We start from the raw sequence: 112,931 nt of genomic DNA on the forward strand, positions 1-112,931 counted from the left end.
TATGGCGACATGGTCAACCATCGCCTGATCAAGCGGGTACTCAAGGGGGAGCAGGCACCGGCCGAGGCGAGCCTCGAGCTCACCGAGCAGCTCACCGAGCGGCGCCGTCTCAACCGGATGGCCGAGCGTGACGTCAAGGACTGGCTCTACGTGCGCTACCTGACACCGGCCGCCGAGTCCCAGGAGACCTTTGACGCCGAGATCATCCAGATCAACCGCGGCGGCATGCGCGTGCGCCTGACGGCCAACGGCGCCACCGCCTTCGTGCCGGCACCGATGATGCACAGTGAGCGCACCAAGGTCGCCATCGACGACAAGGAAGGACGTATCCAGATCGAGAGCGAGGAGCGCTACAAGCTAGGCGATCACGTTCGCGTGGCGCTGATCGAGGCCCGCGAGGAGACCCGCTCGCTGGTGGCGCGCCCGGCCGAGTAATCTCGCCTCTCCCCAAGAAGCACGCAAGCTCGCAGGCGATTGCCATGCCGATTGCTCCATGGCGATCGCCCTGCTCCCTCCCGCGTCGAGGGTCGTCGAACGACGGCAATTGTGGCATTGTTTATCCAACAATGAAGAACAAGGGTTCCGAATAAGCCGGTCATGCCTGGCCGCTTCGGGATCGACGCAAGGGAAACCCCATGGCCTATCGCTGGGGACTGCGCGGACAGTCCACCCTGAGCCTGCTGCTGGCCTGCCTGCTGGCCCTGATTCCAGCCCTTCTGATCGGCTGGCTGGCTCTCGACAATGTCCGCCACCACTTCGCCACACGCTACGCCGAGCAGTACACCCTTCTGCACATGCAGAAGATTCTGACCCCCGTTTCCCGTGAGCTGGCTCTCTCCCGACGCTTCGCCGACTCGGTAGTGACCCGAGAATGGCTCAGCGAGCCGGACCATGCGGCACGCCGTGACCGCTTCTTCCGCGAGGCCAGAGGGTTTCGCCAGCAGTTCAGTGGTGACGCCTACTTCATCGTCAACCACGAGACCGGCAACTATTACTACAATGACGGCCTTGCCCCTCAGAGCCGCCTTCCTCGCTACCGGGTCGTTCCCGACGATCCCGACAACGCCTGGTACTTCGCGACCATGGCCGGCGGCGACAGCTACAACATCAATGTCAACCTCGACGCCAAGCTAGGGCTGGCCAAGGTCTGGTTCAACGTCAAGATCATGGATGGCGACCGGCCGCTGGGTCTGGCCGGCGGCGGCCTCGACCTGAGCCGCTTCCTCGACGAGTTCATGCGCAGCAGCGCCCCCGGCCTGACGCCGCTTATCATCGATGCCCGGGGCGCCATTCAGGCCCACCCCGACCGCAGCCAGCTGGCGCTGAGCTCCGGCGCACTGACCGACCTCAACGATGACGCCCCCCACCTGCAGGCGATGCTCGGCAACGACGCCCAGCGCAACCGGCTGGAGGCGTCAATCGCCGATGTGCAGCGATATCCCGGCACGGTAGCCACCCTGGAAGCCGAGCTCGAGGGTGCACCGCGCCTGATCACGCTAGGCTATATCCCAGAGCTCAAGTGGCTGGTAGTGACGGCCCTGGATCTGAAGAGCGCCCCGCTTATCGACAGCCGCTGGTTTCTGCCCCTGGCGAGTGCCCTGCTGCTGGTTTTCCTGATCCTGCTGGCGGGATTCGCCTATGGCATCGAACGCCTTGTTCTCGCTCCCCTGCGCCGGCTACAGCATTCGGCCCAGGCCATCGCCAGCGGCGACTACGACAGCCGCCTGCCAACCGAGCGCAGCGACGAAATCGGCGAGCTGTCGAGGGCCTTCTCGCATATGGCAGGTCAGATACAGCGTCACACTCGCGAACTGGAGGAGAAGGTTCGCCAGCGAACCCAGGCCCTGGAGTCCAGCAATGCGCGGATGACCGCGGCCCGCCGCCAGATCGACGCCTCTCTTGAGTATGCCAGCATCATCCAGCGCGCCATCCTTCCCGACCGACAACTGGCACGCCACCTGGCCGACCGCCATGCGCTTCTGTGGCGACCGCGAGACCAGGTCGGCGGTGACTTCTATATCTTTCATGCCACCGATGGGGGCTATCTGATGGGGGTAGTCGACTGTGCCGGGCATGGTGTGCCGGGGTCGCTGATGACCATGCTGGCTCGAGCGATCATCGACCACGCCATCCTCAAGGTGGGAGCCGACGACCCGGCGGCTATCCTCAACGAGACTCACCGCCAGAATCGCGAGACGCTGCATCACGAGAGCCTGCCCGCCTCCATCGCCACCAACATGGATATCGGCCTGGTCTGGATCGAGCGCGACGGCGGACAGCTGACGTTCGCCGGCGCCAAGATGTCTCTCTATGCCAGCGACGGTGAGGAGCTGGCGATCTACCCCGGCGGCCGCCGCGCCCTGGGTCAGAGGCGCGCGATGACCTACGAGAATCGCATTATGCCGCTGCATGATCACTGGACCTACTCCCTCTGCTCAGATGGCTTCCTCGACCAGGCGGGGGGCGAGCATGGCTTCGGTTTTGGCAATGCCCGCTTCGAGCAGATGCTCAAGCGCCATGCCACCGCCCCGCTTGACCAGCAGATCGCCCGCTACGAAGCGGAGCTCGATGCCTATCGTGGCCAGCATCCCCAGCGCGACGACATTACCCTGCTATGCTTTCGCTTCATGCCGGCCGAGCCAGCGGATACCTGATCACAGCATTACCACCAACCTCATACGCGGAGAGGCCATGGACCTTCTGACCTTGCGTAACAACTATCTTCAGCAGCGCATCATGCTGTGCTTCAACGGCCCCATCTCACGCAGCCTGATCGAGGAGATCGGGCACGCGCTGCGCAACTACCTGAACCATCAGTCTGCGGCACCATCGGCGGCCATGGATGTCTTCGCCGTCTATATCGAGATGACCCAGAATATCCGTCACTATGCCACCCGCCGCGAATATGGCGAAGAGGAGGCAACCGCGACCATCGCCGTGGCGAGAGACAGCGAAGGCCGCTATCAGGTATCGGCAGGCAACCTGGTGGAAGACGCCGACGGCCAACACCTGGTCGAGGCCGTGGAGAGCCTGGCCCCACTGGATGCGGCGGCTCTCAAGCGTGCCTACAAGCAGCAGCTGCGACGCCCCCGCGACGAGTCGGCCGACAGCGGTGCGGGCCTGGGGCTGATCGACATGGCACGCAAGTCGACCCGCCCGCTGGTCGCGTCTCTGCAGCCACTATCCTCAGGCCGAAGCTTCTTCAGCCTGACGGCGACCATCTAAAGGGAGAGAGATCATGAACCAGGACCTGAACCTGGCGGGTAGCGTGTCCACCCCCGCCATCCAGAGTGACTGGCAGGAGGGACGCCTCTGCATGCAGGGAGACTCCTATCCGGAGAACTCCTATGAACTGTTCGGCCCGGTGATCGGCTGGGTCGAGGCCTATCTCGCCCAGGAGTCACGCCCTCTCGAACTCTGCCTCGAGCTGGTCTATCTCAACACCAGTTCGGTAAAGGTCATGATGGATATCTTCGACCTTCTCGAGGAGGCCTACCAGGAGGGGCGTCGGGTCGAGGTCGTGTGGCACTACGATGCCCGTAACGACCGCATCGCCGAGCTCGCCGAGGAGTTCAAGGAGGATTGCAGCTATCCCTTCGCCATTCGTGCCCTGGAAGTCTCCACGTGAGCCAACGCGAGCGGGAGCTGCTTGAGGAGGTGGCAGACCTGTTGGCGACGGAGGAGTACCGGGGCCACAGGCTGCATTCGGCGCTCCAGCGCCTCTATCGGCGCCACCTGGCACAACAGGAGCGGCTGGAACGGCTGGTCACCATCGCCGACGGTTTCCAGAAGGGGGCCCAGCAGGACCTTCAGGAGACGCGAGAGCAGCTGGAGCGCCAGCGCCGACGTCAGCACAAGCTGTCGTATATCGCCGACCGCTTCCAGGACCTGTTGCACGAGCGCAACCAGGCACTCAAGGATGTCTCGCGCCTGGACCCCCTGACCGGCCTGGCCAACCGACGCTGCCTGCATGAACGGCTGGAAGGTATGACCGCCGATGTGGCCCGCCAGCGCCGCACCGCCAGCCTGGTGATGCTGGACATCGATCACTTCAAGGTCATCAACGACCGCCATGGGCACGCCACCGGCGACCGGGTCCTTGTCACCCTGGCCAAGTATCTGGAGAGCTCGCTACGGCAACATGACCTCTGCGGGCGCTGGGGCGGCGAGGAGTTCCTGCTGGTGCTGCCGGATACGCCGAGTGACCATGCCCACCCCCTGGTGAGACGACTCACCGAGCAGCTGCGACGCCTCGGGCTGACAGCCGATGACGGGAACACCCCGGTCCTTATCACCGCCAGCGCCGGCATCGCCGAATGGCAGCCCGGCGAGGGGTATCAGACCGCCATCGAGCGTGCTGACCGGGCCCTACTGGCCGCCAAGCGCCAGGGGCGCGACCGCTGCTGCCTCGCCGAGGCATAGACTCCCCAGCCCCTCGCCATGAAAAGTGCCACAAAAAAAGGGCGCCCGAAGGCGCCCTTTTTACATCGCTTGCTGACGAGCCCGACTTACCAGCCGGTCACTTCCTTCAGCGCGTCGCCGATCTGAGCCAGGGAGCGCACGGTCTTGACACCGGCATCTTCCAGGGCGGCGAACTTCTCGTCCGCGGTACCCGTGCCACCGGAGATGATGGCACCGGCGTGGCCCATGCGCTTGCCGGGAGGCGCGGTGACGCCGGCAATGTAGGAGACCACCGGCTTGGAGACGTTGGCCTTGATGTAGGCGGCCGCCTCTTCCTCGGCGGTACCGCCGATCTCGCCGATCATCACGATCGCCTCGGTGGCCGGGTCCTTCTCGAACATCTCGAGGATGTCGATGAAGCTGGAGCCCGGGATCGGGTCGCCGCCGATGCCCACGCAGGTGGACTGGCCGAAGCCGTGATCGGTGGTCTGCTTGACCGCCTCGTAGGTCAGGGTGCCGGAACGCGACACGATGCCGACCCGACCGGGCTTGTGGATATGGCCCGGCATGATGCCGATCTTGGTCTCGCCGGGAGTAATAACGCCCGGGCAGTTGGGGCCGATCAGGCGCACGCCCAGCTCGTCACACTTGACCTTGACATCGAGCATGTCGAGGGTCGGGATGCCTTCGGTGATGCACACGATCAGCTTGATGCCGGCGTTGGCAGCCTCGAGGATCGAATCCTTGCAGAACGGGGCCGGCACGTAGATCACGCTGGCCTCGGCGCCGGTCTTCTCCACGGCTTCCTTGACGGTGTTGAACACCGGCAGACCGAGGTGCTCCTGGCCGCCCTTGCCCGGGGTCACGCCGCCGACCATCTGGGTACCGTAGGCGATGGCCTGCTCGGAGTGGAAGGTCCCCTGGCCACCGGTGAAGCCCTGGCAGATGACCTTGGTGCTCTTGTCGATCAGGATGCTCATTACTTGCCCTCCGCTGCCTTGACTACCTGCTGAGCCGCATCGGTGAGGCTCTCGGCAGCGATGATGTTGAGTCCGCTGGATGCCAGCTTCTCGGCGCCCAGTTCGGCGTTGGTACCTTCCAGACGCACCACGACCGGCACATTGACACCGACCTGCTCGACGGCACCGATGATGCCCTCGGCGATCATGTCGCAGCGCACGATACCGCCGAAGATGTTGACCAGCACGGCCTTGACGTTGTCGTCGGAGAGGATCAGCTTGAAGGCCTCGGCCACGCGCTCCTTGGTGGCGCCGCCGCCAACGTCAAGGAAGTTGGCCGGGCTGCCGCCGTGCAGGTTGACGATGTCCATGGTACCCATCGCCAGGCCGGCACCGTTGACCATGCAGCCGATATTGCCGTCGAGGGCCACGTAGTTGAGTTCCCACGCCGCGGCCTCGGCCTCACGCTCGTCCTCCTGGGAGGGGTCACGCATGGCCTGCAGGTCCGGATGGCGGTAGAGGGCGTTGCCGTCCAGGCCGATCTTGGCGTCGAGACAGTGCAGGTTGCCCTCGTCGGTGATCACCAGCGGGTTGATCTCGAGCAGCGCCAGATCCTTGTCGTGGAACATCTTGGAGAGGCCCAGGAAGATCTTGGTGAACTGCTTGACCTGGTCACCCTTCAGGCCCAGGGCAAAGGCCAGCTCACGCGCCTGGTAGGGCTGTGCACCCACCAGCGGATCGATCTCGGCCTTGAGAATCTTCTCGGGGGTCTCCTCGGCGACCTTCTCGATCTCGACACCGCCCTCGGTGGAGGCCATGAAGACCACGCGGCGGGTGCCACGGTCGACCACGGCGCCCAGATAGAGCTCGTCGGCGATATCGGTACAGGTCTCGACCAGGATCTTGGCGACCGGCTGACCATTGGCGTCGGTCTGGAAGGTCACCAGGTTCTTGCCCAGCCACTGCTCGGCGAAGGCCTTGGCCTCCTCCGCGCTCTTGACCAGCTTGACACCACCGGCCTTTCCGCGGCCGCCAGCGTGGACCTGGGCCTTGACAACCCACATGTCGCCGCCGATCTTCTTGCAGGCTTCCGCGGCTTCTTCGGGGGTATCCACGGCAAAGCCCTTGGACACCGGCAGACCATAGTCGGCAAACAGCTGCTTGCCTTGATACTCGTGAAGGTTCATCGATTCATGCCATTGGTTGCATGTGACTCGAACGGCGCCCCGGCTCGACCTCGGCGGTCTGACTCAGGAGGCACCACCGTCCCCTCCGATGCATCGCCGGAAGGGGCACGCCGCCCGGTGGGCGGCGCTTGTTATCCTTACTTCTTTTTCTTCTTGCGATTGGCCATGTGGATGGCATGGCCTTCCACGGCCAACGCGGCCTCATGCACCGCCTCCGACATGGTCGGGTGGGCATAGCAGGTCAGCGCCAGATCCTCGGCACTTGAACCGAACTCCAGGGCGATGACCCCCTGGGCAATCATCTCGCCGGCATGCTGGCCAACGATATGCACACCCAGCACACGGTCGGTCTCGGCATCGGCGATGATCTTGGCCTGGCCCTCGGTGGCATTGTTGGCCATGGCGCGCCCGCTGGCGGCAAACGGGAAGGCGCCCGTCTTGACCTCGATGCCCTTGGCCTTGGCATCCTGCTCGGTCATGCCGACCCAGGCCACCTCGGGGAAGGTGTAGATGACGTTGGGGATGGCGTCGTAGTTCATCTCGGCCTTATGGCCGGCGATGATGTCGGCCACCATGATGCCCTCTTCGGAGGCCTTGTGAGCCAGCATCGGGCCGCGCACGCAGTCACCGATGGCGTAGACGCTCGGCACGCTGGTGCGGCACTGGTCGTCGACCTGGATAAAGCCGCGCTCGTCGGTCTCCACGCCAACGCCGTCGCCAACCACGCCCTTGGTGTAGGGCTTGCGGCCGACGCAGACGATCAGCTTGTCGAAGGTCATCTCCTGGTCGTTGTCACCGTCGCTGTACTTGACGGTAACCTCGCCATCCTTGACCTCGGAGCCGGTGACGCGGGCGCCCAGCTTGATATCCAGCCCCTGCTTCTTGAGCAGCTTCTGGGTCTCCTTGGCGATGGCACCGTCGACCATCGGCAGGAAGCTGTCCATGGCCTCGAGCACGGTGACCTCGGAGCCCAGGCGGTTCCAGACGCTGCCCAGCTCGAGACCGATCACGCCGGCGCCGATCACACCCAGACGCTTTGGCGTCTCGGTGAACTCCAGGGCACCGGTGGAGTCGACGATGATGTCGTCGGTGAGCGGAGTCGGCGGGATCTCCACCGGCACGGAGCCAGCGGCGATGATGATGTTATCGGCCTCGTAGGTGGTGGCCTTGCCATCCTGGTCGGTCACCTCGACCTGCTTGCCACCGGTCACCTTGCCGGTTCCCTCGATACCGGTCACGCCATTGGCCTTGAACAGGCCGGCGATGCCACCGGTGAGGTTCTTCACGATCTTGTCCTTGCGGGCGATCATCTTCTCGACGTCCATCTGGACGTCGCTGGCCTGGATACCCAGATCATCGAAGTCGTGCTTGGCTTCGACGTACTTGTGGGAAGCCTCGAGCAGCGCCTTGGACGGGATGCAGCCCACGTTCAGGCAGGTGCCACCGAACACGACCTTGCCTTCCTTGCCGATCCACTTCTCGACACAGGCTGTCTTGAGGCCCATCTGGGCGGCACGAATGGCGGCCACGTAGCCACCGGGGCCCGCACCGATCACGATCACATCAAACTTGTCGGCCATATTGGCTCCTGTTGCATGTCTTGGGTTCAGGCGCCGCCGGGATCAGCCGGCGGCTCGTGCCGCTCAGATATCCAGCAGCAGGCGTGCCGGATCTTCCAGCAGCTCCTTGATGGTGACGAGGAACTGCACCGCGTCCTTGCCGTCGATCATGCGGTGATCGTAGGAGACCGCAAGGTACATCATCGGACGGATCTCGACCTTGCCGTTCACCGCCATGGGGCGTTCCTGGATCTTGTGCATGCCCAGAATCGCCGTCTGCGGGGGGTTGATGATCGGCGTGGACATCAGCGACCCGAAGATGCCGCCGTTGGTGATGGTGAAGGTACCACCCTGCATCTCGTCGATGCCGAGCTTGCCGTCACGCGCCCGCTTGCCGAAGTCGACGATACCCTTCTCGACATCGGCGATCTTCATGCTGTCGGTATCACGCAGTACCGGCACCACCAGGCCACGATCGGTGGAGACTGCCACGCCGATGTCCTGGTAGCCGTGATAGACGATGTCGGTACCGTCGATGGAGGCATTGACGTCAGGGAAGCGCTTGAGAGCCTCGCTGGCCGCCTTGACGAAGAAGCCCATGAAACCGAGCTTGACGTCGTGGGTCTTGACGAAGGTGTCCTTGTACTGGGCGCGCAGTTCCATCACCGCGCCCATGTCCACCTCGTTGTAGGTGGTCAGCATGGCGGCGGTCTGCTGGGCCTGAACCAGACGCTTGGCGATGGTCTGGCGCAGGCGGCTCATCGGCACACGCTTCTCGGGGCGCTCACCCTCGACGGCGGGCGCCGGAGCGGTAGCCTTGGTGGAACCGGTGGACGCCTTGGCGCTCTTGGCGGCAGAGCCCTCCTTGACGGCGCGCTGCACATCCTCCTTGAGGATGCGACCGCCCTTGCCGGTCCCCTCGATCTTGCTGACATCGAGGTCATGCTCGGCCACCAGCTTGCGCGCGGCCGGGGCCAGGATCTTGTCCCCCACCTGCTCGTCGCTGGCGCCATCATCGGCGGAGGCAGCCGGCTCGACATCGGCGGCCGTGTCCGCCTCACCGCCGGCGCCCTCGGCGAAGATGCCCAGCACCGCCTCGGACTCGACCTGACTGCCCTCCTCGGCCTTGATCTCGACGAGCGCGCCGTCGGCGGGCGCCACCACTTCCAGCACCACCTTGTCGGTCTCGATCTCGGCCAGCACCTCATCACGCTTGACCGCTTCACCGACCTGCTTGTTCCAGCTGGCCACGGTGCCTTCCTGGATCGACTCGGGGAAGGTCGGCGCCTTCACTTCATGCTTCTCGCCGCCGCCGGCAGCCGGCTTGTCGGCCTTGGCATCAGACGATTTCTCGGCCTTGGCGTCTTGCTTGTCACCGCTCTCTGCCGACGCCTTGCCGCCCTTGGCCTCGCCTTCACCGATGCGTCCCAGCACCTGCTCGGACTCCACGGTGTCACCCTCCTCGACCAGCGTCTCGGAGAGAACGCCCGCCTCGGGGGCCAGCACTTCGAGCACGACCTTGTCGGTCTCGATCTCGACGATCAGCTCGTCACGCTCGACGCTGTCACCCGGCTTCTTGTGCCAGGCAGCGACGCTGCCTTCGGCAACGGATTCCGGAAAGGTTGGGGCCTTGATCTCGGTAGCCATGTCGTATCCCTTGTAAGTTCTCTCTCGTCCCGGTGGGCGCCATTACAGATTGAAGGCGTCTTCCACCAGCTGGCGCTGCTGTTCGGTGTGCACGGACATGTAACCGGCCGCGGGTGCCGCCGATGCCGGACGACCGGCAAACTTGAGCTTGCCACCCAGACCGTCCTTGAGCATCTCCGCGACGGCACGCATATGGTGCTGACTCGGGTACCAGGCGCCCTGGTTGAGCGGCTCTTCCTGGCACCACACGATGTCGGTGACGTTGGTGTACGCCTTGATCGCCTCGAAGAGCTCCTCCTTGGGGAAGGGGTAGAGCTGCTCGACACGCAGGATGGCGACATCATCACGGGCATTCTCCTCCCGCCAGGCGGCCAGGTCATAGTAGACCTTGCCGGCACACAGGATGATGCGCTCGACCTTCTCGGCCTCCAGCTTGGCCTGGTCGGCCAGCACCATCTGGAACCCGCCATCGGCCAGCTCATCCAGGCTCGATGTCGCATCCTTGTGGCGCAGCAGGCTCTTGGGCGACATCACCACCAGCGGCTTCCTGACCTTGCGAATCACCTGACGGCGCAGCAGATGGAAGATCTGCGCCGGGGTGGTCGGCACACAGACCTGCATGTTGTGCTCTGCGCACAGCTGCAGAAAGCGCTCCAGGCGTGCCGAGGAGTGCTCGGGGCCCTGCCCCTCATAGCCATGGGGCAGCAGCATGGTCAGCCCGCACAGGCGGCCCCACTTGGTCTCGCCGGAGGAGATGAACTGGTCGACCACGACCTGGGCGCCGTTGAAGAAATCGCCGAACTGCGCCTCCCAGATCACCAGGTCGTTGGGCGCAGTGGTGGCATAGCCGTACTCGAAGGCCAGCACCGCCTCCTCGGAGAGGAAGGAGTCGTGGATGGTGAAGCGCGGCTGACCATCGGCCATGTACTGCAGCGGCACATAGGCGCTGCCATCCTTCTGGTTATGCACCACCGCATGGCGGTGAGAAAAGGTACCGCGTCCCACGTCCTGGCCGGTGATGCGTACCGGATGCCCCTGGTCGATCAGCGTGGCGTAGGCCAGGGTCTCGGCGAAGCCCCAGTTGAGGGCCAGGCCACCGGCCTGCATCTTGCGCCGGTCGGCGTAGATCTTGGCCACCTGGCGCTGTACCTCGATCCCATCGGGAATCTCGCACATCTTCGCCGCCAGGCGCTGCAGCTTCTTCATCGGGACCGAGGTGTCGGCGTAGCCCGTCCACTCGTGTCCCAGATAGGGCTTCCAGTCGACGAACAGTGATGTGTTGGGCTGTTGCACCAGAGCGTTGGCCACATGGTTGCCGGCGATCAAGTCCTCGCGATAGGTCTCGATCATGGCCTTGGCTTCTTCCTCGGTGAGGACGCCCTGGGCCACCAGTCGCTCTGCATAGATCGCCCGCGAGGAGGGGTGATCCTTGATCTTGCGATACATCATCGGCTGGGTGCCGCTGGGCTCGTCGGCCTCGTTGTGGCCACGGCGGCGGTAGCACACCAGATCGATCACGACGTCCTTCTTGAACTGCTGGCGATAATCCAGGGCCACCTGGGTCGCGTGCAGCACGGCGTCGGGGTCATCACCATTGACATGGAAGACCGGCGCCTGAACCATCTTGGCGATATCCGTGCAGTACTCCGTGGAACGCGAGTCCTCGGGATGCGAAGTGGTAAAGCCAATCTGGTTGTTGATGACGATATGTACCGTGCCGCCAGTCTTGTAGGCACGGGTCTGGGACATCTGGAAGGTCTCCATGACCACGCCCTGACCGGCGAACGAGGCATCACCATGGATGTTGATCGGCAGTACCTTGTTGCCATCGCTGTCGTCGCGTCGATCCTGACGGGCACGCACCGAGCCCACGACCACGGGAGCGACGATCTCGAGATGAGAGGGGTTGAAGCCCAGTGCCAGATGCACCTCGCCACCCGGCGTCATGACGTTTGAGCTGAACCCCTGGTGGTACTTGACGTCACCGGAGCCACGCTCGATCACCTTCTTGCCGTCGAACTCGTCGATCAGGTCGCCAGGGTTCTTGCCAAGGATGTTGACCAGCAGGTTGAGGCGCCCGCGGTGGGCCATGCCGATCACCACCTCCTTGATGCCATAGCCACCGCCACGCTGGATCAGCTCATCCATCATCGGAATGAAGGACTCCCCCCCCTCCAGACCGAAGCGCTTGGTCCCCGGATACTTGGAGGCCAGGTAGTTCTCCAGGCCTTCTGCGGCGGTCAACCTCTCCAGCACGTGCTGACGTACGTCGTTGCTGAAGGCGGGCGCACTGCGCACCGACTCGAAGCGCTGCTGCAGCCAACGCTTCTCCTCGGTATCGACGATGTGCATGATCTCGCAACCGATGGAGCGACAGTAGGTCTTCTCCAGGGCGTCGACGATCTCCTTGAGCGGTGCCTTGTCCATGCCCAGGAAGAACGAGCCGGTCTGGAACTCGGTATCGAGATCGGCCTTGGTCAGCTGGTGGAAGGAGAGGTCGAGGTCGGGGACCGGCTTCTCGCTGCGCAGCTTGAGGGGGTCGATATCAGCCTTCTGGTGACCGCGGAAGCGATAGGCGTTAATCAGCTGCAGAACCCTGACTTGCTTGCGGTTTTCCTCGCCATCGGCGGCAGCGGGCGCGAGTGCCGTACGGCGCTGCCTGGCCAGCTGATGGAACTGTTCGCGGACGGGGGTCAGGGGAACATCATGGTGGGGGCCGTCATCGGGGCGCGGCAGCTCGTCAAAGTACTGACGCCACTCGTCGGGAACGGCGGAGGGATCATCGAGGTACTGCTCGTATAGCGCTTCCACGTAGTGGACATTGCTGCCACTGACGTGCGAGGAGCGCCACATCAACTCCATTATGCCTTGTTGCATCTCTCGGTCACCCTGCACTGATGGGGTGTGATCGGCGTCACCGCGACGCGGCCACGGCGACATCGGTGGTGCCCTGCCGGCTGGGGCCCATGCGTTTCCGGCATCTCCGGCCACCATGGGCCGGAAACCTTGAATCTGTGGTTAGGGAACCTGTGGTTACTGAACCTATGGTCACTCGAACCTATGGTCACCCGAACCCATGGTCAAAAGCCGGCGCCCAGGGCACCGGCTTCCGACACTATGTCATCACCCGCTGCGACACAGGGTCACAGGGGGTGAGCTGCGGCATATGATAACAAGCCACGGAGCTCGATTTAAGTGCCATCGGCTCAGGTACTGTCGGCCAGCAGCATCTCGCGGATCTTGCCGATCGCGCGAGTGGGGTTGAGCCCCTTGGGACACACCGCCACACAGTTCATGATGCCGCGGCAGCGGAACACGCTGAACGGATCCTCGAGCTCGGACAGACGCTCGCGGGTGGCCGTGTCACGGGAGTCCACCAGGAAGCGATAGGACTGCAGCAGCCCCGCCGGCCCCACGAACTTGTCCGGGTTCCACCAGAACGACGGGCAGGAAGTGGAGCAGCAGGCGCACAGGATACACTCGTAGAGGCCGTCGAGCTTGTCGCGATCTTCCGGCGACTGCAGGCGCTCGATGGCCGGCGCCGGCTCATCGTTCTGGAGGTAAGGCTGGATGCGCTCGTACTGCTGATAGAACAGCCCCATGTCGACCACCAGGTCACGGATGACCGGCAGGCCCGGCAGCGGGCGCAGCACCAGCTTGTTGCCCTTCACCACCTCCGAGATCGGGGTAATGCAGGCCAGGCCGTTCTTGCCGTTCATGTTCATGCCATCGGAGCCACACACGCCTTCGCGGCAGCTGCGACGGTAGGCCAGGCCATTGTCCTGCTCCTTCATCATGTGCAGGACATCGAGCACCATGATGTCGCGGCCCTGGGTGTCGACCTGAAACTCCTGCATGTACGGCGCGGAGTCGGTCTCCGGGTTATAGCGGTAGATGGATACCTGAAGCATCGTGACTCACCCTCGTGTTAGCTGAATTAGTAGGTACGGACTTTCGGCTCGAAGGTGTCGACGGTCTTCGGCGCGAAGTTGACGTCGCGCTTGCCAATCGTCTTGTCGGCCGGGAAGTAGAGCGAGTGCTTCAGCCAGTTGACATCGTCACGATCCGGGTAGTCGTAGCGGGAGTGCGCGCCACGGCTCTCCTTGCGCTCCAGTGCCGCGATGGCGGTCGCCTCGGCAACTTCCATCAGGTTGTCGAGCTCGAGGGCCTCGACACGAGCGGTGTTGAAGGCGTTGGACTTGTCGGGCAGGTAGGCATTGTCGATACGCCCACGCAGCTCGGCCAGCTGCTTGACGCCCTTCTGCATGTTCTCCTCTTCGCGGAACACGCCGAAGGAGTTCTGCATGATGGCCTGCAGCTCACGCTTGAGCTCCGGCACGGTCTCGCCGCTCTCGGACTCGTTCCAGCGGGTGATGCGCTTCATCGCCGTCTCGATATCGGACTCGGAGGCATCGAGGTAGTCGATACCCTCGTTGAGCGCCCCTTCGATGAACATGCCGGCAGCGCGACCGAACACCACCAGGTCGAGCAGCGAGTTGCCACCCAGGCGGTTGGCCCCATGGACCGACACACAGGCCACTTCGCCGCAGGCGAACAGGCCGTTGACGATCTGGTCCTTGCCATCCTCACCACGCATGATGGCCTGGCCATGCACGTTGGTCGGCACGCCACCCATCATGTAGTGACAGGTCGGCACCACCGGGATCGGCTCCTTGGCCGGATCCACGTGGGCAAAGGTCTTGGAGAGCTCGACGATGCCGGGCAGACGCTTGCCGAGGACCTCCTCGCCCAGGTGATCCAGCTTGAGGTAGACGTGATCGCCGTTCTCGCCGCAGCCACGACCCTCGAGGATCTCCATGACCATGGAGCGGGCCACCACGTCGCGGCCGGCCAGGTCCTTGGCGTTGGGAGCGTAACGCTCCATGAAGCGCTCGCCATCCTTGTTGACCAGGTAGCCACCCTCACCACGGCAGCCTTCGGTCACCAGGGTACCCGCACCGTAGATACCGGTCGGGTGGAACTGCCACATCTCCATGTCCTGCATCGGGAAGCCGGCACGCAGCGCCATGCCGACGCCGTCACCGGTATTGATCAGGGCATTGGTGGTGGAGGCATAGATACGACCGGAACCGCCGGTCGCCAGGACGGTGGCCTTGGACTTGACGTGCACCACTTCGCCGGTCTCGATATCCATGGCGATGCAGCCCACCACGTCCCCATTGGCATTCTTGACCAGATCGACGGCGTACCACTCGTTGAGGAAGGTGGTATTGTTCTTCAGGTTGTTCTGATAAAGCGTGTGCAGCAGGGCGTGTCCGGTACGGTCGGCCGCGGCACAGGTACGCGCGGCCTGGCCGCCGGCACCGAAGTCCTTGGACTGACCGCCGAAGGGGCGCTGATAGATGCGGCCATTGTCGAAACGCGAGAACGGCAGACCCATGTGCTCGAGCTCGAAGACGGCCTTGGGGCCCTCGGAGCACATGTACTCGGCGGCATCCTGGTCGGCGATATAGTCGCCGCCCTTGACGGTGTCATACATGTGCCACCGCCAGTCGTCATTGGGGTCGGCCGATGCGATGGCACAGGTGATGCCGCCCTGGGCGGACACGGTGTGCGAGCGCGTCGGGAAGACCTTGGAGAGCACCGCGGTCTTCTTGCCGGACTTGGCCAGCTCGAGGGCGGCTCGCAGGCCGGCACCACCACCGCCGATGATGATCGCGTCGAAGGACAGGCTACGCATGTTGGACATGAATCAAGCTCCCCACAGAATCTGAATGCCCCAGACCAGGAAGGCGAAGATGGCCAGGATGACAAGAAGTTGAACGGTCAGGCGAGTGGCGGTCGACTTGAGGTAGTCGGTCGTCACGGTCCACAGCCCCACCCAGGCGTGGCCAGCCAGAGAGATGAAGGCCAGCAGCGAGAAGATGCGCATCCAGGTCTGGGCGAACAGGCCGCTCCAGGTCAGGTAGTCGAGATCCGGGTTGAACAGCAGATAGAGAACGATAAAGAGCGTGTAGGCCGCCAGGATAACGGCGGAGACCCGCTGGATCAGCCAGTCGGAGAGGCCACTGCGGCCAAGGTTCGTGATGTTGGTTACCATACCCAGACTCCCGCCAGAATGATCAGTACGGCGCTAGCCACCACGGTGATCTGCGCCTTCTTGTGGCCGCCCTCGAGGGTCACACCGATATCCATATCCATCACCAAATGCTTGATGCCGGCCACGAAGTGAAAGGCCAGAGCCGACAGCAGGCCCCAGGCGATCAGCTTGACCAGGAAGTTGCCGGCCAGCGCATCGCTTACCGCGGCAAAACCTGCCGGCGATGAGAGCGACTCACTCAGTGCCCAGAAGGCAAAGATGGTACCGATGAAGAGGATGACGCCGGTGATGCGGTGAGCGATCGACGTCAGGGCGGGTAGCGGAAACTGTATCGTGGACAGATCCAGATTTACGGGTCGTTTGCTATTCACGGCTCTCTACACACTCTCTATGGCCCACGCGGAAAGCTTCGGGTGGCTCCGGGCGGGCGGTGGTTTCGGGAAGGCATCGGCCGTTGCCGGGGGGCGGCAAGACCGGCTGTACCTGCCAGTCGCGCGGGGTGGATTATAGGGGCCCGTCCGTCCCATGACAAACCGGGAGCTCCCTGACTAGACCATGGTGCAAAGCCTGCTGCCCTCCCTTTTGTTCAGGTTTTATTGCGCCATTGGCGCCCCGCAGCCCATTATGGTGCTACGCACCAATTCCTCGACAACCCCTGGACAGGAGCAGAGCCCTCGCACATGCGGCAGCGCACCATTGACCAATTGACAATCGCTGGGACGCTTCTATAGTGGGCAAACCTTTTTCGCCGGCTCCCCCAGCGAAGATGTCGAAGAATGAATGACTTATCGCCCTAAACGAACTCGAGAGGAGGCCTTCCATGGCTGACAGGAAAGCGACGCTGACGGTTGACGGCCTGGACAAGACGATCGAACTGCCCGTCTATTCGGGTTCTCTAGGCCCCGACGTGATCGATGTCCGCGGACTCGGCGCCGAGGGTCTGTTCACCTATGACCCCGGCTTCATGGCCACCTCCTCGTGCCAGTCTGCCATTACCTACATCGATGGCGGCAAGGGTGTGCTGCTGCACCGTGGCTACCCGATCGACCAGCTGGCCAAGCAGTCCAACTTCGTCGAGCTGTGCTATCTGCTGCTGTTCGGGGAGCTGCCCGATGACGCCAAGTACGCGGACTTCGAGTCCCGCGTGCGCAACCACACCATGGTCCACGACCAGATCATCAATTTCTTCAAGGGCTTCCGCCGCGACGCCCATCCGATGTCGATCCTCTGCGGCGTGGTGGGTGGCCTGGCCGCCTTCTATCATGACCATATGGACATCAACGTCGAGCAGGATCGCACCATCAGCGCCATCCGCCTGATTGCCAAGATGCCGACCATCGCGGCAATGTCCTACAAGTACAACGTCGGCCAGCCGTTCAACTACCCGCGCAACGATCTGAACTATGCAGAGAACTTCCTCTACATGATGTTCAGCACTCCGTGCGAGGAATACAAGATCAACCCGGTCTATGCACGTGCCATGGACCGCATCTTCATGCTTCACGCCGACCACGAGCAGAACGCCTCCACCTCCACGGTGCGCCTGGCGGGCTCCACCGGTGCCAACCCCTTCGCTTGCATAAGCGCCGGTATCGCCGCGCTGTGGGGACCGGCCCACGGTGGCGCCAACGAGGCCGTGCTGAAGATGCTCGACGAGATCGGAGACGACTCCGAGGAGAACATCCAGCGCTTCATCGACAAGGCCAAGGACAAGGATGACCCGTTCAAGCTGATGGGCTTCGGCCACCGGGTCTATCGCAACTTCGACCCGCGCGCCAAGGTCATGAAGGAGACCTGCGACGAGGTTCTGGCGGAACTCGGCATCGACGATCCCCAGCTGAAGATCGCCAAGCGTCTTGAGCAGATCGCCCTGGAGGACGAGTACTTCGTCGAGCGTCAGCTCTACCCCAATGTCGACTTCTACTCCGGCATCATCCTCAAGGCGATGGGCATCCCCACCAACATGTTCACGGTGATCTTTGCGGTCTCCCGGACCATCGGCTGGATCTCCCACTGGAACGAGATGCTCAGCGACAGTTACAAGATCGGTCGCCCCCGCCAGCTCTACACCGGCCACGACCAGCGCGACTACCCTGGCAAGTAAGCCCGGTTACGCGCAACCCGTCGCCGCACACGTTATGCTGCAGAAAGCCGCCTTCGGGCGGCTTTCTGCATCCTGACAGCGTTCGACCACCCACACGAAGAGAGAGCCATGAGCAACACGATCTCGACAGTCGCCTTTATCGGCCTGGGCGTCATGGGCTACCCCATGGCTGGCCACCTGGCCCGTGCCGGCCTCGACGTGCGCGTCTACAACCGCACCCCAGCCAAGGCCAAGGCCTGGAGCGAGGAGTACGGCGGCAGCCACCATGCCACCCCCCGCGACGCCGCCAGCGGGGCCGACCTGGTGCTGGTCTGCGTCGGTAACGATGATGATGTCCGCCAGGTTACCCGAGGTGAGGATGGCGCCCTGCACGGCATGGTCCCAGGCAGCCTGCTGGTGGACCACACCACCGCTTCGGCCGATCTCGCCGAGGAGCTCGACGCCGCCTGCCGTGAACAGGGTATCGGCTTTATCGACGCCCCGGTCTCCGGCGGCCAGCAGGGCGCCGAGAACGGCGCCCTGACCATCATGTGCGGCGCCGACGAAACCGATTTCACTCGCGTCGAGCCACTTCTCGGCCACTACGGCCGCGCGGTGACGCTGATGGGATCTGCCGGCAGCGGCCAGCTGACCAAGATGGTCAACCAGATCTGCATTGCCGGCCTGGTCCAGGGACTCGCGGAGGGACTGCACTTCGCCGAGCAGGCCGGCCTCGACCGTCAACGCGTGGTGGATGTCATCGCCAAGGGCGCGGCCGGTTCATGGCAGATGGAAAACCGCCATGCAACCATGATCGCCGATGAGTACGAACACGGCTTCGCCGTGGACTGGATGCGCAAGGACCTCGGCATCTGCCTGGAGCAGGCACGCCGGCTACAGGCTCGCCTGCCGGTGACCGCCCTGGTCGACCAGTTCTATGCCGACCTTCAGGTGCTGGGCGGCGGTCGCTGGGACACCTCCTCCCTGCTGCGCCGCCTGCGCTCCATGAAGCTCGATTGACCTCTCCGCGGCGGTCCGTCACGGCCGCCGCAACACCACTTTCCCACCGCCCTGGCGTTTTCCACACTTTCTGTGGATAACCCTGTTCAAAACCCCTCCAAAAGGTCGCACAATCGCCATGGGAAGCGGCCCGAGCTTAGATTGATCATTTTTTGACCTAATTTAACTTGTTGTTTTATAAGACTTTTTAGGCAAAGCCCGGCGCCATGGGCATTCCCGGCCGGCTGTGCACAGACAGCCGGCCGGAACGCCACAAAGTGGACAAGTCAAGTGAAAATCGTCGCGGAATCGCGATCGATGGCAGGCAGCCTCGAGGAGTGATTGCCGCCGTGGGTAGACATCGGAGAACAAGAAAGGGCATCCTGTTGGATGCCCTTTCTTGAAGGAAGGTGGCGTCCCATAGGGGGTTCGAACCCCTGTTCCCGCCGTGAAAGGGCGGTGTCCTAGGCCACTAGACGAATGGGACGTTATCTTCACGCATGGCACGGTTGGTGGAGCCTAGCGGGATCGAACCGCTGACCTCAACACTGCCAGTGTTGCGCTCTCCCAGCTGAGCTAAGGCCCCGTGTGCCGTGAAGACGAGACGTATATTACTGATCCGACCCGGGTTCGTCAACCCCTTCGTGCTTCCCACGAGGACTTTAAGCTGTAAGCCTGAAGCTGGAAGAAGGACGTCGCCTATATCGTTGCTTCTGCCAGACCGCGGCAACTCCGTTAGCTGGCCTTGCCGAGACTTTCCAGGCTTACAGCTTACCGCTTACAGCTCCCTGAACTCCTTTTCGAAGCGCTTGGCCTGCTTCTTGGAAACGCCCCCCAGCACCGCGATGGCGTGACGCAGACGCGCCCGGGTCATGTCGGAGCCCAGTATCGCCATGGCGTCCATGACCGAGGTACTGGCGCTGGAACCCGTGATGGCAATGAAGACCGGTGCCAGCAGGTCCTTCATCTTCATCTCGAAGTGCGCCGAGAGCGCCTTCACCTCGCCAAGCAGCGCCTCCTTGTTCCAGGCAGGCAGGACCTCGAAGCGCCACACCAGGAACTGCAGCAGCTTGACCAGGTCCTCGCGGCCCAGCTTGACGGCGTCGAAGCTGGTCTCGCTGATCGCCGGCACACCGGAGAAGAAGTGGCCGGCCAGAGGGGCGACCTCGGAAAATGTTTCGATCCGCGGGCGCACCTGGGGCAGGATCTCCTTCACGTACTGCTCGTTGAAGGCCCACTCCATCAGCGCCTTGAGGAACCCCTCGTCGTCGAGCTCCTCACGAATATAGAGGCCGTTGAGCCAGGTCAGCTTCTCCAGGTCAAAGACCGGCCCGCCCAGCGAGACCCGCTGGATATCGAAGTGGGCCATCATCTCATCGAGGCTGAACTTCTCACGCTCGTCGGGCATCGACCAGCCCATGCGGCCCAGGTAGTTGGTCACCGCCTGGGGCAGATAGCCCATGCGCCGATAGTAGTTGATCGATGTCGGATTCTTGCGCTTGGAGAGCTTCGACTTGTCCGGGTTGCGCAGCAGCGGCATATGGCAAAGCTCCGGCATCTCCCAGCCGAAGTACTCGTAGAGCAGCTGATGCTTGGGCGCCGAGTTGATCCACTCCTCGCCGCGCAGCACATGGGTGATGCCCATCAGGTGGTCGTCGACCACGTTGGCCAGGTGGTAGGTGGGCATGCCGTCGGACTTGAGAAGAATCTGGGCATCGACCTGGGCCCAGTCGACCTCGATGGTGCCGCGCAGCATGTCCCGAATGACACAGGTGCCGGTTGCCGGTACCTGCATGCGCACGACATGGGGCCAGCCCTCGCTCTCTCGACGCGCCTGCTCGTCGGCGGGCAGGGCGAGATCCGCGGGCTTGAGCGCCAGGTGCATGCCGGCGGCCTTGCGCGACTCACGCAGCTCATCGAGCTCCTCGCTGGTGCGGTAGCACTTGAAGGCATGACCCGACTCGATCAGCTGGCGGGCGTACTCGGCATAGATGTCACCACGCTCGCTCTGACGATAGGGCCCATGGGGGCCTCCCACATCGGGCCCCTCATCCCACTCGACGCCCAGCCAGCGCAGCGAGTCGAGGATCATCTGCTCAGACTCCGCGGTGGAGCGCACGCGATCGGTATCCTCGATGCGCAGGATGAACTGTCCGCCGTGCTGGCGAGCGAAGCAGAGATTGAACAGGGCGATATAGGCGGTGCCGACGTGAGGATCGCCGGTCGGTGACGGCGCGATACGCGTGCGTACGGTCATGTCGTTGCGGTGTCCCGGATCCGAGGTGGATGGATGAGTGAGTGACCGCATTATACGCACCTGCCGACGCCTCGGCAGCCGTGGCCCGGGAATCATCGGCGGGATCGGGGGTCAATGTCTGGCAACCCGACCAGGAGCCCCCCATGCTGCCCACACTTCCCCCAGGCTATACTGCCCTGGTCACCGGCGCCTCCGGCGGCATCGGTGGCGCACTGGTCGAGGCGCTGCTGGCAGACCCACGCCTGGGCCGAGTGATCGCCGTCGGCCGCTGCCCGCCCGCCATGGATGACCCTCGCCATGAGGCGCTGGCCATCGACCTCACTCGTGAGAAGGGCTACCAGACACTGGCCGAGCGGATGGGGGAAGGTCCACTGCATCTGCTGTTCAATGCCATCGGCACCCTGCACGATGCCAATCTGGGGATCCACCCGGAAAAGAAGCTGGATGATCTGGACCCTGCAAGCCTGACACATCTGTTTCACATCAACGCCGTGACACCGGCCCTTCTGCTCCAGGCCCTGCAGCCCAACCTGAAGGGGAAGCACACCGCGCTGGTGGCAAGCCTCTCGGCGCGGGTGGGCTCCATCGGCGACAACAGGCTGGGAGGCTGGTACGCCTACCGTGCCAGCAAGGCGGCCCACAATATGCTGATGCGAACCGCCGACATCGAGCTGAGGCGCCTGAACCCTAAGCTGGCGGTAGTCTGCCTGCACCCCGGCACCACCGACACCGGCCTCTCGCGCCCCTTCCAGGCCCGGGTGCCCGCCGAACAGCTACTCTCTCCGCGCTTCGTTGCCTCACGCCTGCTGACGGTGCTGGGCGAGTGCGGCCCGGAGTCCAGCGGCAGTTTTCTCGACTGGGCAGGCAAACCCGTCCCCTGGTAACTACCGACGGGGCTACTCGACCCGGATCACCTCTACCTGATCGTGGGTGCGCCGTGTCTCGCTCCCCACCAGGAAACGCTGACTGTAGCGGGCCACCTGCCCCAGGCCGTGCCGCGACTGCTGAACCAGAGGCCCGCTGAGGTGCTCATTCTCCTCACCCAGGCGCTCACGCACCGAACGCGGCTGGACGCTGCCCTCCTGAACATCGACCGTAACGCGATAGCCACCATCCGGCAGTCCACTGCCGGGGCCGAAGGGGCCTGCCACGAAGCCCCCCTCCGCCACCGACACACGCTCCCGCCAGCGCACCCCGCTGAGCTCGCGCTCCACGATCACCTGCAGGCGGGTCGCCTGGGGCAGGTTGGTCTCGCCCTCCACCGTCAGGCGCCGGTCGCTTCCCAGCCGAGAGCTCAGTTCGAACATCACCGGCTCATCGAAGGGCGGCACCTCGGGCGCCTCCTCGGTGGAGGCCGTCTCACGGCTCTCGCTGGCCGAACTCACCTCAGCGGCCGTCGTCCTGTCGGCGGCCGTCTCGGTAGACTCCGGCGGTGACGTCTCCTCGCCGCCACAGCCGGCCAGCATGACCGCCAGCACCAACGGGACTGTCGCGTATAGCGCCCTTGTCATCCACTATTCTCCAGACAGCATCATCAACCTTCAGGCTACCACCGCTCGGTGTCTGCGTCGTCCACCCCTCGGCCTGACGCCCGCGGGCTGGTAGAATGCGTTCTCCTCCACGCCCGACCTTCGTGATGCCGATGCCTCAGCTTGACCGCACCTTCTCCGTGGCCCCCATGATGGAATGGACGACCCGCGACTACCGCGCGTTCGCCAGGACCCTCACCCGCCACGCCCTGCTCTATACCGAGATGGTCACGACCGGCGCCATCCTCCACGGCAGCCCGCGCGAGCGCTTCCTGGGGTTCGACGAGGTCGAGCACCCGCTCGCCCTGCAGCTTGGCGGCAGCGACCCCGGCGCGCTCGCCGAGTGCGCGGCCATCGCCGAGGCCTGGGGCTACGACGAGGTCAACCTCAACGTCGGCTGCCCCAGCGACCGGGTCCAGAACAACCTGATCGGCGCCTGCCTGATGGGGCACCCCCAGAAGGTCGCCGCGGCGGTCAAGGCGATGCGCGAGGCAGTATCCATTCCGGTCACGGTCAAGTGCCGCATCGGCATCGACGACCAGGACGAGGATGCCGACCTCTCGCGCTTTATCGATACCGTTGCCGACGCCGGCTGTGACACCTTTATCGTGCATGCGCGCAAGGCATGGCTGGAGGGCCTCTCCCCGAAGGAGAATCGTGACGTGCCGCCGCTCAACTACCCCCGGGTGCATCGTCTCAAGGCGAGCCGTCCCGAGCTGCATGTCGGCATCAACGGCGGCCTCAAGACGCTGGACGCCTGCCAGGAGCAGCTCGAGTTCGTCGACAGCGTGATGGTGGGTCGCGAGGCCTACCAGAACCCCTGGCTGCTCGCCGGCGTCGACCAGGCGCTCTATGGCGTCCCCGGGCCGGCAGCCAGCCGCCATGCCGCGGCCCGAGCCCTGCGCCCCTATATCGCTCGCCGCCTCGCTGAGGGGACCAGGCTCAACCACCTGACTCGCCACCTGCTGGGGCTCTTCCAGGGCCAGCCGGGCGGGCGCAAGTTCCGCCGCCACCTGTCGGAGAATGCCCATCGCGAGGGGGCCGGCCTGGCAGTGTTCGATGATGCCCTGGGCCTGGTCGCCGAGCGCGAGACGCCCGCCGTGGCCTGAGGCCGCTCGGCACACTCTTCAGTACAGCGGGTCGGGGGGCGGTTCCAGGCTGGAGTGAAAGCCTTCGATCGCGCTCTGGGCCTCCTCGATGGCATCGAAGCGGGCGATATGAAACAGCGCCCCGCCCTCGTTGGCCAGTGGCAGGCGACTCATGCCGATCACGATACCGTCCGCCATGGCCAGCACCTCCCCTTCCGCGTTGCCGAAGGGGTCGGCCACCCGGCCCAGCACTTCGCCCCTGGCCACCCGCGCCCCCAGGCGTACCCTGGGGCGCAGGATGCCATCGATGGGCGCCCGCGCCCAGCTTGAGCCATTGGCCACCTCGGCGGCCGGGGGCTCACGGCGGCGATGCTGCCCGCTCAGCATGCCCAGGCGACGCATCACCCGGAGCACCCCGCGCACCCCGGGGGTGATCGCCCATTCGTCGAAGCGCAGCGCCTCCCCGGCCTCATAGGTCAGCACCGGTATCCCGCGGTTCTGGGCATAGTGACGCAGGCTCCCCTCGCGCAGCTCGGCATTGAGGATCACCGGCGCCCCGAATGCATTGGCCATGCGCTCGGTCACTCCGCCCGTCACCAGCTGGGCGCGGATCTGGGGCAGGTTGGTACGATGGATCGCACCGGTATGCAGATCGACGATATGTGTCGCCTGATCGACGATCGCCTCGCGAAACAGCGCCGCCATGCGGCCTCCCAGGGAGCCCGACTCACTGCCCGGAAAGCAGCGGTTGAGGTCGCGGCGGTCAGGCAGATAACGGCTGTTCTGCACGAACCCGAAGACATTGACGATCGGCACGGCGATCAGGGTCCCACGCAGGCCCTGCAGCTGCCTGGAGCGCAGCAGACGACGCACGATCTCCACGCCATTGATCTCGTCGCCGTGGATGCCGCCGCATACCAGCAGGGTCGGTCCCGCCTGGCGGCCATGGACCACCTCCACGGGGATGGAGAGCGGGGCGTGGGTGTACAGGCGCGCGGCGGGCACGTCGACCTGGGTACGACTGCCCGGCGCGATGGCGACACCGGCAAGGTCGAAGGGGGCTCGAGGCATGGGAACTCCTGCGGCAGAGGTGCCGATCCTGGCGCCCTTTTATACGGCAGTGCGCGGCGAAAGACGAGCCTTGTGACATACAGGAATGAATGTAAATCTCGGACGCATCGGGTAGAATGAAGGTATCCACTTCTCACGAGACCTGACCATGGCTCGACGCACCAAGGCCGAGGCCGCCGCGACTCGCGAGGCCCTGCTCGACGCTGCCGAAGAGGTCTTCCTCGAAAAGGGTGTCGCACGCACCTCCCTGGAGCAGATTGCCCGTCACGCCGGCATGACCCGGGGCGCCGTCTACTGGCACTTCAAGAACAAGGCGGACCTCTTCCAGGCCATGCTGTGCCGGGTGCGCATGCCCTTCCAGGAGCTGATCGCGGAGATTGCCGAGCCGAGCCTGATGGAGCGTCCCCTGGAGGCCATCCGCCTGGCCATCCAGAACGGCTTCGAACGCCTGGAGCAACCCCGCCATCGGCGCGTACATGCCATCCTGGTCCATCACTGCGAGGTGTTCGGCGATATCGACCCGCTGGCCATGCAGAACGAGATGGCCAATGAGGCCTGCGGGGCCCTGACCGACCACTTCACCTGTGCGGCGCGCCTGGGGCAGTTGCGTGAAGACCTCTCCCCCGAGAACGCCGCCGAACTGATGCAGGCGCTGCTCGGTGGACTCTTCCATGACTGGCTGCGCAACCACGAGCGCTTCTCGATCGCGACCAAGGGCAGCGAGCTGGTGGCTCTCCAGCTCGAGCTGATGCGCCGGCCCTAGGCCGCCGTGGTCGAGCGTCGCCCACCCAGCCGCAGCCGCCTGAGGTGAGCGCGGGCCTCGCGAAACTCTCCATCCTCGACGCTGCGATAGGCGCCCTCCTCCACCAGATACTTCACCAGCACCCGCCGCTCGCCGGCCCGGGGCATGCTGTCAGGCTTGCCCTGCAGGCGCACTTCGCACTGGGGATCATCGAGCAGGATCGCACTGGCCACCCCCTCGGCATCCGGCGCCGAGCGCACCTCGACACGCTCACCCAGCAGACAGCGCCGATGGCTGTGCGAATGGCGGTGAAACCAGCGCCTCATCGCCGCGCAGAGCGTGGCGGCGAGCGGCGAGGCGACCGCGAAGGCCCCCCACAGCACCACGATCCCCAGCGGGACCCGGAACAGGCCAAGTTCCATCCAGCGCAGCGCCACGAGCTCCACCGTCAGGGTGATGGCCGCCGCCAGCCCCAGCAGCACCGAGAGCGAGACGCTGGCCGGCACACCCACAAAGCCAAGGGCGACCAGCGAGCTGGCCAGATAGTCACCCTTCAGGCTGTCATGCTCGAACAGCTCCAGCGGTGCCAGGCGCAGCGCCACCAGCACCCAGTAGAGCAGCAGCAGCGGCATCAGCACACTGAACACCACCACCGGAAAGCTCAGCGCAACCATCATGACGAACTCCATGGCCACCTCCCCGACACTACTTAGCCAACGAATGGGACCCTGAGAATCACTATAGCCTCTCCTTCCGGACGAAGGCCAAGGACCGGCAGCACGGCCAGGTAGCACAGCCAGGAAACTTAGCCAGGAAACTTAGCCGGGAAACTTAGCCAGGAAACTTAGCCAGGAAACACCGTCAGGTGGCCCACAGGTAGCACAGTGAGCCTCGTCGGCGGGAGCGGTTTCCACGGAGAGACAAGGGGCGCCTCATAAGAGGCGCCCCTTGTAACAGCCGGACGAGTCAGGCGATGACTAGCCCTGCTCAGACCCTGCGACCTGGCGCGGCGCCTCCTTGCCGCGCAGCTTGCGTCCCAGCCAGTCGGAGACCGAGGCGATCATGGCGTAGAAGCTGGGAATGAAGAAGCTTCCCAGCACCGCGACAGACGCCATGCCCACCGCCACCGTGGTGCCGATATGGTGGCTGCTGACATCGCTCGCCCCACTGGCCAGGGCCAGCGGCAGGGTACCGAAGATAAAGGCCAGCGAGGTCATCACGATCGGCCGGAAGCGCAGCTCCGCCGCGCTGGTGGCCGCCTCGCGGATCGTCTTGCCCAGCTCCTTGCGCTGCAGCTCGGCAAACTCGACGATCAGGATGGCGTTCTTGGCCGCAAGGCCAACCACCACCAGCATGCCGATCTCCACATAGACACTGGAATCCAGCCCGCGCAGCGCGATGCCGCCGATCCCTCCCAGGAAGGCGAAGGGGGTGGCGGTCAACACCGCCAGCGGCAGCGACCAGCTCTCGTACTGGGCCGCCAGAATCAAGAACACCATCAGCAGGCCGAAGATGATCGCCAGGCTGGCGGCACTGCCCATCTGACTCTCCTGATAGGCGGTACCGGTCCAGCCCATCCCCCAGTTGCTGCCCAGGGTCTCGGCAACGACCTCCTCCATGGCGGTGATCGCCTCGCCGGAACTGTAGCCAGGCGCCGGGCCACCCTGGAACTGCGCCCCCAGATAGACACCGAAGCGCGACACCACCGCGGGCTTGGCCTGGCGCTCCAGGGTCACGAACTCCGACAACGGAATACGCTCCCCATTGCCACCGCGCACATAGACACTGCTGATATCATCGGGTGTCTTGCGGAACTCATCCTCGTTCTGCAGATAGACCTGGAAGTTGCGGTTCTGATAACTGAAGAAGTTGACGAAGCCGGTACCGAAGGTATTGGAGAGCGTCGCGTTGAGCTGCTGCAGCGACACCCCGTAGCTCAGCGCCTTCTGCTGATCGATCTCGGCGCGGTAGCCCGGCACATTGACATTGAAGGTGGTAAAGACACGCTGCAGTGCCGGGTGCTCACCCGCCGCCTGCATTACCTTGAGCGACGCCTGGAACAGCTCCTTGGGCGTGGCTCCCTCGAAGGACTGCAGATAGCCCGTGAAGCCGCCGGTGGTGGAGAGCCCCATGATCGGCGGCATGTTGAAGGCCATCGCCGAGCCCCCCGGAACCTGGGCGCCCAGCTGCATGATCCTGCCGACCAGCTCATCCGCGGTCAGCGTCCGCTCATCCCAGGGCAGCATATTGATGAACATGATGCCGCGGGCCGAGTTGACCGCACTGGAGAGCATGTCATATCCCGCCACGGCGGAGCTGAACTCGACCCCCTCGATCTCCTCGATACGGGCGCTCAGCTCATCCATATAGGCCCGGGTACGGTCCAGGGAGGCGGAGTCGGGTAGCTGTACTGCCGCCAGCACCAGGCCCTGATCGGTCTCGGGCACCAGGGTCGAGGGGGTGATCTGGTAGAGCCACCAGGAGCCGCCGACCACCAGGCCGGTCAGCAGCAGGGCCACTCCCCAGAAACGCACCAGCGACCTGACCACCCACATGTAGGCGGTGGTGATACCGGCAAAGAGGCTGTCGAACAGGCGCAGCGGGGTGTGAAGGGCGCGCGCCAGCTTCGACTGCCCCATCTGCGGCTTGTGCTTGATGAACACGGCCGACAGGGCCGGCGTGAAGGTCAACGCCATCAGCGCCGAGAAGGCCACCGAGATCGCCACGGTCAGGGCAAACTGCTGATAGATCTGGCCGGTGAAGCCCCCCAGGAAGGCCACCGGCAGGAACACCGCGGCCATGATCAGGGAGGTGGCGATGACCGGGCCCCCCACCTCCTTCATGGCCTGGATGGTCGCCTGGGTGACCGTGATCTCCTCATCCTCGCCCAGCACCCGCTCGACGTTTTCCACCACCAGGATGGCGTCGTCCACCACGATGCCGATGGCGAGCACCAGCGCGAACAGCGTCAGCAGGTTGATCGAGAAGCCGAACAGGTAGAAGCCGGCGAAGGTCGCCAGTACCGACACCGGCACCACCGACATGGCGATCAGGGTGAAGCGCCAGTTCTGCAGGAAGACGAACAGGATCACCCCGACGATCAGAAACGCCTCGATAAACACCTTGGTCACGGTATCGACGGAGGCGCCGATAAACAGCGTGGTGTCATAGGGCACCACCTGCTCGAGCCCCGGCGGGAAGCGCGCCTCCAGTTCGGCCATGGTCTCGTGGACCAGTCGGGCGGTCTCGAGGGCATTGGCACCAGGCTGCTGGTTGATGATGATGGGCGTCATGGCGCCACCGTTCAGCTTGGCGTTGACCCCGTAGTAGGAGGCGCCCAGCTCGATGCGTGCCACGTCGCTGAGACGCAGCGACGAGCCATCGGGGTTGGTGCGCAGCAGGATATCGCGGAAATCGTTGACGTTGTTGAGGCGCCCACCGGCGGTGATCGTATAGGAGAAGGCCCTCGGGTCGCTCTGGGGAGTGGCGGCCAGCCCCCCCGCGGGCACCTCGGTGTTCTGGGTGCGAATCGCCGTCGCCACCTCGGTTGGCGTCAGGTCGTACTGGGCCAGCTTGTCCGGGTCCATCCAGATGCGCATGGCAAACTCGCCGCCACCCAGCACCGAGGCATCCCCCACCCCCGGGAGCTGGCGCAGCTCATCGAGAATATTGAGGGTGGCATAGTTCTGCATGAAGACGTTGTCGTAGTCGCCCTGTGGCGAGATCAGCGAGACCAGCATCAGAATCGAGCTGGAGCGCAGCTCCACGGTCACGCCCTGGGCCTGCACCGCCTCGGGCAGCTGTGAGAGCGCCCCCTGCACCCGGTTGTTGACGTTGATGGTGTTGATATCGCCTTCGGTGCCGATGTTGAAGGCCACGTTGAGACTCATGGAGCCGTTGTCGCCACTGGTCGAGGTCATGTAGAGCATATCCTCGACACCGTTGATGGCCTCGGCCAGGGGAGCCGCCACCGTCTGCGCCACCGTTTCGGCATCGGCACCGGGGAACTGGGCGCTAACCGAAACGGTGGGCGGCACCACACTGGGATACTGCTCAACGGGCAGCACGCGCAGGCTGACCACCCCGACCAGGGTCAGGATGATCGCCAGTACCGTGGCGAAGATCGGCCGCTTGATAAAGAAGTTGGAGAAGTTCATCAGGCGTCGTCCTCACCGGCCTCGGCCGGCCCCGACTCGCTCTCGGCCGTCGCCTCCTGGGTCGCCTGGCCCTCCTGGCCGGGCTGGGCAGCCGAGCCACCCGCTGCCGCCGCACCCTGCTGCTGGCCACCCGGCTGCATGGAGCGCTCGACCAGCGCCTGGGCATCGCCATCGAAGGGCAACGGCTTGATGGTCACGCCCGGCTCGATGCCGGCGAGGTCACCGACCACCACACGCTCACCCGGCTCGACCCCGTCACGCAGGATGTTCCAGGACCCCGCCACCTCGCCCAGGCCAACCGGCCGAGCGCGGGCGACGTTATCCTCATCGAGCACGAATACCTGGGGCCCCATCAGGCCCTGGCCGATGGCGATCTCGGGGACTGCCAGCACATCGAAGCGCTTGAGGCCCTCGAGTTCGACACGCACGAACTGTCCGGGCAACACACGGTGCTCGGGATTGGCGAAGGTGGCACTAGCCTGCACCGTGCTGGTGCCCTCCTCCACGCGAGAGCCAAGGAAGGTCAAGCGTCCCACGAGACGCTCACTTCCCAACCCGGGCAGCTGCAGGACCGCACGAATCTTCTCGGTGCCGTCACGCTCCTGCATCTGGCGACGCAGCTCGAAGGCGTCCCGCTGGGGCAGCTGAAAACGCACCTCGAGCGGATCCAGCGGCGTGATGGTGGCAAGTTCGGTGCCATTGCTCACCACATTGCCGACGTTGACCCGACTGAGGCTGATCATGCCCGATACCGGGGCGGTGACTTCGGCATAGTCGAGATCGATCCGTGCGGTGGCCAGTGCCGCCTCGGCCTGGACCACCGACGCGCGTGCCACGCTCAGCTCCGAGCGTGCCTGGTCGACCTGCTGGCGGCTCACCGAGTTCTGACTCAACAGCCGTTCGAAACGATTGGCATCGCGCTGGGCACGCTCCAACTGGGCGCGGGCACTCTGCAGGTCGGCCTCACGCTGCCTGACCGCCGCCTGATACACATCCGGCTCGATGGAGTAGAGCACCTGTCCCTTCTCGACCATCTCACCCGGCTCGAAGTGACGCTTTTCGAGGGTGCCAGTGACGCGGGCCACCAGCATCACCTCATCATCGCTGCGCAGCAACGAGGGATAGGAGCGCTCCAGGTCGAGATCCTGTCGGGCTAGCTCGGCGACCTCCACCGGGTGTGGGGGACGCTCCTGGGCGCCGCCCTGCTGGGCCTGCTGAGGCGACTCATCTTGACCACAGGCGGCCAGCATAAGGCCGGCGGCCAGGGCAAGAAGGCCCGCCCGGCCGATTCGGTATGCAGTTTTCATGCGCGTGGGGTTTCCTTGGGAAATAGCGGATGAACGAATTTTACATTCACCAGTGTATGGATGTAAAACTTAGCTGCCTAAGCAAGACTCGAGGCCTCGCTCTGGATGACGGCTATTACTGACCTGCTATTACTGACCTGCCATTGATATGCTGGTCGCGATGGCCACTTACGCATCAATACAACGCATCAGTACAACGCATCAGTACAACGCATCAGTACAACGCATCAGTACAATAGCCTGTACCCAGGTGGCAGTGGCTATCGAGCGACCGCCCAGGGCCCGGCAGACTCACTGAGGCGTAGGGCGCTCACCGATGTTCATTACCGGGTCGTTGCCGGCAGCATCCGGCAGCTGAAGATCGACGCTGCCGCCATCCAGCCAGGCATTGATCTCGGCCAGGGCCTCCTCATCGAGGGTGCCCGCACGCTGACGCAGGGTCAGCAGGTTGATCACATAGTCGTAACGCGCGCTGGCCAGCTCGGCAATGGCGTTGTAGAGGTTCTGCTCGGCATTGAGCACATCGACGATATTGCGGGTACCGACCTCGTAACCGGCGCGGGTCGCATCCAGGGCGCTCTGGTTGGAGACCACCGCCTGGGCGCGGGCCTCTACCGTGGCGACATCGTTGGTCACCCGGGTATAGCTGGAACGCACATCCTGGATGGTGCTGCGACGCTGATCCTCAAAGTCGTACTGAGAGGCCTCCAGCAGGTAGGTGTTCTGGCGTACTGAGGCGCTGGTGCGCCCCCCGGTATAGAGGGGCATGCTGACGCCTACCCCGACCTGGCTGCTGGAGTCATGGCCATCGATGCGATCGGCATCGCTATCGGCGTAGTTGTAGCTGGCGAAGGCATTGACCTGGGGCAGACGCCCGGCGCGAGCGATCTCCACCGCGCTGCGCGACACCTCGACACCGGCCTGACTGGCCAGTACCCGGGGATTGTTCTGCATCGCCAGCTCCACCCAGGCGCTGCGCTTCAGCGGCATGGGCGGCGCGATGGTTAGCTCCTCGCCCAGGGCATCGATACTCTCGTAACGCTGTCCGGTGAGCCGTTCGAGCACCTCGAAGCGCACCTGCAGGTCACTCTCGGCGGCGATACGGACCGCCCTCGCCTGGTCGAAGGCCGCCTTGGCCTCCTCCACCTCGGTAATGGCGATCAGCCCCACCTCGAACTGCTCGCGGGCCTGCTCCAGCTGGCGGTTGATGGCCCGCTCCTGGGCGCGGCGCGCCTCCAGTACCTCATGGGCGCGCAGGATCTCGAAGTAGGCGGTCGATACGCTGATCAATACGCCCTGCTCGGTAGCCGCCAACTGATAGAGCTGTTGATCGACCTGACGTGCGCTGCGCTCTACCTGCCGCGTGGCGATGGCATTGAAGAGGGCCTGAGTGGCCTCGAGGGTGACGCCGACGCGATTGACATTGTCATCCCCTTGGGGCTGACCGGGAATCGACTGCGCCTCATATTGCCGATTATGGGTCAGATTGCCCGAGGCCGTGACCTGGGGCAGCAGATCCGCCCCCTCCACATCACGCCCGGCTTCGGTACTACGGGTCAGGGAACGAGCCGAGGCCAGCTCGGCATTGTTCATCAGGGCATCGTTGGCGATGGTCAGCAGATCCGCCGCCTGGGCGGATGTCGACATGATGGTGGCCACCATCATCGGCAACAGGGCGCGGCGCAGGACGCGCGACGGGCGGGAACAACGCGACGGGCGGGAAGACGTCATCGGCTCATCCTCGATCCATAGGATATTTACATACATTGTCGCATGTTCAGGCCTCGATTCCACCTTACCATCGAGGAACAATATGGCATATCGTGGTCACCCCAGCGACGGAGACGAAGCATGCAACACCTTGATTGGGTCAGCGTAGACGATCTCGACGTGGCAGTGCGGGTATGGCACCCCGATGCCCCTCGCACCCTGATCGCCTGGCACGGCCTGGCTCGCCATGGGGGTGACTTCGCCGAGCTGGCCCATCGCCTGGGACCCGAGTGGCGGGTGCTGGCACCGGACACCCCGGGGCGCGGCCTCTCGACCTGGTCGCTTCATCCCGAGCAGGACTATACCTACGCCGCCTACGCCGGTATCGCCCGGGGCATCCTCGACCACTTCGACCTGGAGCGGGTGCCCTGGCTAGGCACCTCCATGGGCGGCCTGCTGGGCCTGCGTCTGGCCGCTGAGCTCTACACCGCCGGGCGCATCGAGCGCCTGATACTCAACGATATCGGCCCCGAGCTGGCGCCCGGGGGACTGGCCGAGCTGGGCGACTACTTCTCTCGCCCCCACGAGTTCGCGAGCTTCCGCGACCTCGAGGCGGAGCTGCGCCACCACTATGCAGGATTCGGCATCGAGGGCGACGACAGCTGGCGGCGACTGGCGCTGGAGAGTGCACGTCGCCTGCCCGACGGGCGCTGGAGCTTTCACTACGACCCGCAGATCACCGCGCAGTTTGTCCACGACACGCCGCGAGACCTATGGGCCGACTGGAGTACCCTCACCTGCCCACTGATGGTGATCCGCGGCGCTCGCTCGCCCCTGCTCGCCGCCGCCACGCTCGAGCGGATGGCCGAAACACAACCCAAGCTCATCACTCTGGAAGCGGCCGGCTGTGGCCACGCCCCCTATCTCGACCGCGCCAGCCAGGTCGAGCCGATTCGGCGCTTTCTCGATAATCCGGAGCACTGAGATGCCATCGACCCCGGGGGAGCTACTGATCGACCAGGGGCCGCCACGCCCACGCGGTGACTGGACCCTCGAGCATCATGCCACGCTGCGCCGCCGTATCGATGAGGCCCGTCGAGCGGCGGCTGGCACTCCCGAGTCGCTGGCCGAGATCGCCGCCCTCGATACCGCCGGCGCCGCCCTGCTTGCCGAGCTCACCGGCGCCGAGCGCCTCGCCGGAATCGATGACTGGGCGCCACAGCTGCCTGCCGAAAGGCGCGCCCTGCTGCGCTCGGTGGGCGAGGCACTCCTGCTCTGCGAGCCCCCGGCTGCACAACGCTCTCACCCCCTGCGTGGCCCACTCGCCGAAATCGGGCGGCGTGTTGAAGGCATCGGGGACCAGCAGAAACAGCTACTGGGCTTCATCGGACGAGTGCTCGCCACCCTGGCCACCAACGCCTGGCGCCCCAGGCGCTGGCGCCTCACCTCCGTCGTCGCCCAGATTCACCAGACCGGCCTCGACGCCCTGCCCATCGTCGCCCTGCTCACCTTCCTGGTGGGAGCGGTAGTCGCATTTCTCGGTGCCACGGTGCTACGCGACTTCGGTGCCACCCTCTACACGGTACACCTGGTGGCTTACGCCTTCCTGCGCGAGTTCGGCGTGATCCTGGCCGCCATCCTGATGGCCGGCCGAACCGCCAGCGCCTTTACCGCCCAGCTGGGAGCCATGAAGGCCAACGAGGAGCTCGATGCCCTGCGCACCCTGGGTCTCGACCCGGTAGCGTTGCTGGTACTGCCTCGCGTGGTGGCACTGACCATCAGCCTGCCCATCCTCACCTTCGTGGGGATGCTCAGTGGTATCCTGGGCGGCGCCACGGTCTGCCTGGTGGCACTGGATATCTCGGCGGCACAGTTTCTGGCGATCCTTGAGCGCGATATCGCCATTCAGCACTTCCTGGTGGGCATGGGCAAGGCACCGCTGTTCGCCTTCGTGGTCGCCGTGATCGGCTGTCTGGAAGGCTTCAAGGTAAGCGGCAGCGCCCAGTCGGTGGGCGAGCACACGACGTCGAGCGTGGTGCAGTCGATCTTCATGGTGATCCTGCTCGACGCCCTGGCGGCGCTGTTCTGCATGGAGATGGGGTGGTGAGCGAGCAGGTGGATGACAGACCCCGGCCGCTGATTCGTGTTCGCGACCTGGAGAACCGCTTCGGCAGCCATGTGGTGCACCAGCACCTCGACCTGGACTTGCAGCAAGGCGAGATTCTTGGCGTGGTGGGCGGCTCGGGCTCGGGCAAGTCGGTCCTGTTACGCAGCATCGTTGGTCTGTTGCGCCCTAGCGGCGGAAGCATCGAGGTATTTGGCGAGGACCTTCAGCAGCTTTCCGCTTCGGCGCGCTCACGGGTCGAGCGTCGCTTCGGGGTGCTGTTCCAGCGCGGCGCCCTGTTTACCTCACTGACCCTGGCCGAGAATGTCGCCCTGCCCCTGATCGAGCATGCAGGCCTGCCCCGCAGCGAAGCCGAGGCGCTGGCGCGCCTCAAGCTGGCCCTGACAGGGCTGCCTGGCAAGGCTGCCACTCAGTACCCGGCCGAGCTCTCCGGCGGCATGGTCAAGCGCGCCGCCCTGGCCCGTGCCCTGGCGCTGGACCCGGAAGTGCTGTTCCTCGATGAGCCCACCGCAGGACTGGACCCCATCGGGGCCGCCGCCTTCGACCGGCTGCTGCTGACCCTGCGAGATGCCCTGAGTCTCAGCGTGTTTCTGATCACCCACGACCTGGATACTCTCTATACAGCCTGTGACCGAGTGGCGGTACTGGCCCAGCGCCGGGTACTGGTGGCCGGCCACCTCGAGAGCGTGGCAGCCACCGATGAGGCCTGGATTCACGACTACTTTCACGGCCCGCGTGGACGCGCGGCCGACAATGCCGCGCGTACCGCCAAGGAGAGCTGACCATGGAGCCTCGTGCCCATCATGTGCTGATCGGTCTGTTTACCGTGCTCGCCCTCGGCGGCGCCCTGCTGTTCGCGCTGTGGCTGGGCAAGTCGAGCCTGAACCGCGATGATACCTGGTACGAGGTGGTCTTCGATCGTGCCGTCAGCGGCCTCGCCGAGGGTAACGCCGTCCAATACAGCGGCATCGAGGTGGGTAACGTGGCCGAACTGCACCTGGATTCCAGGGACCCACGCCGGGTACGCGCGCTGATCCGCATCGATGCCAGCGTACCGATCAAGGCCGACACCCGCGCCAGTCTGAGCCTGGCCAACATCACCGGCAGCATGAATATCCAGCTCTACGGCGGCAGCCCGGAGAGTGAGCGGCTGATGGGCAGTCGTGACAACCCGCCGGTGATCCGCGCCCGACCTTCGCCGCTTAGCTCGCTGCTGAGCAACAGCGAACGGCTGATGATCCGCTTCAATCGCCTGCTCGACGGCGCCGACCGGCTGCTCTCCGACGACAATGTCGAGCACCTGTCGCGCAGTCTGGCCAACCTGGAACAGGCCACCGCGACACTCGCCGATAATGACCTCGACCTGGCGGCACTGGCCGAGCAACTCGGCACCATCCTGACCCAGGCCGAAACCACTCTGGCGACCTACGCCCGGCTGGGAGAACAGGCTGGGCGGCTGCTCGACGAGGAGGGCCGCCGCACCCTGGCTCGCGCGGAGAACGCCATGGCGGCCCTGGAAGAGGGCGCCGGCCGGGTGGCCCGGCTGACCGCCGACCATGAGCAGGATATCGCCCGCGGCCTGCAGGGAGTCGGCGAACTCGACCCCGCCATGCGCGAGCTCCATGCGGCGCTGCGCGCCCTCAACCGCCTGATACGGCGCCTCGAGGAGAGTCCTGCCGACACCCTGCTGGGACGCGAACTGCTGCCGGAGTACACCCCTTGAGCATTAACCCCATGACCTTTCACACCATAGGGGATATCACATGAGCCCCCGATATCTTGTCTCGATGCTGCTGGCCCTGTTGCTGATGGTTTCCGCCGGCTGCACAATCCTGCCGGAGCGCGAGCCCCAGCGCCTGTTCACTCTGCCGGGAAGCACGGCTCTCGATGCCTCCGGTCCATCCGCCCTCGCCACCCTGCGCGTCGATACATTCAGCGCCAGCGCACCTCACGGCGGCAACCGGCTGCTGGTGATGCCGACACCCGGTGAACTCGAAGCCTGGGCCGGGGTACGCTGGCGTGACGATGCCACGCGACTGTTGCAGGAGCGGCTCCTCGAGGCCTTTCGCCTAGCGGGACGCCTGAACGGGGTGCTCGATGACGCCAGCCGCGCCCGCAGTGATGCTACCCTGACCGGTCATCTGACGGCCTTCCACCTGCGCCTCGATGGGGACCCCCCCCGTGCCGTGGTGCGCCTCGACGCCCAGCTGATCGACGAGTCCCGCCGCGAGTTACTCGCCAGTCGCCGCTTCGAGGCAACATCGGCGGTCAGTGACGCCACACCCGAGGCAGCGGTGCAGGCCCTTGGGCGGGCATCCGATGCCCTCGCCGAGAGCCTGATCGGCTGGGCAGTCGAAACGCTATAGCCCCGCAACATCATCAGGATGGACTCCAGACTTGACATAACTCAGGGAAACTTGAGCACGAATCTGGCACCATGGAGGCCATTCAGGGAAGGAGGTGAATCAGAATGGGCAAGCGCGTCGCCAACCATTGGCCAAAAGCCACCCTTGCCGCGGCCGCTGTCGCATTACTGGCGGGAGTGGCCTGGTGGAGCCTGCAGCCGGAGGCCGAGCACCCCGGCCTGACACTGGGCAACGGCCGCATCGAGGCTACCGAGATCGATGTGGCCACACGCCTGCCCGGCCGCCTGGCCGAGGTAATGGTCGAGGAGGGCGAGATTGTTGACCCCGGCCGCGCGGTCGCCCGCATGGATACCGCGACCCTGGAGGCCGAACTCGCCCAGGCCCGTGCCCAACAGCGACGTGCCGAGAATGTCCTGGAGACCGCTCGCGCCATGGTGGCGCTGCGTGAGAGCGAGCTGACCGCCGCCCAGGCAGTCGTCAGCCAGCGCCAGGCCGAGCTCACCGCGGCCCGCAAGCGCTACGAGCGCGCGGCCAGCCTGGTGGAGCGCAACGCCATCTCGCAACAGCAGTTCGATGATACCCTCGCTGCCTGGCAGAGCCAGCAGGCGGCCCTGGCCTCGGCGAATGCCCAGGTACTCTCGGCCCGGGCCGCCATCCGTGCCACCGAGTCTCAGGTGATCGAGGCCGAGTCCCAGATCGAGGCCAGCGACGCCACCCTGGCCCGTATCCAGGCCGATCTTGACGATAGCGTATTGACGGCGGATCGTCTGGCGCGGGTGCAGTACCGAATCACCGAGCCCGGGGAGGTGCTGGGGGCCGGAGGCAAGGTGCTCAACCTGGTCGATCTCACCAATGTCTACATGACCTTCTTCCTGCCCACACGTGAGGCGGGCCGAGTCGCCATCGGCGACGAGGTCCGCCTGGTCCTGGATGCCGCACCGGAGTACGTGATTCCCGCGCGGGTCAGCTATGTGGCGAGCGTCGCCCAGTTCACTCCCAAAAGCGTGGAGACCGCCAGCGAACGCGAAAAGCTGATGTTCCGCATTCGCGCCAGGATCGAGCCCGAGCTGCTGCGCCGCCATATTGAACAGGTCAAGACAGGGCTTCCGGGGCTGGCCTACGTCAGACTCGATGATACAGCCCCCTGGCCGGACAGCCTCGAACTCCGAGTGACGCCATGACTCGACACTCGGCAGACCGTGTGGCGAGCGTCGAGGCCGTGAGCCTGCGCTACGGCGACACCCTTGCCCTGGACAATATCAGCCTGGATCTGCCGGCTGGCCGGATGGTCGGCCTGATTGGTCCCGACGGCGTGGGCAAGTCGAGTCTGCTGGCGCTGCTCGCCGGCGCCCGGCGCCTGCAGCTGGGACATGTCGAGGTACTCGGTGGTGATATGCACGATACCCACCACCGCCGGCTCACCTGCCCCCGCATCGCCTATATGCCTCAGGGGCTCGGCCGGAACCTCTACCCCACCCTGTCGGTACACGAAAACCTGACCTTCTTCGGTCGCCTCTTCGGTCAGGATGGCCCCGAGCGGGAGAGGCGTATCGCGGCGCTGACCCGTGCCACCGGCCTGGCACCCTTTATCGACCGCCCGGCGGCCAAGCTCTCCGGTGGCATGAAGCAGAAGCTGGGGCTGTGCTGTGCACTGATCCACGACCCCGACCTGCTGATCCTCGACGAGCCCACCACCGGCGTCGACCCGCTCTCGCGCAGCCAGTTCTGGACGCTGATCGCGAGCATCCGCGACGCGCGCCCTGGGATGAGCGTGATCGTGGCCACCGCCTATATGGATGAAGCCCAGAGCTTCGACCACCTGGTGGCGATGGATGCCGGCCACACACTGGCCAGCGGCACGCCCGCAGAGTTGCTGGCACAGACCGGGACAGACGACCTCGAGAGCGCCTTTATCGGCCTGCTGCCCGAGGCGAAGCGCCGCCAGCATCGCGCCGTCACTATCCCGCCTCGCCCCGTCAGCGATACCATCGCCATCGAAGCACGGGAACTGACCAAGCGCTTCGGCGACTTTACCGCCGTCGACCGGGTGGACTTTCGCATCCCCCGGGGAGAGATCTTCGGCTTTCTGGGCTCCAACGGCTGCGGCAAGAGCACCACCATGAAGATCCTGACCGGCCTGCTGCCGGCCAGCGAAGGCGAGGCCGAACTATTCGGCCAACGGGTCGACTCCCAGGATCTCTCGACACGCCGCCGAGTGGGCTACATGTCCCAGGCATTCTCCCTGTATGGCGAACTCAGCGTGCGCCAGAATCTCGCCCTGCATGCGCGACTCTTCCGGTTACCCCAGGCCGAAAGCCAGGCCCGCATCGAGGAGTTGCTCGAGCGCTTCGCCTTGAGAGGCGTCGCCGACAGCCTCTCGGGCGGCCTGCCACTGGGGATTCGCCAACGACTCTCCCTGGCCGTGGCCATACTCCATCGTCCCGAGATCCTGATTCTCGACGAACCCACTTCCGGGGTCGACCCGATAGCCCGAGATGCCTTCTGGCGCGAGCTGGTCAGGCTGTCCCGGGAAGAGGGCGTGACCATCTTTATCTCCACCCACTTCATGAACGAGGCCCAGCGCTGCGACCGGATCTCGCTGATGCATGCCGGGCGGGTACTGGCCTGCGGCACCCCCGAGGCACTGCGCCAGGAGCGCGGCACCGCTACCCTCGAGGAGGCTTTTATCATCTGGCTGGCGGAAGCCGCCGACGACCCGCCTGGCGATCCGGAGGCCACGCCCCGCAAGACCGAAACGGTGGAGCCCCAGCGTGACCCGCCAGCCTTCAGCCTCAAGCGCCTGATGAGCTATACCCGCCGAGAGAGCATGGAGCTGCGCCGCGATCCACTCCGCGGCACCCTGGCCCTGCTGGGCAGCGTGCTGCTGATGTTCATCATCGGCTACGGCATCAGTCTCGATGTCGAGAATCTCGACTATGCGGTCCTCGACCGCGACCAGACCACCACCAGCCAGGCCTATGCCCTCAACCTGGCGGGCTCACGCTACTTCAGCGAACGTGCGCAGCTGACCAGCCAGGACGAAATGGAGGCAAGGATGCGCCGCGGCGACATCAGTCTTGCCGTGGAGATTCCGCCTGGCTTCGGCCGTGACCTCAAGCGCGGCGCCATCCCCGAAGTGGCCTTCTGGATCGACGGTGCCATGCCGACCCGAGCCGATACCATCCGCGGCTACGCGCTGGGGCTGCATGGTGATTTTCTGGCGACCCTTGCTCGTGAATCCGGTGTCGCCACCCCCGACAGCGGTCTGGAGATCGCCCTGCGCTACCGCTACAACCCCGATGTCGAGAGCCTGCCCGCCATGGTACCGGCAGTGATTCCGCTGCTGCTGATGATGATTCCGGCGATGCTCACTGCGCTGGGTGTGGTGCGCGAGAAGGAGATGGGGTCGATCACCAACTTCTATGTCACGCCGGTGACCCGGACCGAGTTCCTGCTCGGCAAGCAGCTGCCCTACGTGGCCATGGGCATGGTCAACTTCGCCACCCTGGTGGCGCTTTCCATCTGGGTCTTTCGCGTCCCGGTCAGCGGTAGCCTGGCAACACTGAGCCTGGCCGCTCTTCTCTACCTGTTGTGCTCCACCGGCATGGGATTGCTGATCTCCTCGCTGCTGCGCAGCCAGATCGCCGCCATCTTCGGCACCGCAGTGATCACCCTGATTCCGGCGGTGCAGTTCTCGGGAATGCTGCATCCGGTCTCGGCCATGGAGGGCATCAGCGCCCTGATAGGCCAGGCCTATCCCACCACGCACTTCCTGATCATCACGCGGGGGGTGTTCTCCAAGGCGCTGGGCTTCAGCGAGCTGTGGCCCTACTTCGTGCCACTGCTGGTGGCGATCCCGCTACTGCTGCTGGTCAGCGTGGCTGGCCTGCGCGACCAGGAGAGATAAGATGCCATCACTGGGCAATATCCTGCAGCTGGGGATCAAGGAGCTGCGCAGCCTGGCTCGGGACCCTGCCATGGTCGTGCTGATCCTCTACGCCTTCAGCCTGAGCATCCATACCAGCGCCACGGCGGTGCCCGAGTCGCCGCACCGCGCCACTGTCGGAGTGGTAAACGAAGATGCCTCGGCGCTCTCCTGGCGGCTGATCGATGCCCTGCAGATGCCCTACTTCCTGCCTCCCGAACCCATTACTCGCGAGCAGATGGACACCGGCATGGACAGCGGGCGTTTCACCTTCACCCTGGACATCCCCCCCGACTTCCAGCGTGACCTGCTCGGCGGACGCGGCGCCGAGATCCAGCTCAATGTGGATGCCACCCAGGTCTCCCAGGCCTTTACCGGTGCCGGCCATATCCAGCAGATAATGGCCAGCGAGGTATCCGAATTCCTGAGTCGCCATCGAGCGGAACCGGTCATGCCGGTGGAAGCCATCGTTCGCACCGCCTACAACCCCAATCTGGACCGTGCCTGGTTCGGGGCCATCAACGCGGTGATCGATCAGATCACCATGCTCTCGATCATTCTTACCGGAGCCGCGCTGATCCGCGAACGCGAGCACGGCACCATCGAGCACCTCCTGGTCATGCCGATCACGCCGCTGGAGATCATGCTGGCCAAGGTATGGTCCATGGCCGCGGTGGTGCTGGTCGCCTCGGCACTGGCCCTGCGCCTGGTGGTCCAGGGCTGGCTGGCAGTGCCCATACCCGGTTCGGTGGAGGTATTCCTGCTGGGTGCCGCCCTGCACCTCTTCGCCACCACCTCCATGGGTATCCTGTTCGGCACCATCGCCCGCTCGATGCCCCAGCTGGGGCTGTTGATCATCCTGGTGCTGCTGCCCATGCAGATCCTCTCCGGCGGCATGACCCCCCGCGAGAGCATGCCCGAGCTGGTGCAGCAGATCATGCTGGCCGCCCCAACCACCCACTTTATTCAGCTGGCCCAGGGCGTGCTATTCCGTGGCGCCGGCATCGCGGTTATCTGGCCCCAGCTACTGGCCCTGGCCGTCATCGGTGGTGCCTTCTTCCTGATCGCCCTCTCGCGTCTGCGCCGCTCGCTGCAGTAGGCTCAAGGCACCCGGGCCTCAGACTGTATCGACCTCCAGCCGCGATACCGCACGCTCCACGGCGTCGCGGTAGCCGCCGCCGAACAGCAGCAGATGGTTGAGCAACGGATAGAGCTGAAACAGCGTCTCGCGACGCGGCCAGTCCGCCGGGGAGGCGCCATCCCAGTAGGCCTCGAAGAAGGCCTCCCCCGGGGAGCCGAACAGGGTCAGCATCGCCAGGTCCACCTCCGGATAGTGGCGATAGACCGCGGGGTCGATCAGCGCGGGGCCCCTCGGCGTGAACAGCACATTGCCCGACCACAGATCGCCGTGTATCAGGCTCGCGGGGGCATCCGGCAGCCAGGACTCCAGGCCATGGGCCAGCGCCTCGAGGCGGCCGCGCAGCCTGGCATCCAGTAGACCACGGGCCTGGCACGCCTCGGCCAGGGGCAGCAGACGCCTCTCGCGCTGGAAGGCACGGCCATCGGCGAGCGGCGCATTGGGCTGGGGGGTGCGCCCGCAGGCGTTGTCGCGATGCCAGCCGTGAGCCTCACCGACCACCCCGTGCAGCCTGCGCAGCCCTTCGCCCAGAGCGACCGGATCGCGGCGGCGAGGCGCCACCTCCAGCGCCTCCATCACCAGCCACTCCTCGCGCCGGGCCAGCACGTCGGGCACCACCAGGCCCGAGCCGGCAGCGGCCAGGGCGGCCAGCCCCTCTGCCTCACCGGCCAGACGCTCGGCGGTGTCCTGCTTGACCACCACCTCGCCTCGGTCGGTGGCCAGGCGATAGACCGCGGCGATATCACCGCCCGACAACGGCACAGGCTCACCTTCTGGCGTCAATCCGGCCGTGGCCAGGCACGCCCGTAACCTTTCATCCATGCCACCCCTCATCCATAGCACTCCTCACGTTATCGGTGAGGTCCCAGGCTTCCCCTCCCAAGGCATGCCGTCAAGGGGGAACGCACGCTAAAAAAAGCCGCCCGGGGCGGGCGGCAAGCAGGGACAGCACACAACGCATAGGACATGGATGCAGGAAACATGCTGATTAAACACCTAGCGCCAGGAACGCAACCTCAGGAAAGATTGGTTCGTTGACACTCATCGGGGCATCAACACGCTGTCGATGACATGAATAACGCCGTTGCTGGCCTCGATATCGGCCGAGATCACGGTGGCACCATCGATCATCACACTGCCATCCATGGTGGTGATGGTGATGTCCTGGCCTTGCACGGTGGTGGCGCTATCGGCGGCCATGGCGTCGGCGGCCATGATCTCGCCGGACACGACATGATAGGTAAGAACATCCTGCAGGGTCTCCTTGTTCTCCGGCTTCAGCAGCTCCTCGACGGTGCCCTCCGGCAGGGCGGCAAATGCCTCGTCGGTGGGGGCGAAGACGGTAAAGGGACCCTCGCCCTTCAGGGTATCGGCCAGGTCCGCCGCCTGCACCGCGGCGACCAGCGTCTCGAACTGTCCTGCCTCGACGGCCGTGTCGACGATGTCCTTCTGCTTCATGCCGTGGTGTTCCGCCTGGGCACAGCCGGCGATGAATAGACCAGCCACACCAGCGGCCATCAGATGAGTCATGGGGAGGGTGAATGTCTTCATGATGGGGTATTCCTCTTGTGGGCTGACTCGGGCGGATGCCCGGCGGTCGTGTCACCGATGAATGGAGTTCCATCGGTCAACCTATACACAACCTATACCGCCATCATAAATTGGACAAGTTTTTTCGGCGCCTTTGTGACACGCCAGGGCACGATAGGGCAAGAGAGTCTTGCTATGGCTGACGCAGCCCCCCGAATATGGCACAACGACAGGCTGGATCACCCCGATAGAGGAGTCACACTCATGTACAAGCTGGCGTTCTTTGTACCGGTGGCGGAGGCCGAGGCCGTCAAGGAGGCAGTATTCGCCACCGGCGCCGGGCGCATCGGTGACTACGAGGCGTGCTGCTTTCAGACCCCGGGTACCGGGCAGTTCCGCCCCCTGGACGGTGCCACCCCGCATATCGGCAGGGTGGGCGACCTGGAGCGGGTGGAAGAGCTGAAGGTGGAACTGGTCTGTGAGGATGCGCTGATTCGCGAGGCGGTGGCAGCGCTACGCCAGGCCCACCCCTATGAGGAGCCGGCCTTTGATGTCTGGCGTCTCGAGGATCTTTGAAGCCGGGGGTGTGCGTCTAGCCGGCGCCGGATTGACGTTCGCGGTCGGGCACGATGTCGCTCATATGCAGCGGAAACTCGCCCAGCTTGCGGTCGGCATAGAAGTGCCACAGCGTACGCTCGATGGTAGGAAAGGCGAGTTCCTCCCAGGGGATTTCATGCTCCTCGAAGAGCCCCACCTCGAGGCTTTCCGGCCCGGGAGCGAAGCTGCCCTCGAGATCGGCCCGAAAGATCATGAACACCTGGTTGATATGCGGCAGGTTGATCAGGGTATAGAGTCCCTGTAGGTGAGTCTCGGCACAGGCCTCCTCGCGGGTCTCCCGGGCGGCGGCCTCTGCCGTGGTTTCGCCGTTCTCCATGAAGCCCGCCGGCAGCGTCCAGTACCCCTTGCGCGGGGCGATGGCACGGCGGCAGAGCAGCACGCGAGTACCGCTTACCGTTAGCGTCCCCGCCACGATACGCGGGTTCTGATAGTGGATGGTCTCGCACTCGTCGCACAGAAAGCGCGGACGATCATCCCCCTGCGGAATCGCGAGGCGCACGGTATGGCCACAGTGGCTACAGAAGTTCATGAGACTCCCAGGCAAGCGAACTGGCTTGACGTTGCGGAAGGCGGCCGGGTAGAAGATACCAAACCCCAATGGAAACCCCATGTTAGAGAAACTTCGCGAACGCCTGCAAGCGCACCGGCCCCGCCGACAGTCACTGCGCCTGCCCGAAGCGGCGGTGCTGATGCCCATCGTCGACCGCCCCGACCCGACGCTGCTGTTTACCCGGCGAGCCACCCACCTCAATACCCACAGCGGCCAGGTCGCCTTTCCCGGCGGCAAGCGTGAGGCCCAGGATGCCGACCTGCTGACCACCGCGCTGCGGGAATCCGAGGAGGAGATCGCCCTGCCGCCGCAGCATGTGGAGCTGCTCGGCCAGCTGTCGGACGTGACCTCGCTGCATGGCTTGAGCGTCACCCCCTATGTGGGAGTGATTCCACCCGATCTGCCGCTGCTGCCCGACCCTGCCGAACTGGACCTGATCTTCGAGGTGCCACTGGCGCTTTTTCTCGAGGACCGTCGCCATCATACCGACGTCATCCCGGTAGACGGCCGGCCCTGGTACGTACCCAACTACCATGTCGATGGCCAGGTCATCTGGGGGCTCTCGGCGATGATGCTGGTGGAGCTTCTCGCCGAGGGGTTCGGCCGTCCGGTCGATCTGCACCGGGAGCCGCCAGGACCGCTATGCTACTTTCCGGAGCGGCTGCTGCGTATCCAGCAGCATGCCACCGGCTGACCCGGGGCCGAGGCCATATGCCCGACAGCACACCCAACACCAGTGCCGCCCTCTCGCCCGAGGAGCAGGCCCGCCTGATCGAGGAGCATGCGGCACTCGCCGCCCGCTGCGACCGACTCGAGGAGAGGCACCGGGCCCTCGAGGCGGAGCGTGACCACTACCGCTGGCTGGCCGAGAGCAGCACCGACCTGATCTCGCGCCATGCCCGAGACGGCACCTTTCTCTACGCCTCGGAGGCGGCACGCGACCTGCTCGGCTATGCCCCCGAGGAGCTGATCGGCGTCTCCGCCTATGACCTGTTTCACCCCGCCGACCTGGCCGCCCTGCTCAACAAGTCACCGCGGATCTACTACCGCGACGGCTTCTACCAGCAGACCTATCGCTTCCGCGCCAAGGATGGCCACTACGTCTGGTTCGAAACCACCAGTCGGACCCGGCGCGACCCGGCCAGCGGCGAGTTGCTCGATATTCTCTGCGTCTCCCGGGATGTCGGGCGCCGCATCCGTGCCGAGGCCAACCGAGAGCGGCTGGCCCGGGTGGTGGAGTCCACCACCGAATTCGTGCTGTTCATGGATGACGATGAGCGCCTCTTCTACGCCAATCAGGCGGCACGCCACCTCCTGCAGCTACCCCGCACGGGCGGCGCCGCGCGACTGGCCGACGCCTATAACGAGGAGTCACTGCGCGACCTGCGCACTATCGTGCTGCCCGCCGTGGCCCGTTACGGCTCATGGAGCGGCGAGCTGGCGATGCGTGGGCCACAGGGCGCGGTGCCGGTGCTCAGCGTGGTGATGGCGCACTCCGGGCCCGGCACGGAACCGGGCCATGTATCGCTGCTCAACCGTGATATCCGTCTGCGCCAGGCGGCCGAGGAGCAGGCCCGTCAGCATCAGGCCCAGATCGCCCACGCCAACCGGCTGGCCACCACCGGCGAACTGGCATCCAATATCGCCCATGAGCTCAATCAGCCGCTGGGCACCATCGGCAACTACGCCAGTGGCGCCCTGCTCAAGCTCGATGCCGGCCAGCCGCCCGAGGCACTGCGCCTGCCCCTCGAGCAGATCCAGCGACAGGTAGAGCGCCTGGGGGAACGACTGCGCCATATTCGCGGCTTCGTGCGCAAGGGCCAGATCCGGCCGCGGGCCACGGTCCTGGCCGAGGTGGTGGACGCCGCCTGCCGGCTCTGCGAGTGGCAGTACCAGCAGGCCGGGATCGACCTCGAGGCGGCCCTCAAGGCGCCACTGCCGAGGGTGATCGCCGACCCGGTGGGACTGGAGCAGGTGCTGGTCAACCTGCTGCTCAACGCCCTGGAGGCGAGCCGCGACCATCCCGGCGCCCAACGGGTCGAGATCAAGGCCCGGCGCAGCGGGCGCCGCGAGGTGGTCCTGACGGTTGCCGACCAGGGCCCCGGCATCCCCGCTGACCAGGCCGACTCCATCTTCGCCCCCTTCCACTCCAGTCGTGACGAGGGGCTGGGCATGGGCCTGGCCATCAGCCGCACCCTGATGGAAGCCATGAGCGGCAACCTGCGCCTGCTGCCACACACCGGTTCCGGCGGTGCCACCTTTGCCGCTACACTGCTCGCCGAACCTGACCACACCGCTGCCTTGAAGCGCCCATGACCGATACCACTTCACCCTGCATCGCCATCGTCGATGACGACCAGGCCCTGCGTGACTCCCTGGCCTGGCTGCTGGACTCCGTCGGCATCGAAAGCCGCCTCTTCGCCGACGGCGAGGCCTTTCTCGCCGGCGACCCGGAAGGCTTCGACACGGTACTGCTGGACGTGCGCATGCCCGGTCTCTCCGGCCTCCAGGTACAGCAGCGCCTGAGTGAGCTGGAGAAGGCCCCGCCGGTCATCTTCATGACCGGCCACGGCGATGTGCCCATGGCCGTCTCCGCGCTCAAGGCCGGCGCACGCGACTTCCTCGAGAAGCCTTTCAATCACCAGCAGCTGATCGATATCGTCCAGCAGTCGCTTCATGCGCACCAGCAGGCGCGTCAGGCCCAGCTCCGCCTCGAGGCGCTACGCGAGCGTTACGCGGCGCTGCGCCCCAAGGAGCGCCAGATCCTGGTGCACGTGGCCCGGGGTCTGACCAGCCGCGAGGTCGCCGACCACCTCGGAATCAGCCCCAAGACCGTGGAGATCTACCGGCTGCGCGCCATGAAGGCGCTGGGTGCCACCAATCTGGCCGAGCTGGTACGCCTGTGCGTGGCGCTGGGGCTGGTGGATACCCTGCCCGAAGAAGCCCCCTGACCTTGACCCAGCACAGCTCTTGACCTGGGTGCTACACATAAGATGTATATTTCAAGACTAGCCTTCCCTCCCTCGGCCGGAGAGGCTGGCCGAGAGACAACCCTGCGTAACCACGCCATCTGGACCAGGAAAAGTGTCATGCTGAATCGCATCCCTTCAAGCGCCACCCTGCTCATGTCTGCCTCCCTGCTGCTGGGTGCCGGTACCGCCCACGCCGCCCTGCCCGCCGAGGCGACCCTCTACAAGAACCCCCAGTGTATTTGCTGTGACAAGTACGCCCGTCATCTAGAGGAGCACGGCGTCGATGTCACCATCGTCGACGACGTGTCGCTCGGTCAGGTCAAGAAGAGTGTCGGCCTACCCTACGGCCTCGGCGCCTGCCACACCATCGAGATGGGCGGTTACGCCATCGAGGGTCATGTGCCCTTCGCGGCCCTCGAGAAGCTCTTCGAGGAGCGCCCCGACACCGATGGCATCGGTCTTGCCGGCATGCCCATCGGCACTCCTGGCATGCCAGGACCCAAGCAGGAAGCGTGGAACGTCTACCAGTTCCGCGATGGCGAGGCCCAGCCATTCATGACCCTCTGAGGGGAACCCGCCAGTCGTGATAGCGCCGCCCCCGGCCAGCTCCTGGCCGGGGGCGGCGTCGTGGGTATCGCCTACACTGTGGGCGTAAGCCCGGCCATGGTGACCGCGGCACCCCGACCCCAGCGAGGGGGGCAACACCATGAACAAGACCGCCGTTTGTACCCTTCAGCAGTTTCTCGCCGATCAGGACACCTACCACGCCAGCATCGACGGAGTACGCGGCCCCATGACTCTGGCGGCCGTGAATGCCGCGTTACAGAAGCATGCCAGCCAGCTACCCGACGGGGCCGACGGCTGGAGCGACCGACGCCGCGCCGTTGCCTGTCTGCAGATCGCCTGCCGGCAGCAGCGGATCGAGGTCGGGCCCATCGACGGACTGTGGGGCCCTCAGACCGAGCATGCGGTGGAGGTGCTGAACACCCTCCAGAAGACCGGTAGCAAGCCCGCCCCCTGGCGCGATCAGCCAACGCTGGAGACCAACCCCAACGGCTGGTACCGGGAGGCCGAGCTGGAGCAGGCGCTGGGCTCTCCGACACGCAAGCCGCCCCTGACGGTCGTGCCCTGCCCCTGGAGGCTTGCGCTGGCCTGGGACCTCGGCACCAGCCCCAGCGGTATCGGCTGCCACGAGCAGGTCGCCGACAGCCTGGCGCGCATCCTGGAGCGGGTACATGACCACTACGGACCGCAGCGCCTCAGGGAGCTGGGCCTGCATCGCTACGGCGGCTGCTACAACAAGCGTCGCAAGCGCGGCGGCACCCGCTGGTCGACCCACGCCTGGGGCCTGGCCATCGACTGGGACCCGAGCCACAACAAGCTCCGGTGGAGACGCGACCGAGCACGCCTGGCTCGGCCGGAGTACGACACCTGGTGGCGCCTCTGGGAAGAGGAAGGCTGGGTCAGCCTGGGGCGCACGCGCAACTTCGATTGGATGCATGTGCAGGCCGTCAAGCTCTGACCCCGGCTCAATCACGCAGGATGGTCATGCGACGCAGCTCGTCCTCGGGGAAGACCCGACCGCTCTCCAAAGCGACGAACAGATGCTGAAACACCACACCGGGCTTGCCGGGCACGATGCCCGACCGAAAATAGGAGTGCCCCTTGGGGAAATCGTAGAGGGTATTGACGTCGTCGCAGTCGACCGCGAAGACATTGCGCGGCAGCCGGATCATGTCTTCGGGGCCGGTGTGACCGAGCCGCCTGGAGGCGATGCGATTCCTCAGGTTGGAGGCCTTGCTGGCACGCAACGCCAGGTCGTCGGAGGCAAAGTAGACGGTCACATTGCGTGAGCTATGGACGATCAGCTCACCACTGCGCCCCTCCTCCAGTGACTCGTTGACGATATCGGCGGCAACCAGGAAGGTATTGCGAAACAGCAGCGGCACCCCGCCCGGCAGCGAGTACTTGTGCCAGACCCTCAGGGTCTCGCGCAGCACGCGATTGCCCATGGAGTGGGCCAGCACGTTGATGCGCTTCAGGCAGGGGGTCGGGTCCAGCTTGAACTGCTCTCCCTCCCGCCAGTCCAGGAAGCGCTGCAACACGCGGGCGAAGGAGAAGCCGCTCAGGTCGGCCGACTCCTGATCATCCCAGTAGTCCTTCACTATCCCCAGGTCATTGTCACAGGGCCACACCAGAGGCACCACCAGCACCTCGCCTGGCTTGGTCTCATCGCACAGCGACTGAAACTCCTGGACCGCAACGAAGACATCTTCCGGCAGATTGGAGAAGCCGTGGATATAGATCAGCACCTGATTGACATCGGCGTCCTTGAGCCGCTGCAGGAAGGCCGAACTGCCGATCTCCAGATACTCCTCCTCCCCCTGCCGCTCGCAGTAGAACACCGAGTTGCTGGCAGCGTTATTGTTGAGGTCGAAGGTGAAGTTACGGTTGACCCGAGTGCGAATGCTCTGGGTAGGAAAACGATTGGTAATGAACAGCATGGCGGCCACCTCGCAGGACGGCGGCAATCACACCGCCTTCCCTTGAAGTTAGCAGCTGCGCGGGAGTTGGCCGCCCTGCACCGTTAACGCTTCTCGGCGCGCAGGCGCGGCTCGAGCATGGCCAGGTACTCGGCAAGTACCACGGCGTTGTTGTGGCGCTCATCCTTGGCGGCGAATACCAGGGTCACCCTTTTCCCGAGGGCTCGCTCGGCCAGGGGCCTGAGCCGTTCGCGATGCTCCTTGAGCTCGCCCAGGTAGCGGCGGCGGAACTCGCCCCACCCCTGATCACCGGCATGGAAGGCCTTGCGCAGGGTGTCGCTGGGAGCGACCTCCTTGGGCCACTCGTCGATTTTCGCCTCCTCCTTGGAGACGCCACGGGGCCATAGACGGTCAACCAGCACACGATAGCCGTCGTTATGGTTCGCGGCGTCGAAGGCACGCTTCAGCTCCAGGCTCATGGGGGACACCTCCATCGAGAATGGTGCCCCCCAGTGTAGTCAATCAACGCCGCAGATTGGGGTCAGGCCTTGAGCACGTAGCGCAGCACCTCGACCACCTGGTCGGTGGTGGTACACCAGGCCTGGGCATCGGCATCGACCTCCTTGAGCGGATGCACGATCTCCTCGCCGTGGAGGGTCACGTAGGGCTTGCCCAAGGCGGCGCAGTAGCCTGCGTCGAAGGCGGCATTCCACTGCTTGTACTTGTCGCCAAAGCGCACCACCACCAGATCACTCTGCTCGATCAGGGTGCGTGTGCGGATGGCATTGACCTTGGAGGACTGATGATCCCGCCAGAACTGGCTCGGGGTCTCGCCCAGATGGTCGCCGGCGGCATCGCTGGCGTCATGGTCGGTCACCGGAGCGGTGAACACCACATCGAGGCCGGCCGCCTCGGCGCCGCGCTGGATCTCGTCGCGCCAATCGGTGTGGATCTCGCCGGAAAGATAGACGTGAAAGCTCATGGCAGGCTCCTTGCGCAAGTGGACAGATGACCCATCATGATACCTCAGATGGACATCTACTGGAAATCAATTCCATTTCATGCAGGCAACCCTGTAATGAGCCCTTGCACGCCGCCAGCACGGTCATGATGCCTGTAAGGTCGGGAGCCGTTGCCCGACAGAACCCTGTGACCCCAGGGTCGAGAGGAGGCAGATCATGAAACGCACGCATGGGTGGAGGGCCGCCATCCTGATGGTAGGTCTAGCCTGGTCGCTGGGGGCTACCGCCGACGGGCGCATCTTCACGCGCGACGGACTGGCCATCGGCGGAACCGACCCGGTGGCCTACTTCACCGAGGGCAGGCCGGTGGCCGGCTCACCGGAGCACCAGCTCGAGTGGCAAGACGCCACCTGGCAGTTCGCTTCCGCCGAGCACCGCGACCGCTTCCAGGCCGCCCCCGAGACCTACGCCCCAGAATATGGCGGCTGGTGCGCCTGGGCCGCGGCACGCGGCGAGGCCGCCTCGACCGTGCCCGAGGCGTGGAAGATCGTCGACGACAAGCTCTATCTGAACTACAGCCGCTTTATCCAGTGGCGCTGGGAGCGTGACATTCCCGGCCATATCGAGGCCGCCGATAGCCACTGGCCGAATATCTTCGCGCCTTGATCACTCATAGCACCGTTGGGCGCTGATCCAGTCGACCAGCGGGCACCAGAGAAGCTAGCGGGCTGGGTATGCGGATACCCTCGAGAGTACGCGGTTATCCTCGAGAGAGTCAGCGCGGCTTCGGCGTCAGGGGCTCGCCGACACTGATCGTCCGCCCCTCCCCTGCCAGCAGGATAGCGTTCTGCCCAAAGTACCCGCCCGGTGCCAGGCGGGCATTCATCTCCACCAGCGTACGCAGAGGCTCGCCCGGCGCCTCGATCTCACCGCTGTGCTGATCCACGGTGGTGATCTTGCAGCGCTGGCAGGGCTTGCGCAGCCCCAGCCGCCAGCCACTCTCGGCGGCGGCCAGCTCTTGCCAGCCATCCTCGACGAAGGGCATTTCGTGGTCGACCACGATGCTGGGCCGAAAACGACTCATCGGCACTGGCTCGAGCCCCTTGGCTGCCAGGCGGCGGTTCAATTCGACAAGCGAGGCCTCGCCCACCACCAGGAAGGGATAGCCATCGGCAAAGCCGGTATGTGCCTGCTCGCCCGGCTCGAGATAGTGCGGCTCGACCCGGCGCCGCTGCTCGGGCGCGAAGCGTACCAGGCGCAGACCACTGCCCCGGAAATCGCCCAGCACCCTACCCAGCCATTCCCTGGCCTCGACGCCCTCATCCAGGGCGGCACAGCGATCCTCCCAGACATAGACCGACAGCCGTTCCTGCCCCTCCGCTGTCAGGGGGACACGCAACGCCTCGGCATCCGGATGGCTCAACACCAGGGCATCGGCCTCGAGACTGACCCGAATGGCGGCCATGACCGGCAATTGGCGCTGGGTAACGAAACGCCCCACATCGTCGACCACCATCCAGCGGCGATCCCAGGCGAGTCCTTCGGGAGTCAGCTCGGCCTCGTTCAGGGCGATGGCGCCCAGTGACTTGACCGGGTAGATAGAAAGCTGGGTGATCCTCATGGGCGGCTCCTGGGGCAAGAAATGCCCAAAGCCTAGCCCAGGCGATCAGAGATTACAGCCGGGTGGTTTCGATCACGAAGCCGATAATGGGATAGCCAGCCTTGCGGGCGGCCTTCTCGGCTTCCAGCTGTGCCTCAATCTTGGAGATACTCGACGACACATGCTCGAACACGGTATCCATCTCGAGCTGCTTGGTCCGTACGGCCAGCTTCACCCGATGGCCTGTCTTCGGCGAACCGCCAGGCTTGCTGCGTGGCGCCTTGGGCTTTGTCTTCGCGTTGCTCTTGTCCTCGATGGGCCACTCGGGAGCGGAGGTCGCCGCCTTGCGTCGAGTCTCCTGGGCCTTGTCCATGAAACTGTCGATATCGCGGCGCATCTGCCGCTCGAATTCGCTAAGTTCCGTTTCCATCGTGTCTCCGTCTGCTTCAATCATCGCGCGATTGTACCAGAGTTCGCGCGCTTACGACTCCCTGCTGCTTCACGAGGGGTGAAGCGGGAAGTGTCGCTTGGTTAAAGGCAACGTGGCAGCTTCCAAAAAAGAGCTGTCAAGTCCTGCTTTTCTGACACAACAGGCATTAAACTGCACGCCTGTTAATTGAACTGAACGAGCACGCGCGTTCAAAAGCGTTATGCCGCTTTCATAAAGAACACCTAAACCATTGGGGCAATGAAACGCGAAGCATGGATCATGCTGCATAACAGTTTTCACCGTGCACGCTGAATAACACTGATAAAAATTCTGACAAACTCTCCTAGTACGGCTGCTGTGATTCTACTGATCACATTTTTTCAACACTCAACAATAGCATAACTAACTGCCACTTTGCACCATCTTGCACTGAGGACATCTTGCCCCCCCCCACAACCTTCCTCCTGCATTATCGACTTCCCTCACAGCCCTAAACTTCAGAAGGATTACTCACTTTTGGCACTTTCTATCTGCAGTATATTCAGAGCGACACTTCAGTCGATAGATATGTTGCCGGTTCGTTTCACGCGAAGGGGAAAAACGGGCCGATTGAATTTTTCTGACGCACTCATTGACTCCCTCTTCCGATAGCACAGGTTGAGTAAATGACTTTATATAACTTATATATCCAACACCCTTCGTGACGTTAGGCGGCATTTTGGTTTTTAAAATTGCTTCACCAACAAAAACCACGACTGAATGAATATGCTCATCAGGAAGGTCAAGCACCCTTTGCAAGGCTTTAGCATGTTTGTAGTTCTGCCGCAAAGGATTCTGGAACTTGAATGACTTTCGATATATTTTCTGAGTCCAATGAGAGTAGCGCTCACTCCCAAATATCCATCCTCGCATATTTTTTGTTTCTACTACAAAAACTCCGAAAGCTGAAACAAAGACATGATCAATTTGAGTAGACCCATCTGTCGTGGGAAGGGTAACATTATGAACAGGCCTATATATTTCAGCCGGCAACCGCCACCTGGCAATTATCTTGACCAATATTTCCCCCCATAGCCCTTTGAACCAAGGTGTCTTGATCAGACTCATCAAAATTACTATGGGAATCACCCACCATGTAGCTTTAACAAAATCAAAAGTCACCCATGAATAATCCAAAACAACACTCCATATAAATCCATTGCAAAATATCTTAACGCAAGAGATAGGACCTATTTTTGAAGACGCTCTAACTCTTCATAACGTGAGCATGCACGATTTCGCTCTACCTCGGTTGATGATCTATTAAGAATCAACCTATTGCATTCTCTTTTCGCCTCCTCAAGTGGAGTAGCATGGCCAGCGGATGAAATAAAAGCAATCGTGGGCTTAAAGGATATTGCTGCAGAGCAATACATATTCTTCACACTATCGTATCTCGCTCCCACTCGCGGATTGCTTTGAAGATAACGGCATGTCTCCACAAAGAGCTCCTTTGCTCCCAGCGTGCAGCTAGAGTATTCATCCACCCTACCCTTCTTATCTGCGCAAACAGACCCATCTCGTATCCTCCACATTTGATGTTCAAATGAAACACGCTGGTCATCGTAATCAACCACAACAGCCTGAACATCTGTATTTAGCGAGCTCTTAAAATGATTACTTACTACGCCTGACGTTCCATCTAAAAAAACTGCCAACATGGCTGAAATTGGATCCATACACCCCTCATATTTCTCATTAACAAAATTATTAAAACCAAGCAACAACTCATCAAGCCAAGACATCCACCCTGGCAATAAAATTTTATATTCCCCTGCTCACATTGTTATGAATCCAGGATCAAATCGACCACCGCCTTCCTTCGAGCTGCTATTCAGCATCTTAACCGATCAGCGAGCCACTTTTTAGGTTAGTGATGAATAATGAAAAAAAATACGCTTTCAGAAAGTAGAGATGTAAGACATTTCCTATATCTCTAGGAAGACATCGCCAAAAAAGACAGGCCGGGCGAGTTGTCGCCCGGCCTGGGAGATGCCATGCGGCCTTACGACACTTCAAGGGCGATCTTGAGCACGCCGTCGCGCTGGTGGCTGAAGAGATCATAGGCATCGACGATCTTCTCCAGAGGGTAGCGGTGGGTAACCATGGGGCCAAGGTCCAGACGACCGCTGTCGATGATCTGCATCAGGCGGCGCATGCGCTCCTTGCCTCCCGGGCACAGCGAGGTAACGATGCGATGGTCGCCCAGGCCCGCACTGAAGGCATCCAGGGGGATGGTGAGGTCCTCGGAGTAGACCCCGAGGCTCGACAGGGTACCGCCAGGCTTGATGACACGCAGCGCCTGCTCGAAGGTCTGCTGCAGCCCCAGCGCCTCGATGGAGGCATCCACTCCTCGCCCACCGGTCAGTTTTAGCACCTCCGAGACCACATCCACCTTGCGAAAGTTGAGGGTCACGTCGGCACCCAGCTTGCGGGCCATTTCCAGTCGCTCGTCTACACCATCCACGGCAATGATCATGCCGGCGCCGCGCAGCCGTGCGCCGGCGGTGGCGCACAGCCCGATGGGACCCTGGGCGAATACCACGACGCTGTCGCCGATCTTGATATTGGCGGCCTCCGCCCCGGCGAAGCCGGTGGACATGATGTCCGGGCACATCAGCACCTGGTCGTCGGTCAGACCATCGGGTACCGGCGAGAGGTTGGCCTGGGCGTCCGGCACGCGCAGGTACTCCGCCTGGGCCCCATCGATGGTGTTGCCGAAGCGCCAGCCGCCCATGGGCTTGTAGCCATGGGCATGGTGGCCGCCATCCTGGGAGCTGCAGCCATCCTGACAGGCGTAGGAGGTGAAGCTCGGGCAGATCGCCCCGGCGATCACCCGCTGCCCCTCACGGTAGCCCTGTACATTGGCGCCCAGCTTCTCGATCACGCCTACCGGCTCATGGCCCACGATCAGACCCTTCTCCACCGGGTACTCCCCCTTGAGGATATGTACGTCGGTGCCGCAGATGGTGGTGGTGGTCACACGGATCAGGGCATCGTTGGGACCGATATTGGGAATGGGGCGGTCGTCGATTTCGATACGTCCGGGCTCGACGAACACGGCAGCTTTCATCATGGTGGGCATCGCGGGCTCCTGGGCCGACAGGAAAATGGCCACTTAAGCTATAAAAGTGACCACTACAGCTATAGCAGCTGGCCAGAGTGATACCTTGATGTATATCAACCAGAACGGCTATAGACCCTGTCAGTTGCGTCAAGCACCAGCCAGACTACCCAACTCGATCACCCCAGGTTTGTCGTAACCCCCTGCCCCGGGGCAGACTGGCAGTGCAATACCCCATCTCAACAAGGGAGACTGACCCATGACGATAACGACCGGCGAGCGCATTCCCGACGTGACCATCAAGACCAACGGCGCGGAAGGCCCCGAGGATATTCGCACCGGCGAACTCTTCAGCGGCAAGAAGGTGGTGCTGTTCGCAGTACCGGGCGCCTTTACCCCCGGCTGCTCCAACACTCACATGCCGGGCTTCGTGGTAAACGCCGACAAGCTGCTGGCCAAGGGGGTCGACACCATCGCCTGCCTCGCGGTGAACGACGCCTTCGTGATGGGCGCCTGGCAGCAGGACCAGAACGCCCAGGCCATCACCATGCTGGCCGACGGCAACGCCGAGCTGACCCGTGCGCTGGGGCTTGAGCTGGACGCCAGCGGTGGCGGCATGGGGATCCGCTGCAAGCGCTTCGCCGCCATCGTCAACGACGGGGTGGTCGAGTATCTGGGTGTCGATGACAAGGGCGTCGACAAGAGCAGCGCCGAAACGGTCATGGCCCAGCTGTAAATGCTGGCATATTTCTGGAGAGTGATATGAGCCTGTCCCCGTTTCACCTGGCGATTCCGGTCCATGACCTGCCGGCGGCCCGCACCTTCTACGGCGAGGTGTTCGGCCTGGAGGAGGGTCGCTCGAGCGAACAGTGGGTCGACTTCGACTTCTTCGGCCACCAATTGGTGATCCACGAACACCCGCAGACGCCTACCCAGGAGCAGGCCCACACCAACCCGGTGGACGGCCACGACGTACCGGTGCCCCACTTCGGTGTGGTGCTGGAGTGGGAGGAGTGGGAGGCGCTGGCCGACCGTCTCAGGGCTCGCGACACGAAATTCGTGATCGAGCCTCATGTGCGCTTCAAGGGCCAGGTCGGCGAGCAGGCCACCATGTTCCTGCTCGACCCCTGTGGCAATGCCCTGGAGTTCAAGGCGTTCAAGGATATGGGGCAGCTGTTCGCCAAGTAGCCTTCAGACTCAACCGGCGGAACCCGTAACACAACGCGGCCGTGGCATAACTGCCACGGCCGCGTTGCATGGCTGCATAGCCAGTGTGGCCTGATCTGGCTTGACCGGAGCAGGCACTCAGGGAACAGGCGACCTGATCGACTCGCGATTCGAGCCTTGCACCGGTTCTCTTACCGACTCTCTGATGACCAGGCTTGGATCGAGCCGCAGTACCGGCTGCAGGGGACTTCCGTGCTCCATGCGCTCGATCAGCTGTGCGCTGGCCATCGCGCCCAGCTCGTAGACCGGCTGGTGCACGGTGGTCAGAGCCGGAGTGAGATATCGGCCCAGCTCGATGTCGTCATAGCCCACCACGGAGAGGTCGTCGGGAAGCGCGAGCCCATGCTCGTGGGCCGCACGCATGGCGCCGATGGCCACCAGGTCGTTGAAGGCGAACAGCGCCTCGGGAGGCGACCCGGCCGCGAGCAACCGGAGCATGGCCTGATGGCCGCCATCGGCCATCAGGTTGGTGGCGACGATGCGCGCCTTGGGCGGACGGATGCCCGCCTCCGCCAGGGTCTCGAGGGCGCCGGCCAGGCGTTCCCGGGAGCGAGGATGCGAGGCGGGCCCGGTCAACAGCGCGATATCGGTGAGGCCCCGCGCCAGCAGGTGCTCGATGGCGAGCCGCGCCCCCAGCCGCGAATCGTCGTTGACCACGGCGATCTCCTCGCCGCCAGTCGGATCGGCATCCATCAGCACGGTGGGCAGCGGCTGGCGCGCCAGCGCCGCCAGGAAGTCGGGACCGCTGTGGGCGGTCATCACGATCAGACCGTCGACGCGCTTGTCGCGCAGGGCCTGCAGGTAGGTGAGCTGCCGGGCGTCGGCGTCGCCGGTGTTGCACAGCATCAGGCCGTAGCCGTGGGCGGAGCAGTGATCCTCGACGCCGCGGATGATCTCCGCGAAGAAGGGATTGTTGGCCGCCGTGACGATCATCCCGATGGTGCGGCTGCGGTTCGACTTCAGGGCCCGGGCGATGCTGTCGGGCCGATAGCCGAGCTCGGCGATGGCACGCTGCACCCGCACCCGGGTGGCGGGCGCCACGCGCCGCGTGCCGTTGACTACGTGGGAGACCGTGGTCACCGACACGCCCGACTGCCGGGCGACGTCCTTGAGACGAATCATGGCGCGACGCCCAGCCCTGCGCTCACCGGCATTCCTCCTGGGTCACCCGGGTTATTCCTGGGTCACCAGCTGCAGCGGCACCGGCACGCTGGCCTCGACGCTCTCGCCCTTGAGCAGGCGATCGGCAGTGGTCACCCCGAGCTCGCCGATGCGCGCCGGCTGCTGGGCGATGGTGGCGCTCATCTTGCCGTCGTTGACGGCCTGGATGCCGTCATCGGTGCCGTCGAAACCGACCAGCACGACGTCGTCCATGCCGCTCGCCTGCAGGGCGCGCTGGGCGCCGAGGGCCATCTCGTCGTTCTGGGCGAACACCGCGTCGATCTGCGAGTGCGCCTGGAGCAGGTTCTCCATGACGTTGAGGCCTTCGCTGCGGTTGAAGTTGGCCGGCTGGGTGGCCACCAGTTCGATGCCGTCCATCATCTCGATGGCGGTCATGAAGCCCTCGCCGCGGTTGCGGGTCGCCGAGGCGCCGGGCACGCCCTCGAGCTGCACCACCTTCCCCTCGCCGCCGAGCCGCTCGATGATGAACTCGCCGGCCAGCTCGCCGCCCGCCACGTTATCGGAGGCGATGTGGGAGACCACGCTGCCGCCGTTGGCACTGCGATCCAGGGTGATCACCGGCACGTCCTTGGCGTTGGCGGTGCGCACGCTGGAGACCACGGCGTCGGAGTCGGTGGGGTTGATCAGCAGCACGTCGACGTCACGCGACAGGGCGTCCTCGACGTTGGAGAGCTCACGCGCGGCGTCGTTGCTCGAGTCGAGCACGATCAGCTCATGGCCGAGCGCCTCGGCCTGGGCCTGGGCGCCCTCCTGCAGGGTCACGAAGAAGGGGTTGTTGAGGGTCGAGATCACCAGGGCGATGCGGTCGGCCATGGCGTTCTGGGCCGTTGTGAGGCCCACTCCGGCGGCCACGGCGGTGGCCAGGATCAGCTTTTTCATGTAGCAAGGCTCCTGCGGTCGAGTGTCGAGGGTCCGGGCTCGGGGCGAGCTCAGGACGAGGACTGCGAGCGGCTGTCGATCAGCACCGCCAGCAGGATGACCGCGCCCTTGGCGATCATCTGGAAATAGGACGAGACGCCGAGGATGTTCAGGGCGTTGTTGAGCACCCCGATCACCAGCGCCCCGACCAGGGTGCCGAAGATGCGCCCGCGCCCGCCCATCAGGCTGGTGCCGCCGATCACCACCGCGGCGATGGCGTCCAGTTCATAGGTCATGCCGGCGGTGGGCTGGGCGGAGCCCAGGCGCGCGGTCAGCACCACGCCGGCCAGAGCCGCGCAGGCCCCGGCGATGGCGTAGACGCTGACCTTGATGCGGTTGACGTTGATGCCCGACAGCCGCGCGACCTGCTCGTTGCCGCCCACGGCGTAGACGTGACGACCGAAGCGGGTGTGGTGCAGCACGGCCCAGCAGAGCACGAAGACGAAGAACATCAGGTAGATGGGAATCGGGATGCCCATCCAGTAGCCGCCGCCGAGCTGCCAGAAGGCGTCGGCGACGTCACCGCCGCCGATCGAGATCGGCCGGCCGTCGGTGTAGACCAGGGTCGCCCCGCGCACCACGGTCATGGCGACCAGGGTGACCACGAAGGCCTGGATGCGGCCATAGGCCACGAACAGCCCCGACACCATGCCCATCGCCGCGCCCGCGGCGATGGAGCCGGGCACGCTCAGCCAGGGGGCGAGCCCCGAGGCGGTCATCGAGGCGGCGAAGGCGCCGCTCAGCGCCAGCACGGCGCCCACCGAGAGGTCGATGCCGGCGGTCAGGATGACGAAGGTCACGCCCATCGCGATGATGGCATTGATGCTGGTCTGGCGCAGGACGTTGAGCAGGTTGTCGCCGGTCAGGAAGCTGTCGCTCATGGCGGCACTCACCACGACCAGCAGCACGAGGGCCAGGAAGGCCTTGTTGTCGATCAGCAGGCGCACCGCCGATCGCTTCATGGGGGTAGCAGTCATGGTCTCTCAGGTCTCCATCGGCGTGGCGACGTGTGCCGCCGCGGTCATGATCTTTTCCTGGGTGGCCTCGTCGCGGGTGAACTCGCCGCTGATGTGGCCGTTCGCCAGCACGAGGATGCGATCGGACAGGCCGATCAGCTCGGGCATCTCCGAGGAGATCAGCAGCACGCACTTGCCCTGGCGCTTGAGGCGGTTGATCAGCAGGTAGATCTCGCGCTTGGCGCCAACGTCGACCCCGCGGGTGGGCTCGTCGAGGATCACGATCTCGGGCTCGGGCATCAGCGCCTTGGCCAGCGAGACCTTCTGCTGGTTGCCGCCGGAGAGGGTCTTCACCGGCTGGCGGGCGTCGCTCAGCTTGATGCGGAAGGCCTCGACGTAGTGCTCGATGGCGCGGCGCTCGCGGCCATGGCGGACGACGCCCAGCGGGCCACAGAAGGCCGGCAGCGCGGTCAGCGACATGTTGTCGGCTACCGAGTGGTCGAGCACCAGGCCCGACTGCTTGCGATCCTCGGGCACATAGACCAGCCCCGCCTCCAGGCCCTGCTGGGGCGAGGCGAAGCGCACCTCGCGCCCCTTGACCCGGACCCGGCCGGCACGGCGCGCCACGTCGCCGCACAGCGCTCGGCACATCTCGGTACGCCCGGCACCCATCAGGCCGCCGAAGCCCAGCACCTCGCCGGCGCGGGCGGTGAAGGAGACGTCCTCGACCCCCGGCGCCACCAGATGCTCGACCTCGAGCACCACGTCGCCGGCCTGGGGCCGCTCGTAGGGGTAGCGGTCGGCGAGCTCGCGGCCGACCATCTGCTGGATCAGCCGATCCTCGTTGGACTCCGCCGTGGGGCCCTGATGCACCAGGCGACCGTCGCGCAGCACGGCGACGTCGTCGCACATGCGGAATATCTCGGCCAGCCGATGGGTGATCAGCACCAGCGACTTGCCGGCGGCGCGCAGGCTGGCGACCACCCGCTCGAGCACCGCCGTCTCGACGTCGGTGAGCGCGTCGGTAGGCTCGTCCATGACGATGATCTCGGCGTCCAGCGACAGCGCCCGGGCGATCTCGACCATCTGCTGCTGGCCGATGCTCAGCGCGGAGACCGGCGCGCGCGGGTCGATGGGCTGCTCGAGCTCCTCGAGCAGCGCGGCCGCCTCGCGGAACAGGCGGCGCCAGTCGACGCTGCCCCAGGCGGTGAGCGGCTCGCGGCCGAGGAAGATGTTCTCGCCGGCGGAGAGGGTCGGCACCAGGTTGAGCTCCTGGTGGATGATGGCGATGCCGGCGTCCATGGCCTGGCGCGGGGTGGTGAAGCGCACCTCGCGGCCATGCAGGCGGATCGCCCCGGCGTCGGCCTGGTGGACACCGCTGAGCACCTTCATCAGGGTCGACTTGCCGGCCCCGTTCTCGCCGGCCAGCGCCAGCACGTGGCCGGCGTAGAGGTCCAGGTCGACGTCCTGGAGCACCGTGACCGCGCCGAACGACTTGCCGATACCCTGCAGCGCCAGGCGCGGCTGCTCGGCCTCGACCGGTCTCTCCGACGGGCTCAAAACGGCACCCCGCTGTGCAGCACGACGTTGGCGAAGGGCGTGCATTCGCCGGTGCGCACCACGAAGCGGGCCTCGGGCAGCAGGCGCTTGAGGGCCTCGTGGGACACCCGAGTGCGCGCCAGCGGCGCCTTCTCCCGGGCGTCCAGGGCATCGAGGCGGGCCGCGAGCCGGTCATGCAACTCGGGGCTCGCCTCGCCAAGCTCGCTGGCCAGGGTCACCCCCTCCAGGCAGAGCTCGTCGGCCAGCGCATCGAACACCTCGAGAAAGCCGGGCAGGCCCGGGCGCAGCGCCAGATCGACCCGGGGCACGCCCGGGGGAATCGGCAGTCCGGCATCGGCGATCACGAGGGTGTCGGTATGGCCAAGCTCGGCGATGAGCGAGGCGAGGGGGGCATTCAGAAGGCCGTGGCGTTTCATGACACATCCAGGCGAGGTATCGCGATAATGAGCTTCAGCGTAGGACGCAAACGTTTGCGATCGCGATTATCCATAAGTCTATATCAGACGCAAGACGACCAGGGCGATTGCGTCGCGGCCACGTTGCCTTTTAGGGCTGCCTCCCTGGCATGTGCGCCAAGGCGCGGGGTACGTACCCATGCTGGAGCGTGCCCTCGCCTGCTATCACACCGCTACGCCATGGGCGCTGCCATGATCTCTGACGATCACCGGGTAAACACCAGATTGAAGCTGACCGGCACCGCCGTGCTGATGGCGGAGAGCCCGGCGACCTCGCGCAGGGCCTCGACACCCTCGCCCAGCCCGAAGTCCTCGGCGGAGATAATCACGGGGTGCACCGAGCTGATCAGCAGGGTCGAGTCGTCGAGGCGAATCGCCTGCATCTCGGCATCCAGCTCCAGCGTCTCGCCATGCAGGCTCAGGCTCAGGGTCTGGGTTTCCTGACGACGCTCGCCCACTTGCATGTCCGACAGGGCTTCCTCGCCCATCGCGATACTCACCTCGGCCTCGCCGAACTGACCGGTCTCGAACAGCATCTCCTGCATGCGTTCATTACGAATATCGATGCCGGTCTCGACACTGGAGAGGTCAATTACCACCCGGCTCTCCTGCTCATCGATGCTGCCGGAGAGCTTGCCAAAGCTGTTGATCTCACCGGTGGAGGCATTCTTGATGGAGACGTAATGCACCGAGGAGTGCTCCTCGTCCAGTTGCCAGGCGGCCTGGGCCAAGACTGGCGTGGCAAGTAGCAGTGCGGAAACTAACAGTGCTTTCATGACGGCTTTCTCCCATCCTGGGGTTCAGAGCGTTACTGCCAGCTATCACCATAGCCCGTCACTCAACCAGTGCAAGGGGAGCCTGGAAAGGCACCCCTGCTACGCAATGCGGCCGTGACACTTCTGCCACGGCCGCGCGCAAGCTACTCCAGCGGGGGACAGCGTCCCTTAGAAACAGTGCCCTTTGGAAGTAGTGCCCCTTAGAAGTTCGGCTTGCGCTTCTCGACGAAGGCGCTCATGCCTTCGCTCTGCTCCTCACCGGCGAAGCAGAAGGCGAACAACGCATTTTCCAGGGCCAGGGCGCTGTCGAGATCCTGGTCCATGCCATCGTGGATCGCCTGCTTGGCGGCACGAACCGATTGCGGGCCGTTGCCACCCAGCTGCTTGGCCAGCTCCTCGACATAGTCCTCGAGCTCCGCCTGGGGCATCACCCGATTGACCAGACCGATACGCAGCGCTTCATTGGCATCGATCTTGCGACCGGTGGTGCACAGGTCGATGGCCATGGCCGGGCCGACGCGTCGCGGCAGACGCTGGGTGCCACCGAAGCCGGGGATCACGCCGAGCAGCACCTCGGGCTGGCCGAAGATGGCGTTATCGCTGGCCACCGCCCAGTCACAGGCCAGGGCCAGCTCGCAGCCGCCACCCAGGCAGAAGCCGTTGACCAGCGCCACGGAGGGCACCGGCAGGGTCTCCAGGCGCTTGAAGGTATCCAGCGCCTGGCGGGCGAAGTCCCGGGCCTGCTCGGGGGTCTTCTCGCGCATCTCGGCGATATCGGCGCCGGCCACGAAGGACTTCTCGCCGGCACCGGTGATCACCACGGCACGCAGATCGGCGCGGCCCTCCAGGTCGGCCAGCACACGCTCCAGCTCGGCCAGTACATCGCTGTTCAGGGCGTTGAGTGCCTTGGGACGATTGATGGTCAGGCGCACGAGACCGGCGTTGTCGACCACATCGATCAGCTTCTCGCTCATGGGTAGGACTCCTCGGATTCTTGTTGCATGGTGTTGAGACGATACCGCCCAACCCTAGCGAACGCTAGGTTGGGCGGCAATGCTTCCTTGGTTGATCCAGTCCAGGTATGAGGTTCTCCCAAGGGCGCCTGGCGGCGTCTTCGCACGGCGGGGCCGGCCTCTCACAGGAGATACCGGCCCGCCAGGCGCGTGATCAGGAGTAAACGTGGAAGCCTCGGCCACTCTTGCGGCCCAGATAGCCCGCATCCACCATGCGCTTGAGCAGCGGGCAGGGCCGGTACTTGGGATCGCCGAAGCCTTCCTGCAACACCTCCATGATGGAGAGGCAGACATCCAGGCCGATCAGGTCGGCCAGGGCCAGCGGCCCCATGGGATGCGCGGCACCCAGTTTCATGGAAGCGTCGATGTCCGCGGCGCTGGCCACCCCCTCCTGAAGCAGGAAGGCGGCCTCGTTGATCATCGGCACCAGCAGTCGGTTGACCGCAAACCCGGGGGAGTCGGCGATAGCCACGGCGGTCTTGCCAAGCGCCTGGGTCAGCTCCTCGATACGCGCCACGGTGGCATCACTGGTCTGTTCGGCACGGATCACCTCGACCAGCTTGAGCACCGGCACCGGGTTGAAGAAGTGCATGCCCACCACCCGCTCCGGGCGCTCGCAGACGGCGGCCAGACGGGTCAGCGACAGCGAGGAGGTATTGGAAGCCAGAATCGCCTCATGGCTCAGGCGGCTCAAGTCGCGAAACAGCTTCTCCTTGAGAGCCGGCTGCTCGGGGGCGGCCTCGATAATCACCTCACAGTCGCGCAGGGCATCCAGCGCGGTGGTGGTATCCAGACGCGCCAGAGCGGCATCCTGGTCGGCCGCGGCGAGCTTCTCCTTGGCGACCAGCTTGCCCAGCCCCTTGTCGATGGCCCCACGGGCGCGCTGGAGCTGCTCCTCGGCCACATCGTAGAGCCGAACCGAAAAGCCGCTCTGCACCAGCACCTGGGCGATCCCCTGCCCCATGGTGCCGGCGCCTACCACACCGATCGCTTGCTCACTCATCTGCACTCTCCTGTGATCTGTTTGTTGAGGGGTGATGCCGAGGTGGCATGCCCCTTTTGGGGTCAGACCCTAGCCAAGTCAGCTGCGGGGGTCTGACCCCAGAAGGCTACCCCTGAGGGCTCCCGGGGCGGTCGACAGTTACTGCTTGCGCGCTTCGTCGCGCAGTACAAACTTCTGGATCTTGCCGGTGGAGGTCTTGGGCAGCTCGGTGAAGATCACCGTCTTGGGGGCCTTGAAGGTAGCCAGATGCTGGCGGCAGTGATCGATGATCTCCTGCTCGGTGACCTCGCCATACCCCACCTTGAGCTTGACGAAGGCACAGGGCGTTTCGCCCCACTTCTCGTCGGGCTTGGCCACCACGGCCGCCTCCTCCACCGCCGGGTGCGAGTAGATGCAGTCCTCCACCTCGATGGTGGAGATGTTCTCGCCACCGGAGATGATGATGTCCTTGGAGCGATCCTTGATCTCGATATAGCCGTCTTCATGCCACACGGCGAGGTCGCCGGTATGGTACCAGCCGCCCTCCAGGGCCTGCTCGGTGGCCGCCTCGTTCTTGAGATAGCCCTTCATCACGTTGTTGCCGCGCATCAGGATCTCGCCGATGGTCTGGCCATCCTTGGGCACCGGCTCCAGGGTGTTGGGGTCGGCCACACACAGCGCTTCCAGCATGTGGTAGCGCACCCCCTGACGCGACTTGAGCTTGGCCCGCTCCTCCATGGGCAGCTCGTCCCATGCCGCGCGCCAGGCGCAGGAGGTGACCGGGCCATAGACCTCGGTAAGGCCGTAGACATGGGTCACGTCGATGCCGAGGGTCTCGACGCCGGCGATCACCGAGGCGGGCGGCGCCGCGCCTGCCGTGGTGACCTTCACCGGATGATCAAAGTCGCGTTTCTGCTCGCCGGGCAGGTTTACCAGTCCATTCAGCACGATGGGGGCGCCGCTGAAGTGGCTCACCTGCTCGTCGGCGATCAGGTCCATCACGCGCTTGGCCTCGACCTTGCGCAGGCAGACATTGGTACCGGCGGCGGCGGCGATGGTCCAAGGGAAGCACCAGCCGTTGCAGTGGAACATCGGCAGGGTCCACAGATACACGGGGTGGTGCGGCATCGCCCATACCAGGATATTGCTGGTGGCATTCAGGTAGGCACCGCGGTGGTGGTAGACCACCCCCTTGGGCTTGCCGGTGGTGCCGGAGGTGTAGTTGAGCGAGATCGCCTGCCACTCGTCCTCGGGCAGACGGTAGGCATAGTCCGGGTCACCCTCGGCCAGCAGCGCCTCGTACTCAAGCTCGCCGATGCTTCTCCCCTCGGGCACGAACTCGGGATCGGCCACATCGATGATCAGCGGTTTTTTGTCGAGCTTGCCCACCGCTTCCTCGATGACATCGGCGAACTCCGGGTCGACCAGGATCGCCCTGGCCTCGCCATGCTCCAGCATGTACGCGATGGCCTCGGCATCCAGACGAATATTCAGGGTGTTGAGCACGCAGCCGGCCAGCGGCACGCCGAAGTGGGCCTCGAACATCGCCGGCACGTTGGGCAGCATGGCCGCCACGGTCTCACCGGGCTGGATGCCACGCTTCTCGATGGCCGAGGCGAGTCGACGGCAGCGCTCCCAGGTGGTGCCCCAGTCGCGGCGCAACTCGCCATAGACCACCGCGGGGTAGTCCGGGTAGATCGAGGCGGTACGCTCGATAAAGGTCAGCGGTGAGAGCGGTACGTGGTTGGCGGCGGTCTTGGGCAGACCCTGTTCGAAAATGCTCTGGCTCATGAGTGGCTCCGTGATCTGGCGCATGACCCTGTCGGGCTGTTCATGCTCCTGTCGAGTTGTTATGGGGGCGAGAGTGGGGCATGGCGGCTAGAGAGGCCGCCGGCTGGAGCCGGCGGCGCAGGCCTTGTATGGAAACTAGTGGGTGACGTCGAAGGCGGCCAGGCTGGCCATGCCGGCCTCGATCACCGCGCGCTGTGCACGACCCACCGGCAACCACTGGCGTATCACATAGTCGGCGCTCTGGCGCTTGGTGGCGTAGAACGGATCGGCACTGCCGCCGGCCTGGGCGGCGCTGGCCTTGAGCGCTGCCTGGCCCATCTGCCAGGCGCACAGCACGTGCCCGGCGAGGCTCAGGAAGGGGGTCGCGTAGGCCTGAACGGCGTCGGCCCCGCTCTCCGGGTCGGCGCCCGCCTCCAGCACCGTGGCCATGGCGGCACGCAGATCGGCAACACCAACCGCCAGGCTCTCGCCCAGTGTGGTCAGTTCGTCGCTGGCCTTGAGCGATGCCACGGTGGTATCGATATCGCCGAGCAGCCCCTCGAGGGCGGCACCGCCATCACGCTGCAGCTTGCGCCCGGCCAGATCCAGGGCCTGAATGCCGTTGGTGCCCTCGTAGATGGGCGCGATACGCGCATCGCGCAGCAGCTGGGCGGCGCCGGTCTCCTCGACAAAGCCCATGCCACCGTGAACCTGAATCCCCAGGGAGGCGATCTCCACCGCCTGATCGGTCGAGAACGCCTTGACCACCGGGATCAGCACCTCGGCACGGGCCTGAGCGGCGGCGCGCTCGGCATCATCCGCCGCATGACGCGCCACATCGAGCTGAGCGGCACAGTAGAGCGCCAGGGCCCGCAGGGCATCGGTGCGCGCGCGCATGGAAAGCAGCATGCGCCGCACATCCAGATGGTCGCTGATGTTGCAGTCATTGCGCCCCGAGCGCGGACTACGCCCCTGGGTGCGATCCAGGGCGTAGGCGGCGGCATGCTGGCAGGCACGCTCGGCCACGCCGATCCCCTGGATGCCGACCTTGTGACGCGCCTCGTTCATCATGGTGAACATATGGTTGAGGCCACGCCCCTCTTCGCCTACCAGGTAACCGATCGCGCCCTCCTGCTCACCAAAGCTCAGGGTGCAGGTAGGCGAGCCATGGATGCCAAGCTTGTGCTCGATGGAGGCGCAGACCACATCGTTGCGTTCGCCCAGCGAGCCATCGACGTTAACCAGGAACTTGGGCACCACGAACAGCGAGATACCCTTGTTGCCCTCGGGGGCATCCGGCTTGCGCGCCAGCACCAGGTGAATGATGTTCTCGGCGGCATCATGCTCGCCCCAGGTGATGAAGATCTTCTGGCCGAAGAGTCGATAGCTGCCGTCTTCCTGAGGCACGGCACGGGTCCGCACCTTGGAGAGATCGGAGCCGGCCTGGGGCTCGGTCAGGTTCATGGTGCCCGTCCAGCTCCCCTCGACGAGCTTGGGCAGGTAGGTGGTACGAAGTGCATCGCTGCCGTGGTGAGCCAGCGCCTCGATGGCACCGGCGGTCAGCATGGGGCACAGGCCTAGCGACATGTTGGCACCGTGAAGCATCTCCTGCACCGAGCTTGCCACGACCTCGGGAAGCCCCTGGCCGCCCAGTTCCTCGGAGACACCGATGCCGTTCCAGCCCCCCTCGGCGTAGGCCTGGTAGGCCTCGACAAAGCCGTCGGGCACGCTGACGCTGCCATCCTCACGACGGGTGCAGCCCTGCTGGTCGCCGCTGGCATTGAGCGGTGCCCAGACTTCGCCGGCCAGCTTGGCGGCCTCTTCCAGCACCGCCTCCACCAGGTCGGGACTGGTTTCCTCGAAACCGGGCAGTGCGAGAGAGCCGTGTTCGAGCAGCTCTTCCAGTACGAAGCGAAGGTCACGGACGGGAGCGGCAAAGGGAATCATCGAAGCACCTCGGGAAAAATGATAACGGCGATAGTAGATTCACTACTTTCCGTCGACCATTATCCCAAGGTCTTAAACTTGCAGAAACTTCAGCCCGTCTCGGCCATCACCGGCCCCGCCAGATAGGCCTCGACCGACTCGACACCCGGCAGCGCATGTTGAACCGGCTCTTCGCTATCGTCTGGCTCGGGGAAGTGAGCGACACAGGTTTCATCCGGCAGCGGCGGCCCGACCAGGGGCTCGGCTACCTCCACATCCGGCACCAGGTCGGTAAGGTCCTCCTTGTACTCATGTTCGGTGGCACCCTTGACCAGATCCTCGGTGATAACCAGCTCGGCGCCGCTCGCCGTCATCGGCGTACCGGCATGGAAGGGCGCCACCGGCATCGGCGCCGGACGCACGCTACGCCGCCAGGCGAAGAACAGCACCAGGCAGATGCCCAGCGCACCGAAACTCCAGAACAGCCCGGCATCCCCCAGCTTCCCCAGCACCGGCGAGATCAGCGGCGGGCTGAGCGCCGAGCCGATCGCGTTGATCAGCAACAGGCCCTGGCTCATGCGCACCAGGGCGCCCGCCGGTGCGCGGTCGGCCGCATGCCCCAGAGCTACCGGATAGAACGAGAACACGCCGCCACCGAGCAGGAACAGCAGCCCGGCCAGGCTCCAGCTATTCAGCGGTAACCAGAGCACCGCCGCCGAGATCAGCGTGCAGAAGGCGGAGATCAGAATCAGCACCAGCTGACGGTCGTGGCGGTCGGACCAGCGTCCCACGGGATATTGCAGCACCATTGCGCCGAGTATCACCACTGCCATCATCTGGCCGACACGGTCGACCGAGAAGCCGGCGCGCTGCAGGTAAAGCGGCAACAGGGCGTAGACCCCTGCCACGATCAACCCGGAACCGAAGCTGCCCATGACACCGGTGGGGGTCAGCATGACCAGGCGAAACGGCGAGAGCGGCTCGGCCTTCTCGATCATGGGCGTGAACTGAGGGATCATCGCCATCGGCAGCACCGACAGTGAGGCCAGCATGCCGATCACCATAAACGACGACGCCCCGCCCATAGCCTCGGTGACACCCAGCAACAACTGACCGAGCACGCCTGCCGCATAGAGCGAGATCATGTAGAGGGCGAGCAGCCGGCCACGCACCCGGGCTTCGCCCGAGGCCAGCAGCCAGCTCTCGATCACCAGATAGACCCCCACCGTGGCCCAACCACCGATCAGGCGCAGGAAAAACCAGGCCCAGGGGTCTTCAACCAGACCCTGCAGGATCACGGTGACCGCTACCAGCGAGGCGAAGCTGCCATAGGAACGGATATGACCGATGCGCAGCAGCATGCGGTCATTCAACAGGGCCCCAAGCGCCAGGCCAATAAAGTAGGCCGCCGATACCCAGCCGATCACCGCCGCCGATTCACCCGCGGCATCCAGGCGCAGCGTGATCACCGTGGCCAGAAAGCCGTTACCGATACCGAGAATAAAGAGCCCCAACAAGGGAGCGAGGGCCAGAGCCAGCAGTTGCCGCGACATTGATGCATGCCTCGTACGGGAGGAAGGGAGTTAGGGGTAGGAGTCGGGTGGCACTCAAGGCACAAGCGGCCTTGTAGCGGATGTTATATCACGCCCACGACATGCTGAGCGCGCGAATCATACGCCCGGTGCGAGGCACTGCCAATGGCTTTGTGGCCCACACTTTGTGGCACTGACACACCCTTGCGTCGGGACTAGCCAGAGCCGACCGATGCCGGGTGCCACTCACGCGTAAAACGCTCGCCCCGGGGCTGCTGATGAGAGCCACCTGGTCGCCGAGTTACACCGCTTCGGCAGGCGGCATCTTGCCTTCTGCTTTCTTGCCTCCTGCCTTTCTGCATTTCTGCCTTCTTACTGTTTGATCTCCACTTCGACGAAGGCAAAAGGCGCCTCGCCATCGTTGATGACGTTATGCTCGGTGCCCTCGACTCGTCTATAGCAAACACCCGCCTCGAGAGTGACCTCGCGCTCCCCCTCGGGGGTTTCCAGCCGCATCCGGCCGTCGGTCAACGGGATGATCACATAGTCATGCTCATGGCGATGCCAGCCCGTCTCCGACCCGGGTGGAAAGTCCCAACGGGTCACGATCACCTGACTGTCGTCGATTTGAAGCTGGCTCACGGCCTGTGCTCTCTGCATGGCAGGACTTGCCTCCTTTTCTGTTGGCGCTTTCTGTTAGCGGTGAACGACTGGCTACCGCAGGTGCCGCGCGTATTGGGTGAGTTCAGGAACTACACCGCTGACTTTCACACCAGGCGATCCCGCAGTTCGCTGGCGGAATAGCCGAACCGCCTGCGAAACGCGCGGCTGAACTGCGCCTGTTCCGAGAATCCCCAGCGGTAGGCCACCTCACCGATATTGACCCCCAGGGGGAGCGACTCGAGCTCGCGATGCGCGGCCTCCAACCGCTGGGCGCGTATCCACTCGGCGACCGTATATCCGGACCCGGCAAAGAGCTTGTGCAGATAGCGCAGGGAGATGCCGCAGAAATGGGCGATGCGGGCGGGTGACAGCTCGGGGTCGCCCAGATTGGCCGAGATATAGCGCTCGATCCGCATCAGGTGGGCGGTCTTCAGATGCGACTGGTCGCTGTTCAACACCCGCTCATCCTGCTCCAGCACCATCGACAGCATGCTCAGGGCCTGTTCGAACAGGCGGCTCTGATCCTCCACGCTGCACTCGTTCACATGCAGTGAGCAGATCTTCAGGAACTCGACGAAGGCACAGCCGATGCCCTCCTGGGCGGAGAAGCAGTGCTGCGAATAGCGTTCCGGGCGCCGAATGCGGGACTTCATCGACCCCTCGGGCACCTTGAAGACCCACATATCATTGGGCGCCGCGTAGCCGAACCGATAGGGCGCATCGCCCTGTTCGACGATGAAGTGGCCCGGTGGGCAGTTCAGGTTTCTTCCATGCTGGGAAAAGAACACCTGGGCCCGCAGCGGGATCGTCACCAGAAACGAGGCCTGGCTATCCTCGGCAATCTGCGAGCGCGAGCGGGAGTACTCGGCCCTGTCGGAGGTGAGGCGAGACAGGGAGTAGTCACTACCCGCCGCCTTCCAGACCTTCAGCGACCCCTGGAAGGCATCCTCCTCATGGCCACCGTAGCTCAGGGTCAATGGAAAGTAGGTGTCGGAAATGATCTGCGTCCAGCGTTCCTGGGAGTTGGAGCTCAACCGTGTGTCGGGTCTTGTGCCTCCCTCGGGCCCTGTCGGCCTTGAGGCTCCAGGCAAATCAGTTGTTCCTGGTAAATCAGTGGTTCCCGGTAAACCGGCAGCTCCTGGCAACTCGGCGGATTCTGGCATTGTCGTCGTTGTATTCATGCCACTCCTCTCTCTGTTCGCGCCGTGTCTGTGCGTGTCGCAACGAAGGCGAGACTCCGGAGGCCCGACCCGAACTGATCGGGCCAGGATCCTACCGAAGTCTCGCCGTTCACCTTCGCGATCGCAATATCACGTCCAGAAACTGGATGAGCGCTTGGCCAGCGAGTCACGATACTGTTGCGTCGACTTCTCCAGCAGCTCGCCGGTGCCCCAGTCCAGCACCACGCCGTAGCGACGAATCACGTCCAGGACATTCAGCTCGCCATCTCGGTACTGTTTGGCGACGTCCTCGGGTGGGGTCTGCAGCCACTCCCGCCGATTCGCCCGAATCCACTCGCGGGCCTTGGCGGTGCCCTCGGTGTCGATCACATAGTCATCGACATCGGGGTCGTTGACTTGGATCACCACGCCATAGTCACACTCGGCGCGCTCGACGGATACGTAGCCATCGATCACATCTTCCAGCACCGCTTGTGCATCGCGCTCCAGCGGGTCACCGAAGCCACCGCCACCCGCCGAGGGGCGCGTGAAGGTATCACCGGAGCGTACCGTCACATTCGAGAAGGTGGCACCCAGATACTTCTCATCCGGCGTTCCCTTGTTGATCCACACCCCGTGCGGGACGGAGGGCAGCCCGCCATTCACACCCCAGGTCACCGAACGGCCGCGGTCACAGCAGTAGCTCATCACCGTCTTGTCGACCTGGGTCAGCTTGCCTCCCTTCTCGACACCACACCCCCCGCGGAAGCGGCCCGGCCCGGCAGAGTCCATGCTGATCTCGTGACACATGGTCAGTACGGGGTTCAGCCTCTCCTGCCCTTCCACCGGCTGAACCGCCAGCCCGGTGCCGAACACCGGCGAAGTGGCCGATGAGCCATCCTTGGTCTGACGGCCGCCCCAGCCGCCGGCCATCCAGTCATACCACATGAAGTAGTCGCCGCTGCCGGTGCGTCCATCATTACCGCCGATCAGCAGGTACTCCAGGTTGAAGGCACAGGCCATGGCACGCTCCGGCATGACCCCGCTCCACAGCTCGAAGATACCGTTCATTACCTTCTCGTAGGGGCCAGAGCAGAAACCGGTGACCGCATGAGGCCAGCCCGCGTTCACCACGCTGCCCTCTTCACCGATATTGGCCGTCACCGCGCGATAGAACCCGGAATTGAGCGGAACATCGGGGAAGAAGGTCTTGGTACCCGCATAGATGGCGGAGTGGGTCGTGCCATAGCTGGAGTTGAGGAAGGTGGAGACCGCAGGCGCCGAACCCGACAGGTCATAGTGAATGCCGTTGCCATCCAGCGTCAGCTTGATGCGGATTGGCACCATCCCCTCACCCAGCGCAGGGTCGGCATCGATATAGTCGACCGTCTCCCACTCGCCCTTGGGCATTCCCGCCAGACTCTTGAGAACGACCCGCTCGACATAGTCCTGGGTCTCCTGCATGGCCGCCACCACGGTGGCCTTGGAGTATTTGTCGACCAGACGCAGGACCTCACGCTCACAGACCGCCGTGGCCTCTGCCTGGGCCTGCAGATCCCCCAGGGCCTGGGCCGGGGCGCGGGTGTTGGAGACCAGCAACTGAGCGACATCGTGCAGGAACACGCCCTCGCGCCAGACACGCACCGGCGTGATGCGAAGCCCCTCGCTGAAGTGGGTGCTGGCGTTGATGTCGAAGGAGCCCGGCACGCTGCCGCCGATATCCGCCCAGTGCCCCTTGTTCTGGGCAAAGCCGATGATCTCCCCCTCGGAAAAGATCGGGCGAATGAAGCTGACATCGTTGAGGTGGGTACCGCCACGATAAGGGTCGTTGATGGCGAAGACATCACCGGGGTGAATATCGTCGGCAAACTCCTCGAGCACCGCCTTGCACTGGAAGTGCAGGGTGCCGACGTGCACCGCGATGTCGCCGCTGCCCTGCATGACCGTATTGCCCTCGGCATCGCACAGCGCGGAGGAGAAGTCGCGCGAGTAGATGACGAACGAGTAACAGGTACGCAGGATCTGCTCGCTCATCAGGTCGACGCTGGTCGCGAAGGCGTTCTTGAGGACTTCGAAGGTAACCGGATCGAGAGCGTTGTCCTTGTTGGTATGTGCCATGATCATGCCTCCTCTCCCGACTGAATCAATTGAATGCGAATATTCTTCCACTCATCGATCGACGCCACCGTATCGGGCGGCACCACGGTGGTGGAGTCCAGCTGGTCGATGATGGCGGGACCGGAGAACTCGAAACCTACCGGCAGGGTTGTCCGATCGTAGACCGGCGTCCGGTGCCACTGCCCCTCGAAGTAGACCTCGCGGTGTGCATGCGGCTCTGCCTGGGCACCCGGCTGACGCTCGCTGCGCGGGAACTCCGGCTTGGGCGTCTTGCCCACGGCACGCAGGTGAAGCTGGTAGATCTCGACGGGAAGCGCATTCTGGCGGAAGGAGAACTGCCGCTCATGCTCCTGGTGGAACATCTCGATGGCATCCTCGAGTGACGCATCGCCACTGCCCATCGCCACCTGCAGGGAGCGCCACTGTCCCTGATAGCGCATGGAGATGCCACGCTGCAGGACCACATCGGCATCGGCGACGCCCTCGTGGCGCAGCCTGTCCACCGCCTCATCCTCCAGAGACCGGAACTGGCGCTCGAGGTCTTCCAGGTCGGCACTCTCCGCCGCCGCGGTGTACATCATCGAGAGGTCGTGCTGGATATCCACCAGCAGGCACCCCATCGCCGAGGTCACCCCGGGATTGGGGGGCACGATCACCGCCGGGATGCCCAGCTCCTTGGCCACCTCGGCACCGTGCAGGGCACCGGCACCACCGAAGGCGATCAGGGCGAAGTCACGCGGGTCCAGGCCACGGCGGATCGATACCAGCCGCACCGCATCGGCCATGTTGGCATTCGCCACCTTGATGACCGCCTGTGCCGCCTCGGCCGTGTCCAACGACAGCGGCTGGCCGACACGCTCTTCGATGACCTGGGTCGCCTTGTCCCGATTCAGCTCGAGTGCGCCGCCCGCAAGCACGGTGCCCAGACGGTTCAGCGCCAGGTTGGCATCGGTATTGGTAGGCTCCGTGCCGCCACGCTCATAGCAGGCCGGGCCCGGGTCGGCCCCGGCAGACTGCGGGCCATTGCGCAGGGCCCCGGCGATGTCGATATGCGCCAGCGAGCCCCCACCGGCACCGACGGTCAGTACCTCGATGCTCGGAAACACGATGGGATGTCCATACTCCACTCCCCACTGCTTGGTCACGCGCAGCTCACCATCATGGATCAGCGAGATATCGGTAGAGGTGCCCCCCATATCCAGCCCGACGGCATTCTGATAACCGCACTGTTCGGCGATATGCTTGGCGGCGATCGCCCCCGCGGCGATACCGGAGGCCGCCAGACGCACCGGGAAGTGCTTCGCCATGGCCGGCGTCATCGAGCCACCGCCGGAGTGCAGCAGCAGCAGGTCGTTATCGTAGCCACCCGCGCTCAACTCATCGTCGAGCTGCTTGACGTAGTCCGACACCAGCGGACCCAGCACCGTATTCGCCACCGCGGTATTGAAGCGGTCATGCTCGAATATCTCGGGCAGGATATCCGATGACGTCGAGACGCTCGCCCCGGGAATCTCCTCCTCGAGGATCTCCCGCATGCGCTTCTCGTTCTCGGCATTGGCATAGGAGTTGATGAAGCAAACCGCTACCGTGGTGGCACCACGCCGCTTGAGCTTGCGAGCCAGGATGCGGGCCTCCTCCTCATCCAGCGGGGTCACGACTTCACCGGCGTAGTCTACGCGCTCGGTCACCTCGAAACGGTCGCGACGGCGGATGTAGGGGCCACTCACATCCTCGTAGGCATCCCACAGATTGTCCTTGGTGCCGTCACGAATCTCGATCACATCGCGAAAGCCCTTGGTGGTGACCAGTGCCGCCTTGGGGAAGCGACGGGTGATCAGCGCATTGGTGGCAACGGTGGTGCCGTGGAAGAACAGATCCACGTCCGAAAGATCGATCTCGCCACGCCGCACCCCGTCGATCACGGCCTGCTTGGGGTTGCTTGGCGTAGAGGGAACCTTGGTGACGCGGAACGCCTGAGTCTCTTCATTATAAATACATACGTCGGTAAAAGTTCCGCCGGCATCGACGGCGACTCTTAACTTGGACATAATCATTCCTCTATTGTTATTGCTGCTGAATAACCTGAATTATATTTATGCTCTTATAAAGGGCGATTTCTTTTACCCCTGAAATCAGAGGCGGTATAATCAGCCCTACATTCTGCATTCCTGAACTGAGCGTGGCTTCCTGGAACTGGCACTATCATATTAAATCAAACGCCATAACCGGCATGAAAACGTAACATTTATATCAATATAGATATTATTTAAAAAATAATATCTCTTTATTGGCTATTCCACTCCAACGATTCCCGGTACCCACACACCTTAGGCAGAAAGCCATGGGAAGCGTTTGTCTCAGGGTGCACTGTTGATTGGCATGGCGTGCACTACAACCCGTGCTTCAGGGCTTACCCACGGCGCCAGGAGGAAACAAGACGTAAGGTGGTGATCTCTTGCCGCTGTAACTGCCGAATATTTCGATGGGGCTGTGTTAGCGGCCACAGCTCGCCTTCCGAAGACTCGCTGCAGGCTGCCCCAAGCACCAATCCGAAAATAGCTAGGTATATGGCTAGAAATGTACAGTCCCGGGCAGCCATGGCCATGGGGAGAAATGCGACGTGCGTTTGTGACGCCTACGGCGCCAGCCGAGGCGTTATCAACGGATGCACCAACAGACTGGCACGCGAGCGCCTTCCCAGAGGAGCAAACAACCTGCAGAACACGAGGCCGCGACGCACAAAGAGGACAAGAAGCCGAATGGTAGTCGTGGAAACCGGTTTGGTTATCGGACACCTCCCCCAGGCTTGACTGGAAAAATATTCAGCAACACTGATCGCGAATGAGACGACGCTAATTGCTTGGCGGCTACTGCTGAGCTAGCCTTGGGAGATAGATTTCACTGCATTTTACATCAAAGGCAGTGATCTTTATCATTAATATACGATCTTTTTAATATATCAACACTAAGGGCCTCCCAATGGATCTGATACGCATACTTCTCGCCATCTTCCTTCCGCCTGTTGGTGTTTTTCTTCAGGTCGGCCTTGGAATGCACTTCTGGATCAACATCATTTTGACCATTTGTGGATACATCCCCGGCATCGTACACGCCGTATGGGTGATTGCTAAAAAATAACCCTCGTATATAGGCATGTCGATTCTCGCCGTGGCACCTGCCAGGGTGGACAGGCTGCGAAACAGCAGCACAGAGACCGTCCCACCCAGTACGCGAGATGATGTGTCGAAGCAGGCGCCCCAATGGGGGGCGCCTCATGCAAGTCCGATATAACTTCAACGGGAAGCTTACTGCCTGCCTGAGGCAGGACAACGGCGAGTGCCGGTCACGCCTTTGTCACAGGAGGCGTCACCAGCAGTCTCCAGAGCTGGTGAGCCTTCACATGCAGCCGCCTGAGATCATAGAGCGCCTGATGCGAGGTGCGAAGGCGGATATCAGCGACGCTGCAGCAACACCACATCGGCGGCGGGAAACTCGACGTTCAGTTCGAGCTCGTCGGCCAGCCAGCGAAAGGTGGCCTCGCTGAAGAAACTCACATGGGTGGGGTCGAGGATATAGTGCCAGCACGTGAAGGCGGCATGGTCGGTGACCCGCTTGGTCATCAGCCCGAGCCAGCCACCGGGCCGTAACCGGTCCACCAGCCGCGCAAGCTCTTTGCCGGGTGAGAATAGATGCTCGGCCACCTCGGTGGCGGTAATGAAATCGTAGTTTCGCTCGAGCACCGACGGGTCGTGCGCATAGAAGGGGTCATAGATCGCCATGGGATACCCGGCCTCCTCGAACATCACCGATAGCGTCGGTCCGGGGCCGGCACCGAAGTCGAGCCCACGAGCTCCCGGTTCGAGCCTGGCATGCAGGGGCTCGAACAGCCGCCCCAGGAAGCGCCGATAACCGGGGTCATCCGGCGAATTCTGGTGCTGGTCGTATACTGCCCTCTCCTCCTCGGGGGCAAGCCGAAAGGCCGGTGGCACGAAGACCAGCGTGCAGCGCTCACAGCGGTGGTAGTCGCGCCGCGCATCACGGTGATAGAAGGCGGTATCTGCGGATGCGCATAGCGGGCAGGTCGGCATCATCGTATCCTCTGGGGCAACCCCCCTATTCTCCAAGGAGAGACGAATGCTGTCAGGTCTGGACCATCTGGTCATCACCGTGACCGATATTTCCCGTGCGGTCGACTTCTACTCCCGGGTGCTGGGGCTGGAGGTGCGCTACCGCGATCGCGAACGCGTCGACCTGATCCTCGGCGACATGGCGCTGCGCCTGCACTGGACAGCCACCGATATCGAGCCCCGCGCCGGCACCCCCACGCCTGGCAGCCTGGATCTCTGCCTGCGCAGCCTGCTGCCGCTGGACGAGGTGGCCCGACACCTGCAGGCACTCGACGTGGAGATCGAGCTGGGGCCGGTACAGCGTCAGGGCGCCACCGGTCAGATCGAGTCGCTCTACCTGCGCGACCCGGACGGCAACCTGCTGGAGATCAGCCGCCCACTGCGCAGCACTCCAGAAACCGACGACGCGCCCTGATCCCCCGACGGTGGCATTGCGGCCCTCGCCGGGTATCATGTCGACATCAATTTCCATAAAGAACCAGGACGTTAGCCCCGCCATGAGCGACAACCTGCAGCGTGAAAACCCGCACAGCGAGAACATCGTCATCGAGAGTCCCGAGCCGGTCGACACGACGCTCCCCATGGTCATCTATGCCCTCTATCTGGCGAGCATCATCACCGGCGGCCTGACCGCCCTGGTCGGTGTGGTCATTGCCTATGTCTATCGCGGCAAGGGCCCCGAGTGGCTCGAGCGTCACTACCGCTACCAGATCCGCACCTTCTGGATCGGCCTGCTCTACTTCTGCCTGTCTGGCGTACTGATGTTCGTGCTGATCGGCTTTGTCCTCTGGCTGGTGGCCGTGGTGTGGCTGGTGATTCGCTGCGTCAAGGGCTTCAAGGGACTCCAGGAGAAGCGCTCTCCCGACAATGTGGACACCTGGCTGGTGTAACCCATGGCCAAGGCTCCTTCTCGTACAAGCACTCTTGTCAGCACTCTCCAGGCCCGCGCTATCGAGAGACTGTGGCGAACGCTCGCTGGCCGGCGCCTGACCACGCTATGGCGGCTCACGCGCCTGGTCGGCCCGCTGGTGCATCGCTTCAGCCGCCGCGAGCGTGACGTCACCGAGGCGAACTTGGCCCACGTCTATCCTCAGAGCAGCCCCGCCGAACGGCGCCGCCTCGCCCGCGAGAGCCTGATCCACTCCTCCGCGACCATGCTTGAGATCGGCTTCGCCTGGATGGGCAAGCCAGAGTGTATCGAGACGTCTCTGCTGGCCGTTCACGGTCGTGAGCTGCTCGACGAGGCGCGTGCCGAGGGGCGCGGAGTCATCGTGCTGGCCCCTCACTTCGGCAACTGGGAGGTGCTCAACTTCTGGCTCTCCAGCCACTTCCCCTTCACCGCCATGTACGAGCCGCCCAAGCTCGGCGAGCTCGACGCCGTGACCCGGGCCGGCCGTGAGCGCATGGGGGCAAGCCTGGTGCCAACCAACCCGCGTGGCGTGGCGGCTCTGCTCAAGGCACTGAAGCGCAGCGAGGCGATCGGCATCCTTCCTGACCAGGAACCGAGCTGGGGCAGCGGCGTCTTCGCCCCCTTCTTCGATCGGCTGGCCTATACCGCCACCCTCCTCCCCAAGCTCGTCGCCCGCACCGAGGCCCGAGTGGTTACCGGTGTGGCACGCCGTATCCCCGGCCAAGGCTTCGAGATTCACTTCCTGGCGGCAGATGAGCGCGTCTACTCACCCGACGAGGTCGAGTCCGCCACCGGGGTCAATGCCTGCGTCGAAGCCGCCATCGCCCTGGATCCGGCCCAGTATCAGTGGGAGTACAAGCGCTACCGCAAGGTGATCCAGGAGCAGGAGGGGCACCCTCACCATCGCGAGTTTCGAATCTACTGAACTGGCAACCCGCCCCCGTCCTGCTAGACTGGGCATTCGCTTGACGGGGTGCCGGTGGAACCGGCTGAGATCGCCATACGACAGTCACTGTCGCCACGGCGAGGCCCGTTGAACCTGATCCGGTTAGTACCGGCGTAGGAATCAAGCGGTAGCCAGACCACCTTTCTGTCCCTACCCTCCGCCTACGCCCTACCTTACATGCCGGACTTTTATCCTGACTGGAGGCATGATGGGCTATCAATTCAGCGACCTTACGCAGGCCTGCCACGCTGACTGGCGTGCCTATATCGAGCACGACTTCGTGGCTCAGCTCGCCGCCGGCACCTTGCCGGAAGAGGCATTTCGCCACTACCTGAAGCAGGACTACCTGTTTCTGATCCATTTCGGGCGGGCCTATGCGCTGGCGACCTACAAGAGCCGCGACATCACCGAGTTGCGTCATAGCCTGGATGGCCTGAAGACCATCATCGATGTCGAGCTTGGTCTGCATATCGACTACTGCCGCGAATGGGGCATCTCGGAGGCCGATCTGGCCGGTCTGCCGGAAGCCCGGGCGACCATGGCCTATACCCGCTATGTGCTGGATACCGGCAACCGTGGCGATCTGCTCGATATGCATGTGGCCCTGGCCCCCTGCCTGGTCGGCTATGGGGTCATCTCCCAGTGGCAAGCCAAGCAGCCCTTTACCATTCGCGGTGAGGCCAATCCGTTCGAGAAGTGGCTGCAAATGTATGAAAGCGACGCCTTCCAGGCCGCGATGCGCCACGAGATCGCCTGGCTCGACGCCCGCCTGGCCGATGTCACGCCCGAGCGGTTCGAACAGCTGGCCACCATCTTCCGCGACGCCACGCGCCTGGAGATCGACTTCTGGCAGATGGGGCTGGATCAGAGCCTCTGAACGCTACCCAGAGGCTATACCTGTACTTCTCGAGACCTCTCGAGGCGATCTCCCTGCCCCTGAACGCGGCACGCCCCCGCTGCCTGCGCAGCGGGGGCGTACCATACAGCCGTTAGATCAGCGAGTATCAGAAACGGTAGCGAACACCCACGCTGGCCGCATCGAAGGTGTACTGATCCTCGTCGAGGTAGCGCATGTAGTCGGCACCCAGTGCCACATTGGGCGCCACATCGAACTCGGCACCGGCGCCGTAGGAGAAGCCGGACTCGCTATCGATATCTCCATCCACCTCGGTCATGCCGGCCAGGCCATAGAGACGAAACTCCTGGGAAACCGGCAGGATGCCCTTGGCGTAGAGCCCCACCAAGGAGTCCAGCTCGACCGGACCATCGGAGCCGCCACCCCCCAGGTGACCCTCCACGGCGAAGAAGTCGTTGAACTTCAGCCCGCCGTTGACCCGCAGACCGACGCTATCACGGCTGCTAGCCGGGCCATCCGGATTCAGTTCCCAGAACATGGCGTCACCGCCCACATAGCCCTGGGGATAGGGAGGCTGCTGGGCCTGAGCGGCAGTAGCACCGGCGGCAAGCAGCGCGGAAGTCACAGCGGCAATGGTAAGGGTCTTCATAACGCACTCCTCATTAAAGAACAGTGTTTCCTAACACCCTCAAGTGTGGCCCCTCTACGACGAAGTATCAAGGGACAAATGTGCAACGTTGCGCTACACAGATGTCGGCGAGTTGCGACATACCACCCCCCCCATGCCTGGCTATACTCATTTATCACGCAGGCATCACACAGGCAGGGCTTACTCATCGGGAAAGGACACAGGGATGCGTTACTGGTTGATCGCCAACACCCGTGCCGGAAGCGGCTCCCGCGGCGCAGACTTCTGGAAGCCGCGCCTCGAGCAGGCCGGCATCACGCCACACGAAATACGTGACCTGGCCGATGATGACTGGGAGACGGCGCTCGAGGCCGAGGACACCGTGCTGGTCGCCGGCGGCGACGGCTCCGTCAACCGGGCCGCCAGGGTATGCCTGGACCGGGGCGCCACCCTCGGCGTACTGCCATCCGGCACCGCCAATGACTTCTCGCGCAACCTCCACCTTCCGGAAGACCCCGACGCCCTGTGCAGGATGATCGCCAAGGGACGAGTGGAGCGGCTCAATGCCGGCTGGCTCGACGACCAGCTGTTCCTTAATGTGGTGCATATCGGCCTGGGCACCCTGCCAACGACCCAGGCCTCGACACGCCTCAAGCGCTGGCTGGGTCGCTTCAGCTATGCGGCCATGCTGCCCCAGCTGCGCCGCCTGGGCCTGACGCGTGGTTTCAAGGCCACCATCCACACCGATGACGAACGAATCGAGGGGCGCTGGCTATCGCTGGCCATCGCCTCGGGGAGCTTCTTCGGCGGCGGCACTCAAGTCCCCGGTGCCTCGCCCCGGAGTGGGCGACTGACCCTAATTGTCGTGCGCCCTCGCCCCTGGTGGGAGCTGCTGTGGACCTTCCTGATCACCCGCTACAAGGGAGCGACCCCCAGCGATAACGACAGCGTCGAGCAGTACGCCACTACCGCCTGTCGCATCCGGATGGAGCATGAGCATCGAGTCACGGCCGACGGCGAATTTATCGGCAAGTTCGCTGAACTGCAGTCGCACATCGACAAGGATGCCCTGCCGGTGATTACCGGCAAGTGATGGGCGCCTCCTGATTCTGCCTCTTGCTACTGCTTCGAAAGACTTAGTATCACGATGCCTGCCAGCACCATGCCGCCGCCCAGCAGCTGTCCGGACGTCAGCGTCTGGCCAAGTACCAGGTAGCCGAGCACCAGTGCCGCCACCGGTTCCATGTTCATGGCCGGGGCGTTCCGCGCCATGTCCAGGCGCGGCACGCTGATAAACAGAATGGAGAAGGCCACGCCGTAGAACAGTGCCAGCGCGGCCAGGCCCCAGGCTCCCGCAGCGCTTTGGGGAAGGTCCATGCCGCCCGGCACCATGCCGGCGGCGCCTGCCGCCAGCATGGTGACCAGTACCGTGAGCATGGTCAGCAGGCTGCGCAGGGTACTCCCCACGGCGGCCAGACGATGCTCGGTGATCCAGATGGCCACGGCGAACACCAGCGCGGCGGTCAACCCAAGGCCGACGCCAAGCAGCCAGTCGGGCCCCATGGCCGCCGGGTCGGCGAACCAGGTCGGCACGTCCAGCACCACGACCAGGCCGGCGAGAATCACCCCCATGACCAGCGCCGCACGCAGCGTCGGTCGCGGCCCACCCAGCGCCCAGTTGAGCAGCGCCAGCTGGATCGGCGCGGTATTCATCAGCAGCAGCGCCACCACCACCGGAATCCGAGCCACCGCCGAATAGAGCGAGAGACTCTGCACCACGATCAACAGTCCCACCAACAGTTGCCAACCAGCGGTACCCGCCGGCAGGCGCAGCGACTTGCGCTGCAGCATCACCAGGCTACCCAACACCACCACGGCCACACAGGAGCGCACCAGTATCGCCAGCAGCAGTCCGGTACCCTCATCGAAGGCGACCCGGGCGGCGACATGGTTGGTGGCAAACAGCGTGGCCACACTGCACAGCAGCATGATGGCCAGCGGACGAGGCAGTGCGGCGGCTTTCGACATGGGGCTTCCTTGCGTGAGCGGTATTGCGAGCGTAAACGGGATGGCAATCGATGCTTCGAACCGAAGCATGACGCGCATCAAGTGACGGGTACGACTGAAATTGAAGCCCCATGGTAGCCTAACGTCTTGTTCTTTCCACGAGGCTCATCGATGCGTGACCCGATCCTGGTGATCAACTGCGGCTCCTCCTCCATCAAGTATGCTGTAGTCTCCGACGCCCCCAGCCAGCCACGCCAGTCGGGCCTGGCCGAACGCCTGGGCGACGGCGACGCACGCCTCAAGGGCATGGATGCCGACGGCCACGAGTTCTCCCGGCCACTACACGGCGCCGACCATACCGAAGCCATGGCGGCGATTCTCGACGCATTGAGCGGTCCGGCACCGGCCGCGGTGGGTCACCGCATCGTGCATGGTGGCGAGCGGTTCACCGCCGCCACCCGCATCGACCCCGCCGTGCTGCGCGCCATCGAGAGCACCGGCGCCCTGGCACCACTGCACAACCCCGCCAACCTGGTGGGGGTACGCGCCACTCTCGAGCTGTTTCCCGAGTTGCCCCAGGTCGCGGTCTTCGATACGGCCTTTCATCAGAGCCTGCCGCCACGCGCTTACCGCTATGCCCTGCCCCAGCATCTCTACGCCCGCCACGGGATTCGTCGCTACGGCTTCCACGGCAGCAGCCATGCCTATGTCAGCGAGCGCGTCGATCATCTTTCCAGCCGCCCCCATGGCGGCTGGCTGACCGCCCACCTGGGCAACGGCTGCTCGACCTGCGCGGTATGGCAGGGCCGGAGCGTGGATACCAGCATGGGGCTGACGCCGCTGGAGGGCCTGGTGATGGGTACCCGTAGCGGCGATGTCGACCCCGGCCTGCATGCCCACCTGAGCCGACAGCTTGGCTGGTCGCTGGAGCGCATCGACACCCTGCTCAACCGGGAGAGTGGCCTGCTGGGCCTCTCCGGGCTCTCCAACGACATGCGTCGCCTGGAACAGGCCGCCGCCGAGCACCATCGCGGCGCCGAGCTCGCCATCGAGGTGTTCTGCTATCGCATCGCCAAGTCCCTGGCCGCCCTCTCCTGCGCCCTGCCCCGGCTCGACGGCATCGTCTTCACCGGCGGCATCGGCGAGAACGCCAGTGCGGTACGCGCTCGAGTGGTGGAGGCCCTGCCCCACTTCGGGCTGCGCCTCTCGGCAGCCGCCAACGCCGCCACCGTGGGCGGCCAGGAGGGGCGCATCGATGCCGATGACAGCGGCCCCGAGCTGTGGGTGATACCCACCGATGAAGAGGGCCAGATCGCCTTCGAGACCCATCAACTCCTCAGCGAGGCCTCCGCATGAGCACCAGCGCGACACGCCCCGAACCCCGCACCCTGCTGCTGGTCCCCACCGGCGCCAATGTCGGCCTGACCTCCGCCTGCCTGGGACTGATACGCGCGCTGGACACCCTGGGTCTCAGGGCCGGTTTCATGCGCCCTTTTCGTCAGGATGACATCAACGGGCCCGGCTCGGATCGCTCCACGGCACTGGCCCGAACCACGCTGGGGCTCACGCCTCCCGAGCCGCTCCCCCAGTCACGCCTGGAGCGGCTGCTACGCGACGACCGCATTGCCGAGCTGATGGAAGAAGCCGTCGCCCGGCACACCCGCGTCGCCTGCGGCGATGAGGATACCTGTCCGGATCTGGTCGTTGTCGAGGGACTGGTCGCCGGCCCCCAAAGCAGCTATGCCGGTCAGCTCAATGCCGAATTGGCTCGCGCTCTGGACGCCCGGGTGATTCTGGTGGCCGATGGCGACCTCGACAATCCGCGCCAGCTGGCGGAGCAGCTCGACATCCATGCCCAGCCCTTCGATGGCACGCGCTCCGCGCGCACCTTGGGGTGCATCCTGATGCGCGTGCGCCCGCTGCCCGACGCTGCCGGCAATCCCTCGTTGGCCGCCCCGGAGCTGGCCACGCACGGCAACGGGGCGCTTGCCGAGACCCTGCGCCAGCACCTGCCGGCACTGGATGGCGAACAGTTCCGGCTGATCGGTGCCGTGCCCTGGCATGATGCCCTCTCCGCCCCACGCATCATCGATGTGGCCCGCGCGCTGGACGCCCGCTTCCTGCATGAAGGCGATGCCGCCACGCGCCGGGTGATGGGCACCAGCCTGTGTGCGCGCAGCGCCTACCGCGCACTGCACGTCTTCAAGCCTGGCCGGCTGGTCGTCTCCCCCGGCGACCGGGACGATATTCTGCTGGCCGCTGCCCTCTCCACCATGAACGGCGTACCTCTGGCCGGCGTGCTGCTCACCCACGGCGAACAGCCCGGCGAGTCGATGGTAGAGATCTGCCGCCCCGCGCTGCGCACCGGCCTGCCGGTGCTGTCGGTCGATTCGGACAGCTTCGAGACCGCCAAGAGCCTCGACCGCATGGCCAACGACATTCCCATCGATGATGCCGAGCGCGCCGAGCAGGTGACCCGCTTCGTCGCCAGCCATCTGGATCTGCACTGGCTCAAGGCCACCCTGAGCCGAGGTTACCCCCGCCGACTCTCCCCCGCCGCCTTCCGCCATCAGCTGGTACAGCTTGCCCAGCAGGCCGAACGGCGTATCGTGCTGCCCGAGGGCAGCGAGCCACGCACCGTGGAGGCGGCGGTAATCTGCCAGCAACGCGGCATCGCGCGGTGCGTGCTGCTCGGCAGACGCGAGGAGATCGAGGAGGTAGCCCGTCAGCGCGGTATCGAACTGCCCGAGGGGCTCGAGATCATCGACCCCGATACCATCCGGTCGCGCTATGTGGCCCCCATGGTGGCGCGGCGTGCCGGCAAGCTGAATGAACTCACCGCCGAGGCCCAGCTGCAGGACAACGTGGTACTCGGCACCATGCTGCTGGCCGAGGACGAGGTCGATGGCCTGGTCTCCGGCGCGGTGCACACCACCGCCAATACCGTGCGCCCCGCCTTCCAGCTGATCAAGACCTCGCCGGACTACCGCCAGGTATCATCCATCTTCTTCATGCTGCTGCCCGAGCAGGTGGTGGTCTACGGCGACTGCGCGGTGAACCCCGACCCAAGCGCCGAGACACTCGCCGAGATCGCCATCCAGAGCGCCCACTCGGCGGCGGCCTTCGGCATCGAGCCACGGGTGGCGATGATCAGCTACTCCACCGGCGAATCCGGCTCCGGTGCCGACGTCGAGAAGGTTCGTCAGGCCACGCGCCTGGCCAGGGAGCGTGCCCCCGAGCTCTGCATCGACGGACCGCTGCAGTACGACGCCGCCGCCATCGAAAGCGTGGGCCGCCAAAAGGCACCCGACTCCCCGGTAGCCGGTCGCGCCACGGTGTTCGTGTTTCCCGACCTCAACACCGGCAACACCACCTACAAGGCGGTGCAGCGCAGCGCCCATGTGGTCAGTGTCGGCCCCATGCTGCAGGGCCTCAACAAGCCGGTGAATGACCTGTCGCGTGGCGCGCTGGTCGACGATATCGTCTACACCATCGCCCTCACCGCCATCCAGGCGAACCAGCCTGGCTAAGAGTGCCATTGCCCTTTAGGAGCCGTTGCCACGGCTGGCCCCGAACGGGCAATGGGAATATGCTTGAGACACCAATTGCCTTCACACTGGAAGGCCAGAACAACCATGGAGAGAGAGATGCCCGGCTTGCTTCCCGATGTCGACCCCGATGGCCTGCTGGAGTACTCGGTGGTCTACACCGACCGCTCGCTGAATCACATGTCGGCGCGCTTCCAGGAGGTGATGCGCGATATCTCCGCGCACCTCAAGAAGGTCTACAACGCCCATAGCTCGGTGATCGTGCCCGGCAGCGGCACCTTCGGCATGGAGGCCGTTGCCCGTCAGTTCACCAAGAATCGGCGTGCCCTGGTTCTGCGCAACGGCTGGTTCAGCTACCGCTGGAGCCAGATTCTCGAGATGGGCCAGATCACCGGCGACGTCAATGTGCGCAAGGCGCGCCGACTGGACGACGACGATGCCACGTCACCGTTCGCTCCGGCGCCGCTCCAGGACGTGATCGACGCCATTCGCGACGCCCAGCCCGATATCGTCTACGCCCCGCATGTCGAGACGGCCTCTGGCATCATGCTGCCGGACGATTACATTCGCCAGGTGGCCGACGCCATCCACGAGGAGGGTGGCCTGTTGGTGCTCGACTGCATCGCCTCCGGCGCCATGTGGGTGGACATGCAGGACCTCGGTGTCGATGTGCTGATCAGCGCCCCGCAGAAAGGCTGGAGCGCCTCGCCCTGCTGCGCAATGGTGATGCTGTCGCGACTGGCTCGCGAGACCATCGAGGAGACCACCAGCACCAGCTTCGCCTGTGATCTGAAGAAGTGGCTCACGATCATGGAGGCTTACGAGAACGGCGGGCATGCCTATCACGCCACCCTGCCCACCGACGGGCTGGTCAAGCTGAGAGACGTCATGCTCGAGATCGATCAGTACGGCCTCGACAAGCTGCGTGACGAGCAGCAGGCACTGGGCAGCGGCGTGCGTGAACTGCTTGCCGACTACGGCTTCAAGAGCGTGGCCGCCCCCGGCTATGAGGCGCCCGGCGTGGTGGTCAGCTACACCGATGACCCCGGCATGGTGGGACGCTTCGCCGAGGAGGGCCTACAGATCGCCGGAGGCGTACCGCTGATGTGCGACGAGGGTGAGAATTTCCAGACCTTCCGCATCGGCCTGTTCGGGATGGAGAAGCTACACCACCATCAGCGCGCCATCGACAACCTGCGCCAGGCCTTGGAGAAGATCGCGAAGGCGAATCAGCCCACGCCCGACGAGGCGTAGCCTCGGCTCTCGAAGGTTCGAGAGTTCAAGAGCTCGAGCCGGTGTATAGAAGAAGCGGGCGGCCCTGGGGCCGCCCGCTTCGTGTTTGACGTTGGCGTCGACAAAGTCACACCGCATCGACTCAAGCGCCGCCAAAGCCACGGGGCACATAGCCCAGGTTGTTCTTTACCTCCTTGACGCCGGCAGCATTCTCGGCCGCGACCTGAACCGCCATGCGCTCCTTGTCGTTCTCCACCAGGCCCCACAGCTCCACCTGCCCCTGGCTGACGATCACGTTGATGCGATCCACCAGCACGCCGGTGTTCTGATCGATCTCCTTGCGAATAGCCTCACGAATCTCGCGATCATCGGCGCTGGTCGCGGCAGTCTCCGGACCGACCACGGCGAATCCCTGGAGCAGGTTGGCACGGCTGACGATACCCACCAGCTTGCCATTGCTGACGACCGGCACCCGCTTGATGTGATGCTTTTCCAGCAGCCGCGAGATCTGCGCAAGCGGCATATCCTCGCCGATGGTCAGCGGGTCGGGAGTCATGATCTCGTGAGCACGGCGACCATGAGACTTGACGTACTCGCCGGGGTCATTGACCGCAAACAGTCGCAACCACCACGACTTGCGCTTGTCATCTTCGACCCGCCGGATCAGATCGCCCTCACTGACGATACCCAGCACCTCATCGCTGTCGCTCACCACCGGCACGGCACTGATGCCGTGCTCGAGCAGCAGGCTGGCGATCTCTCGCACCTCGCTGTCACGGCCTACGGTGATGACGTTACGGGTCATGATATCGGCGGCTTGCATCGACGTTCTCCAACGGGTTCAGGGGCTTGTAGAATCAACCATAGCAACGTGCCGGGCCTTTTGCCTTGATCTTGAGCAGGATCCCTTAACGCCTCTTCTCACGCCGAAGGTGACGTTACTCCTCCCGAGGCTCCACCAGAGGCGACGTTTCGGGTTCGGCGTCGCTGATCAGCAGGTCGATGTCGTCTAGAGCCCCGAAGCGGGCCGGGCGGATCACCCCCAGCTTGGTGGCATCGACCACCAGGATGCGCTCACCGGCCGCAGCGATGGCGGCACGCTTGGGGGCTACCTCATGAAAGTGGAAACAGCTCAGACCATGGCGCGGATGTACCCCCGCCGCCGAGAGAAAGGCCCGGTTGATGCCCAGGCGACCAACGGCCGCATCCACCCCAACGCTCTCGAAGGATTGCGAGGCCGGGTGATAAAGCCCACCCAGCAACACCAGGCGAAGCCCCGGATAGCGAGCCACGGCGCTGGCCACGTTGAGGGCATAAGTCACCACGGTGAGCTCTCGATACTCGGCAAGCTCAGCCACCAACGGCGCCAGGGTGGTGCCGCAATCGATGAACAGGGTGTCCCCCTCCTCGATCCGTGCGGCCGCTTTACGGCACAGTGCGCGCTTGGCGGCGGCCTGGCGGTCCTGTTGATCGTTGAGATCGTAGACCGGGGCGTAGCGCGGGTCGGCGGCACGCACCAGGTAGCCCCCCATCAGCATCAATTCGCCATCACTCGCGGCCAGGTCACGACGAACGGTCATCTGCGAAACACCACACAGGGTCGCCGCCTCCGCCAGGCGCAGGCTACCCCGCTCCGCCAGCACCTCGGCCAGCCGCGCCACCCGCCGTGCGCTACGTTCATTGATGCGTTGCGCCATGCTTCGAGCCCTCGCGGCAACATGAAAATGTTAGAAAAATAACACTAGCTGTTATACTTTTCACGTGAGCCACGTCCCCCGGGGACAAAACCGCAACACCAACCACCGAGACCCCTTCATGATCCGTCATCACCCCTTCTCGGCCGGGACACCGACCTACGGTTCGATGTCGTCCCCGTCTAGGCCACCCGCCCAGGCCAACGACAAGCTCGGCACGCCGGGGCAGTATCAGAACGCCATGATCTATACCCTCAAGTTCAATCTGCCGTAGACCCGAACTCACGCCTAAAGGGGACACCCATGACCCTCATCATGAGCCTTGTCGGAATGGTGACGCTGATCGCCATCGCCCTGCTCTTCTCCTACGATCGCCGTGCCGTTCGTCTGCGCACAGTAGTCGGCGCCTTCGCCATCCAGCTCGGCATCGGTGCCTTCGTGCTCTACGTGCCCTTCGGCAAGACGGTGCTCAAGACGCTTTCCGACGCCGTCAACCAGGTGCTGTTCTATGCCAACGACGGCATCGGCTTCGTCTTCGGCGGCCTGGCCGATGTCGATAGCATTGGCTTCGTCTTCGCCATCAAGGTGCTGCCGGTCATCATCTTCTTCTCCTCGCTGATCGCCGTGCTCTACTACCTCGGGATCATGCAGTGGATCATCCGCATCCTCGGCGGTGCCCTGCAGAAGGCACTGGGTACCTCGCGCACCGAGTCCCTCTCGGCCACCGCCAACATCTTCGTCGGCCAGACCGAGGCCCCACTGGTAGTGCGTCCCTTCATCGCCCGCATGACGCCCTCGCAGCTGTTCGCGGTCATGTGCGGTGGCCTGGCCTCGGTGGCAGGTTCGGTGCTGGCCGGTTATGCCGCCATGGGGGTGCCCATGGAGTATCTGATCGCCGCTTCCTTCATGGCCGCGCCGGGCGGGCTGCTGTTCGCCAAGCTGATCATGCCCGAAACACGCACCCCCGAAGACAGCATCTCCAAGATCGAGGAGGAGCAGGAGGAGGACGAGGACAGGCCCAGCAACGTGCTCGACGCGGCGGCCTCCGGCGCCTCTTCGGGCCTAAAGCTGGCCGCCAACGTCGGCGCCATGCTGCTGGCCTTTATCGGCCTGATCGCCCTGATCAACGGCATCCTCGGTGGCATCGGCGGCTGGTTCGACTTCGAGGCGCTGAGCCTGGAGTGGATCCTGGGCTGGCTGTTCTCACCTCTCGCCTTCCTGCTCGGCATCCCCTGGGAGGAGGCCACGCTGGCCGGCTCCTTTATCGGCCAGAAGATCGTGGTCAACGAGTTCGTGGCCTACATCAATCTGAGCCCCTATCTCAGCGGCGAACAGGTGGTGGCCGCCACAGGCCAGGTCATGAGCGCCCACACCATGGCGATCCTCTCCTTCGCCCTGTGCGGCTTCGCCAATCTGTCATCGATCGCCATTCTGCTCGGCGGGCTGGGCGGCATCGCCCCGAGTCGCCGCCACGAGATCGCCCGTTTCGGCCTGAAGGCGGTGCTGGCCGGTACACTGTCCAATCTGATGTCAGCCTCCATCGCCGGCTTCTTCATGGCCCTGTCGGCGCTGGGCTGACATCTGCTCTTCATCGCGCCCGGGCCGTCCCGGGCGCCTAAATCTTCACGACCTATGGACGCGACCATGACCCACGATCTCAAGCGCACCGCACGCCAGGCCCTGGCGCTGATGGACCTGACCAGCCTCAACGACGACGACACCGATGCTCGCATCGAGTCGTTGTGCCGCCGCGCCCGCACCACCGCCGGCACCCCCGCGGCGGTCTGCGTCTACCCCGCCTTCGTCACCACTGCCAAGCGTACTCTCAAGGCGCTGGACCTGGCGGACAGGATCCGGGTGGCCACGGTGACCAACTTCCCCCATGGCGGCGACGACATCATGGCCGCCGCCCGCGAGACCCGCGAGGCGGTCGCCGCCGGTGCCGATGAGGTGGATGTGGTGTTTCCCTACCGCGCCCTGCTGGCCGGCGATGAAGAAACCGGCCGCGAGCTGGTCGCCTGCTGCCACCAGGCCGCCGGGGACGCGACCCTCAAGGTGATCCTGGAGACCGGCGAGCTCAAGCAGCCGGCGCTGATTCGTCGCGCCGCCGAGCTGGCCATCGAGGGCGGCGCCGACTTCCTCAAGACCTCCACCGGCAAGGTGGAGATCAACGCCACCCTCGAGGCCGCCGAGATCCTGCTGGAGACCATCAAGGCCAGCGCCCCCTCGCTGCAGCGCAGCGTGGGCTTCAAGGCCGCCGGTGGTGTGCGCAGCGTCGAGGATGCCCAGGCCTACCTGCAGCTGGCCGAGCGGGTGATGGGCGCCAACTGGATCACCCCGGCGCACTTCCGCTTCGGTGCCTCGGGCCTGCTCGACGACCTGCTGCACACGCTGGACCTGGCGGTGGCGCCGGCCAAGGGTCAGGAGCGGTACTGAGATGACCTCGCCGCTACCCCAGGAGTTGATCCGCGCCAAGCGTGACGGCCATGTCCTGGACACCGCTGCGATCGGTGAGCTGGTCAACGGCGTCGCCGACGGCCGGCTCTCCGATGCCCAGGTCGGTGCGCTGGCCATGGCGATCTACCTCAACGGCATGAACGAGGCCGAGACGGTGGCGCTGACCACCGCCATCCGCGACTCCGGCCTCACCCTGGCCTGGGACGACCTGCCCGGCCCGGTGCTCGACAAGCACTCCACCGGTGGCGTGGGCGATCTGGTCTCGCTGGTCCTGGGGCCATGGGTCGCCGCCTGTGGGGGGCACGTACCGATGATTTCCGGCCGCGGCCTGGGCCACACCGGCGGCACCCTGGACAAGCTCGAGGCGATCCCGGGCTACGATGTCACCCCGGACACCGCCACCTTCCGCCGGCTGGTGCGTGAGGTCGGCGTGGCCATCGTCGGTCAGAGCGGCGAGCTGGCCCCGGCGGACAAACGCCTCTACGCCATCCGTGACGTCACCGCCACGGTGGAGTCGTTGCCGCTGATCGTTTCCTCGATCCTCGGCAAGAAGCTCGCCTGCGGGCTCGACGCCCTGGTGATGGACGTCAAGAGCGGCAGCGGCGCCTTTATGCCCACCCATGCCGCCTCCCTGGAACTGGCCGCCTCGATCGCCAATGTCGCGACCCGCGCCGGCACGCCGACCACCGCACTGGTCACCGACATGAGCCAGCCGCTGGCCCCCTGCGCCGGCAATGCCCTGGAAGTGCACGAAGCGATCCGTGCGCTGACCGGCGAGCGGCACGACAGCCGCCTGATGACGGTGACGCGTCGCCTGGCCCGTGAATTGCTGATCGCCGGTCGCCTGGCCGACACCCCGGCCGCCGCCGAGGCCCGCCTCGAAGCCGCGCTGGCCTCGGGCGAGGCCGCCGACCGCTTCGCCCGCATGGTGGCAGGCCTGGGCGGCCCTGGTGACCTGCTCGACCACCCCGAACGACACCTGCCCCGAGCGCCGGTCACCCTGGCGGTGCCGGCCGAGCGCGCCGGCGTCGTCCAGCGCCTGGATACCCGGGCCCTGGGGCTTTCGGTGGTCGAGCTGGGCGGCGGACGCCGCACCCCCGGCGCCGCCATCGACCCGGCAGTCGGCCTGAGCGAGGTGGCCGCCATCGGCGAGGCGGTCGACGCCGAGCGTCCACTGGCGCTTGTCCACGCCGCCAGCCATGACGCCGCCGAGCGCGCCGCGGCCCGGGTGCGTGCGGCCATTGCCGTGGATGACGCCGCCGCCACGGCCCCGCCGCCGATCCATCAACGACTCCCGGGAGAGACCCCATGACTCACGTCAAATATCGCCGCGCCATCGTGCTAGTCCTCGACTCCTTCGGCATCGGCGCCGGCCCCGATGCGGAGCAGTTTGGCGATGCAGGCGCCGACACCCTGGGCCATATCGCCGCCGCCTGTGCCCGCGGCGAGTGCGAGCCTACCCAGGGCGCCACGGCGGGCCCGGAGGCGGCGCGAAGCGGACCGCTGTCGCTGCCGAACCTGGCGAGCCTGGGGCTATTCCACGCCCATCATGCCGCCACCGGCGCCTGGGCCGACGGGGTGACGCCGCCCAGCGACGTGATCGGCGCCTGGGGGCATGCCGCCGAGATCTCTTCGGGCAAGGACACTCCCTCCGGCCACTGGGAGCTTGCCGGCGTGCCGGTACGCTTCGACTGGGGCTATTTCCTCGAACGCGACAACAGCTTTCCCGAGGCGCTGCTGGAGGCGCTGGTCCGCGACGCCAACCTGCCCGGCGTGCTGGGCGACTGCCACGCCTCGGGCACCGACATCATCGCCCGCCTGGGCGCGGAGCATCTGACGAGCGGCAAGCCGATCGTCTATACCTCGGCCGATTCGGTATTTCAGATCGCCGCCCACGAAGAGACGTTCGGCCTCGAGCGACTCTACGACCTGTGCGAGACGGCCCGGCGCCTGCTCGAGCCCTACAACATCGGCCGGGTCATCGCCCGCCCCTTCACGGGCGACGCAGCGACCGGCTTTGCGCGCACCGGCAATCGGCGTGACTACAGCATCGAGCCGCCATCCCCCACGGTGCTGCAGACGCTTCACGACGCCGGCGGGGAGGTGATCGCCATCGGCAAGATCGCCGATATCTACGCCCACTGCGGCATCTCGCGCACCCTCAAGGCCAGCGGCCATGAGGCCCTGATGGACGCCACCCTGGCGGCCCTCGATGACTCGGGCGACGAGCCGGTCGGCACCCTGGTGATGACCAATTTCGTCGACTTCGACACCCTCTACGGTCACCGCCGCGACGTCGCCGGCTACGCCGCGGCACTGGAGGCCTTCGACGCCCGGTTGCCCGAGCTGCTGGCCAGGCTCAAGCAGGACGACCTGCTGATCCTCACCGCCGACCATGGCTGCGACCCGACCTGGCGCGGCACCGAGCATACGCGCGAGCAGGTGCCGGTGCTGGCCCTGGGCGGCGGCCTGGTACCCGGCCCCCTGGGGGCCCGTGACAGTTTCGCCGACATCGGCCAGAGCCTGGCCACCTGGCTCGGCTTGCCGGCCATGGATGACGGCACCAGTTTCCTTCCTTCCTGTTCTTCAGGCTCCAACGCTCAAGGAGAGTGCTGATGGCAACCCCGCATATCGACGCCGCCCCGGGCGACTTCGCCGACATCGTGCTGATGCCCGGCGACCCGCTGCGCGCCCAGTACATCGCCGAGACCTACCTGACCGACGTCAGGCAGGTCAACCGCGTGCGCAACATGGCCGGCTACACCGGCACGCATCGCGGCCGCAGGGTCTCGGTCATGGGCCACGGCATGGGCATTCCATCGGTGTCGATCTACGCCAAGGAGCTGATCACCGAGTACGGCGTGACGCGACTGATCCGGGTCGGCTCCTGTGGCGCGGTGCGCGATGATGTGGCGCTGCGCGATGTGGTGATTGGCCTGGGGGCCTCTACCGACTCGGGCGTCAACCGTGCGCGCTTCGCCGGCATGGACTTCGCCGCCACCGCCGATTTCGCCCTGAGCCGAGCCCTGGTCGATGCCGCCGACAAGCTGGGCGTGTCCACCCGCGTCGGCAATCTGTTCTCGGCCGATCTCTTCTACGATCCGCGCCCTGACACCGCCGAGCTGCTGCGTCGCTACGGGGTCGTCGGCGTGGAGATGGAGGCCGCCGGCCTCTATGGGGTGGCCGCCGAATTCGGTGCCCGCGCGGCCACCATCTGCACGGTCTCGGACCATATCCTCAAGGGCGACTCGCTGGACAGCAGCGCCCGCGAGCGCAGCTTCGACGACATGATGCGGGTGGCGCTGGATGCCGTGCTGCTCGACGACCACCAAGACAGTAGCGAGGCCGACGCATGAACACGCTGGATCCAGGCCTGATCGAGACGCTGGTAGCGGTACGCAACCGCGCCTACGCTCCCTACTCGCGGCATCCGGTGGGTGCCGTGGTGGTCAGCGAAAGCGGTAGCCGCTACGCCGGGGCCAACGTCGAGGTGGCTCACTACAAGGGGCTGTGCGCCGAGGCCTCCGCCATCGCCGCCATGGCCAGCGCCGGCGAGCGGCGCCTGCACGAGGTCTACGTGATGGGCCCCGGTCAGCAGCTGTGCACGCCCTGTGGTGACTGTCGCCAGCGCATCCGCGAGTTCGCCGACGAGAACACCCGTATCCGTGTGGTGGACGCCGAGGGCAACCTGCTCAAGCAATACACCATGGCCGAACTGCTGCCCGATGCCTTCGGGCCCGAGAACCTGGGAAGTTGAGAGCCTGAACACCTGAGCGTCGAGGCGCGGCACCACCAGAGGCAGCCGCCCCTTGCCTCAACCGGCGTCGGCCCCCTCCTCATGCCCCGGCCCCTCGGCGTGGACCCGCTCCACATCGACGATGCGCGAGCGGCTCATGACGATCTTCCAGCGCTGCAGGGTGGCGGGGCCACTGCCCTGGGTTTCGCGAATCACCAGGTTGAGGAGGTGGCGCTTTTCCACCTCCTCACGCACGACCTGGTCCCCCTCCCCCAGCCGGTAGACACGGCGACTGCTCTTGTCCATCAGCCGGGCGATCGGTGACAGATCGAGTGTCAGGCTCTCGCGGGTGTGGTCGTAGCCGCTCAGGAAGCGGGTCGGCGACATCCGCGAGCTGGAGCGATAGTGCAGCACCACCTCCTCGCGCTGTGCCACGCTGCGCTTGCGCACACGCTTGATCTCATCGTCGAGACGGTTGAAACGCTTGTAGTCGAACCACTCCAGCTGGCGCCCCACCACCTGGTCGCGGGTCGGATCCAGGTATTGGCGACGCCACTTGGGTCGCCCACGACGCAGCAGCCGCCACAGGGTATTGCGCAGGTCATCCTTGAACACCTCACGCAGGGCGTAGATGCCGGCCATGGCCAGCACGAAGAGCGCAGTGAGGTCGGCCAGCACGGTGCGAATCTCGAGCAGCCCGAGGGAGACGAATACCATCACCACCGCGGTGGCCATCGCCTTTACCGCCTTCTGCTCGGCACCGCCAAGCTCCTGGTTCTTCTGCTTGAGTGTCACCGGGTGCTCGATCAGCCGACGCAGCAGACGCATCTTGTTGGACATCCGCGTCGGATCGCGGGTCACCCGGGCGGAGTTGTACTCTCGCTCGCGGCGGTAGGCATCCTCGGCTCGACTGATCTCCGCCAGCCGTGCGCGTATCGGGCGAAAGCGTGACCCCCGGGGCAGGCCGGCAAGCAGTGCCAGCAGGCGCTGCTCGGTAAACCAGGAGAGGTAGTTGTCGATGGTGGCGAAATAGCGGTGCAGGCTTTCGTCACTGGGTTCCTGACGCCGCAAGCGGCTGAGAATACTGACCGCCAGATCGACATGCTCGGCCAGCCTGTGCTCCAGCTCCGACATCTGCTCACTTTCCGACGCCTTCTGCGGCTGAGAACGCGGCTCGGAGGCGCGTCTATCGACGCCCCTGGTCTGGGCGTCCCCCTCTTCCTCCCTTTCCCTCTCGGCCTTTTCCACCTTCTCGTCCTTCCTGGCGCGCCGCACATCATCGATCAGCGGCTGAATCGCGCTCTCCATGGCCACCACATACTGATAGGCATAGAGGCTCAGGCTGAGGCGATAGTGCTCGGCATCGAGCTTGCCGCGCTCGGCCAGACGACTGAGTACCAGCGGTAGACGGTAGCGGTCGCTGAAGTAGGTGCGCTTCACATAGATGGAGCCGTGATAGAAGTCCTCTTCGGGAACCACCTGACCGGTCAGGCCCAGCTCCCCCGGCACGAACAGAAAGAGATCGAGCCGGTGCGAGGTCTCCTCCTGCAGTACGCGGGAAACCTTGAGATGGAGACTGTCCTGACGTTCGACCTGAATCATGGGCGACTCACTCTAGGCTGGGCAACTAGCCCGGATCGGGCGAGCCGCCACTGCTGCTCGTCTGGTGGTGGGGGTCGGCGACACCGGCACGCCCCGGGGCGCGGCCGGACGCATCGCGCTCACTGGCCTGGTCGTCGCCGTACTCGCTGGCGCCATCCAGGCGGCCACCACCTTGCCCCTCCATGCTGACGCTGAGCCGTGGCACGCCGAGGTCGACACCCTGGGCTTCCATGCGCTGCTTGAGCAGCAGGTTGAAGGCGCGGGAGACGTCCCACTGCATTTCGGGAGCGGTACGGAAGCGCATCCGCAGGATCGGGCAACCATCCTCGAAGGCGTGGATCCCCTGCATCTCCAGCGGCGACCAGATGTAGTGACGCATCATCGGGTCCTGACGCAGCGTCTGGGCGGTCTCCTGCATCAGGGTGATGGCATCGTCGATCGGCATCTCGTAGGGGATGCGAATCTTCATCAGCGCGATACCGAACTGCCGCGACATGTTATGGATCGACTCGATACGGCTGAAGGTGATGATATGCACGATGCCGTCGAGATCGCGCAGGCGCACGGTGCGCAGCGTCAGCCCCTCCACCGTGCCCATATGACCGTTGATCCTGACGAAGTCATCCACGGCCAGGGAGTCCTCGATCAGGATGAAGATGCCGGTGATCAGATCCTGCACCAGCGTCTGGGCGCCGAAACCGAGCGCCAGACCGATCACACCGGCACCGGCCAGCAGGGGCGTGACGTTGACCCCCAGATTGGCCAGCCCGACGATGGCGGCGATGATCACGATGGTGGTGAAGATGACGTTGCGGATCATCGGCGTAATGGTCTGGGCGCGGGCCTGATTGACGCGCCGCCCACGGGAGCGCACCGAACTGGTCAGAGCACGCTGGATGGCGGTATCGGCGAAGATCCACGCCAGCCAGGCCAGCAGCAGGGTCAGGGCGATGGCCATCAGCGCCTGACCGATACGGGCACTGGCGACCCCCTCGCTACCAACGCCCAGCAGCGAGCCACCCCACACCTGCAGGAACAGCTCGGCGAAGGCGACCCAGGCCGCAACATGGCCCAGTACATAACCGAAGCGTTCGAGACGCACGCGATACTGGCTGACGCGACGCCGGCGCTGACGCCGCTTGCGACGTTCGCCATGGCGGCGCACCAGGCCGGTGACCACCAGCGCCAGCACCAGCAGTGCCGCCGAGATGATGGAGCGCGCCAGGGCAGTGCCCACGTCGCCCCCGGTCACGAAGATCGCGACCAGCGAGCCGCCCACCAGCAGCAGTGCGGGCACGTGCCACAGGCTGCCCAGCACCTGCACGATACTGGCACTGGCACCGGGCTCGCGGCGCTCACGCCAGGGCCGATTGCGGATGATATGTTCGATGGGCCGCTTGAACATGAAGATGAACCGCACGCTGAGCAGCGCCGCCAGCATATTGGCCAGCACCGAGAGCAGGCCGGCCAGCTCGGCACCGAGCAGCAGGGTGAGGCGCCCGGAGTTGAAGGCATCTCCCAGCGCCACCAGGGCACCGATCACGAACAGCGGGCGCAGGCCATGGTTCTGCACCAGTTGCACCGCCACGAAGCGATGTCCGCGAGTGAATTCCGATATAAAGGTTTCCACCACCACCGACAGGGTGCGACCACACAACGCGACATAGGCCACCACCAGTGCCAGCACGCGTCCGCTACTGGGCGGCACCAGCTGGCCAACCCCCAACACCAGCACGAAGGCCAGGCCCCAGGGCAGCATGCGGCGCAGGAAGTGCACACTGAGCAGCCAGGCACGCGGCTCTCGGGGCAGATCCAGGGGCCAGCCACGACGCCTGGCCAGCAGGCGCCCGAGGGCGATCAGGATCACCAGCAGTCCGCCCCAGATCATCAGCAGCACCATGGCTTCGATCGCGAAGCGAATCAGGTCGGCGTTACCGGTCTCGGCCACCAGGGCGCTCAGGTCATGCCAGCCCTGGTTGAGCTGCGCCTTCCAGTGTGCCACCGGTGACGCTTCCCCCTCGGCCTGCTGTCCAAGATCGCTGATGGTCTCCGCCAGGGCCCCGAGCAGGCCCTCCCGCGGGGCGATGCCACGCTCCTCGACCGCCTCGCCATGGACGCTCTGCAGGTCCTGCAGGCTCTCCAGCAGCTGGCCCCGCCGCTCGGCATCCTCGAGGGTGGCGATGATACGCTGCAGCGACTCCTGGAAGGCCTCAGGGTCATGCTGCTGCTGATCCTCCGCGGAGGTCACCAGGCCCGGCAGATTGACCGATTGCGCCTGAGCGGACGCCACGGGCAGCAGCCAGGCGGCAAGAATCAGCAGGAGTCCAAGCAGTAACGCCCAGGTGGTTGCGTATCGGCCGGGGCAGCGGTATGGGTACATCACACCTCCATGTCGATGGGTAAGCGAGGCGCCGTAGGCGGAGGTCAGTATGATACGCTCCCAGACGCTCCCATGTGACGCACAGGATGCCGCCATGACGCCACTACCGCCACCCGAACCCACGACTCACGAGGGCGAAACCCGCCGCGTGGGTGTCGAGATCGAGTTTGCGGGCCTGCCACCTCAGGATACCGCCGCCGTGGTTTGCACGCTGTTCGGCGGCGAGGTCAAGGCGCTCAGCCCCCACCGCCTCAAGGTGGAGGAGACTCGCTGGGGCACCTTCACCATCGAGCTCGACACCCAGTATGCCCATCCCGATGCGGAAGTGCTGGATGCCATGCCGAGTGGCGACAGCGAATGGGAGCGCCACCGCCACCAGATGAGGGTCGACCTGCATAGCCGTGCCCGGGAGCTGATCGGGGATGTGGTCACCGGCCTGGTGCCCACCGAGATCGTCTGTCCGCCGATTCCCTGGCATGAACTCGAACAGCTCGATGCGCTGTTCGCGGCGCTGCGTGAACATGGCGCCAAGGGAACCGACGACAGCCTGCTCTACGGCTTCGGACTGCACCTAAACCCCGAGGTCCCCAGTCTCGAAGTCGACAGCCTGCTCGACCACCTGCGCGCCTATCTGCTCACCGCCGAGTGGCTGCGTGAGCAGATCGATGTCGATATCACCCGCGAGGTCCTGCCCCACGCCAACCCCTTTCCCAAGGCCTATGCCCTCAAGATACTGGCGGCGGACTACAACCCGGATCTTGACACCCTGATCCGCGACTATCTGGCCGACAACCCGACCCGTAACCGCGAGCTCGACATGACCCCGCTGTTCGCCCACCTGCGGCCCGACTACCCCCACGAGCTGTTTCGCAACAAGCTGGTCAAGGCGCGACCCACCTTCCACTATCGGCTGCCCGACGCGCGACTCTCACAGCCCGACTGGGGCTCGGCGGTCGAGTGGAACCGCTGGCTGGAGGTGGAGAAGCTGGCCGCCGACACCGATACGCTCAGGCGCCGCGCCGCCGGCTATGTGGCCAAGCACACCCGCTCGCCGCTCACTCGGCTGTGGCTGAACCTGCGCCGCTGGGTGAAGGCCTCATGAGCAAGCGTCCACTGATCGGCATCACCACCTCGGATCGCAAGAGCCATACCGCCTGGCTCTTCGACTGGTTTGCGGTATGGCGCCACGGCGGCCGTCCTCTTCGACTATCGCCTTCAAGGCCCTGGCCGGAATACCTCGACGGCCTGATCATCGGCGGCGGTGACGACATCCAGGCCCACCTCTATGACGCCGAGGTACAGATCGACGTGCGTGTCGACCCGCAGCGCGACGAGCTGGAGCTGGAGCTGCTCGAGACCTTTATCCCCCGGGGCACGCCGGTGCTCGGCATCTGCCGTGGCGCCCAGCTGATCAACGTTTACCTGGGCGGCACCCTGGACCCGGATATCTACACCACTCACGAGGGGCTCAAGCGGCGCCGCACCGTGCTGCCACGCAAGACCGTGGATATCGTGGGGGACAGCCAGCTGCATCGCGTCCTGGGGGTCAGCTGGTGTCGCATCAACAGCCTGCACCATCAGGCCGTCAGGCAGGCCGGGCGCGGCATCGAGATCGTCGCCCGGGATCGCGATGGCCTGGTGCAGGGCATCGAGTCTCGCGATCACGACTTCCTGATCGGCGTGCAGTGGCATCCCGAGTGGCTGATCTTCAACCGCCCCCAGCAGCGTCTGATCCGCGCCCTGGCGAAGGCGGCAATGCGCAGCCGCCGTGAGGCAGAGTCCCCCGCCTGAGGCAGCGGCGACTTGGTGGCCACAATAACAACGTCGGGACCGCCATTCGGCTGCCCCGGCGTGATAGGTACCGCCCCAAGCGGTAACCATGTTTCGCAGAAGGTTCCGGAGAGGCGCTCCGTCACTCTTTCAGTGTCGCCTCGAGGGTGATCCTGGCGGTCAGCAGCTTGGAGATCGGGCAGTTTTCCTTGGCACCGTTGGCCGCCTCCTCGAAGGCCGCCTGATCGGCACCCGGCACGCGGCCCACGGTGGTCAGGTGGACATCGGTAACCGTCAGGCTGTCCGGGTCCAGGGTCACCTTGGCCTGGGTGTCGATGCTGTCGGCGGTATAGCCCGCCTCACCCAGCACCAGCGACAGCGCCATGGAGAAGCAGCCCGCATGGGCGGCCCCGATCAACTCCTCGGGATTGGTGCCCTCGGCGCCCTCGAAGCGGCGGCGAAAGTCATAGGGCGTCTCCTTGAGTGCGCCGCTACCGGTGGAGAGCGAGCCGCCTCCCTCCTTCAGGCTACCCTTCCACTGTGCACTTGCGGTGTTCTCGATGCTCATGACGTCTCCTTATACTTGGCTCATGTGAGTCGGTCGATCATCCTTCACCATAGACTATGGGGATATGAGCTCCATACGGCAAGATGCTCTGACTGCACGCCGCTTGGTACTCACATCATCTCTGCGCTGGAAATCTACGAGCCTTACTGATCACCAAGTGCACTGGCTCAGTCACAGGAGTGCGTGGTAGTTTTATGTGATGCTCATATAATAACTGCCACATAACAATCACAAGGAAAATTTAATGCTTCGACTCTCCTCTACTCTCTCGGCAATCCTGGCCTCGCTGTTGCTGGCCTCTTCTGTTCACGCCGAAGACCCGTTGAGGCTCGCCGTGGATATTCCCTTCGAGCCCTTCGAGTATCGTCTTCCCGACGGCACCCTGACCGGTTTCGAAGTGGAGCTGGGCGAAGAGGTATGCCAACGCATCGAACGCGAGTGCGAGTGGGTAGAACAGGGGTGGGATGGCATCATCCCCGGCCTGCTGGCCCGCAAGTACGACGCCATCATGTCATCGATGGCAATCACCGAAGAGCGTCGCAACAAGGTGCTATTCTCAGAGCCCTACTACAGCAATCCAAGCGTCTGGGTTACTCAGGCCGGCCAGGAGATCGATATCGAGGATCGAGATTCGCTAAAGGGGCTTTCGGTCGGGGTGCAGCGAGGTACTATCCGCGACAACTACATCACCGATACCTACGGCGATATCGTCGACGTCCGCCGCTATGCCACCGGTGAGGATCTGGCCCTGGACGTCCGGACAGGGCGTCTCGACACAGCCTTTATGTACTATCCACTAGCACTGTCGGCACTCGATGTCGATGCCGAAGGCAGCAACATCGTTACCAGTTCACCGCTGATCCGCGAGCCCAAGAGCTATTTTGGGCACGGCGTGGCGGTTGCCTTTCATCCTCGCGATGAAGCTTTGGCGGAACAGTTCAATGAGGCACTCCGCCAGATCAAGCAGGACGGCACCTACGATGAGCTGATGCGCAAATACGTCGACTACGATATCAAGATCTAGATGTCTTCGATCTGCCCCCGCAGCCTGGCGAGGGTCGTGCTGAGCCCAGCATGGCCCTCCTCGCGTAGCGCCGCCATATTGCGCTCGGGTATCGCCTCGGGCTCGGGGTGGTGAGCCAGTGCCTTCTCCACCCCTGCCTCGCGCAGCAGGTGCAGCATCGGCAGGGGTGAGCGGTTGGTGAAGTTGGCGGGATCCTCCGGCTCGGCATCCGCGAAACAGTAGTCCGGATGAAAGCTGGCCAGCTGATAGACCCCTTCATAGCCCTGGTCCACCAGCAGCGCCTCGGCTATCTCGAGAAAATTCAGATAGTCATCGAAGGCCGCTAGCCCAGGCGTCAGCACCAGCAGGGTCGTCTCGATGTCAGGCGTCTCGTCGAGACGCTCACATTCGGCCACCAGCGCCAGCAGGGCAGGCTTCCAGTCGCTGGCATCCTGTACCACATAGCGGATGGTGTCGCGGGCCACCTCTCGGCCGGCAAAGGGGCAGATATTGCGGGCGACCACGAAGGTCTCCACCCACTGGCGGGTCACGGCAAGGGGATCAACGGCTGGGGTCATGGTCGGCTCGCTGGGGAAGTGAGCCGGCAGTATAGCGCAGCGGCGCCTCGCCTCGATGTCTGCCTTAGGCCTCTCGATCGCCTCCCCTGTTCATGGCGTCTGGTCACCCTCTCCCCCGCGACGCGAGGCCAGACGATCCGCCAGCCGGGTCGGCTCCGGCAGCTTGGTACGCCGCAGACATGCCGTTACCCACTCGAGGGCCGTGGGCAGCGAGACCCGGTGGCCTGTGGAGACGAAGATCGGCTTCACCCTGGGCCGCGAGCGTAGCACCGCCGCGATCACCTCATCGTCAGGACCGTCGACCAGAGGCGTCCACTCTCCCCGTTCGGCGCCCGGCTCGGCGTGACGACCGCACAGCCGCGACTTGGCCACGCCGATGGTGGGCAGGTCGAGCCACAGCCCCAGGTGACTGGCCACCCCGAGCCGCCGGGGATGCGCGATGCCCTGGCCGTCCACCATCACCAGATCCGGTCGTACGCTCAACCGCTCGAATGCCGCCAACGCCGCCGGCACCTCACGAAACGACAGCAGCCCCGGGATATAGGGCATCCGCGTCGGCTCTCGATGGACCACCCGCTCAACCACCGAGAACTCACCGCCGGCCTCCGGCGGCCAGGCCAGCACTACCACGGCGGCTCGGGTGATCTCACCGCCCTGCTCGAAGCCGATATCGACACCGGCGAGATGGCGCACCTCGGTCAGGCGATCCTCCCGCTCGACTCGTCTGGCCAGGCGCTTCTGCAGGGCGATGGCGTCCTTCGGCGACAGATTCCAGTCATGGTGTGGCGTCGTCGTCATCAGTACTCCTGAACAGCCGCTATGAGTCACGTAGACTAACGCCTTCGGGACGCTGGATGGAAAGGGAGACACCATGAAGTTGATCCACACCGCCGACTGGCACCTGGGCCAGAGCTTTCATGGCCAGGAACGCCACACCGAACACCGCGCCTTCCTGAGCTGGCTGCTCGACACCCTGGAGGAGCGTCAGGCCGACGCCCTGCTGGTGGCCGGCGATATCTTCGATGTGGTCAATCCCTCGCTGCGTGCCCAGGAGCTATTGTTCCACTTTATCGTTTCCGCTCATGAGCGGCTGCCGACGCTGGATATCGTCCTGATCGCCGGCAACCACGACAGCGGCAACCGCATCGAGCTACCCGCCCCGCTGATGCGCCGTCTGCGCACCCACGCCCTGGGCCGGGTCAGCTGGCTGGACGACGGCACCCTCGACGCCGAACGCCTGCTGGTGCCGCTCACCGGCGCCTCGGGCGAGACGCGTGCCTGGTGCCTCGCCCTGCCCTTCCTGCGCCCCGCCGAGGTGACCGGCGCGGCGCTGGCGAGCGACGACGGCCCCGACGATACCCCCAACGACTATGTGGCTGGCATCACCCGGGTGCACCGACAGCTGATCGATGCCGCCGGAAAGTGCCGCGAGCCTGGCCAGGCTCTGGTCGCCATGAGCCACGCCCACCTGCACGGTGCCGCGGTGTCCGAGGCCAGTGAGCGCCCCATCGTGATCGGCGGCGAGGAGTCGATCTCCGCCGCCCTGTTCCCGGACTCTATTGCCTACGTTGCCCTGGGCCACCTGCACCGCGCCCAGCAGGTCGGCGAGGCACGCATCCGCTACAGCGGCAGCCCCCTGCCGCTGGACTTCAGCGAGGTGGCCTATCCCCACCAGGTGGTGGAGGTGACCCTGGCGGGCGAGGCCCTGGATGAGATCCAGACGATTCCCGTGCCCCGCCCGGTGGCCATGCACCGCGTCGGACCCGCGCCGCTGGAGCAGGTGCTGGCCGAGCTCGAGGCCCTGGAAGATGACCATGCACAACCCGACGTTCAGGGGCGAGAGCGGCCGAGAGACCTGTGGCCCTGGCTGGAGGTGCGCGTGGAGCTCGACTCACCGACCCCCGATCTACGTGCCCGCGTGGAGGCCGCCCTCGAGGGCAAGGCGCTGCGCCTGCTGCGCCTCGAGCGCCGCCTGCCCCGGATCGAAGACGACGATCAGAGGACCCGAGTCGACCTGGAGACCCTGGGCCCGCGCAAGCTCTTCGAGCGCACCTGGGAGAAACGCTGGGGTCAGCCGCCGGAGGAGGACGTGCTCGCCGACTTCGACCGCCTGCGCCAGGACGTGCTCGACGCCGATGCCACCTCGGACGACAACACCTTGGCTGAACCGTCACCAGCCGAGGAGGCGCGCCCATGAGAATCCTCGCCCTGCGCCTGGAGAACCTGGCCTCCCTGCCCGGCCCACTCGAGCTCGACTTCACCACGCCACCCCTCAGCGAGGCCGGCCTGTTCGCCATCACCGGCCCCACCGGAGCCGGCAAGAGCACCCTGCTCGACGCCCTGTGCCTGGCGCTCTACGGCGGTACACCGCGGCTGCGCCAGGCGCCGGCCCGGGACAGCCAGGTCGACGACACCCCAGATTCCACGCTGACCACCAGTGACCCGCGCACCCTGCTGCGCCGGGGCACCGCCTCGGGCTTCGCCGAGGTCGACTTCCTGGGCCGCGACGGGCGCCGCTACCGCGCCCGCTGGGCGGTGCGTCGCGCCAGGGAGAAGGTCACCGGCAAGCTGCAGAAAGCCGAGCAGTCGTTACGCGATCTCGAGGACGATCGCCTGCTCACGACCCAGAAGCGTGAATTCGATCGTCTGCTGCCGGAGCGCCTGGGACTCACCTTCGAGCAGTTCACCCGCGCCGTGTTGCTCGCCCAGAGCGAGTTCGCCGCCTTCCTGCAGGCCGACGACAACGCCCGCAGCGACCTGCTGGAACGCCTGACCGGCACGCGTGAATACTCCGAGATCTCGATGGCCGCCTACCACCGCGCCAGCCAGGCAAGAAAGGGAGTGGAGGCGCTGGAAACGCGACTCGCCGAGGACCTGCCCGCCACGCCGGAGACCCGCGCCGAGCTGGAGCACGCCGCACTGGTCAGTCGCCAGGCCCTGAACGACCTGCAGACGCAGGCGGAGTCACTCAAGGGCGAGCAGCGATGGCTCCATGAGGACGCCCGGCTGCACGAAGGCTATCGGGACGGCCATGCCGAGCAGCAGGCCGCCGAACATGCGTGGCAGGCCCTCGCCGAGCAGCGTGCCGACCGTGACTGGCGTCGGCTGATCGCCCCGCGGCGTCACGCCCTCGTCCGTCATGCCGAGCTGCCCGGCGAGATCGCCGAACTGCAATCGACCTACACCAGGACCATCACCGCTCGCGAGACCGCCGACGCCGAGCAGCAGTCTGCCGGCACGGCGCTCGAACGGGCCGAGCAGGCCATGAACGAGGCTCGTGAGAGCTACCGCCGCGCCGAGCCCGAGCTGCGCCAGGCCCGCGAACAGGCCCAGAGCCTGGCGACTCTGGATCAGCGCCTCGAGGAGCTGGAAGCGGCACGCGACAAGCAGCAACGACTCGCCGACCACATCACGGAGCAGCACCGCCACGCCCAGGCCACCCAGCATGAGCGTCAGCGCCAGCGCGACGAGTGGCAGGCACGGCTGCACGAGCTGATGGGCACTCACACCGACCTCGACGCCGCCCGCCAGGACTGCCAGCAGGCCCATGATCGGGCGGCCCAGCGTCACCTCGCCCTGGAGGCGCTAGGCAGCCGTTGGCAGGAGCTCGCTCGCGCCCGGCAGGCCCACCAGAGGCTCGCCACCCAGCTAGGCCAGGAACGCGACCGCCGCGACAAGCTGCTGGCCGAGGGCCAGGCCGCCCGTGAGCATCTCGACCGTACCCAGGCGCACTTCACCACCGTCTCCGCACTGGTCGAACGCAGCCGCGCGGTGCGCAGCGAGAGCGTGGTACGCCTGCGCGAGGCCCTCGAGGAGGACTCCCCCTGCCCGGTCTGCGGCGGTCTCGACCACCCCTGGCGGCACCAGCCGCCGGCAACCCCCGAGACGGCCCAGCTCGCCGCCCAGCAGCAGGAGGAGACCCGCCAGCTGGAGGAGGCGCGCAGCGCCCTGGATACCGCCCAGCAGCAGCGCGATGAGCTGGTCGGCGACTATCGCGCACTGGAACGCTCCCTCAAGCAGCTAGATCACGACCTCAAGGCCGCTAAACAGTGGTGCGACGACACCCTCCAGGCACTGACCCAGCATTCGCTTTACGGGGAGCTTGAAGGCATCGACGAACCCGACCGCGACGCCTGGCTGCAGGCCCAGCGCCGGCAGAGCGAAGAGCAGCGTCAGCGGCAGCGCCAGTCGCTGGAGGCCCTGAACCGGGCCAGCGCCGAACTGGCCCCGCTGGAGAAGGCCCTCCAAGACGGGCAGCTCGCACTGGCCCGCCTGGAGACTGAAACAACCAGCGCCACCAAGCGGCTGGCCGAACTCGCCGCCCAGCTGCCTCCGCTGCGCCAACAGCGCGACACGCTCGCGCGGGCCCTTGCCGAGCGACTCGGCGAACACGCCTCGCCCGACGCCTGGCAGCAGCGGCTCGACGCGCATCAGGAGAGCGCCCGCCAGGCCTATGACGGCGCCCTGGCTCGGCTGCATCAGACCCAGCGTGAGCAGCAGCGCCTTGCCCAGCAGACAGAACACGAAGCCAGACAGCTGGAGCAGCAAAAGCAAGAGCAACAGCGCCTGACCCAGGAGCTCGACGCCTGGCGCCAGGCTAACCCAGGGCTGAGTGATGCCACCCTGGCACGGCTGCTGGCCCAGGGCGACGACGCGGCTCGCGAGGAGGAGCGGAGAATCGAGGCGGCCGATGCCCGGCGCCAGCGCGCCACCGCCACGCTGGTGGAGCGCCGCACCGCCCTGCTGAATCATCGCCGCGGCCAGGAGTTGGTCGAGGACGAGAGCCTTGAAGGCAACGACCAGGCGTTGCTGAACGAGGCCGTGACCGCCGAGCTGCAGCGGCGCCAGGAGGCACTGGAACAGACCCAGACCGAGCTCGCGCCCAGGCTGGAGGCGGCCCAGAAGGCACGGGACGAGGCCGCCTTCGCACTCAACGATGACGATCGCCGGCGCGAGCGCCAGCAGGCCGGGCAGAGCGAACTGGAGGCCGCCCGCACCGAGTTCCGTCGCTGGGGACGTATCAGCGAGCTGATCGGCTCAGCCGACGGCAAGGTATTCCGGCGCATCGCCCAGGCCTACAACCTGGAGCAGCTTCTCGAGCACGCCAACGCCCATCTGGCGGGCTTGAGCCGCCGCTATCGACTGATTCGCGGCGGCAGCGAGCTGGGACTGCTGGTGGTGGATCTGGACATGGCCGACGAGCGCCGCTCGGTGCACTCGCTCTCCGGCGGCGAGACCTTCCTGGTCTCGCTGGCCCTCGCCCTGGGGCTCGCCTCCATGGCCTCCGGAGAGCTCACCATCAAATCGCTGTTCATCGACGAGGGCTTCGGCAGCCTCGATCCGCAATCCTTGGCGCTCGCCATGGAGGCGCTCGACGGCCTGCAGGCCCTGGGCCGCCGGGTCGGCGTCATCTCCCATGTGCAGGAGATGCATGAGCGCATCCCGGTGCAGATCCAGGTGGCGCCTCAGGGCAACGGCACCAGCCGGGCGAAATTGGTCAGTCAGTAAGGTTAGAGAAACGGCTCGCTGAGGTGGACAAACTCATCGTCAGCGAGCCGATTTACACACTATCAAGTGTTGAGCACGACGCCCCCGTTAAGGTGAAGAGTTTGTCCGGTCATATAGGATGACTCTTCGCTGGCTAGATAGACGTAGGCCGGGCCTATCTCGCTGGGCTGTCCGGCACGATCCATAGGTACCTGGCCGCCGAAGCCTGCGACTTTTTCGGCATCGAAACTGGCAGGTATCAGCGGCGTCCAAACTGGCCCGGGCGCTACCGCATTGACGCGGATGCCCTGATCGACCAGCGAGACCGCCAAAGAGCGCACCAGCCCTTGTATCGCGCCCTTGGTGGCAGAGTAGTCGATCAGGGTATCGTTGCCCTTGAAGGCGTTGATGGAAGAGGTGGCGATGATACTGTCACCATGCTGCATATGGGGCAGAGCAGCCTTGGTCAGGAAAAAGTGGCTGAAGATGTTAGTCTGAAATGTGCGCAAAAGCTGATCATCTGGTATCTGGGTGACATCGTCCCAGTCATGCTGCTCAGCGGCATTGTTGATAAGGATATTGACCTTGCCGAACGTCGCGAGAGTCTGGTCAATCGCTTCCCGACAGAACGTCGCCTCGCCCACGTCCCCCTGGAGCAGCAGGCAGCGCCGCCCCTCGGCCTCGACCAGCTTTTGGGTCGTTTCAGCATCTCGGGTTTCGTCCAGGTAGACAAGCACGCAGTCAGCGCCTTCGCGGGCAAAATGCAGCGCAATCGCACGGCCAATACCGCTGTCGCCACCGGTAATCACGGCCACTTTGTCGTTGAGTTTGGCGCTTCCCCGGTAACTCTCACGAATATACTCGGGCTCCGGATGCATTTTGTGCTCCGCGCCAGGCTGATGTGTTTGCTGCTGCGGGGGTTGTTTACGTTCTGTCATGAGTAAGCCCTCCGTCTTTACACCTTTGACACTCGCTCCTCTCGCCGGAAGAAGACGGCAGTTAAGGGGCCGCGCTGTCGACTACACCGCCCTGTTTGCAACTAAGATCGCTTGTTGGCGTCTACGGGCTTGAGGGGATCCCAGTCCTTGCGCGCAGCAAGAAATTCCGGGCGCGGCTTGTTGCCGCAATAAGGGTCGTGAAGAGTATTTTCCACGCTGTTGTAGACGAAGAAAAGATTACTCCTCGGCCAGCAGGACATGTTGATATTGGAGCCATGGAGCGTATTGCACTCAAACATCACAAGCGAACCTGAGTCGCCCTTGGGCGCTTCGATGCCGTTCTTCATCATCATGGACTTCAGGCTCGCGGCATCCGGCACACCGATTTCCTGACTCTTAAGCGATTCCTTGTAGTTGTCCTCGGGAGTGCGTCCAACACAGGGAATGAAGTACTTATGGGAGCCGGGGATCAGCATCAGCGGGCCGTTGAATTCGCCGTTGTCGGTCAGAATGATCGAGCAGCTCAGGGAGCGCATGCGCGGCATGCCATCTTCGCTGTGCCACGTCTCGAAGTCAGAGTGCCAGTTAAAGCCCTTGCCTTTAAAACCCGGCTTGTAATTGATGCGCGACTGGTGGATATATACATCGCTGCCGAGGATTTGCTGGACCATGGCCAAAAGCCGCGGGTCCCGTGTCAGGCGGCTAAAGCGATCGGAGATTGAATGAATGCCGAAGATGGAGCGAATTTCCTGTTTTCCCGGCTCCAGAACGGCACCCTCCGAGAGCTTCAAGTCCTCGTCGTCCTCGTATTCACGCAGCTCCTGGATAAAGGCCTGCATCTCTTCCCTATCGAAGAAATTTTCGAACGAGAGGAAGCCCTTTACTTCGAATTCATCCAGCTCCTTTTGGCTCAGCGGTCCATCCACGCGCTGTTCGTCATCGCTGTGAACGACTGGATCAATGCGCTCGAACATGTCCAGCTTGCGTTCCAACCGGGTCGGAAAAAGATCCTGCGTATCGCGCATAGCTCCTCCTCCTAGGTTATTCGGGGAGTAAAGCTAGTGCACAACCTGGGGCCTCATCAACCTTTTGCTGCCACCCTGTTGAATATTGCATACTTTACTTCAGGGATAGCAACACTCCTTGAACTGCAGAGGAAAAAGCAACATGCCGGCAAAATCAAAGGCTCAGCAAATGGCGGCTGGTGCAGCGCTGGCAGCCCGGCGCGGCGAGCAGAAAGTCAGCGATCTCGACGGAGCAGCAAGATCGATGTACGACTCGATGAGCGAGGAGGAGCTGGAAAAGATGGCCTCCACCCAGCGCCGAGGCAAGCCGCAGCACAACGAACAGTCGGACTGATCAGTCCCTGCAGGCGCCACGGCTCCGGTGAAGGCGTCTATTCGGAGCTCTCCGCTTGTTTTCTTGGAGATGGCTTCCTCACGCTCTGAGGGATAAACACGTTGATCACCTCTCAACCTGTTTAGATGACAACTAGGGTGACAGATAGGCCCCTGCTCCAGCGCCCCGCCATGTTGATACGGCAGCATGGCAGACCCAGCGGTCTCAATGACCAGGCGCAACGTAGGCTCTGAAGTGGTCCCCATCCTTCGGACCACCTGACAGGTCAGCTAAGCTCGGATCGGGACATCATCGGCGTCAGGCCGCC

General features: G+C 64.6%; 103 protein-coding genes, 2 tRNA genes and 1 riboswitch (1 of these 106 running past the window's edge). Of the genes, 49 read left to right on the plus strand and 56 right to left on the minus strand.

Annotated elements, in window-relative coordinates:
* The 5 genes from Q0894_RS02090 to Q0894_RS02110 all read left to right on the plus strand — a co-directional run.
* A protein-coding gene (locus tag Q0894_RS02090) for an exoribonuclease II (RefSeq protein WP_299231034.1) crosses the window boundary here: on the plus strand, window positions 1–435 show its 3' portion. Its footprint begins 1,506 nt before the window's first position; only the last 435 of its 1,941 coding nucleotides appear in the window; the start codon falls outside the window, past its left edge; it ends in the stop codon at window positions 433–435.
* A 200-nt stretch (window positions 436–635) separates the two neighbouring features.
* Complete coding sequence (siaA, locus tag Q0894_RS02095) at window positions 636–2,654, plus strand: biofilm regulation protein phosphatase SiaA (RefSeq protein ID WP_299231036.1); 2,019 nt, start codon at window positions 636–638, stop codon at window positions 2,652–2,654.
* A gap of 37 nt (window positions 2,655–2,691) precedes the next feature.
* Window positions 2,692–3,225, plus strand: a complete 534-nt coding sequence (gene siaB, locus Q0894_RS02100) for a biofilm regulation protein kinase SiaB (RefSeq protein ID WP_299231038.1) — start codon at window positions 2,692–2,694, stop codon at window positions 3,223–3,225.
* A 13-nt stretch (window positions 3,226–3,238) separates the two neighbouring features.
* Window positions 3,239–3,628 carry a biofilm regulation phosphoprotein SiaC gene (gene siaC / locus Q0894_RS02105; RefSeq protein WP_299231039.1) on the plus strand — a complete coding sequence of 130 codons (390 nt, stop codon included), beginning with the start codon at window positions 3,239–3,241 and terminating at the stop codon, window positions 3,626–3,628.
* Entirely contained in the window at window positions 3,625–4,422 is a 798-nt protein-coding gene (locus tag Q0894_RS02110) for a diguanylate cyclase (protein ID WP_299231041.1), read from the plus strand. Before siaC ends, Q0894_RS02110 begins: the two co-directional genes overlap by 4 nt.
* An 86-nt stretch (window positions 4,423–4,508) precedes the next feature.
* On the opposite strand, the gene sucD is transcribed toward Q0894_RS02110, so the two are convergent.
* From sucD to sdhC, 9 genes are all read right to left on the minus strand, one after another.
* On the minus strand, window positions 4,509–5,381 hold the full coding sequence (sucD, locus tag Q0894_RS02115) for a succinate--CoA ligase subunit alpha (RefSeq protein WP_132041371.1): 873 nt from the start codon (window positions 5,379–5,381) through the stop codon (window positions 4,509–4,511).
* Complete coding sequence (gene sucC / locus Q0894_RS02120; protein ID WP_132041370.1) at window positions 5,381–6,547, minus strand: ADP-forming succinate--CoA ligase subunit beta; 1,167 nt, start codon at window positions 6,545–6,547, stop codon at window positions 5,381–5,383. Before sucC ends, sucD begins: the two co-directional genes overlap by 1 nt.
* A gap of 137 nt (window positions 6,548–6,684) precedes the next feature.
* Window positions 6,685–8,127, minus strand: a complete 1,443-nt coding sequence (gene lpdA, locus Q0894_RS02125; protein ID WP_299231042.1) for a dihydrolipoyl dehydrogenase — start codon at window positions 8,125–8,127, stop codon at window positions 6,685–6,687.
* Between the two features lie 63 nt (window positions 8,128–8,190).
* Window positions 8,191–9,753: a 2-oxoglutarate dehydrogenase complex dihydrolipoyllysine-residue succinyltransferase gene (odhB, locus tag Q0894_RS02130; RefSeq protein WP_299231043.1), complete on the minus strand. Its 1,563-nt coding sequence runs from the start codon at window positions 9,751–9,753 to the stop codon at window positions 8,191–8,193.
* A 42-nt stretch (window positions 9,754–9,795) separates the two neighbouring features.
* Window positions 9,796–12,630 (minus strand): 2-oxoglutarate dehydrogenase E1 component, encoded by a 2,835-nt coding sequence (locus tag Q0894_RS02135; RefSeq protein WP_299231046.1) that lies wholly within the window; start codon window positions 12,628–12,630, stop codon window positions 9,796–9,798.
* A gap of 329 nt (window positions 12,631–12,959) precedes the next feature.
* A complete protein-coding gene (locus Q0894_RS02140; protein ID WP_299231048.1) occupies window positions 12,960–13,664 on the minus strand; it encodes a succinate dehydrogenase iron-sulfur subunit in 705 nt (234 codons plus the stop codon).
* 26 nt (window positions 13,665–13,690) lie between these two features.
* Window positions 13,691–15,463 (minus strand): succinate dehydrogenase flavoprotein subunit, encoded by a 1,773-nt coding sequence (gene sdhA, locus Q0894_RS02145; protein ID WP_132041365.1) that lies wholly within the window; start codon window positions 15,461–15,463, stop codon window positions 13,691–13,693.
* 3 nt (window positions 15,464–15,466) lie between these two features.
* Window positions 15,467–15,814 (minus strand): succinate dehydrogenase, hydrophobic membrane anchor protein, encoded by a 348-nt coding sequence (gene sdhD / locus Q0894_RS02150; RefSeq protein WP_132041364.1) that lies wholly within the window; start codon window positions 15,812–15,814, stop codon window positions 15,467–15,469.
* On the minus strand, window positions 15,808–16,185 hold the full coding sequence (gene sdhC / locus Q0894_RS02155) for a succinate dehydrogenase, cytochrome b556 subunit (RefSeq protein WP_299231051.1): 378 nt from the start codon (window positions 16,183–16,185) through the stop codon (window positions 15,808–15,810). The genes sdhD and sdhC overlap by 7 nt, the downstream gene beginning before the upstream one ends.
* Window positions 16,186–16,634: 449 nt before the next feature.
* Between sdhC and gltA the strand changes: the two genes are divergently transcribed.
* Both gltA and Q0894_RS02165 read left to right on the plus strand, forming a co-directional pair.
* Window positions 16,635–17,918 carry a citrate synthase gene (gene gltA / locus Q0894_RS02160; protein WP_299231053.1) on the plus strand — a complete coding sequence of 428 codons (1,284 nt, stop codon included), beginning with the start codon at window positions 16,635–16,637 and terminating at the stop codon, window positions 17,916–17,918.
* A gap of 108 nt (window positions 17,919–18,026) precedes the next feature.
* Window positions 18,027–18,917: an NAD(P)-dependent oxidoreductase gene (locus Q0894_RS02165; RefSeq protein WP_299231055.1), complete on the plus strand. Its 891-nt coding sequence runs from the start codon at window positions 18,027–18,029 to the stop codon at window positions 18,915–18,917.
* 390 nt (window positions 18,918–19,307) lie between these two features.
* On the opposite strand, the gene Q0894_RS02170 is transcribed toward Q0894_RS02165, so the two are convergent.
* The 3 genes from Q0894_RS02170 to gltX form a co-directional block, all read right to left on the minus strand.
* Window positions 19,308–19,383: transfer RNA gene (locus Q0894_RS02170), tRNA-Glu, on the minus strand.
* Window positions 19,384–19,406: 23 nt separating this feature from the next.
* A tRNA-Ala gene (locus Q0894_RS02175) sits at window positions 19,407–19,482 on the minus strand.
* A gap of 192 nt (window positions 19,483–19,674) precedes the next feature.
* Window positions 19,675–21,153, minus strand: coding sequence for a glutamate--tRNA ligase (gene gltX, locus Q0894_RS02180; protein ID WP_299231057.1), 1,479 nt, complete (start codon window positions 21,151–21,153; stop codon window positions 19,675–19,677).
* Window positions 21,154–21,296: 143 nt separating this feature from the next.
* Between gltX and Q0894_RS02185 the strand changes: the two genes are divergently transcribed.
* Window positions 21,297–22,037, plus strand: coding sequence for an SDR family NAD(P)-dependent oxidoreductase (locus tag Q0894_RS02185; RefSeq protein WP_299231059.1), 741 nt, complete (start codon window positions 21,297–21,299; stop codon window positions 22,035–22,037).
* Between the two features lie 12 nt (window positions 22,038–22,049).
* Here Q0894_RS02185 and Q0894_RS02190 read toward each other — a convergent pair whose 3' ends face one another.
* On the minus strand, window positions 22,050–22,664 hold the full coding sequence (locus tag Q0894_RS02190) for a hypothetical protein (RefSeq protein WP_299231061.1): 615 nt from the start codon (window positions 22,662–22,664) through the stop codon (window positions 22,050–22,052).
* Window positions 22,665–22,795: 131 nt separating this feature from the next.
* Between Q0894_RS02190 and dusA the strand changes: the two genes are divergently transcribed.
* Entirely contained in the window at window positions 22,796–23,791 is a 996-nt protein-coding gene (dusA, locus tag Q0894_RS02195) for a tRNA dihydrouridine(20/20a) synthase DusA (RefSeq protein WP_299231063.1), read from the plus strand.
* An 18-nt stretch (window positions 23,792–23,809) separates the two neighbouring features.
* Here dusA and Q0894_RS02200 read toward each other — a convergent pair whose 3' ends face one another.
* Entirely contained in the window at window positions 23,810–24,841 is a 1,032-nt protein-coding gene (locus tag Q0894_RS02200) for a succinylglutamate desuccinylase/aspartoacylase family protein (RefSeq protein WP_299231065.1), read from the minus strand.
* A gap of 148 nt (window positions 24,842–24,989) precedes the next feature.
* On the opposite strand from Q0894_RS02200, the gene Q0894_RS02205 reads away from it, so the two are divergent.
* Window positions 24,990–25,604, plus strand: a complete 615-nt coding sequence (locus tag Q0894_RS02205; protein WP_299231066.1) for a TetR family transcriptional regulator — start codon at window positions 24,990–24,992, stop codon at window positions 25,602–25,604.
* On the opposite strand, the gene Q0894_RS02210 is transcribed toward Q0894_RS02205, so the two are convergent.
* The 4 genes from Q0894_RS02210 to Q0894_RS02225 all read right to left on the minus strand — a co-directional run bounded on the left by Q0894_RS02210 (window position 25,601) and on the right by Q0894_RS02225 (window position 32,778).
* Entirely contained in the window at window positions 25,601–26,272 is a 672-nt protein-coding gene (locus tag Q0894_RS02210; RefSeq protein ID WP_132041356.1) for a hypothetical protein, read from the minus strand. The two genes, Q0894_RS02205 and Q0894_RS02210, sit on opposite strands and share 4 nt — an antisense overlap.
* Window positions 26,273–26,560: 288 nt before the next feature.
* Window positions 26,561–29,740, minus strand: a complete 3,180-nt coding sequence (locus Q0894_RS02215) for an efflux RND transporter permease subunit (protein WP_299231068.1) — start codon at window positions 29,738–29,740, stop codon at window positions 26,561–26,563.
* A complete protein-coding gene (locus tag Q0894_RS02220; RefSeq protein WP_299231070.1) occupies window positions 29,740–31,047 on the minus strand; it encodes an efflux RND transporter periplasmic adaptor subunit in 1,308 nt (435 codons plus the stop codon). Before Q0894_RS02220 ends, Q0894_RS02215 begins: the two co-directional genes overlap by 1 nt.
* Window positions 31,048–31,338: 291 nt before the next feature.
* A complete protein-coding gene (locus Q0894_RS02225; RefSeq protein ID WP_299231072.1) occupies window positions 31,339–32,778 on the minus strand; it encodes a TolC family outer membrane protein in 1,440 nt (479 codons plus the stop codon).
* 120 nt (window positions 32,779–32,898) lie between these two features.
* Between Q0894_RS02225 and Q0894_RS02230 the strand changes: the two genes are divergently transcribed.
* The 8 genes from Q0894_RS02230 (at window position 32,899) to Q0894_RS02265 (ending at window position 42,272) form a co-directional block, all read left to right on the plus strand.
* Window positions 32,899–33,741 carry an alpha/beta hydrolase gene (locus Q0894_RS02230; protein WP_299231074.1) on the plus strand — a complete coding sequence of 281 codons (843 nt, stop codon included), beginning with the start codon at window positions 32,899–32,901 and terminating at the stop codon, window positions 33,739–33,741.
* 1 nt (window position 33,742) lies between these two features.
* Window positions 33,743–34,864, plus strand: a complete 1,122-nt coding sequence (locus Q0894_RS02235) for an ABC transporter permease (protein ID WP_299231076.1) — start codon at window positions 33,743–33,745, stop codon at window positions 34,862–34,864.
* Window positions 34,861–35,664 (plus strand): ATP-binding cassette domain-containing protein, encoded by an 804-nt coding sequence (locus tag Q0894_RS02240; protein WP_299231077.1) that lies wholly within the window; start codon window positions 34,861–34,863, stop codon window positions 35,662–35,664. The genes Q0894_RS02235 and Q0894_RS02240 overlap by 4 nt, the downstream gene beginning before the upstream one ends.
* Window positions 35,665–35,666: 2 nt before the next feature.
* Complete coding sequence (locus tag Q0894_RS02245) at window positions 35,667–36,605, plus strand: MlaD family protein (protein WP_299231078.1); 939 nt, start codon at window positions 35,667–35,669, stop codon at window positions 36,603–36,605.
* A gap of 40 nt (window positions 36,606–36,645) precedes the next feature.
* Window positions 36,646–37,248: an ABC-type transport auxiliary lipoprotein family protein gene (locus Q0894_RS02250; protein ID WP_299231079.1), complete on the plus strand. Its 603-nt coding sequence runs from the start codon at window positions 36,646–36,648 to the stop codon at window positions 37,246–37,248.
* A gap of 104 nt (window positions 37,249–37,352) precedes the next feature.
* On the plus strand, window positions 37,353–38,429 hold the full coding sequence (locus Q0894_RS02255; protein WP_299231080.1) for an HlyD family efflux transporter periplasmic adaptor subunit: 1,077 nt from the start codon (window positions 37,353–37,355) through the stop codon (window positions 38,427–38,429).
* Entirely contained in the window at window positions 38,426–41,155 is a 2,730-nt protein-coding gene (gene rbbA / locus Q0894_RS02260) for a ribosome-associated ATPase/putative transporter RbbA (RefSeq protein WP_299231081.1), read from the plus strand. The genes Q0894_RS02255 and rbbA overlap by 4 nt, the downstream gene beginning before the upstream one ends.
* Before the next feature lies 1 nt (window position 41,156).
* Window positions 41,157–42,272 carry an ABC transporter permease gene (locus Q0894_RS02265; protein WP_299231082.1) on the plus strand — a complete coding sequence of 372 codons (1,116 nt, stop codon included), beginning with the start codon at window positions 41,157–41,159 and terminating at the stop codon, window positions 42,270–42,272.
* A gap of 18 nt (window positions 42,273–42,290) precedes the next feature.
* Here Q0894_RS02265 and Q0894_RS02270 read toward each other — a convergent pair whose 3' ends face one another.
* Together Q0894_RS02270 and Q0894_RS02275 are read right to left on the minus strand one after the other, a co-directional pair.
* A complete protein-coding gene (locus Q0894_RS02270) occupies window positions 42,291–43,133 on the minus strand; it encodes a fructosamine kinase family protein (protein ID WP_299231083.1) in 843 nt (280 codons plus the stop codon).
* Window positions 43,134–43,352: 219 nt separating this feature from the next.
* The gene (locus Q0894_RS02275; protein WP_299231084.1) at window positions 43,353–43,862 is read right to left on the minus strand and encodes a fasciclin domain-containing protein; all 510 of its coding nucleotides are present in this window, start codon (window positions 43,860–43,862) and stop codon (window positions 43,353–43,355) included.
* Between the two features lie 243 nt (window positions 43,863–44,105).
* On the opposite strand from Q0894_RS02275, the gene Q0894_RS02280 reads away from it, so the two are divergent.
* Window positions 44,106–44,417: a YqfO family protein gene (locus Q0894_RS02280; protein WP_299231085.1), complete on the plus strand. Its 312-nt coding sequence runs from the start codon at window positions 44,106–44,108 to the stop codon at window positions 44,415–44,417.
* Window positions 44,418–44,433: 16 nt separating this feature from the next.
* On the opposite strand, the gene Q0894_RS02285 is transcribed toward Q0894_RS02280, so the two are convergent.
* Window positions 44,434–44,988, minus strand: coding sequence for an NUDIX hydrolase (locus tag Q0894_RS02285; protein WP_299231087.1), 555 nt, complete (start codon window positions 44,986–44,988; stop codon window positions 44,434–44,436).
* 79 nt (window positions 44,989–45,067) lie between these two features.
* Between Q0894_RS02285 and Q0894_RS02290 the strand changes: the two genes are divergently transcribed.
* The 5 genes from Q0894_RS02290 (at window position 45,068) to Q0894_RS02310 (ending at window position 49,503) form a co-directional block, all read left to right on the plus strand.
* The gene (locus Q0894_RS02290) at window positions 45,068–45,703 is read left to right on the plus strand and encodes a CoA pyrophosphatase (protein WP_299231089.1); all 636 of its coding nucleotides are present in this window, start codon (window positions 45,068–45,070) and stop codon (window positions 45,701–45,703) included.
* A 17-nt stretch (window positions 45,704–45,720) separates the two neighbouring features.
* A complete protein-coding gene (locus Q0894_RS02295) occupies window positions 45,721–47,325 on the plus strand; it encodes a PAS domain S-box protein (protein ID WP_299231091.1) in 1,605 nt (534 codons plus the stop codon).
* Window positions 47,322–47,960 (plus strand): response regulator, encoded by a 639-nt coding sequence (locus Q0894_RS02300; RefSeq protein WP_299231093.1) that lies wholly within the window; start codon window positions 47,322–47,324, stop codon window positions 47,958–47,960. Before Q0894_RS02295 ends, Q0894_RS02300 begins: the two co-directional genes overlap by 4 nt.
* 138 nt (window positions 47,961–48,098) lie before the next feature.
* Complete coding sequence (locus Q0894_RS02305; protein ID WP_299231095.1) at window positions 48,099–48,548, plus strand: DUF411 domain-containing protein; 450 nt, start codon at window positions 48,099–48,101, stop codon at window positions 48,546–48,548.
* Window positions 48,549–48,687: 139 nt separating this feature from the next.
* Entirely contained in the window at window positions 48,688–49,503 is an 816-nt protein-coding gene (locus tag Q0894_RS02310; RefSeq protein WP_299231097.1) for a M15 family metallopeptidase, read from the plus strand.
* 7 nt (window positions 49,504–49,510) lie between these two features.
* Here Q0894_RS02310 and Q0894_RS02315 read toward each other — a convergent pair whose 3' ends face one another.
* From Q0894_RS02315 to Q0894_RS02325, 3 genes are all read right to left on the minus strand, one after another.
* Window positions 49,511–50,485 (minus strand): alpha/beta hydrolase, encoded by a 975-nt coding sequence (locus tag Q0894_RS02315; protein ID WP_299231099.1) that lies wholly within the window; start codon window positions 50,483–50,485, stop codon window positions 49,511–49,513.
* Between the two features lie 83 nt (window positions 50,486–50,568).
* Entirely contained in the window at window positions 50,569–50,943 is a 375-nt protein-coding gene (locus Q0894_RS02320; protein ID WP_299231101.1) for a DUF488 family protein, read from the minus strand.
* A gap of 62 nt (window positions 50,944–51,005) precedes the next feature.
* A complete protein-coding gene (locus Q0894_RS02325; protein ID WP_132041344.1) occupies window positions 51,006–51,446 on the minus strand; it encodes a YtoQ family protein in 441 nt (146 codons plus the stop codon).
* 196 nt (window positions 51,447–51,642) lie between these two features.
* On the opposite strand from Q0894_RS02325, the gene Q0894_RS02330 reads away from it, so the two are divergent.
* Entirely contained in the window at window positions 51,643–52,092 is a 450-nt protein-coding gene (locus tag Q0894_RS02330) for a YHS domain-containing (seleno)protein (RefSeq protein WP_299231104.1), read from the plus strand.
* A 109-nt stretch (window positions 52,093–52,201) separates the two neighbouring features.
* On the opposite strand, the gene Q0894_RS02335 is transcribed toward Q0894_RS02330, so the two are convergent.
* The 5 genes from Q0894_RS02335 to Q0894_RS02355 all read right to left on the minus strand — a co-directional run bounded on the left by Q0894_RS02335 (window position 52,202) and on the right by Q0894_RS02355 (window position 56,580).
* A complete protein-coding gene (locus tag Q0894_RS02335; protein ID WP_299231106.1) occupies window positions 52,202–53,047 on the minus strand; it encodes an MOSC N-terminal beta barrel domain-containing protein in 846 nt (281 codons plus the stop codon).
* Window positions 53,048–53,099: 52 nt separating this feature from the next.
* A complete protein-coding gene (locus Q0894_RS02340; protein ID WP_161422118.1) occupies window positions 53,100–53,456 on the minus strand; it encodes a hypothetical protein in 357 nt (118 codons plus the stop codon).
* A 510-nt stretch (window positions 53,457–53,966) separates the two neighbouring features.
* Complete coding sequence (locus Q0894_RS02345; protein ID WP_299231109.1) at window positions 53,967–54,632, minus strand: nuclease-related domain-containing protein; 666 nt, start codon at window positions 54,630–54,632, stop codon at window positions 53,967–53,969.
* A gap of 53 nt (window positions 54,633–54,685) precedes the next feature.
* Complete coding sequence (locus Q0894_RS02350; RefSeq protein WP_299231110.1) at window positions 54,686–55,240, minus strand: hypothetical protein; 555 nt, start codon at window positions 55,238–55,240, stop codon at window positions 54,686–54,688.
* 260 nt (window positions 55,241–55,500) lie between these two features.
* Window positions 55,501–56,580, minus strand: a complete 1,080-nt coding sequence (locus tag Q0894_RS02355; RefSeq protein ID WP_299231112.1) for an NAD(P)-dependent alcohol dehydrogenase — start codon at window positions 56,578–56,580, stop codon at window positions 55,501–55,503.
* A 238-nt stretch (window positions 56,581–56,818) separates the two neighbouring features.
* Here Q0894_RS02355 and Q0894_RS02360 point away from each other — a divergent pair, with 238 nt between their 5' ends.
* Window positions 56,819–57,295 (plus strand): peroxiredoxin, encoded by a 477-nt coding sequence (locus Q0894_RS02360; RefSeq protein ID WP_299231114.1) that lies wholly within the window; start codon window positions 56,819–56,821, stop codon window positions 57,293–57,295.
* Between the two features lie 26 nt (window positions 57,296–57,321).
* On the plus strand, window positions 57,322–57,747 hold the full coding sequence (locus tag Q0894_RS02365) for a VOC family protein (protein ID WP_299231115.1): 426 nt from the start codon (window positions 57,322–57,324) through the stop codon (window positions 57,745–57,747).
* 117 nt (window positions 57,748–57,864) lie between these two features.
* Here Q0894_RS02365 and Q0894_RS02370 read toward each other — a convergent pair whose 3' ends face one another.
* From Q0894_RS02370 to Q0894_RS02440, 15 genes are all read right to left on the minus strand, one after another.
* Window positions 57,865–58,908: a LacI family DNA-binding transcriptional regulator gene (locus Q0894_RS02370; RefSeq protein ID WP_299231117.1), complete on the minus strand. Its 1,044-nt coding sequence runs from the start codon at window positions 58,906–58,908 to the stop codon at window positions 57,865–57,867.
* A 51-nt stretch (window positions 58,909–58,959) separates the two neighbouring features.
* On the minus strand, window positions 58,960–59,847 hold the full coding sequence (gene rbsB, locus Q0894_RS02375) for a ribose ABC transporter substrate-binding protein RbsB (protein WP_299231118.1): 888 nt from the start codon (window positions 59,845–59,847) through the stop codon (window positions 58,960–58,962).
* Window positions 59,848–59,897: 50 nt separating this feature from the next.
* Window positions 59,898–60,863: a ribose ABC transporter permease gene (gene rbsC, locus Q0894_RS02380; RefSeq protein ID WP_299231119.1), complete on the minus strand. Its 966-nt coding sequence runs from the start codon at window positions 60,861–60,863 to the stop codon at window positions 59,898–59,900.
* Window positions 60,864–60,869: 6 nt separating this feature from the next.
* The gene (locus Q0894_RS02385; RefSeq protein ID WP_299231120.1) at window positions 60,870–62,402 is read right to left on the minus strand and encodes a sugar ABC transporter ATP-binding protein; all 1,533 of its coding nucleotides are present in this window, start codon (window positions 62,400–62,402) and stop codon (window positions 60,870–60,872) included.
* Window positions 62,399–62,818, minus strand: coding sequence for a D-ribose pyranase (rbsD, locus tag Q0894_RS02390; protein WP_299231121.1), 420 nt, complete (start codon window positions 62,816–62,818; stop codon window positions 62,399–62,401). The genes Q0894_RS02385 and rbsD overlap by 4 nt, the downstream gene beginning before the upstream one ends.
* A 245-nt stretch (window positions 62,819–63,063) precedes the next feature.
* A complete protein-coding gene (locus tag Q0894_RS02395) occupies window positions 63,064–63,633 on the minus strand; it encodes a YceI family protein (RefSeq protein ID WP_299231123.1) in 570 nt (189 codons plus the stop codon).
* A gap of 200 nt (window positions 63,634–63,833) precedes the next feature.
* Window positions 63,834–64,607, minus strand: coding sequence for an enoyl-CoA hydratase-related protein (locus Q0894_RS02400; protein ID WP_299231125.1), 774 nt, complete (start codon window positions 64,605–64,607; stop codon window positions 63,834–63,836).
* 193 nt (window positions 64,608–64,800) lie between these two features.
* On the minus strand, window positions 64,801–65,649 hold the full coding sequence (locus Q0894_RS02405; protein WP_132041335.1) for a 3-hydroxybutyryl-CoA dehydrogenase: 849 nt from the start codon (window positions 65,647–65,649) through the stop codon (window positions 64,801–64,803).
* A gap of 138 nt (window positions 65,650–65,787) precedes the next feature.
* Complete coding sequence (locus tag Q0894_RS02410; protein WP_299231127.1) at window positions 65,788–67,419, minus strand: acyl-CoA synthetase; 1,632 nt, start codon at window positions 67,417–67,419, stop codon at window positions 65,788–65,790.
* Window positions 67,420–67,554: 135 nt separating this feature from the next.
* Window positions 67,555–69,345 (minus strand): acyl-CoA dehydrogenase, encoded by a 1,791-nt coding sequence (locus tag Q0894_RS02415; protein ID WP_299231129.1) that lies wholly within the window; start codon window positions 69,343–69,345, stop codon window positions 67,555–67,557.
* Between the two features lie 89 nt (window positions 69,346–69,434).
* Window positions 69,435–70,877, minus strand: a complete 1,443-nt coding sequence (locus Q0894_RS02420; RefSeq protein WP_299231130.1) for an MFS transporter — start codon at window positions 70,875–70,877, stop codon at window positions 69,435–69,437.
* A gap of 351 nt (window positions 70,878–71,228) precedes the next feature.
* On the minus strand, window positions 71,229–71,498 hold the full coding sequence (locus Q0894_RS02425; RefSeq protein ID WP_299231132.1) for a cupin domain-containing protein: 270 nt from the start codon (window positions 71,496–71,498) through the stop codon (window positions 71,229–71,231).
* Window positions 71,499–71,623: 125 nt separating this feature from the next.
* Window positions 71,624–72,553 (minus strand): helix-turn-helix domain-containing protein, encoded by a 930-nt coding sequence (locus Q0894_RS02430; protein ID WP_299231134.1) that lies wholly within the window; start codon window positions 72,551–72,553, stop codon window positions 71,624–71,626.
* Between the two features lie 276 nt (window positions 72,554–72,829).
* The gene (locus tag Q0894_RS02435; protein WP_299231136.1) at window positions 72,830–74,797 is read right to left on the minus strand and encodes a hydantoinase B/oxoprolinase family protein; all 1,968 of its coding nucleotides are present in this window, start codon (window positions 74,795–74,797) and stop codon (window positions 72,830–72,832) included.
* A gap of 2 nt (window positions 74,798–74,799) precedes the next feature.
* Window positions 74,800–76,845 carry a hydantoinase/oxoprolinase family protein gene (locus Q0894_RS02440; protein ID WP_299231138.1) on the minus strand — a complete coding sequence of 682 codons (2,046 nt, stop codon included), beginning with the start codon at window positions 76,843–76,845 and terminating at the stop codon, window positions 74,800–74,802.
* A 931-nt stretch (window positions 76,846–77,776) separates the two neighbouring features.
* On the opposite strand from Q0894_RS02440, the gene Q0894_RS02445 reads away from it, so the two are divergent.
* On the plus strand, window positions 77,777–77,935 hold the full coding sequence (locus Q0894_RS02445) for a YqaE/Pmp3 family membrane protein (RefSeq protein ID WP_299231139.1): 159 nt from the start codon (window positions 77,777–77,779) through the stop codon (window positions 77,933–77,935).
* Between the two features lie 314 nt (window positions 77,936–78,249).
* Here Q0894_RS02445 and Q0894_RS02450 read toward each other — a convergent pair whose 3' ends face one another.
* Window positions 78,250–78,888, minus strand: a complete 639-nt coding sequence (locus Q0894_RS02450) for a class I SAM-dependent methyltransferase (protein ID WP_299231141.1) — start codon at window positions 78,886–78,888, stop codon at window positions 78,250–78,252.
* A gap of 43 nt (window positions 78,889–78,931) precedes the next feature.
* Between Q0894_RS02450 and Q0894_RS02455 the strand changes: the two genes are divergently transcribed.
* From Q0894_RS02455 to tenA, 4 genes are all read left to right on the plus strand, one after another.
* Window positions 78,932–79,339, plus strand: coding sequence for a VOC family protein (locus Q0894_RS02455; protein WP_132041328.1), 408 nt, complete (start codon window positions 78,932–78,934; stop codon window positions 79,337–79,339).
* A gap of 82 nt (window positions 79,340–79,421) precedes the next feature.
* A complete protein-coding gene (locus Q0894_RS02460) occupies window positions 79,422–79,814 on the plus strand; it encodes a hypothetical protein (RefSeq protein ID WP_299231144.1) in 393 nt (130 codons plus the stop codon).
* A 3-nt stretch (window positions 79,815–79,817) separates the two neighbouring features.
* The gene (locus tag Q0894_RS02465; RefSeq protein WP_299231146.1) at window positions 79,818–80,759 is read left to right on the plus strand and encodes a lipid A biosynthesis acyltransferase; all 942 of its coding nucleotides are present in this window, start codon (window positions 79,818–79,820) and stop codon (window positions 80,757–80,759) included.
* A 34-nt stretch (window positions 80,760–80,793) separates the two neighbouring features.
* Window positions 80,794–80,917: riboswitch (TPP riboswitch) on the plus strand.
* Between the two features lie 71 nt (window positions 80,918–80,988).
* Complete coding sequence (gene tenA, locus Q0894_RS02470) at window positions 80,989–81,657, plus strand: thiaminase II (RefSeq protein WP_299231212.1); 669 nt, start codon at window positions 80,989–80,991, stop codon at window positions 81,655–81,657.
* A 127-nt stretch (window positions 81,658–81,784) separates the two neighbouring features.
* Here tenA and Q0894_RS02475 read toward each other — a convergent pair whose 3' ends face one another.
* Complete coding sequence (locus tag Q0894_RS02475; RefSeq protein ID WP_299231148.1) at window positions 81,785–82,285, minus strand: porin family protein; 501 nt, start codon at window positions 82,283–82,285, stop codon at window positions 81,785–81,787.
* A 205-nt stretch (window positions 82,286–82,490) separates the two neighbouring features.
* Between Q0894_RS02475 and Q0894_RS02480 the strand changes: the two genes are divergently transcribed.
* Window positions 82,491–83,357: a diacylglycerol kinase family protein gene (locus Q0894_RS02480; protein WP_299231150.1), complete on the plus strand. Its 867-nt coding sequence runs from the start codon at window positions 82,491–82,493 to the stop codon at window positions 83,355–83,357.
* Window positions 83,358–83,383: 26 nt separating this feature from the next.
* Here the strand turns inward: Q0894_RS02480 and Q0894_RS02485 are convergent, their stop codons facing one another.
* Window positions 83,384–84,292, minus strand: coding sequence for a DMT family transporter (locus Q0894_RS02485; RefSeq protein ID WP_299231152.1), 909 nt, complete (start codon window positions 84,290–84,292; stop codon window positions 83,384–83,386).
* 150 nt (window positions 84,293–84,442) lie between these two features.
* On the opposite strand from Q0894_RS02485, the gene Q0894_RS02490 reads away from it, so the two are divergent.
* The 3 genes from Q0894_RS02490 (at window position 84,443) to Q0894_RS02500 (ending at window position 89,073) form a co-directional block, all read left to right on the plus strand.
* The gene (locus Q0894_RS02490) at window positions 84,443–85,627 is read left to right on the plus strand and encodes an acetate kinase (protein WP_299231154.1); all 1,185 of its coding nucleotides are present in this window, start codon (window positions 84,443–84,445) and stop codon (window positions 85,625–85,627) included.
* On the plus strand, window positions 85,624–87,801 hold the full coding sequence (gene pta, locus Q0894_RS02495; RefSeq protein ID WP_299231156.1) for a phosphate acetyltransferase: 2,178 nt from the start codon (window positions 85,624–85,626) through the stop codon (window positions 87,799–87,801). The genes Q0894_RS02490 and pta overlap by 4 nt, the downstream gene beginning before the upstream one ends.
* Window positions 87,802–87,918: 117 nt before the next feature.
* Complete coding sequence (locus tag Q0894_RS02500; protein ID WP_299231158.1) at window positions 87,919–89,073, plus strand: aminotransferase class V-fold PLP-dependent enzyme; 1,155 nt, start codon at window positions 87,919–87,921, stop codon at window positions 89,071–89,073.
* 121 nt (window positions 89,074–89,194) lie between these two features.
* Here the strand turns inward: Q0894_RS02500 and Q0894_RS02505 are convergent, their stop codons facing one another.
* Entirely contained in the window at window positions 89,195–89,875 is a 681-nt protein-coding gene (locus tag Q0894_RS02505) for a CBS domain-containing protein (RefSeq protein WP_132041317.1), read from the minus strand.
* A 115-nt stretch (window positions 89,876–89,990) separates the two neighbouring features.
* Complete coding sequence (locus Q0894_RS02510) at window positions 89,991–90,749, minus strand: DeoR/GlpR family DNA-binding transcription regulator (RefSeq protein WP_366130957.1); 759 nt, start codon at window positions 90,747–90,749, stop codon at window positions 89,991–89,993.
* A gap of 118 nt (window positions 90,750–90,867) precedes the next feature.
* Here Q0894_RS02510 and Q0894_RS02515 point away from each other — a divergent pair, with 118 nt between their 5' ends.
* The 7 genes from Q0894_RS02515 (at window position 90,868) to cdd (ending at window position 96,960) form a co-directional block, all read left to right on the plus strand.
* Window positions 90,868–91,020, plus strand: a complete 153-nt coding sequence (locus Q0894_RS02515) for a hypothetical protein (protein WP_299231160.1) — start codon at window positions 90,868–90,870, stop codon at window positions 91,018–91,020.
* Window positions 91,021–91,049: 29 nt separating this feature from the next.
* Window positions 91,050–92,324, plus strand: a complete 1,275-nt coding sequence (locus tag Q0894_RS02520; protein ID WP_299231162.1) for a NupC/NupG family nucleoside CNT transporter — start codon at window positions 91,050–91,052, stop codon at window positions 92,322–92,324.
* Window positions 92,325–92,390: 66 nt separating this feature from the next.
* A complete protein-coding gene (gene deoC / locus Q0894_RS02525; RefSeq protein WP_299231164.1) occupies window positions 92,391–93,182 on the plus strand; it encodes a deoxyribose-phosphate aldolase in 792 nt (263 codons plus the stop codon).
* 1 nt (window position 93,183) lies between these two features.
* Complete coding sequence (gene deoA, locus Q0894_RS02530; protein ID WP_299231166.1) at window positions 93,184–94,515, plus strand: thymidine phosphorylase; 1,332 nt, start codon at window positions 93,184–93,186, stop codon at window positions 94,513–94,515.
* Complete coding sequence (locus tag Q0894_RS02535) at window positions 94,512–95,819, plus strand: phosphopentomutase (protein WP_299231168.1); 1,308 nt, start codon at window positions 94,512–94,514, stop codon at window positions 95,817–95,819. The genes deoA and Q0894_RS02535 overlap by 4 nt, the downstream gene beginning before the upstream one ends.
* A complete protein-coding gene (gene deoD / locus Q0894_RS02540; protein WP_299231170.1) occupies window positions 95,819–96,559 on the plus strand; it encodes a purine-nucleoside phosphorylase in 741 nt (246 codons plus the stop codon). Before Q0894_RS02535 ends, deoD begins: the two co-directional genes overlap by 1 nt.
* The gene (gene cdd, locus Q0894_RS02545; RefSeq protein ID WP_299231172.1) at window positions 96,556–96,960 is read left to right on the plus strand and encodes a cytidine deaminase; all 405 of its coding nucleotides are present in this window, start codon (window positions 96,556–96,558) and stop codon (window positions 96,958–96,960) included. Before deoD ends, cdd begins: the two co-directional genes overlap by 4 nt.
* Before the next feature lie 57 nt (window positions 96,961–97,017).
* Here cdd and Q0894_RS02550 read toward each other — a convergent pair whose 3' ends face one another.
* Complete coding sequence (locus Q0894_RS02550; protein WP_299231174.1) at window positions 97,018–98,541, minus strand: hypothetical protein; 1,524 nt, start codon at window positions 98,539–98,541, stop codon at window positions 97,018–97,020.
* 25 nt (window positions 98,542–98,566) lie between these two features.
* Window positions 98,567–100,921 carry a mechanosensitive ion channel domain-containing protein gene (locus Q0894_RS02555; protein ID WP_299231176.1) on the minus strand — a complete coding sequence of 785 codons (2,355 nt, stop codon included), beginning with the start codon at window positions 100,919–100,921 and terminating at the stop codon, window positions 98,567–98,569.
* A 94-nt stretch (window positions 100,922–101,015) separates the two neighbouring features.
* Between Q0894_RS02555 and Q0894_RS02560 the strand changes: the two genes are divergently transcribed.
* Together Q0894_RS02560 and Q0894_RS02565 are read left to right on the plus strand one after the other, a co-directional pair.
* Window positions 101,016–102,023 carry an amidoligase family protein gene (locus Q0894_RS02560; protein WP_299231178.1) on the plus strand — a complete coding sequence of 336 codons (1,008 nt, stop codon included), beginning with the start codon at window positions 101,016–101,018 and terminating at the stop codon, window positions 102,021–102,023.
* A complete protein-coding gene (locus Q0894_RS02565) occupies window positions 102,020–102,712 on the plus strand; it encodes a gamma-glutamyl-gamma-aminobutyrate hydrolase family protein (protein ID WP_299231180.1) in 693 nt (230 codons plus the stop codon). Before Q0894_RS02560 ends, Q0894_RS02565 begins: the two co-directional genes overlap by 4 nt.
* Before the next feature lie 121 nt (window positions 102,713–102,833).
* Here the strand turns inward: Q0894_RS02565 and Q0894_RS02570 are convergent, their stop codons facing one another.
* The gene (locus tag Q0894_RS02570; RefSeq protein WP_299231182.1) at window positions 102,834–103,259 is read right to left on the minus strand and encodes an OsmC family protein; all 426 of its coding nucleotides are present in this window, start codon (window positions 103,257–103,259) and stop codon (window positions 102,834–102,836) included.
* Between the two features lie 244 nt (window positions 103,260–103,503).
* Between Q0894_RS02570 and Q0894_RS02575 the strand changes: the two genes are divergently transcribed.
* Window positions 103,504–104,283, plus strand: a complete 780-nt coding sequence (locus tag Q0894_RS02575; protein WP_299231187.1) for a transporter substrate-binding domain-containing protein — start codon at window positions 103,504–103,506, stop codon at window positions 104,281–104,283.
* Here Q0894_RS02575 and Q0894_RS02580 read toward each other — a convergent pair.
* Complete coding sequence (locus Q0894_RS02580; RefSeq protein ID WP_299231189.1) at window positions 104,280–104,840, minus strand: DUF1415 domain-containing protein; 561 nt, start codon at window positions 104,838–104,840, stop codon at window positions 104,280–104,282. The genes Q0894_RS02575 and Q0894_RS02580 overlap by 4 nt on opposite strands.
* A gap of 90 nt (window positions 104,841–104,930) precedes the next feature.
* Window positions 104,931–105,638 carry a deoxyribonuclease V gene (nfi, locus tag Q0894_RS02585; protein WP_299231191.1) on the minus strand — a complete coding sequence of 236 codons (708 nt, stop codon included), beginning with the start codon at window positions 105,636–105,638 and terminating at the stop codon, window positions 104,931–104,933.
* A 73-nt stretch (window positions 105,639–105,711) separates the two neighbouring features.
* Here nfi and Q0894_RS02590 point away from each other — a divergent pair, with 73 nt between their 5' ends.
* Both Q0894_RS02590 and Q0894_RS02595 read left to right on the plus strand, forming a co-directional pair.
* Entirely contained in the window at window positions 105,712–107,037 is a 1,326-nt protein-coding gene (locus Q0894_RS02590) for an exonuclease SbcCD subunit D C-terminal domain-containing protein (protein WP_299231193.1), read from the plus strand.
* Window positions 107,034–110,348 (plus strand): AAA family ATPase, encoded by a 3,315-nt coding sequence (locus tag Q0894_RS02595; RefSeq protein WP_299231195.1) that lies wholly within the window; start codon window positions 107,034–107,036, stop codon window positions 110,346–110,348. Before Q0894_RS02590 ends, Q0894_RS02595 begins: the two co-directional genes overlap by 4 nt.
* Before the next feature lie 62 nt (window positions 110,349–110,410).
* On the opposite strand, the gene Q0894_RS02600 is transcribed toward Q0894_RS02595, so the two are convergent.
* Window positions 110,411–111,265 (minus strand): SDR family oxidoreductase, encoded by an 855-nt coding sequence (locus Q0894_RS02600; RefSeq protein ID WP_299231197.1) that lies wholly within the window; start codon window positions 111,263–111,265, stop codon window positions 110,411–110,413.
* A 101-nt stretch (window positions 111,266–111,366) separates the two neighbouring features.
* A complete protein-coding gene (gene thpD, locus Q0894_RS02605; RefSeq protein ID WP_299231199.1) occupies window positions 111,367–112,290 on the minus strand; it encodes an ectoine hydroxylase in 924 nt (307 codons plus the stop codon).
* Between the two features lie 142 nt (window positions 112,291–112,432).
* On the opposite strand from thpD, the gene Q0894_RS02610 reads away from it, so the two are divergent.
* Window positions 112,433–112,624, plus strand: a complete 192-nt coding sequence (locus tag Q0894_RS02610) for a DUF3008 family protein (RefSeq protein ID WP_299231201.1) — start codon at window positions 112,433–112,435, stop codon at window positions 112,622–112,624.
* The last annotated feature ends 307 nt before the right edge of the window (window positions 112,625–112,931 follow it).

This window comes from uncultured Halomonas sp., from assembly GCF_947501415.1.
GTDB lineage: Bacteria > Pseudomonadota > Gammaproteobacteria > Pseudomonadales > Halomonadaceae > Halomonas.

Coding starts and splice junctions, on each gene's coding strand:
- siaA (WP_299231036.1), top strand. CDS start 636: ATGGCCTATCGCTGGGGACTGCGCGGACAGTCCACCCTGAGCCTGCTG.
- siaB (WP_299231038.1), top strand. CDS start 2,692: ATGGACCTTCTGACCTTGCGTAACAACTATCTTCAGCAGCGCATCATG.
- siaC (WP_299231039.1), top strand. CDS start 3,239: ATGAACCAGGACCTGAACCTGGCGGGTAGCGTGTCCACCCCCGCCATC.
- sucD (WP_132041371.1), bottom strand. CDS start 5,381: ATGAGCATCCTGATCGACAAGAGCACCAAGGTCATCTGCCAGGGCTTC.
- sucC (WP_132041370.1), bottom strand. CDS start 6,547: ATGAACCTTCACGAGTATCAAGGCAAGCAGCTGTTTGCCGACTATGGT.
- lpdA (WP_299231042.1), bottom strand. CDS start 8,127: ATGGCCGACAAGTTTGATGTGATCGTGATCGGTGCGGGCCCCGGTGGC.
- odhB (WP_299231043.1), bottom strand. CDS start 9,753: ATGGCTACCGAGATCAAGGCCCCAACCTTTCCGGAATCCGTTGCCGAA.
- Q0894_RS02135 (WP_299231046.1), bottom strand. CDS start 12,630: ATGCAACAAGGCATAATGGAGTTGATGTGGCGCTCCTCGCACGTCAGT.
- Q0894_RS02140 (WP_299231048.1), bottom strand. CDS start 13,664: ATGCTTCAGGTATCCATCTACCGCTATAACCCGGAGACCGACTCCGCG.
- sdhA (WP_132041365.1), bottom strand. CDS start 15,463: ATGTCCAACATGCGTAGCCTGTCCTTCGACGCGATCATCATCGGCGGT.
- sdhD (WP_132041364.1), bottom strand. CDS start 15,814: ATGGTAACCAACATCACGAACCTTGGCCGCAGTGGCCTCTCCGACTGG.
- gltA (WP_299231053.1), top strand. CDS start 16,635: ATGGCTGACAGGAAAGCGACGCTGACGGTTGACGGCCTGGACAAGACG.
- Q0894_RS02165 (WP_299231055.1), top strand. CDS start 18,027: ATGAGCAACACGATCTCGACAGTCGCCTTTATCGGCCTGGGCGTCATG.
- gltX (WP_299231057.1), bottom strand. CDS start 21,153: ATGACCGTACGCACGCGTATCGCGCCGTCACCGACCGGCGATCCTCAC.
- Q0894_RS02185 (WP_299231059.1), top strand. CDS start 21,297: ATGCTGCCCACACTTCCCCCAGGCTATACTGCCCTGGTCACCGGCGCC.
- Q0894_RS02190 (WP_299231061.1), bottom strand. CDS start 22,664: ATGACAAGGGCGCTATACGCGACAGTCCCGTTGGTGCTGGCGGTCATG.
- dusA (WP_299231063.1), top strand. CDS start 22,796: ATGCCTCAGCTTGACCGCACCTTCTCCGTGGCCCCCATGATGGAATGG.
- Q0894_RS02200 (WP_299231065.1), bottom strand. CDS start 24,841: ATGCCTCGAGCCCCCTTCGACCTTGCCGGTGTCGCCATCGCGCCGGGC.
- Q0894_RS02205 (WP_299231066.1), top strand. CDS start 24,990: ATGGCTCGACGCACCAAGGCCGAGGCCGCCGCGACTCGCGAGGCCCTG.
- Q0894_RS02210 (WP_132041356.1), bottom strand. CDS start 26,272: ATGGAGTTCGTCATGATGGTTGCGCTGAGCTTTCCGGTGGTGGTGTTC.
- Q0894_RS02215 (WP_299231068.1), bottom strand. CDS start 29,740: ATGAACTTCTCCAACTTCTTTATCAAGCGGCCGATCTTCGCCACGGTA.
- Q0894_RS02220 (WP_299231070.1), bottom strand. CDS start 31,047: ATGAAAACTGCATACCGAATCGGCCGGGCGGGCCTTCTTGCCCTGGCC.
- Q0894_RS02225 (WP_299231072.1), bottom strand. CDS start 32,778: ATGACGTCTTCCCGCCCGTCGCGTTGTTCCCGCCCGTCGCGCGTCCTG.
- Q0894_RS02230 (WP_299231074.1), top strand. CDS start 32,899: ATGCAACACCTTGATTGGGTCAGCGTAGACGATCTCGACGTGGCAGTG.
- Q0894_RS02235 (WP_299231076.1), top strand. CDS start 33,743: ATGCCATCGACCCCGGGGGAGCTACTGATCGACCAGGGGCCGCCACGC.
- Q0894_RS02245 (WP_299231078.1), top strand. CDS start 35,667: ATGGAGCCTCGTGCCCATCATGTGCTGATCGGTCTGTTTACCGTGCTC.
- Q0894_RS02250 (WP_299231079.1), top strand. CDS start 36,646: ATGAGCCCCCGATATCTTGTCTCGATGCTGCTGGCCCTGTTGCTGATG.
- Q0894_RS02255 (WP_299231080.1), top strand. CDS start 37,353: ATGGGCAAGCGCGTCGCCAACCATTGGCCAAAAGCCACCCTTGCCGCG.
- rbbA (WP_299231081.1), top strand. CDS start 38,426: ATGACTCGACACTCGGCAGACCGTGTGGCGAGCGTCGAGGCCGTGAGC.
- Q0894_RS02265 (WP_299231082.1), top strand. CDS start 41,157: ATGCCATCACTGGGCAATATCCTGCAGCTGGGGATCAAGGAGCTGCGC.
- Q0894_RS02270 (WP_299231083.1), bottom strand. CDS start 43,133: ATGGATGAAAGGTTACGGGCGTGCCTGGCCACGGCCGGATTGACGCCA.
- Q0894_RS02275 (WP_299231084.1), bottom strand. CDS start 43,862: ATGAAGACATTCACCCTCCCCATGACTCATCTGATGGCCGCTGGTGTG.
- Q0894_RS02280 (WP_299231085.1), top strand. CDS start 44,106: ATGTACAAGCTGGCGTTCTTTGTACCGGTGGCGGAGGCCGAGGCCGTC.
- Q0894_RS02285 (WP_299231087.1), bottom strand. CDS start 44,988: ATGAACTTCTGTAGCCACTGTGGCCATACCGTGCGCCTCGCGATTCCG.
- Q0894_RS02290 (WP_299231089.1), top strand. CDS start 45,068: ATGTTAGAGAAACTTCGCGAACGCCTGCAAGCGCACCGGCCCCGCCGA.
- Q0894_RS02295 (WP_299231091.1), top strand. CDS start 45,721: ATGCCCGACAGCACACCCAACACCAGTGCCGCCCTCTCGCCCGAGGAG.
- Q0894_RS02300 (WP_299231093.1), top strand. CDS start 47,322: ATGACCGATACCACTTCACCCTGCATCGCCATCGTCGATGACGACCAG.
- Q0894_RS02305 (WP_299231095.1), top strand. CDS start 48,099: ATGCTGAATCGCATCCCTTCAAGCGCCACCCTGCTCATGTCTGCCTCC.
- Q0894_RS02310 (WP_299231097.1), top strand. CDS start 48,688: ATGAACAAGACCGCCGTTTGTACCCTTCAGCAGTTTCTCGCCGATCAG.
- Q0894_RS02315 (WP_299231099.1), bottom strand. CDS start 50,485: ATGCTGTTCATTACCAATCGTTTTCCTACCCAGAGCATTCGCACTCGG.
- Q0894_RS02320 (WP_299231101.1), bottom strand. CDS start 50,943: ATGAGCCTGGAGCTGAAGCGTGCCTTCGACGCCGCGAACCATAACGAC.
- Q0894_RS02325 (WP_132041344.1), bottom strand. CDS start 51,446: ATGAGCTTTCACGTCTATCTTTCCGGCGAGATCCACACCGATTGGCGC.
- Q0894_RS02330 (WP_299231104.1), top strand. CDS start 51,643: ATGAAACGCACGCATGGGTGGAGGGCCGCCATCCTGATGGTAGGTCTA.
- Q0894_RS02335 (WP_299231106.1), bottom strand. CDS start 53,047: ATGAGGATCACCCAGCTTTCTATCTACCCGGTCAAGTCACTGGGCGCC.
- Q0894_RS02340 (WP_161422118.1), bottom strand. CDS start 53,456: ATGGAAACGGAACTTAGCGAATTCGAGCGGCAGATGCGCCGCGATATC.
- Q0894_RS02350 (WP_299231110.1), bottom strand. CDS start 55,240: ATGTCTTGGCTTGATGAGTTGTTGCTTGGTTTTAATAATTTTGTTAAT.
- Q0894_RS02355 (WP_299231112.1), bottom strand. CDS start 56,580: ATGCCCACCATGATGAAAGCTGCCGTGTTCGTCGAGCCCGGACGTATC.
- Q0894_RS02360 (WP_299231114.1), top strand. CDS start 56,819: ATGACGATAACGACCGGCGAGCGCATTCCCGACGTGACCATCAAGACC.
- Q0894_RS02365 (WP_299231115.1), top strand. CDS start 57,322: ATGAGCCTGTCCCCGTTTCACCTGGCGATTCCGGTCCATGACCTGCCG.
- Q0894_RS02370 (WP_299231117.1), bottom strand. CDS start 58,908: ATGATTCGTCTCAAGGACGTCGCCCGGCAGTCGGGCGTGTCGGTGACC.
- rbsB (WP_299231118.1), bottom strand. CDS start 59,847: ATGAAAAAGCTGATCCTGGCCACCGCCGTGGCCGCCGGAGTGGGCCTC.
- rbsC (WP_299231119.1), bottom strand. CDS start 60,863: ATGACTGCTACCCCCATGAAGCGATCGGCGGTGCGCCTGCTGATCGAC.
- rbsD (WP_299231121.1), bottom strand. CDS start 62,818: ATGAAACGCCACGGCCTTCTGAATGCCCCCCTCGCCTCGCTCATCGCC.
- Q0894_RS02395 (WP_299231123.1), bottom strand. CDS start 63,633: ATGAAAGCACTGTTAGTTTCCGCACTGCTACTTGCCACGCCAGTCTTG.
- Q0894_RS02400 (WP_299231125.1), bottom strand. CDS start 64,607: ATGAGCGAGAAGCTGATCGATGTGGTCGACAACGCCGGTCTCGTGCGC.
- Q0894_RS02405 (WP_132041335.1), bottom strand. CDS start 65,649: ATGAGTGAGCAAGCGATCGGTGTGGTAGGCGCCGGCACCATGGGGCAG.
- Q0894_RS02410 (WP_299231127.1), bottom strand. CDS start 67,419: ATGAGCCAGAGCATTTTCGAACAGGGTCTGCCCAAGACCGCCGCCAAC.
- Q0894_RS02415 (WP_299231129.1), bottom strand. CDS start 69,345: ATGATTCCCTTTGCCGCTCCCGTCCGTGACCTTCGCTTCGTACTGGAA.
- Q0894_RS02420 (WP_299231130.1), bottom strand. CDS start 70,877: ATGTCGCGGCAACTGCTGGCTCTGGCCCTCGCTCCCTTGTTGGGGCTC.
- Q0894_RS02435 (WP_299231136.1), bottom strand. CDS start 74,797: ATGGCACATACCAACAAGGACAACGCTCTCGATCCGGTTACCTTCGAA.
- Q0894_RS02440 (WP_299231138.1), bottom strand. CDS start 76,845: ATGTCCAAGTTAAGAGTCGCCGTCGATGCCGGCGGAACTTTTACCGAC.
- Q0894_RS02445 (WP_299231139.1), top strand. CDS start 77,777: ATGGATCTGATACGCATACTTCTCGCCATCTTCCTTCCGCCTGTTGGT.
- Q0894_RS02450 (WP_299231141.1), bottom strand. CDS start 78,888: ATGATGCCGACCTGCCCGCTATGCGCATCCGCAGATACCGCCTTCTAT.
- Q0894_RS02455 (WP_132041328.1), top strand. CDS start 78,932: ATGCTGTCAGGTCTGGACCATCTGGTCATCACCGTGACCGATATTTCC.
- Q0894_RS02460 (WP_299231144.1), top strand. CDS start 79,422: ATGAGCGACAACCTGCAGCGTGAAAACCCGCACAGCGAGAACATCGTC.
- Q0894_RS02465 (WP_299231146.1), top strand. CDS start 79,818: ATGGCCAAGGCTCCTTCTCGTACAAGCACTCTTGTCAGCACTCTCCAG.
- tenA (WP_299231212.1), top strand. CDS start 80,989: ATGGGCTATCAATTCAGCGACCTTACGCAGGCCTGCCACGCTGACTGG.
- Q0894_RS02475 (WP_299231148.1), bottom strand. CDS start 82,285: ATGAAGACCCTTACCATTGCCGCTGTGACTTCCGCGCTGCTTGCCGCC.
- Q0894_RS02480 (WP_299231150.1), top strand. CDS start 82,491: ATGCGTTACTGGTTGATCGCCAACACCCGTGCCGGAAGCGGCTCCCGC.
- Q0894_RS02485 (WP_299231152.1), bottom strand. CDS start 84,292: ATGTCGAAAGCCGCCGCACTGCCTCGTCCGCTGGCCATCATGCTGCTG.
- Q0894_RS02490 (WP_299231154.1), top strand. CDS start 84,443: ATGCGTGACCCGATCCTGGTGATCAACTGCGGCTCCTCCTCCATCAAG.
- pta (WP_299231156.1), top strand. CDS start 85,624: ATGAGCACCAGCGCGACACGCCCCGAACCCCGCACCCTGCTGCTGGTC.
- Q0894_RS02500 (WP_299231158.1), top strand. CDS start 87,919: ATGCCCGGCTTGCTTCCCGATGTCGACCCCGATGGCCTGCTGGAGTAC.
- Q0894_RS02505 (WP_132041317.1), bottom strand. CDS start 89,875: ATGCAAGCCGCCGATATCATGACCCGTAACGTCATCACCGTAGGCCGT.
- Q0894_RS02510 (WP_366130957.1), bottom strand. CDS start 90,749: ATGGCGCAACGCATCAATGAACGTAGCGCACGGCGGGTGGCGCGGCTG.
- Q0894_RS02515 (WP_299231160.1), top strand. CDS start 90,868: ATGATCCGTCATCACCCCTTCTCGGCCGGGACACCGACCTACGGTTCG.
- Q0894_RS02520 (WP_299231162.1), top strand. CDS start 91,050: ATGACCCTCATCATGAGCCTTGTCGGAATGGTGACGCTGATCGCCATC.
- deoC (WP_299231164.1), top strand. CDS start 92,391: ATGACCCACGATCTCAAGCGCACCGCACGCCAGGCCCTGGCGCTGATG.
- deoA (WP_299231166.1), top strand. CDS start 93,184: ATGACCTCGCCGCTACCCCAGGAGTTGATCCGCGCCAAGCGTGACGGC.
- Q0894_RS02535 (WP_299231168.1), top strand. CDS start 94,512: ATGACTCACGTCAAATATCGCCGCGCCATCGTGCTAGTCCTCGACTCC.
- deoD (WP_299231170.1), top strand. CDS start 95,819: ATGGCAACCCCGCATATCGACGCCGCCCCGGGCGACTTCGCCGACATC.
- cdd (WP_299231172.1), top strand. CDS start 96,556: ATGAACACGCTGGATCCAGGCCTGATCGAGACGCTGGTAGCGGTACGC.
- Q0894_RS02550 (WP_299231174.1), bottom strand. CDS start 98,541: ATGATTCAGGTCGAACGTCAGGACAGTCTCCATCTCAAGGTTTCCCGC.
- Q0894_RS02555 (WP_299231176.1), bottom strand. CDS start 100,921: ATGTACCCATACCGCTGCCCCGGCCGATACGCAACCACCTGGGCGTTA.
- Q0894_RS02560 (WP_299231178.1), top strand. CDS start 101,016: ATGACGCCACTACCGCCACCCGAACCCACGACTCACGAGGGCGAAACC.
- Q0894_RS02565 (WP_299231180.1), top strand. CDS start 102,020: ATGAGCAAGCGTCCACTGATCGGCATCACCACCTCGGATCGCAAGAGC.
- Q0894_RS02570 (WP_299231182.1), bottom strand. CDS start 103,259: ATGAGCATCGAGAACACCGCAAGTGCACAGTGGAAGGGTAGCCTGAAG.
- Q0894_RS02575 (WP_299231187.1), top strand. CDS start 103,504: ATGCTTCGACTCTCCTCTACTCTCTCGGCAATCCTGGCCTCGCTGTTG.
- Q0894_RS02580 (WP_299231189.1), bottom strand. CDS start 104,840: ATGACCCCAGCCGTTGATCCCCTTGCCGTGACCCGCCAGTGGGTGGAG.
- nfi (WP_299231191.1), bottom strand. CDS start 105,638: ATGACGACGACGCCACACCATGACTGGAATCTGTCGCCGAAGGACGCC.
- Q0894_RS02590 (WP_299231193.1), top strand. CDS start 105,712: ATGAAGTTGATCCACACCGCCGACTGGCACCTGGGCCAGAGCTTTCAT.
- Q0894_RS02595 (WP_299231195.1), top strand. CDS start 107,034: ATGAGAATCCTCGCCCTGCGCCTGGAGAACCTGGCCTCCCTGCCCGGC.
- Q0894_RS02600 (WP_299231197.1), bottom strand. CDS start 111,265: ATGACAGAACGTAAACAACCCCCGCAGCAGCAAACACATCAGCCTGGC.
- thpD (WP_299231199.1), bottom strand. CDS start 112,290: ATGCGCGATACGCAGGATCTTTTTCCGACCCGGTTGGAACGCAAGCTG.
- Q0894_RS02610 (WP_299231201.1), top strand. CDS start 112,433: ATGCCGGCAAAATCAAAGGCTCAGCAAATGGCGGCTGGTGCAGCGCTG.